A 115,343-nucleotide genomic window follows, 5' to 3' on the forward strand; every position below is an offset into this window, starting at 1 on the left:
TCACCATAGCTAATGACACGGATGTTGTTGGCGGCGACACCCTGAGCAGCGAGGTAATTGCGTGCTGCTTGGGCACGGCGCTCACCTAGTGCCATATTGTATTCACGGCTACCACGTTCATCAGTATGACCTGCGATAACCACACCAGCTGCTGGATTTGAGTTTAATAGGCTCACGTGTTGGTTAAGGACACTCGCCGCTTGCGCAGTGATTTCGCTGCTATCAAAAGCAAAGTAGACAACCGCTTGTAAGTTTTCAGCACCAGTAATGACAGCGGTTGAGTTATCAACGATGACGGCACCATTGTAGCCAACTTGACCACCTGGAATACCTAGCGGCGCGACCACAACTTCTGAGGTAGCGCGTTTAGTCGCACAACCTGTAGTGATTGCAACGGCGCTTGATAATACAGCTAAAACAGCGATCTTAGAAAAACTGATTGACATGACGAGCTCCTAAAATTTTAATTAAATTTATTTTTTAAACTGCTTACGATAAAACTCAGGCAATCTTTATCCATCATATACTAACTGTTAATTTATGTAAGTATTTTTACTGTAAATAACGATAGATAGATATGTAACGTATCACCAGCGGTGTTTGCCCCAGTTTTCAGGATTGGCCCAGTAATCAGCATTAAGCCAATTCGGTAGCTGTTTATAATCATATAAATTGAACTGCCAAAGCGTCGCTGATACAGTGGAAGACGTGATGGATTCAATATCACTAATATTTAAAGAGGGCTCACTTAAGATATCAAATGGTGTAAATCCGTAAGGTTTCAAATCAATTGAACTATCAAGCGCAACCAGCAGGTGTGCTGCGTAGAGATCACGATAACGCATGAGTGCAGGGATGTATTGATGTAACAGCTCTTGTGAGAGGGTGGGTAGCCAAAAGCAAGCAAGCTCGTAACGTTCAAGTACATGCTGTTTAGCAAGCTCTGGTAAGGTGGAGACGTGCCATGCTTGAGCTGATACGTTGTTATCATCTTTAACATTCGTATCTTTAATATTCGTATTTTTCTTTAGCTGTGTTTGCAGAGTTGATAGTTCTGTTTTGTCGTTTGCTACCCATAACAGCTCAATAGTATCATCAGTCTGTCCAGCCATCGTTTGTGTTTGTTTATCAAGCGAGCTATCAAGCGAAGGCATGAGAGCATCAACATACTCTATTAGTAAAGGTAACGTAATCTTTGAGTATTTGGCAGTGTGTGTTGTCATATAATAAGCCGTTTATGAAAGGTGAGTTATTAGTGTGCCTATTAAATCATTTTCATCGGAATTATCCAATTGATAACGCGAGCCAATTGTTGATTTAATCATTTATGTAGATGCTTACCAACACACATGAGTGTATACGAGGAAATGTATATGAAGGATAAACTCAGTTATCTCGATGCCCATACTTGAAATATAAGGATTTAGGTCAATCTACCTATAAGCATGAAACCAGATACAACATGCGCTCGTTGTAACTTTCATTGTGACTTTGAGCGCCATAAACGTTGCTATAAAGACGAAAGCTATAATGCGAGTAGCAAAACAATAACACTCATAACATATCATCAATAATAATAGGAAATCACATGTCTACTGCTGAAACCGATGCTCAGATCATCAATCCTGAAATGCCAGATGTACCACCCCATGCACCGAGTAAAATCAATCTAAAGGATTACCAAAAACCAAGTTTTGATGTTGAAACGGTCCATTTGGATATTAAACTATTTGAAGATTATGCTCAGGTAAATAGTACGCTTGAGATGGTACGCCAAACAGCAGGGGATATTGTCTTATTTGGCGAGTCGTTAGAGCTGCTAGCCATTACCATGAATGATAAAGCGTTAACATCTGAGCACTACCAACAAGAAGATGGCAAGCTAACGATTTATGAAGCACCTGATGAGGTTACCTTAGACATTCAAGTACGTATTTGTCCGCAGACCAATACCGCGCTAGAAGGTCTATATATGGCAGGTAGTGGTGACGACACCATGTTTGTGACGCAGTGCGAACCAGAAGGTTTCCGTAAGATTACTTTTTATCCTGATCGTCCTGATGTACTCGCGATATTTACCACTCGACTGGAAGCCGATAAGCGCTATCCGACGTTATTGGCTAACGGTAATTTAGTCGAAGCAGGCGAGGTCGCTGATGCACCAGAGCGTCATTATGCGATTTGGCAGGATCCAACTAATAAACCCAGTTATTTATTTGCCTGCGTTATTGCTGATTTGGATGTGTTGACTGATTCTTATACGACCAGCGAAGGTCGAGAAGTATTACTTGAGGTTTACGCGAAATCTGCCGATATCGATAAATGTGATGTTGGTATGCAAGCCTTAAAAGACGCCATGAAATGGGATGAGGTCAATTACGGCCGCGCCTATGATTTAGATCGCTATATGATTGTGGCGGTCAGTCAGTTCAATATGGGCGCAATGGAGAATAAGGGGCTTAATATCTTTAACACCGCTTGTGTGTTATCTAGCCCTGAGACCACTACTGATGCGCGCAGTTTTAGCGTAAAAGCCATTATTGCTCACGAGTATTTCCATAACTGGACGGGTAACCGTATTACCTGTCGTGACTGGTTTCAGCTGTGTTTAAAAGAAGGCTTTACGGTTTACCGTGACCAGTCGTTTTCAGCGGATCAGCAATCAAGTGCGGTACAGCGTATCGATGACGTAGCGACACTACGCGCGCATCAGTTTGCAGAGGATGCGGGCCCATTAGCACATCCAGTACGTCCAGAGAGCTTTGTTGAGATTAATAACTTTTATACGACAACTGTCTATGAGAAAGGCGCTGAAATTGTACGAATGATTGCTAACACGTTAGGGTCAGATGGTTTCCGCAAAGGAACAGACGAGTATTTCCGTCGTTATGACGGACAAGCCGTAACGGTTGAAGATTTTTTATCAGCACTCAGTATCACTGATGACAAAATCGAGGACTTTATCGACTGGTATCGTCAGCCAGGTACGCCAGTGGTATCGGGCTCTCAAACTTATGATAGTGCAGCGCAGACATTAACGATTACCTTGAATCAGCAAACACGTCATGTGAAAGGCTTTGATGCACCAAAACCGTTGCCGATACCTGTAGCAACTGCGCTGTTTGATAAAGACTCAGGCGCTATCGTCGCTGAGCGTATGTTATTGCTTGACGAGGCGACGCAAACGTTTGTGTTTGAAAATGTCGCAAGTGAGCCTGTTGTGTCTTTACTGCGTGATTTTAGTGCGCCAGTACAGCTCAACTATGATTACCAAGATGCAGACTTAGCATTTTTGCTCAAGCATGAAACCAATGGGTTTAACCGCTGGCAAGTCACCCAAATGCTGGTAAACCGTATTTTACTGCAAAGCCAAGGTGCGAAGAGCAGTCCTGATGTGTATTTAGAGGCATTGGCACAGACTTTACCCGTTTTAGCAGCTGATGATGCAATGCTGGCCGCAAGATTACTTGATATTCCTTCAGCGCAAGAGCTGGCTTCTGCCATTCCTAAAGACTACGATCCGGTACTAGTGAAAAAGCAGCGCGATGGGCTATATCAGCAAGTAGCAGATAGATTAAAAGACCAATGGGCTACGTTATACAATGATCTGCCAATGCAGTCTTATGAAGACAGCGCTGAAGCTCGAGGCATTCGTGCGCTACGTAATGTGGTGCTTGATATGGCACTGACTGCTAACGTTGAAGGCGCAGCCGATTGGGCACAACAGCAATATAATAATGCTAGCTGCATGACAGAGCGTTTTGGTGCGTTGAAGGCGATGGTTAACCATCAGTTAGTAGATGCAGATAAGTACTTATCGGACTTCTACGAGCGCTTCCAAGCAAACGATCTGGTGATTGATTTGTGGTTCAGTGTGCAAGCCGCCGCTGATGATGTGACGCCTGACGTTATCAAGTCGTTAATTGCGCATACCGATTTTGATTGGAATACCCCTAATCGTGTCCGTTCAGTTATCAGCGCCTTTAGCTCGCAACCAACAGTACTATGGACAGCAGAGGGTCTGAAGATGTATACAGACGTCATCAAAAAGCTAGACGATGCCAACCCCGTATTGGCATCGCGATTACTGCAAGTGCTGGCACGCTGGAATACGTTGGCTGAACCACGTCGTCAGATGGCGCATGAGCAGCTAACAGACTTGCGCAAGAACGTTGCATCCAAGCATGTGCTTGAAAGTTTAGAGAGTGTATTAGGTGCTGCAAATAGCTAATTGATAATAGCTAGGAAATAATTTTAGCTGTAGTATTAACTTTAAAATAAAGCCAACCTCAAATTGGAGTTGGCTTTATTTAATTGAATGTGCAGCATTAATTGTCATTAAAAATTAAGCTGCTCAAGAAAATGTTTTTCTTAAAATTTTCCCAATAAAAAGCCCCTTTCGTATCAGTACGAAAAGGGCTTTTTAGTTTTTGCTTGACGATATACTATCGTTAATGGCTATTAACGATTCGGCAATACATCTTTTACCATATTACGTAAGCCGCGCAATGCGGTGACAGTGCTATCCCAGTCTAGACAGCCATCAGTGATAGATTTACCGTACTCAAGCTGACTTAAATCAGCGGTTAGTTTTTGATTACCGCCTTTGAGGTGACTTTCAATCATCATGCCAATGATTGACTTATTACCATTTTGAATTTGCTCAGCGACGTTTTGGATGACCATTGGCTGTAGATAAGGATCTTTACCTGAGTTGGCATGGCTTGAGTCAATCATGATTTTGCCATTGGTTTTGCCTTTTGCCAGCTCGTTCTCAACTTGAGCAACTGCCGTTTCATCATAATTAGGCTTGCCATTACCACCGCGAAGTACCACGTGTGCGTAAGGATTACCTTTCGATTTGATGATCGAGACCTTACCATCTGATGATAGACCTAAGAAGCTATGACCTTCTTTAACGGCTTGCATCGCATTGACAGCAACCGTCATACCGCCGTCAGTACCGTTTTTGAAGCCAACTGGGCAAGACAAGCCTGAGCTCATTTCACGGTGTGTTTGGCTTTCGGTAGTACGCGCGCCAATCGCTGACCAGCTGATCAAATCCTGCATGTACTGTGGTGTATTCGGATCAAGGGCTTCAGTCGCACAAGGCAAGCCTTTTTCATTCAAATCAAGCAATAACTTGCGAGCAGTACGCAAGCCTTTTTCGATATCAAAGCTGTCATTCATGTCAGGGTCGTTGATCATGCCTTTCCAACCGACCGTGGTACGAGGTTTTTCAAAATAAACACGCATAACGACAAATACGCTGTCTTCGATCTCTTTTGCCAATACGGCCAAGCGATCGGCATATTCATGGGCCGCTTTGATATCGTGGATAGAGCAGGGTCCAATGACCACAAACAGACGCTTGTCTTTACCGTCCAAGATATTTTGGATAGTGTTTCGACCGTTTAGTACGGTTTTGTATGCATCGTCTGATAGAGGCAGCTCAGTTTTTAGCTCAGCGGGAGTAATCAAAGGAATAAATTTTTCAATATTCACGTCGTCAATGTCTGCATTATGGGTAACTGATGTTGTCATGGTTATATATCGTCTAGCTGATTTATAGGAATATTCATTATGCGGACAAAAGTGTTGGTTGACAAGGGTAGTCCGGTAGTTAATTGACTGATAACTGGAATGAGGAAACTAAAACTTAGTTATACTTACACATGATTAAGGTTATATTTGAATTCGCAAATGCACGTTTGGTATTTCGTTTTTCTGTCTATTAATAAGGATGTATTGAATACTGGGTGCTCAACGCTTAGATTTTATGCGTGAATTTAGCTATTTGTATCATCGTCACGTATGATAGCGACCGCGATGATTTTATGACCACACTAAAATGCTTGCACACTAACACATGAATGCCAAAAAATAGGCACAGATAAAATGTGTATGTCATCAATCTCTATCATTGACTGACTGTGTTATATTTTACAACAACGATTTATTTTATTTGTATATCTTTAATATTGAGAGCTTGTCATGACAGATTCTGCTACGTCTCATACACATACTGATTCCATCAGCCAAACAGAGACGGATTTTAATAAACCTAAAACGACTACCACGCCGCTAGTGATAGCCATTGTCGCGGGTGAAGTGTCAGGTGATAGTTTAGGCGCAGATTTTATGCAACAGATGAATAATCTGCGTGATGACATCGTTTGGGTAGGCGTGGGCGGCACTAAAATGCAAGCGCAAGGATTGCAAAGTATTTTCCCATTAGAGCGTTTGGCAGTGATGGGACTGGTTGAAGTCATGGCACAGCTACCAGATTTGCTCAAAGCACGCCGCGAGCTATTGAGTGCGTTTAAGAGGGCCAATATCGATTGGTTTGTCGGTATTGATGCACCTGATTTTAACCTACGGGTCGCTAAGAAACTCAAGCCACAAGGCGTGTTCTGTGTGCAATATGTCAGTCCTTCTATTTGGGCATGGCGTGAGTCGCGTATACATAATATTAAAGCGGCAACTGATTTGGTATTGTGCCTATTCCCATTTGAGCTACCGGTTTATGAACGCCATAATCATCCGGCGATCTGTGTGGGGCATCCGTTGCTACGAACCATTGATCAAGCATTGATAGACACGCCAATCAATCAGCGCCGTAGCGAGCTGGTCTGGCAAAATGATGGTCTGCAGCAGTTTTTTATTGAACGGTTTGATGATGTCAGCCAGCTTATCTGCGTGATGCCGGGCTCTCGGCGTGGCGAAATTACCGCTATCTTGCCATTGATGCTCGACGGCATTCAAAAGCTCATACTACTAGATCCAAAGCTGTGTTTTATCATTCCAACGGTTGATCAAAATCACCAATATATTGTGCAAGAAGTCATTGATCAATGTTCAGAGCAATTGCGGGCAGCTATCGTCGTCGTCTACGATGATACTCAGCCAGAGTTTAGTCAGCATGCGATGGCAGCGTCAGATATCGTGATGCTAGCCTCTGGGACAGCAACGCTGGAAGCGATGCTGCTTGAGCGTCCGATGGTGGTGGTTTATCAATTGAATCAGATCACTTATCAGATTGCCAAACGTCTGGTAAAGGTGCCTTATGTGGCACTGCCTAACATTTTGGCTAATGCGCCGATTGTGCCTGAGCTTATTCAAGAGCAGGCAAGCGGGGATAATATTTGCCGTACGGTAATGCGTTTATTACAGCCACGTGCTTATGCTGAGCAATTAAAAGACCTGTTGGCGACAAAACACACGTTGCAGCAGCAAAGTAATCATGAGCCCGCAAATAGCGTGATTGAACAATATTTTATGAGCGATAGTAAAGCCTCCAATCTTACCTAACCCAGAAAGACTTTCTAATATTATGCAAATTCAACCTAGCACAGAAAATCTAGCCCAGATAATTGACGTCACTATTAATCATATCGATGTCAAAGGGCAATATCTTCAATTGGCGGCGCCTATACGCTTATATGGACAGTTGAATACCTCCAAGCTGTTTGCTCAATATGAGCGCGATGAAGTGCAAAGCTCAAAACAGTCAATATTAAAAATCGGCGTTGATGAAGCAGGACGTGGACCATTACTAGGCAGTGTCAATGTGGCCGCTGCGATATTGCCTTCGACTTGGTCAGGATTGATTGAGGAACAACCACTCAAAGACACGCCATTGTCGATACTGACAGATTCCAAAAAGCTGAGTGAAAAAAAGCGCGATCTTCTTTATCCATTGGTACAGCAGCATGCAGTCGGTTATATCATCGCTGATATACCAGCAGCCGTTATCGACCAAGTTAATATTTTGCAGGCAACCATGCTCGGTATGCGGTTGTGTACTGAAGCCTTGCTAGAAGCAGTTTTTAAATATCTTTCTAAAACTAAAAGTCTTGGCATATCACTTGATAAATTACAGGTAGAGGCGTTGTTTGATGGTAATCGTTGTCCTGAGCTGAATACGGCTAAGATTGAAGCGATGGGTATCTTACCATCGGACATTGACTGTCAAGCATGGGTGAAGGGTGATGCACGTCATACCAGTATCGCAGCGGCTAGTATATTGGCAAAAGTGAGCCGTGATGAAACCATGTATGCCCTTGATATGCAGCATCCAGAATATGGTATTGCCAAACATAAAGGCTATCCAACTCGCGCACATATGGAAGCCATTGAGAGACATGGTGTCTTATCAGCACATAGGCGCAGCTTTGCACCAGTGCGAAAGGCATTAGAGAGCTAATTTTAAACAATAGTATCTCGTCTGAAAATCGTCTAATAATAAGAATCTAATGTTCTAGCAGAAAGAAGCCATCTATCTATGTTAACCGATGGGTAAATTTCCAGAAAAATAGCGAGCGAAAGTTTATAAAATGTAATACAATATGTTACTCTTAGTATAAAATACTGTTAAATCAATGACTAAGCTTTTATTTTGAGTTTTATTCTCACTATGAATTATATATATTACTATTTTATAGGATAAAAAATGATGGCTCATACCCCTCAAAAGAACCTTGCTGTAGTGCTTTTCTTAGCGGTATTTTTAACGGCCTGCGGCGGTGGTGACTCTGATAATGGTTCTGCACCTAACGAATCACCGAGCCAGCCACAAGAAGCAGTTGTTTCAGAACCAATGACTTCAGCACCAGTAACAGCGACGCCTGATGAGCAGGATAGTGAGCCAAGCGATAGTAATCCCATTAATGAAAGCAACGCGCCAACTGAGAATAATCCACAAGCAGCCTTAAGTGCTAATAATCAATTCAGTCTTGCAAGAACCAGTTGTGGCTTAGGTGGTTTATCTGTTGATACGGCGCTTGATGATATTGCGATTAAGCACGCAAATTATATTAAATACGTATTTGCTAATAGCTCGCCGACCAGTTTCAATGCGCATGTCGAAAATAAAATCAGTGATATTGCCAGTGTGACAGGTAGCAATAACCCATTCTTCGGTGGCTTAGATTTTTCAGATCGCTTATTAAACGCAAAATACAGCAACGCACAATATGGCGCCACAGAAAATATTGCTCAATCTGTCTATTACAGTTCAGCAAGAAGTTTTCTGAAAACAGATGTGGTGGCAACCGCAATGGCAAAGTCATTGTTAGCAGCCCCCTATCATTTGCGCTCTTTGATGTTACCACCTTCGAGTTTGATAGGTACAGGAATGGTCACCTATAAACCTGATGCCAAAAATCCAGCTCTTAATCAAGGTTATGTATTGGTTAGCCATGCCTCAGCGACTAGAGCAACTAAAGATAAGACAGCAGAAGGTGTTTTTACTTATCCATGTCAAGGTGTGACTGATACAGTAACTGCTCTTTATAATGAGTCGCCAAACCCTGTTAGAGGGACAGGTCGCGATTTGCGTACCGATCCTATCGGACAGCCTGTTTATGTGAGTATGCCATCAGCGAACAAGATCAAAGTAAGCAACATCAAGTTCCGAGATACTCAGCGAAATACTAATGTACCGATTCAGTTGATCGACTTTGATAACGATCCGTATGTGAACACCAACTACGCATTACCAGCGAATGAAGCATTTATTTTGCCATTAACAGATGCACTAAAGAGCTGCGAAGTTAATCGTGCGGCAAATCAAAGTCAGCAATGTGGCCTTTATGGCAATACAAAGTATCAAGTGAGCTTTGATATCTTGGTTGATGATAAAAGCTTAGAAAGTAAGTCATTCACTTTTACGACGGGTAAGGTAAATTATTAGTTAAGCCGTTTAATCAATCGTACAAGCGAAAGGGCTGAACCAGATAACTGGTTCAGCCCTTTTTTTTATATGAAGCAACTATAAAAATGTGACAAAGTAAGCAGACTGACTAAAATTTACTTTAAAACGATGAGTTTGGCTGTTGCAAAAAGGCTTTTTCATCCTCAGTTGATTTGCGCTCTAGTACCTCATTACGATGTGGATAACGCCCAAATTGATCAATAATCTCTTTATGACGATATTCAAAATCTAGCGTGGTTGCATCGTCTAATTGCTTAAATAATGGTAGATAACGGTCGTGAATCAGCGCTGACTCAGAGTGCATAAACGGTATGATCATAAATCGACGCCATTGCATCGGTAAGGTATCAAAGTATGGCTGCTGAATGGCTTCTTGTGCTAAGACTAATGCCATACCGTCTTGGGCAAAAGCACAGGCTTGTTCGCGACATAGGTTTCGTGAAAACTGATCTAAGACAATGATTTCTGCCAGTCGCCCTGCTAGCGCTGTTATTGAGCTATTGCCATCTAGAGAAGATTCTGCGAGGCGCCATTGAACGCATTCACCTTGCTTTGCTGCCTGCCAAATGTCACCAAACTTATCCTTTATCTGCTTATCAAAACGATCGTTTTGTTCAAACCAACACGCTTCGTTATCTTTATCAAACCAAAAATCCAATACTGCGCGCGCATCCGGATCTAGATAGGTCAAATCTATACTTTTTGGATCGAGTTGAGAGGCATGGGATCGACTGGCAGAGGTGGAATAATCGGTTGAGAGTGCCATAAGATATTCTAATTATGATGGATTTAGTCTACTATAGCGCAAATATTTATATCTGTCTGTCAAGATACCAACAGCAGAGTGTCTATTAGGTAACCTATTATGAATGCAAAAAATTTAGAAAATTCTGTGAACGCGACATTGCCACCAACGCCTTACTACGTGCTTGATGAAGCGTCCATCGTTGCCAATATGAAAATCATCGCTAGGCTATGTGAGCTGTCTGGTACAAAAGCATTATTGGCACTAAAATGCTTTGCCACATGGGGTGTATTTGATGTGATGCAGCCTTATCTGCATGGCACGACTTCATCTTCACTTAACGAAGTCAGATTGGGCTATGAGACCTTTGGCAATAATGCAAATGCCAGTAGCCAAGATAAAAAAGAAACGCACGCTTATAGCGTCGCCTATAGCGCAGATGAAATTCCTGAAGTACTGAGCTATGCTGATAAAATTATCTTTAACTCAATCTCACAGCTAACTGCTTTTAAAGATCAAGCGGCAGCGCAAGGTGTTCCAGTAGGCTTACGATTAAATCCAAAAACCAGTAACTCATCATTTTTGATTGCTGATCCTGCACGTCCATTTAGTCGTTTGGGTGAGCACGATAAAGACAAAATTGCAGCAGTGCTTGGAGGCATCACTGGCGTTATGATTCATAACAACTGTGAGAACGATAGTTTTGAGGATTTTAGCGAAAGTTTGGCTGATATCGAAGCCAGATTTGGTGATATTTTGCAGCAGCTTGATTGGGTCAGCTTGGGTGGCGGTATTCATTTTATCGCTCCTAACTATCCGCTAGAGAAGCTGGCCGACAGACTAAAAGTGTTTAGCGAAACTTATGGCGTGCAAGTCTATCTTGAACCAGGTGAGGCGAGCATTCACGGCGCAGGCACTTTGGTCACGACGGTGTTAGACACGATGCATAATCAAAAAAACTTAGCAGTCGTTGATGCTTCTATTGAAGCGCACATGCTTGATCTACTAATTTATCGTGAGTCAGCACCGATTTCTGCGATCAATAATACTTCTGCCAATATTGCACCTACTGGTAATCCAACAGAAGCTGCGCCATCTGAAACTAATGCTGAGTCAGCAGACCATACCATTATTTATGGTCGTTCTTGCTTGGCAGGGGATATCTTTGGTGAGTATGCATTACCGAGTAATCTTCAGATAGGCGATCAAATTGCCTTTGGTAATGCGGCAGGTTATACGATGGTTAAGAAAAACTGGTTTAACGGTGTCAATATGCCAGCGATAGTGATTCGCCGTTTGGATGGCAGTATCGATATCCAACGTGAGTTTGACTATGAGGAATATAAAGCCAGCCTATCTTAAGCCTTAGTAGCCTTAGCTTTTAAGACTATGCCATTGTCGGGTTTTTGTATTTTAATGTTTAAAAAACAAAGGCTTAACCTGTATTAGTAGACATTTTAATATCTCTACTTTTTATACATATTTTTTACCGATAAGGGAATAAAAATTGTTATAATCGCGTCGGGCAAATACTAGAGTGGTATCTGCCCGACGGGTGCGTGGGTTTTCCTCGGTCTTCCTTTTTAATTCACGCATATCATTCACTCGTTTCTGTTTTGCATAGCCGCAATCAATGGTATCGACAGGGACACAAAGGAGGATTGTTCATTGAACACAAACCAACAAGCCAAATCTAACAAAAAAGACGTACTCATCATCGGAGCAGGCGGTGTCGCTCAAGTGGTCGCGCATAAATGTGCGATGCATAACGATGTGCTTGGCGAGATCCATATCGCCTCACGTACCAAAGACAAATGCGATGCTATCGCGCAGAGTGTCAAAGAAAAAGACAGCTTCAAACAAGTTGCGGTCTTGCATACGCATCAGGTCGATGCGATGGACAGCCAAGCACTCGTGCAGCTGATACAAGACACAAAAATACAGATACTTATTAATGTTGGCTCGGCATTTATCAATATGACCGTACTAGAAGCCTGCATTGAGACAGGTACTGCTTATATAGATACGGCTATCCATGAAGATCCGCGCAAGATTTGTGAGACACCGCCGTGGTACAACAACTACGAGTGGCAACGCAAACAGCGCTGTGCAGATAACAACGTCACTGCTATTTTAGGCGCAGGGTTTGATCCTGGTATGGTCAACGCTTATGCGCGTCTTGGCTACGACATGATGGATGCAGGTTCAGTGACTGATATTGATATTATCGATATCAATGCGGGCAGTCATGGCAAATACTTTGCGACTAACTTTGACCCGGAGATCAACTTCCGTGAGTTCACCGGTACGGTTTATTCTTGGCAAGACAGCAAATGGCAGTCTAACAAGATGTTTGAAGTTAAACGTACGGATGACTTGCCAGTTGTAGGCGTGCAGAACAGTTATCTGAGTGGTCATGATGAAGTGCATTCATTGTCAGCCAACTTAGATGTGCCAAACATCCGCTTTTGGATGGGCTTTGGTGAGCATTACATCAATGTATTCACGGTCTTACAAAGCTTAGGATTGCTTTCTGAGCAGCCAGTGACGACTGCTGAAGGTCAAGAAGTGGTACCACTGAAAGTCGTTAAAGCGGTACTACCAGATCCAAGCTCACTTGCACCGAACTATACAGGTAAGACCTGCATTGGTGACAAAGTCAAAGGCAAGATCAATGGTGTTGATAGCGAAGTCTTTATCTATAATGTCTCAGATCATAAAGATGCTTACAACGAAGTTGGTAGCCAAGGTATCTCTTATACCGCAGGCGTACCACCTGTTGCTGCTGCAATACTAGTCGCGACTGGCGAATGGGATGCAGGCAAAATGGTCAACGTCGAAGAGTTAGATGCCAAGCCATTTATCAATCTACTAAACAAGATTGGTCTGCCAACGCGTATTAAAGATAGCGAAGGTGATAGAGCGCTTGAGTTTGATATTTAATTAGAAAACGTTATTTAGAAAAGCCTGTCTTATATAGACAGGCTTTTTTGTGTTTGATTGTATTGTAAAAAAGAGAAGCTTTATTCACTATTTTTATGGGATGATTAGATACTACTAACGAGGATTAAGATCTGAGTATTTTCAAGGTTGATCTATATAATGAATAAGATTTATGAAAGCTCGCCTGATATTTGAGAAATAGGATTAAATATGGATATGGACGAGGTTTTTGCTGCTATAGCAGGTGAAACATTAGAGATTTATCAGGACAAATATAAGTTACGCTCAAGAATATTAAGTGAAGCAAGTCAGTATATAGAAACAGATTTTTCAGATTGGCCACCTATCACCTTTAATTGGGATTTATCAAAAGAAGGTCAACGCTTCTCTTTAGATAGTGAGAATGAATCAAGTTTTAAAACTCGCTATCCAGAAGGCTTTATATTGGGAACGGTGAAATTAGATGCTCTAGATAAAAAACTATGTCATTTTAGCCGTAGAGATGAAGGTGAGTTGTGGACGGTAGGGTATAAAAGTAGACTGGCATATTTGATTGTTTATTTATCTGAAAAGAGACCTATATCACCGCCACTGGTAAAACCTCACCTTATCGGCGAGGTCATATTGAAGGGTGGCCATCACCGGTATGCTATTGCAAAAGAAATAGGGGAGAAGTATATTCCTATTTATGTAGAGCCAAAGTATAGAAAAGAAATCGATAAACTCATGGAAATAGATTGGATTAGCTAGAGTAGTGAGATAAGCACTGTACTCTACATCGTACTTCTAATGATATCGTAGCTATATTTTTCTCCATTATCACTCACTAGGATTATATTCTCTCAACGCTGCAATACGGTCATCCAATGTTGGGTGTGAACGGAATAGATTCGCAATACTAAAGCCTTGCGTTTGTCCTGATGAGATCGCAAATGCTTTCATACTCTCAGGCATTTGATCCGGTCGCTGTGCAGAGGGACGCAACGCATCAAGCGCACTGATCATTTTTTCGCGGCTGGCAAGTTTTGCCCCCATTTGATCTGCACGAAATTCACGTAAGCGTGAGAACCACATCACGATAGCAGACGCTACAAACCCAAGTAAGATATCCATCACAATACTAGTGATAAAGTAACCGATACCTGGGCGATCACTGGTGTTTTTGAACACAGTACGGTCCACGAAGCTACCGATAATGCGCGCAAAGAACATCACAAAAGCATTGACCACCCCTTGAATAAGGGCAAGAGTTACCATATCACCGTTAGCCACATGACCAATCTCATGCGCCAATACCGCTTCGACTTCATCTTGATTCATATTCTGTAGTAGACCAGATGAAACCGCCACCAGCGCTTTATTCTTATTCCAGCCAGTCGCAAAGGCATTTGGCTGCGAATTGTTAAAAATACCAACCTCAGGCATACCGATGTTTACCGCTTGCGCTTGTTTTGCCACTGTATCGACCAGCCATTGCTCAGTTGGGTTACGTGCGGATTCTATCACCACTGTACCCGTGGATTTTTTGGCCATCCATTTTGACAGAAATAGCGAAATCATTGAGCCGACCATACCGTAGATACCGCACATAACTGCAAGACTGACATAATTTAGTCCACCTGCCGTGTATACACCGCCAATCCCAAAAAATCTGGATAGTATCCCAAACACAATGCTAAAGACCACGATCACGGCCAAGTTGGTCAATAAAAACAATCCAATACGCATCATGACGCTAATTTCCTATTTAAAGTGTTGGTATGGCCTAGATAGGCGGTTATCTAAGAGGTTTGTTTGCTATGATAGATTTTACTGGGGTTTTGTGTGTCATACTATTTTAATAATGTCAAAGTACTAAAATAATTATATTGTCCCAACAATAGCGAGATTTTTTGAGATAATTAGCGAACTAGGTATATTAGCTCGTTGCCAAGACTAGTTAGCTACATTACAACATCACCGAAACTATTGCCTATTGATCTAAGTATTAAGTTTTGGTCAAATATTTCTTATTTTGATTTCTCCGAAGATAAGAATGACCAAGATTAATCCTTAAAAAATTATAACAATGAGAACATCCCATGCAACTAGAAATAAATATTATAGACGCCTTCACTGACACGTTGTTCAAAGGTAATTCCGCTGCGGTTATTGTGACAGATGAATGGTTAGATGATGCTTTGATGCAGTCTATTGCGTCTGAAAATAACTTGTCTGAAACAGCTTTTATCGTTGTTGATGACAAAGGTGTTTATCATATTCGTTGGTTTTCACCATTGACCGAAATTGACTTCTGTGGTCATGCGACTTTAGCCGCTGCCTATGTATTGTTTAATAAAAATTCAAACGTACAGTCGATTAACTTTTCAGCCAAAGCGGTTGGTATTTTGATAGTCGCAAAAACAGATTCTGGCAAAATGCAAATGGATTTTCCCAATAGAATGCCTGAAAAAGTCGATGACATTCCTGATAGTTTATTAGCAGGTCTATCCATTGCACCTGCTGAAGTCTATCGCAATACTCAAGCATATTTTGTCATCTATGACTCTGAAACTAATGTATTGAATGTCGCGCGTGATAATGAGAAGTTGAAGCAGCTAGCGCCTTATGATTTGGTGGTAACTTGTCAGGCAACCTCAGAAAAGTATCATGATTATGATTTTGTCTCTAGATACTTTTGGCCAGCAAATGGTGGTGACGAAGACCCAGTAACTGGTTCGGCTCATACTGGGCTTGCACCTTTGTGGGCAGAGCGCCTGGGTAAAAGCGAATTGATTGCCTATCAAGCATCCAGTCGCGGCGGCGTGCTTGACTGTACCGTAACAGGGGATAGAGTGCTTATTTCTGGCAATGCTGTACCCTATCTGACTGGATTTATCACCGTTGAGGAGTAGATACGTTTGACAGAACTGAAGACCGTTGGACTGTTTGCTCTGACCGCATTGGCTGAGATTGCAGGGTGTTATCTGCCTTATCTGTGGCTGCGGGAAGGCAAGTCAATCTGGCTGCTAATACCTGGCGCGCTGAGTTTGGTCGCCTTTGTTTGGCTGCTGTCATTACATCCAACTGCTGCAGGTAGGGTTTATGCAGCCTATGGCGGTGTATATATTTTTATGGCAATAATATGGTTATGGGCTGTCGATGGTATTCGTCCGACTTCATGGGACATAATAGGTGCTGTGGTCGCGCTACTTGGCATGGCGATCATTATGTTTGCGCCACGCAGTGCCTAACGAAAAACGAGAGGCCAACTAAAAAAACGCCAATTAAACCATTAGGTCAGATCGGCATATTGATATGAGAAATATTAATGTTTACCTAAAATACTACCATTGTCGTCTTTCTTCGCTTGTTTCGCCGCTTTCTTTTCTTTTGCTGTCAGAAGCGGCTTCTTTTTGACGTTCTTTTTACTGTCTTGACCTTTACTCATGGTAATTCCTTTGTAGATAATGCATACAACCCGCTAAGCTAATTGAGCTGACTTAAGGTAAGTATGGTGACGACTAACATAGTCGCTTACTAAATCGAGTATAGGCTTAAGCATTAGTAATAGATAGCACTCGCACAATTCGCCTACGTTACGATGATAATGCAACTCCTTTATCCTTTTTGCTAAGTAGTTTTTGCGCGGAATGACAGTTAACTCCGATATGGTTAACCCTAAGCTACCAATTGATTCGTTCAATCAATCATGGTATTCATAAGTGCTTACTTACGGATACATGACGATTTGCTATACTAAGGCATAAACCGATTAATCAATGCGGCAAACTCTTATTTATTAACATTTAGCACCATCGTGCTCACTGTTTTGGTCACCTTATTATGCGTATACGTAAACTATTCAAATTTGAAAACGCTCATATCGTTCGCAACTGTAGCTCTGAGCGCTGCAAGCACTCCATTCATGGTCACAGCTATCAGATTGAGCTGATTTTAGAAGCCACCCGTTTAGACCATGGGCAAATGGTTTATGATTTTGGGCTGCTAAAATCTTCTATCAAAGACATTATCGACAGTTTTGATCATGCCATTTGTTTCTGGAACAAAGACGATCCTGAATATGTCGCAGCGTGTAAGAAGTTTAGCGCGCGTTGGATTAGCCTGCCAGTATCCCCATCGGCAGAGCAATTCTCTCGGGTGATTTTCTTTTGGGCGCAAGAAATATTGCGCCAGACGCAAATGCAAAATGGTGAAGCGGATGTCAGTGTGTATTCAGTAATTGCCCATGAGACCGCAACGGGCTACGCGCAGTGTTTCGCCGATGATGTGGCCAATGATCAAATGGGTAAGCTGGTTTTAGAGGATTTCGAATTTAGTGAACAAGTTCGTGCTGAATGGACGGACTCTGAGCTATACGCCAAGCTGATTCGCGGTGAAAGCTTTACTAATCCAACGGTGACTATGCAGGTACAGACAGAGCAAGCACAGGCAGGTTCAGACTGATGCGTAACGATCAATCAATAGAAAATAGTGACACTGTGCAAACGCTGATACTGAACTCTGAGCAAGATACACAGTTATTGGCTAAGCAGCTCGCAGCGTTGCCGCTGAAGGGCAGTGTGTGGCTGGCAGGGGATTTGGGCGCTGGTAAAACTACTTTAACGCGTTACTGGTTGTATGCTCTCGGTCATACTGGTGCGGTAAAAAGTCCCACCTACACGTTGGTTGAGCCTTATAGTATCGAGCAAAATAATGGTACAACCAAGCCCGTCTATCATGCAGACCTATACCGTCTCCAAGACCCAGAAGAGCTTTCTTTTATTGGGTTTGATGAGTATCTAGATGAGCCTGAAGTACTAGTCATTATTGAATGGGCGAGCCGTGCTGATGGGTACCTACCAATGCCAACTTTGTTTATCGATATGACACAAGTTGAAAGCGACGATAAAGGTAATGAAGTACGCCAAGTGCAATTAAAAGTATCAAAAGCGGGCCAAGCGCAAGGTCTGGATTTATCAAAACTTAATATCTAAATGACACCACTTGCCATTTTTTTAAAATATGACATCTATCAATGCCAGATAATCACCCTAACACACGCATCAAAAAACTATCACCGCTGCTTATCAACCAACTAGCAGCAGGTGAGGTCGTGACACGTCCAGCAGCGGTCGTCAAAGAGCTGCTCGAAAATGCCATTGATGCAGGTGCCACCAATATTGAGATACGTATTACTCAAGGTGGTATGGGTATGATTGAAGTGGTGGATAACGGTGTGGGTATTCATCCTGATGATATAGTGATGGCGATTACTCGTCATGCGACTAGCAAAGTCGCCGATGTTGCGAACTTGCATGGTATTACAACATTAGGTTTTCGCGGTGAAGCATTAGCAGCGATGGCTGCTGTGTCTCGTTTGAGCTTAACCAGCAGTCATGATGATAGTGGTATTGGCCGTCAATTGCAGGTGGCTGGTGTATTAGATGATATGCCGAAGCTCACACCAGTCGTTCATAATCGCGGCACAACAATCATAGTCAAAGACTTATATTTTAATGTGCCTGCCCGCCGCGGTAATTTAAAATCTATTGCCACTGAATTTGGTCATATCGAAACGATCGTCCGTGAAGTCGCACTGGCGCGAGCCGATGTTGCACTGACGCTTTTCCATGACAACAAAAAGCGCTTGTCATTAACTGCAAGTGCATCGAGCATCGCTAATAATGATGCCAGCCACCTCCCATTGGCACGCTTAGAACAAGCGACGGGTATGGCATTGATGGATAATGTGCTAAAAATATCTATAGACCTGTCGAATATTATACAACAGCCGATAAATCATGATAATGACAGTCTACTGAATCAAGCATCGATTAGCGGCTGGTTATGGCCGATGACTGATGAGCAGATAGCATTACCAAAGCTAATTTATGTGAATGGTCGATTGGTAAAAGAATTATTGATTAGCAATCAGATACGTCAACTGGCTCAGAGTGCACAGTTAGCAGGTGTGGGGTATGCGCTTTATTTTGACTTGCCAACCCAGTGGTTAAATGTCAATGTACATCCATCGAAGCAGCGTATCAAAATCAGTCCGCTAAATAACATCATGGCTCACTTAAGCCATGCGATTCGTTCACAGCTGAAAATAGTTAATGTTACTCCAAGGGTTGCTAGCCCCGATACTTCAGAAGTATCAAAAAAAGACGTCTCTGTAGATAATTTGCCTGACACACATGTACCCAATGATATGCCTACAGAGCACACAAGACAGAGCAGGCAAGTACAAGCTCCTAGGCAGTCATATCAATCTGCCTCAAGCAAATCATTTTTAAATAAGTCGCCAGCTCAAGAATCAACACTATCTTATGTCGATGAGCCGTTACAGCAAAGTCGCAATACTTCGTATCGTTCATCCGATGCGCCTACAACTGCATCCTTACCAATCTGCTTGGATATTATTAATGATGCAGAGGCTATTGGTATCGACTCAACCGCAGCTGATAAAAACCTACCTTGGCTCTTATTTTATCATCAAGGGCAATGTCTATTAATAAGTACTAAAGACTGGCAATCAAAGGTAAGCCGATTGTTTGAGTCATCTATATTTAGCAATAAGGCGTTTAAAAAAGATAAAATGCCAAACAGTGCTATGGAGATCAATCATCAGCTTATTCGGGTCAATTCACAAATGTCGGCACAGGACTCGATGGTCTTTGTCGCAGACCTCGCTGATATACTGACAAGAAATGCCATCAAAATCTTGGGCAGTCATCGTTTAGTCACACTAATGTTATCTTCTATATCCGAATAAATATCAAGCTGACTGCTATTTTAGTCAATTACATATTAAGAAAGGCAATTCTATGCAACATTCGTCTGATAGCGTATCTAAAAATCTGTCGGATAATAGTGTCGTGTGTCTGATGGCGCCAACTGCTAGTGGAAAAACAGCATTGGCATATGAGCTATACGATACAGGTCGTTTTGAGCTAATTTCTGTGGATTCAGCACTGATATATCGCGATATGAATATTGGTACCGCAAAACCAACAGCAGATGAGTTAACGCGTTATCCGCATCATCTGGTTGATATTATTGACCCTATGCAAAGCTATAGCGTCGCTGAATTTGTTAATGATGTAGCGCGTCTTATTGATGAGTGTCATGAGCGCAAAAAGATACCGCTGTTAGTAGGCGGTACTATGATGTACTACATGGCGCTACTTGATGGCCTGTCTCCAGTGCCTGATAGCGATGACAGCGTACGTGCGCGCGTAGAACAATGGCGCCAAGAAGAAGGTATCGAGGCGCTGTACCATTATCTTGGCAGCATTGACCCAGCCAGCCATCAGCGTTTGAATGCCACCGATACTCAGCGTATCACTCGCGCGATTGAAGTCTATTTGCAGACAAATAAGCCGATAAGTGAGTGGCAACGTCAGCCAAAACAAGCGCTATCACATAATCCAGAGCAGCAGTGGCACGCGCTATCAGTGATGCCTGATCGTCCATGGTTGCACCAGCGTATTGAGCAGCGCCTAGCTATTATGTGGAATGAAGGACTAGTAGAAGAGGTCATTAGCTTACTTGAAAAGTATCCTTTAACGCCTAACATGCCCTCGATGCGCTGTGTGGGCTACCGTCAAGTACTAGAGTATCTGGTCCATATTGACCATGAAATATTTGATAAGCAGCATTTAGATAAAACCCAATTTTACGAAGCTTTTGTAGTACCTGACAGTCTCACGGGAGAAAATGAAACACAAAATAGTGATGCTCAATTAACTGCTCAGTCAATCTTGCTAAACCCTGAGACCGAGGCGCTTGCTTGTCAGGAAATGCAAAATAAGGCATTATATGCTACAAGGCAGCTGGCAAAGCGTCAGTACACATGGTTGCGAAAAGTAATGCAGCTCCCTAATGCCTCTTCAACATTGGCAATGGGGTCTGATAGTACTGCTACTAATAACACCATAGCACTAAAAACATTTGCGACGATGGAGCAGGCAAGAAATTATCTGTATTGAAAAGATGTTTCTTACTTTTTACTTTATAAGAATCAAACTTAATGTGGATTATTTTCGTAGAAAGCTCTATTCAGAGATGAAAGCATAATCACAATTAGTTTCAAAAATTAGCATAGATAGCTGTTATAATTTAAACTCTCTGAAAATGCAGTATCAAACAGATATAACTGCTTCGTTAATAAGCATTGGTTGACATTTGTAGATAAAAATAATTAATGAAACAAGTAGTTACTTAATTGTTTACAATAATAACGTATTCACGATAAAGTGGAATAACTTAAGAACAATGAATATTTATTTAGATACGTTTTATAAAGAAAACATATTATTGTATCTACCTTTTAGCCATTATAATTAAATTGACACTTAGAATAATTGGCACTCAAAACATAACTATATAATATTTAGGAGAGATTTCATGTCAAAAGGACAAACTTTACAAGATCCATTCTTGAATTCGCTGCGCAAAGATCGCATTCCTGTTTCTATTTTCTTGGTTAACGGTATCAAGTTGCAAGGCCAAATTGAATCGTTCGATCAATATGTTGTACTCCTCAAAAATACAGTTAGTCAAATGGTATATAAACATGCCATCTCAACCGTAGTGCCAGCTCGTAACCCGCGTAGTAGTACAACTACGACAGGTACTGGCGCTCAACCTCAAGGCTCAGCGCAAACTGGCTACCAAGGTGGTGGCTTTGAGCGTGGCAGCAATCCTGCTGCGGGCGGTTTTGAAGAGCGTGGTTTTGCCTCTAGCCGTAGTGGGTTTAATCGCGGTGGGTTTAGTCAAGGTCAAGAACGTGGCTTTGAGCGTGGTAGCTTTGGACAAGGTCAGGAACGCGGTTTTGAGCGCGGCGGTTTTGGACAGGATCGTGGCTTTGATGCATCGACGGACAATACAGGCTTTGAAGAAAAGCCGGATAACGGATCGAATGATACCAATAGTTAATTAGCTACACAAATTGAGTGTATTATCCAAATATACATTACGAGACATGATTTATACGATTAAGACCTGCTGCTATAGTGGGTTTTTTTTATATAAATAAGCAGATAGTTACTGTAAAAAATAATGGCTGCCTCCATTATATAAATAGTAGGCCATTATTAATATGAAACAGAGTATAGTAAAATACTAGGTTGATTCATTATAAAAATAGAGCAGATTCATGAACGATACTAAAACTGATTTGACCCATGAGCAATTTATCACAACAGCTATTGACGCGATTAATACTGAGATATCTGCATTAGCATTGTTGACAGAGCAGATAGATGACAGGTTTGCACAAGCATGTGACGTTATTTTGGCTTGTCAGGGTCGAGTGGTAGTAACGGGCATGGGTAAATCAGGATTGATTGGACGTAAAATAGCAGCGACTTTTGCCTCGACGGGTACGCCTGCTTTTTTTATGCATCCTGGTGAGGCAGGTCATGGCGATTTGGGCATGCTTGTTAAAGGTGATGTACTGCTTGCTATCTCGAACTCTGGTGAATCAGATGAGATTAAGATGCTACTGCCGGTAGTCAAACATTTGAACATTCCTCTAATCAGCATCAGCCGTGATAAACGCGGTATGCTGCCACGAGCTGCTGATATTGCTTTGACCCTTGGCCATTCACAAGAGGCTTGTCCGCTCAATCTTGCCCCTACATCGAGTACAACGGCTACCTTAGCGTTAGGGGATGCTCTAGCGGTCGCCTTGGTACATGCACGTAACTTCACTTCTGAGGACTTTGCATTATCACATCCGGCAGGCGCATTAGGTCGTCAACTATTGACGCGTGTCGAAGATTTAATGCATACCAAGTCAGAAGATTTACCCTTGATTCACCAACAAGCACCGCTACAGCAAGCACTATTTACGATGTCTGCTGGACGCTTAGGGATGACAGTGGTGACTGATGATAATGAGAAAGTCGTTGGGGTATTTACAGATGGTGACTTACGCCGTGGTCTTGAAAAAGGTATCGATCTACAAACGCCGATGAATGAGGTAATGGTCAGTAACCCACGCCATATCAATAAAACAATGCGCGCCTCGGATGCCTTAAGTGTCATGAATGAGAATGGTATCAGTCAGTTACTAATTATTGATGATGAAGATCGTTTGGAAGCAGTCATTACTGTTCATGATTTATTACAAGCTGGTGTAAAGTAATTTATCGATAGTTGATAGAACGATTGGTTTTTCATATAAAATAGTTAGAAAAATATTCGTCAAAAAGAGACAAATAATGCAAGATTTAATAAAAAAAGCAGGACAAGTAAAACTATTGGTCATGGATGTCGATGGGATTTTATCTAATGGTCAAATTATCTATGACGCTAATGGTATCGAAACCAAAGCGTTTTCAGTACAGGATGGCGTTGGTGTTAAGTCTCTAGCGCGTTATGGTATTTTAACTGCTATTATTACTGGGCGTAGCAGTGCTATGGTTGATAAACGTGCAACAGAAATGGGTGTCAATCACGTGGTACAAGGACGGGATGATAAGCTCATTGCACTAAAAGAGTTATTATCGTCTCTTGACCCTTCGCTCAATATTACTGCTGCCGACTGCGCTTATATGGGTGATGACTTACCAGATATTAAAGCGATGCAAACGGTAGGGTTTGCAGCAACCGTGCCCAATGCACACGCGGAAGTCATAAAACGCAGTGACATGGTCACCACTCGAGCAGGTGGTACCGGCGCAGTACGTGAGGTATGTGATCTTATTTTGAAAGGTCATGGGCATTATCAAGATTTTATCGCACATTATACGCTTGATGAAACTCAAGCTCAGGATGAACTGTCGTGAATACACGTGTTCTCATTATATTAGCGTTGATTATTGCCGGTATTGCGGGCTGGTTTTTCCAGCAGCAAGGGGATGTATCGCCACCAGTCAATATCGAGACGACAGATGTCGATTATGAAGCTACTGACATCAAAGCAGTTCAGACAAATGAGCAAGGTGAGACTGAGTACGAACTTACTGCGGAGTCTTTGACGCATAATCCTGAAACCAATCAGGATGAGATGTCAGGCATCACGATGAATTGGGAGCCGTCAACAGAGCAGCGCTACCGTATTCAAGCAGGTAGCGCAGCCATCAGTCAGCAAACAGGGGAGTTGAGCTTATCAGGTGGTTTTACACTGGTTAGCGAAGGTGATAAAGAGGCGTCTGATATTGAGCCAATCAAAGTGACTGGTAGTACCCTAAAAGGCAATACAAAGTCTGGTCAAGTGTATAGCGATGAACCTGTCAAAATTGAACAAGGGATGAATCGTTTTGAAGCATCCAGCATGACCGCCAATCTGGAAACGGGTGAATATGAGTTTGGGCAAGTTGCTGTCGCTTTTACGCCCGCTGATCGTCAAGACAAAGCATTATTTTAAACTAGCGCTTTTTACGACATTAAAACAGCAGCTAGCATGAAGTTTGCAAATCCTATCACCAATTACGAAACGAGTTATTATATGAAATCTAAATTTTTGCCTACTTTATGCGCATCAATCTGCTCACATAAACTACGTGTTGTTCCAACGTTTGTGTTGTTAGCCCTACCATTGTATAGCCATGCACTGCCATCAGATGCCAATCAGCAAATCAAGCTACTAGCGGATAAGGCCACTTATAGTGAGCGTACTGGCGTTACTAGTTACTCAGGTAATGTCATTATTACTCAAGGCACTTTTAAAATGACTGCGGACAATATCACAGTCAATCTCTCGCAGCAGCGCAGCATTAATTCAGCAGTGGCGACGGGTCGTCCAGCTACTATGCAGCAGGTTGTGACGCAAGAAAAAGGCTTAGCAAAAGGTCAGGCAAATAAGATTGATTATAACGCGGTATCTGGCATTATCACCTTAACAGGAAATGCCAAGCTGGTTCAGAATGGGGCAAGTTTTGCCGGTAATGTCATTCGTTATAGTCTAAAAGCAGGTGATGTAGAAGCGACCGCTGGTGGTAATCAGCGAGTAGAGTTGGTATTTCCACCAAACAATAATACCAACCAAAGTGGCGTTCGCTAATTTGGCCAACCAAAGCATAAATAGGTTTTTGGTAGTATACGAATATCGTGAAAGCAAGAGTAAGTTATGAGTGACAATAAAAATATAGATTCTTCAGTATCAAATAGCAATACGGCGCCTGTCGCTCGCTTGACTATGCAAAACTTGGGTAAACGTTACGGCAAGCGCTGGGTAGTCAAAGATGTCTCGTTTTCTGTTGAGCAAGGCCAAGTTGTTGGACTGCTAGGCCCGAATGGTGCTGGTAAAACGACCAGTTTTTACATGGTGGTGGGACTGGTCAATATGGATAAGGGCCGTGTCACTCTAGGAAAAATGGATCTGTCTAAATACGCTATGCATGAGCGTGCTCGTGCTGGTATTGGTTATTTGCCGCAAGAAGCGTCGATTTTCCGTAAATTATCTATCGAAGACAATATATTAGCCATTTTGCAGACTCGTACAGAATTAAGTAAAGCTGAGCAGCAGCAAGAGCTTGAAAAACTGATTGGCGAATTCCATTTAGAACATGTACGTACCTCACTGGGAATGAGTGTGTCAGGCGGCGAGCGTCGTCGCTGTGAAATTGCTCGTGCGCTAGCAGCGGATCCTAAATTTATCTTATTGGATGAGCCGTTTGCTGGTGTAGACCCCATTTCTGTTGGTGATATCAAGGATGTCATTTTGACATTGAAAAATCGTGGTATTGGTGTCTTAATCACTGACCACAATGTTCGTGATACGTTAGCCATCTGTGAAAAAGCTTATATCGTTTCAGAAGGGGCTATCATTGCTGAAGGTACTTCATCTGAAGTCTTAGAAAATGATCTGGTGAAATCTGTTTACTTAGGTAAAGATTTTCAAGTATAGCCTGCAGCGCTAAATCATTTTTTACTCATATTTTTATCTACACGAACTGCTGGTTTTAGCATTGCGACTAACTTATCAAGCCAGCAGTCAACATCTTCATTATATTTAGAATAACCTACGCTTAGCGTTCTCCCTTCTATCAAATACAGCTTTCGATATTCCCAACTGGCTGATCGCGACAAACACTCTTACATTCGCACTCATCAAAGAGCGTACGATAGTTTATTCATTATTCTCGACTAATTATCTGAATAAGGCTCATCATTTATGGCAAAAAATAAAAGCAGTTATGTCTGTCAGCATTGCGGTGCACATTTTGGCAAATGGGCAGGGCAGTGTACAGATTGTGGCGAATGGAATAGCTTGGTAGAAGCGCCAAATGTCAGTATGCCGCATCACAATAAAAGTACCGCCAAGCCTAATGCCAGCCGATCCACTTCTCGTAATACTGCTACACCAGCTGGTAACTACTCTGGCACTCACAGCGCAGTTATGCCACTTAACGCAGTCAGTGTGACGTTAGATACACGCTTGCCAACAGGCATCAGTGAGTTTGACCGTGTGCTAGGTGGCGGGTTGGTAGCAGGCTCTGTCGTACTAATCGGTGGTGATCCTGGTATTGGTAAGTCAACCATATTATTGCAGACTGCGACCAATATGGCACGTGCCGATTCTTTGGCAGGTAGCGCGCTTTATGTGACTGGCGAAGAGTCACTTGCACAGGTGGCCATGCGTGCCAAACGCTTAGATTTACCTGCTGATAGGCTTCGCGTACTGGCAGAAACCAATGTAGAAACCATTTGTGCGGCCTTGACCCAAGAGCAGCCAGCCATTGCTATTATTGACTCTATCCAGACTATTTATACTGACGCCATCAATTCTGCACCAGGCGGTGTCAGTCAAATCAGAGAGTCTGCCGCGATTTTAACGCGCTATGCAAAGCAAACAGGCACAGCGCTATTTTTAGTGGGCCATGTGACGAAAGAAGGTACTTTGGCAGGCCCACGTGTACTTGAGCATATGGTCGATACGGTATTGTATTTTGAAGGTCAGTCTGACTCACGTTTTCGAATGATTCGTGCGGTCAAAAACCGTTTTGGTGCGGTTAACGAGCTGGGTATTTTTGGCATGACTGACATGGGGCTAAAAGAAGTCGCTAATCCGTCAGCGATATTTTTGAGCCGTTATGATAAGCCCGTTGCTGGATCTGTCGTTATGGTTAGCCGTGAAGGGACTAGGCCGTTACTGGTTGAGGTGCAAGCGTTGGTGGATGACTCCCAAGGACAGCCTAGACGCATGGCATTGGGTTTGGACTTCCAGCGTTTGTCTATGCTACTAGCAGTGATGCACCGTCATGGTGGCATTCATACCAGTGGACAAGACGTGTATGTCAACGTTGTTGGTGGCGTCAAAGTCATAGAGACTGGGTCTGATTTGGCAGTGTTATTGGCATGCGCCTCGAGTATCAAAGAGAAACCATTACCATCGTCATTAGCAGTGTTTGGTGAGGTCGGTTTATCTGGTGAAATCCGTCCAGTACCCAACGGTCAAGAGCGTTTAAAAGAAGCGATGAAGCATGGGTTCAAACACGCGATTATTCCAAAGGCCAATGCACCCGCTAAAGACGCGCCTCAATTTAAAGGAATCAATGTGATTGCTGTTGAACGTCTTGACGATGCTATCGAAAGTGCGTTTGAGCTATAGGTAGTCTCGGAGAAATATAAAGGATGTTATCAAAAAAGCGCCTAACTCATGATAAGTTAGGCGCTTTTAGTATTTACTTTATATGGATTATCTAAAATTAAGGCCCTGAAACACGCTCAATAGAAACGTTACCAACACCTTTGTTTGTGATACCTAAACGCTTAGCAGCGCCATAAGATAAGTCCATAACACGGTTGCCATGGAATGGGCCACGATCGTTAACTTTTACCACAACGCTCTTGCCGTTAGTTTTATTGGTAACTTTAACATAGCAGTTTAATGGTAGTGAGCGATGTGCTGCAGTCAAACCATTCATGTCAAAGGTTTCACCACTGGCTGTTTTACGACCATGAAACTTACGACCGTACCAAGAGGCAAGACCAGTTTGCTTAAATTTACTAACAGAGTTAGAAGCTACTGCGGTTAGGCGCTCTAGTACATCTTCATCATTAGTTACTTGAGTGGTATCACTCGCTAATAGTGAGCTACTAAGTGCTAATGAAGTAGGCTGACGTGCTGATTTGACCAAACTTGATGCACCATCATGCTGGCGGCTAAGCTCACCAAGTACACGATCGATATGGGAGGCGTTATCTTGCGAAATCATTGCAAGGGAGGTTTTTGCTTCTACAGCATTTACATTTGTAGCAACTGCAGAGCCAGCGAATAAAACTGCCGACATAGTAAGTAAACCAGATAAACGCTTATTCATAAATACCTCTATAACTTATACACCAAAACCTAACTCTAAATTTTTAGATTGAGTATGACAGCGTTAGACCAATCTAACAGTGAATCAAACTCTAGAATCTTCATATTAATCTATTGTTTTTATAGCGATTAATATTTAGGGCGAGACTCTTATAGGTTTCAATATATGGTAATTTTTCATTTTATGATCATAAGTAGCGGTAGTAATGACCGTAGTTACTTAGGACATGCTTAAATGATAGTCAGCGATATTCATTGAGTACTTATATTTAACTTAGAGAGTAAGTACCAATGTCACTATATGTCGTATCTATAAAACTTCCGATATACAAACTTTCTGATATTGCTAAAGTAATGAAGGGTTTAAACGTTGTTGCGTGATGCTTTGTTATTAAACCGTTAATTAAGTAGTGTATTTGAAAGTCTGAAATCTACAAGATGCTAACTATACGACCAATCTACAACCAAAGTATAATTAAATGCAAAGTTTGTTAGTGGCTATGTACGGGTTATGTATCAAAGTACAGTAAAACGAGGTTAACGCAATTTTTTGTAAAAAACAAGGAATAAAATATTTCAGCCCTGATTTACAATTCATTTTTGTTAAAAAAATCTTTGTTAATGATAGTATGATACAAGTAATTAATTAACAATGATTTATGTCTTATGACAGCCTTTTGATAGGCTGATCATGACTGGAGATTATGTAGTATGTATTAAAAGTAACAAAATATTAATAGTAGAAAAATCGCTGACATTTTGACTTAATCTAAACTTTGTTATTAATAATCATGCGCGAGTGCCTTATTTTATGCTCAGTGTTTTTGAGATATATAAATGATGCATGTTTGTCATATTTTAATGATAATTTACTAATATTTTATATATAAGGTGCTGATTTTAAGTGTTTTTAACCAGACTTGTGAGTGTGAATCGACATTAATAAGCCAAAACCTGCCATCAAAGTCACGATAGCGGTACCACCATAGCTGATAAAAGGGAGGGGTACGCCAACAACAGGTAAAATACCGCCAACCATACCAACATTGACGAATATATAAACGAAGAAAGACATGGCAATAGCGCCAGCTAATAGCCTGCTATAAACGTCAGGATGGGTGAAAGCGATATATAGGGCACGCGACAAAAGGCAAAAGTAAATAAACATCAGTAGCATGACACCTAGTAAACCAAATTCTTCAGAGAAAGCTGCAATAATAAAGTCAGTATGACCTTCCGGTAAAAAATGCAGATGCGACTGTGTGCCTTCTAAATACCCTTTGCCAGTGAGGCCGCCTGAACCAATAGCGGTCTTTGATTGGATAATATTCCACCCAGCACCTTGCACATCGGCTTCAGGATTAAGTAGGGTTAGGACACGCGTACGCTGATAATCATGTAACAAAAAGTTCCAAGCAAACGCAATGAAAGGTATCGCTAAAATCACAGCAGCAGAAATTAAGCGCCAAGATAATCCAGCTAAGAACAGCACAAAAATGCCACTGGCAGCGACTAAAAGCGAAGTACCAAGATCAGGCTCTTTTGCAATCAATAATACGGGTACGATAATCAATGCCAGAGTAATGGCAATACTGGACGGCGATGGCGGAAGGTCACGTTTGGACAAAAACCAAGCACACATCATCGGCATACCAAGCTTCATAAACTCTGATGGCTGCACACTACCAAACCCAGGCAAGTTGATCCAACGCTGAGCACCCATACGCACTTCACCGATGATATCAACCAATACCAACAATATAAGCCCTAACACATAAAATATAGGCGTAAAGGTACGGTAAAGACTTGGCGGTATTTGTGCCATCGCAAACATCACGGTGAATGCTACACCGTAACTCACCATCTGACGTATGACCATGCTAACGTCTTGACTGGCAGCACTATATAAAATCGTCAGGCCAATGCAGCAAACCGTTAACAAAAGCAAGGTCAACCATGGATCGATGTGAATACGTTGCCAGATCGTTGGTGCATGACTTTGGCCTAAGTGATGGCTCTGACGTGAAAAACGGTATTGCGGGTTAGAAGACATAGGCAAAGTTTGGCTAGCAGTTGGAGTAAAAGGGAGAGGTTATCTAAGCTGTTTCATATAAGATATGTGATGAGTATTTGACGGTCTCTAGTTTAATAGAAGCTCATGGACAAAAAAACAAGCAGATACTTAACATCTAGGCAATAAAGTCACTGAAGTATAAAAGTGATAAGGATAAGTGTTAATTATGAATATCCTGCCTCAGATTAGAGGCGATAGTTTAGCCTGCCTGCTGAAAATTTGATAGTATCGATAAAACGTTTTTAGCGGTAGATTCCTGCAATGATAAAATCAAAAAACCATAACTATGGACAAATCCAGAAGCCTATTCTTGCACTGGTTGTTTGTATGAGTAGCATCAGTGTTCATGCCGCCATCATCAGTGATAATAGTGAACGCCGTATCGAAGTGCGTCAAGGCAGTGGCGATACTAGCAATGCTTATATATCGCCTTCTAACAATGTCTCTGGTCAGCGCCCTGGTGTCACTATGTTAAGTGGCGCAAATACATCAAATGGCGATAGTATGCAAAGCTTGATTGCACAAAAGCAGCGTGATTTTGAAATTGATGCCAGTCTATCTATCGAAGAAAACAAACGTGTCAATGTGAATCAACGAAGACCGACTTATAATACAACTTACCGTAATAACAGCTACAGCACAGCGAATAATACCTATAATAGTGCCAATAACGATCTTACGAGCATGGACTTTAATGCATGGCTCAACAGCAATAGTTACCGTGCTAGGCAAGTAGCCGAATATCAGCGCTATTTGAGCGCGCGTGTGGGTGCACAAAATGTACCACCACTGTCTCAGCTACTTACCACCGCGCGCAGCTGGGACAAATGCGGTTATGAGCCTTATCAGCTGCCACCGCAAGAGCTATGGGCCAATATTGTACCGACCCTACGTCTGTATAGCGAACTAAAAAACCAAGGAGTTTTACCTTTGAGCACCGAGATACGCTCGGTATACCGTAGCCCTGGGCTCAACGACTGTGCTGGCGGTGCTGGCAGTAGCAAGCATATGAATGCAAGTGCCATGGATATTTGGGTGCCAGAGTACGAAGACAACCTATGGCGGCTTAGTACGATGCAGGATGGCCTATGCCAGTTTTGGCAATATCAAGGACAGTCTTACAACTTTGGCTTGGGTTTATACGCCACGGGTGCAATTCATCTCGATACCGATGGTTATCGTAAATGGGGTTTCAACCATGCCAGTAGTAGCTCTTCTTGTCGCTATTAGATAGTTAAGGGTTAACGCGTCATAAGCAAGCGCACCCTTAAATTAGTGACAATAAAAAAACTAGAAACAGTATAATATCGCTTATAAATTTTAAAGCTAAATGATTAATAGGATGAGCTGGCTAGACGCGTAAGTTCACCAAAAAATTGTTTGGAATTAGGATTTCATGTTCTAATAATGGCATGTTTATCAATTATCTTTACCTCCTTATCGCTCTTCAAGGAAGAAGATCACGGTTATTATAAGCGGGATTTATGACAAAGCAGCATTCAGCAGTCGCAAGATGCAGTAAATCGAATGAAAGGAAACAACGTTTTTTTCGCTCAAAATATATTTACACTACGTTAATAGGCATGGCATCATTGTCCATATTACTGGTGAGTGCCTGTAGTCCAGAACCCTATTCTGAAAACAGCTCGTTGGTGACAGATAAAGCTGCGCCAACACGTGATAGCATCGCACAAAATTCTGAAAATATTGAAGACGGTATTAGAAACTCTTATGCTCGTTTGGCCTCAGAGCGCGCTGATGTATGCCCAAAATTGATAGAAGAAGAACAGGGTAGTCAGGTTATTGAGCGCGTTGCAGAAGTGATGGTAAACGATTATTGTGACTATTTCCTATATCCTCGAGAGGGTCAGCATATTTCAGTCGCCACCAACAATCGCCAAATCGAAGCTTTACTTATAGTCCCCGCGCTACATAACTTTGCTAATGGCGGCTACGAGGTCATGTCTTACGACAAGCATATCATTCGACTGAGCTATAATGGTGCCACCTATAAGCCTCAAAACCTCAATTACGACATCGTAATGACCATTTCTGATCACTCTGATAAAGAGTATTCGTAGTCTTTTTTGATATCACAAGTCAGTCACAAGACAATAAGCACATGAGTGATGAGTCGGGCATACTGAACTGCTCATCACTCACGCTATTCATTATCTAGTTAAGTGAATTTTCCCCAACTGATTTTCCTCTTTTTATTTGGTCGTTTTTATCGTCGCTTCGGTTCCCTTCCAAGGATTGTCTTGACCAACTGTTACGATTAAAAAGTCATCCGGAGTTAAGGTATCGCGTAGCGTTTTATTGACCCCTGACAGCGTGACTTGATCAATACGATTGACATAATCGGCCAAGTAAGTGTTTGGTAATTGATAGAAATTCATCATTCCTAACAACCCATTGATCCCTGCGTTACTTGCAAAACCCATCGGGAAGCTATTTTTGAGATTGTCTTTGGTCAGGCGTATCTCGTCCTGAGTGACTCCTTTTTCTAACGTGTCATCGATAACCTCTAAGCTTGCATCGATTGCCGCACGTGCTTTGTCATTGCGCGTTGAAAAACCAATCTGATAAGGCCCGCGGGCTAGCATCGGATTCATTGAGCCTGAAATACCGTAGGTGTACCCGAGATTTTGTCTAATCTCAGTCATCAAACGGGCATTAAAGTCACCACCTGCCATTACCTCATTACCAACCGCAAAATTGGTTTGCTGCTGCTGGGCTGTTGGATTGGTTGCACGTTTACTACCCAATTGCCCCATTAATACGGTGGTTTGGGTACTTGGGAAGGGAATATGAATGTGCTGTGCTTTAGTGAGAGGTTTAGGCTCAGGTAACTCAGCGGCTGCTTGACCCGCAGGCAGTTTAGTCGTGATATCCTCAGCCAGTTTTTTCGCCTGTACCAAGGTCAGATTTCCTGTCATAGCGATAGAGGCATTTGCCGCTACTAAATATCGATTTTTAAAGTCTATCAGCTGTTGCTTCTCGATAGTTGGCACGCTCTCTAGTGTACCGACTGAGGGATGAGCGTAAGGATGACTGCCATATAGAGCCTTATCAAAGGCAATGCTGGCAAGACTGCCAGGGTCTTGTTTTTGCTGCTGTAAGCCAACGAGTAATCGTGACTTATTACGTGCCAATACCTCGTCATTAAACGTAGGCTCACTCACCATTTGCGTCATCAAATCAACAGCTGGTAAAAGATGTTTATCGTCCGATAAGCTGCGTAGTGAAACAATGAACATATCCTTATAGGCACTACTGCCCAGATTGATACCTAGCGTTTCAACAGCGCGCGTGAATGCATCTTCATCTAAGCTTTTGGAGCCCTGCTCAAGCATCGTTGCGGTCATGTTGGCGATGCCAAAACCGTCCTTGTTGATACTGCCATCACGGGCACTACCAGCGTTAAAACGTAAGTCTACATCGATGATCGGTAAGGCTGTGGTCTGAACGAACATAACAGGGACGCCAGCTTTGGTCTTAAACTCTTGAATCGTTGGCACCGTGACTTTTAAAGGTTTGGCGTCATCAATACTGGTAAGCTTAGATAAAGCTGCAATTGGCGCACTTGCATCAACAGCAGTAGGGGCTCGGTAATCTTCAGCGCCTGTAGTGTCTGCTTGAGCAGTATTAGCCAATATACTCAACGCAAAAACTACGTTGGTACTAAGGCATGATAGCTTTTTTAATGAGAGACTAGATGATATAGAGGGCAAAGCATTACTCAAAGATTTTTGTCTTGCTTGAGAGTCATATTTATTCTGAATCATGATGTTCTTCTTATTAAGAATACGGTTGTATCGTCCCTTTTATGAGACGTTCTGATAACAGGCAGCATTTATTGTGCTTTGGTAGTGTTCTCTTTTGGCGGCACTATATGCATCACCGTCAAATTATCTTTAACCAAATACTTCTTACTGGCAGCCTGAATGTCAGCGACACTGATACCATCCAGCTTGGTTGGTAACTTAGCAAGCAATCTGTCATCTAGCCCGATAGACTGTATTGAGCCGATCATACGTGCTTGTCCTTCCATGCTGTCTTGAGCATATACTAGGCCAGTGACGGCATTGGTCTTGGCGCGACTGATTTCATCGGCGGCAATGGGATCCGTTTTGAGTTTTTCTATCTCTGATATTATGGCTTGTTGCGCTTGTTCTAAACTGACACCTTCACGTGGTGTCGCTTGAATCATAAACAGCCCATCGCCGCGATCTAAAAAATCGTAAGAAGTACCAACCGTGGTCAGCAGACCTTGCTCACGTATCAGTCGACTCTCCAAACGTGCAGATAGACCGCCATCGAGTACGTCTTGAGCAAGCGACAGTGCATAAGCCTGTTTTTCATTGTTTGCGCCTGCTGTCACTAGGCTAGGTACGTTGTAACCCATTAGCAAAACGGGCACTTGCACCGCTTGCTCAGAGTCTACTTTTTGATAACCACGGAAGCCTTTTTGAGTGACAGCGTTACGTTTGGGTACGTTGCTTGGCGCGAGCTTACCGAAATAGCGTTTGACTTGAGCGAGTACTTCTTGTGGTTGCACGTCGCCGACGATGACCAGAGTAGCATTATTGGGTGCATACCATGTCTTATACCAGTCTTTTAGATCCGAAAGCTTGATGGATTCTAGCTCATTCATAGGCCCAATGACAGATTCACCTTTTGGACTGTTAGGCAATGCTAGCAAACGAAAGGATTCGTAAGCTTTGGCAAGGGGGTTGTCATCAGTACGCTGACGTCGCTCTTCCATGACCACTTGATGCTCTTTGGCAAACTCTTTGTCATTGAAGGTGAGGTTTTTCATTCGATCTGCTTCAAGCTCTAAAGCCAATGGCATACGGTTGGCAGGAAATAGCTCGTAGTAGCCCGTATAGTCATAGCTGGTAAAGGCGTTGTTAACCCCGCCAAACTTGGCAATCAATCGCTCATAATCATCACTCGATATATCGGCAGTACCTTTAAACATCATATGCTCAAGTAAGTGAGAGATGCCGCCTTTATCTAGAGGCTCATCTGCCGAGCCCACCCGATACCAAATCTGTGTCATGGCGACGGGTGCACGGTGGTCTTCTTTTATGACCACTTTTAGGCCATTTTCTAGTTGATATTCATGCCGACCCGACATGTCCATTGCTAATGCAGAGGATGGCGATTTTTTGCTTGTTGTCTTTTTATTCAACGTGTTTTTATTTACAGTACTGTGAGACAAGTCTTTTGTAGCAATTGAGCTTGTAGAGGTCGCTACAGAATTAGAGGTCATCGTACTGGTTTGGCAAGCAGCAAGTGATGTCGCCATCGCTAAAGCACATGCAATGCGTAATGGCGTAATAGGTAGTGGTAAAGACAATGGCATGGTATGGTCTACTTATATAGAATAATGACTGGAGTGATGGACGTAATCATAGCAATACAATGCATCACAGTGATGTCTGTGCGCCAACCATGACACTAGCGGTCGGTCTGAACTCTTGCGTGGTATTGCAACCTGCCACAGATAATACAGTTGTCGTTAGCAAAATCGCTACACTGATATTGGCAATGCTTTTATAGTGTTTAGAGAGTGATGACATGGCCGTTTCCTAATAAGGATTTTTGAATGAGTCTTGGTAGAGTAGGCGAAGTCTGACAAGGAACAAGTCAGAATTTTGTGTCCAAACCTTAAGCAAAACTTTCTCAAATCATTATGTGATTTTTTAAGCAGATAATTTTTGACGACAGTCTACTATGGTAAGGGCTGAGCGCGACTTGAATTATGCTAAAATAGGCTAAAATCCATGGTCATATAGCTGGCAAGCTTATGACAATCTAAAAATCCATTTACAATAAACAAATAATTAATTAATAGTAATAACTTTTAGGGCAAACTTATGAATAACCCAAACAATAGCAACCGTGTGGTCATCAACCTTGATGATGGTCTTGATGACTTAGATGACGATGATATTACCTTACCCAGTTTACCGGCGCAATCTGTACCCATTATTGATGAAACAGAGAGTGCTGCGCCACAAAGGGATAATACGGCAAATAGAGACGTCTCAAACAATGAGGCAGCAGAAAATATTGCTTTGGCCACACCAATTGTTATGACAGAAGAGCATAACGTCCCTAAAGGTATCTCTGAGAGCTTTTCAAGTGCTAAAGAGACAGGCACTACGAGCAAACCTAACACTGCGACAACCATTCCTGCTATGCCACTACAAGAGCAATTAGGCGATACACCAAGTGTGAGTCCAGTCGCTAGCAGTAATGTACAAGCGACTAAGCCGCAAGAAATTGCTGAAGAGTCACCAGAAAATAAGAAAAAAGGCAGCTGGTTTAACCGTATGAAGACGGGGCTGAGTAAGTCACGTAAAAACTTGGCCGAAGGCATGGTCAGTATTCTTATCGGTGGTAAAGAGATTGATGACGAGCTGTTAGAAGAGGTTGAAGATCAACTATTGGTAGCCGATATCGGTGTCAACGCGACCAACCGTATTATCAAGAGTCTCACTGAGCAGACTGCCCGTGGTGACTTGATTTATGCCCATTCATTATATAAAGCCTTGCAAAGCGAGCTGGTCGATATCTTAACGCCAAAAGTTGAGCCGCTGGTGATTGATACCAGCAAAAAACCATTTGTTATCTTAGTTGTGGGCGTCAATGGTGTGGGCAAAACCACAACCATCGGTAAGCTTGCCAAGCGCTTACAAGGTGAGGGCAAATCAGTCATGCTAGCGGCAGGGGATACTTTCCGCGCGGCTGCCACCGAGCAGCTACAGATTTGGGGCGAGCGCAATAATATCCCAGTGGTAGCACAAGGTCATGGCTCTGATAGTGCTTCGGTGATTTTTGATGCGATGCAATCAGCCAAAGCAAAAAACATTGACGTGCTCATAGCAGATACTGCTGGCCGTCTGCAAAACAAGACGCATTTGATGGCAGAGTTAGAGAAGGTTGTACGCGTGATGCGTAAAGCCGATCCAAGCGCTCCGCATGAAGGTATGATCGTACTCGATGCTGGCACGGGTCAAAATGCCATCAACCAAGTTGAGCTATTTAACAAGATTGTACCATTGACAGGTATCACCATTACGAAGCTAGACGGTACTGCTAAGGGTGGCGTGGTGTTTAACATTGCCGAAACGACAGATGTGCCTATCCGCTATATTGGTGTGGGTGAGTCAATTGATGATTTGCGTGCCTTTAGTCCGAAGCAGTTTGTCGCCGCTTTGTTCGAAACAGATGACAAAGAATAAAATAGCCAGTTTTATTTGGTAAATCATTTTTAAGATAATATGGAAGTAGACGCTATGATAGTTACCACAGCAGCTTTTGGGTCACATCAATTAACGCTGATTGCCCGTGCTAATGCGCATGTTAGCAAGCATAGTCGGCCTATGCTCGTTGAAGCCAACTGGCTGCTGCCCGGTAATACTTGGTATAGCTCAAAATCTGTTCCCAAGCTTAAAAAATATTATGGCCTGACAGATGAAGATTTTACTTTTATAGACAGCAATAGCCTAAGCATGAAAGAACCTACTCAAGCTTTATTGATAGAAACGATTTTCCAACTCAAAGATTATGCTGCTGGTAAACGTAAAACATTGGATTTGCCCTTGGATTTCTCTATGGGTACTGAGTTTCAACAAAGCGTATGGCGGGCACTACAAGAGATTGGCTATGGCGAAACCATCAGCTATGCCACCCTCGCGCAGCGTGTTAATAGTCCGAAGGGGTTTCGCGCGGTTGCACAGGCTAATGGCAAAAACCCTTTTAGTATCATTGTTCCTTGTCACCGAGTGATTGCGAGCGACGGTAAGCTTGGTGGTTATACGGGCGGGCTAGACAAAAAAGAGTATCTACTAGCGCTTGAAGGGGTCAAATGTAGATCGTAGTAGCGAATATAGCGCTGTATCTATTAAGTTCTTAAATATATAGCAAAGCACCAAGCCTATAATCGGGTTTGGTGCTTTTTATTTGGTTATTTTCCTATGTGGGGCTTCCTTTGTGTAGTGCTCTGGCTATTTGGCGCATTTATTACAGCCAGAGCAGCCTTGAGATTTCTTAAAGATAATCTTTGTCCATACATAATAGACAGAGATGGCAACGATGATAAAGACAATCAAGTATTCTAACCATGTATTCATATCAGCTCCTTAAAATCCAAAAATTTGTCCCGTGATGCGGTAGACTATCCAAGCCATCGTATAAGCCAGCACAAACAGATAGCCAGTAATGGCTAAAGTCTGCTTCAATGACTTAGTCTCACGGCGAATAACCGCGAGGGTTGCCAAACACATTGGGGCGTATACATAAAAGGCCAAAAAGGCAAAGGCAGTGGCCAGACCCCATTGAGCATGAATGATAGGAATAAGCGTTTGGTTGATGGCCTCATCACCCACGCCGCCTACTGCATATACCGTACCCAGCGCTGCCACCACGACCTCGCGCGCGGCCAGTCCTGGGATTAAAGAAATACACATCTGCCAGGTAAAGCCAATGGGCGCAAAAATTGGCTCGATCAAATGTCCAAGCATACCAGCAAAGCTATAATCAATAGCAGGGCCAACGGCATTTGCAGGTGCAGATGGAAAAGTGACTAACACCCATAACACCACAGATAGCGTGAAAATCACTGTACCGGCTTTTCTTAAAAACGCACTCACTTTGTCCCAAAGTTCACCAGCGATATGCTTCACATTGGGCATGCGATAAGTTGGTAGTTCCATTAATAAAGGAAAAGCAGACGATTCTGATTTTGCACTATGAAAGCGTTTGAATAACCATGAAACTAGCGCTGCTGATAATGTGCCCGCAACATATAGTATAAATAAAGTAATGCCTTGCAAATTGAATATGCCAAGCACCGTTCGGCTGGGTATTACCGCTGCAATGATGAGGGCATAAATCGGTAGACGCGCCGAGCAAGTCAACATGGGCAGCACGGCAATGGCCATCAAGCGTTCTTTATGGCTCGGTATCGTACGAGTAGACATGACAGCGGGCACAGCGCAAGCGAAACCGGACAATAATGGAATAAATGAGCGTCCAGATAGTCCTACTTTGGATAATAAATTATCTAACAAAAACGCGGCACGCGGTAAATATCCTGAGTCTTCTAGTATCAATAAGAATAAAAAAAGCAAGGTGATTTGAGGTACGAACACCACGACGCTACCCACACCAGCCACAATGCCATCGACGATAAGACTCTGTAAGATACCATCTGGTAGCCATTGCGTCAGCAGTGTACCCACACTACCAACCAGCCATTCGATACTATCCATCAGCGGCGCAGCCCATGCATAGACAGCCTGAAAGATGACAAATAGGATCATCAGCAAAATAACCACCCCTATGACGGGATGCAATGTCAACTGGTCTAACCGCTCATGCCATTTTGGTAAACGTTGTGCACTTGTTACGGCTCGGCTTAGAATATCATCAGCCTGTTGATACATGGTATGCGTGTCGCTACCACCATCAAAGAAATGGATAGGCTTGTCGCTGCCAGAGATATACTCGATCAGCTCACCAGCTAATCTCATTAACGGCTCACAACCTTTGCGCTTGATCGCAACGGTCTTGACCAAAGGTACGCCCAGCTCATCAGATAATATCGCTTCATCTACGACCAGACCACGACTATGTGCCACGTCACTCAGATTGAGTGCGACAATGATCGGTAAGCCTAAGTTTTTTAGTTCAAGTAGCATCCGTAGTGACATACGTAAGTTGGTGGCATCCGCCACAAAAATAATCCCATCAGGGACAGATTCGCCAGGCATTTGACCGAAGAGCACTTTACGAGTAACTTCTTCATCTAGGCTGGCTGTTTTTAAGCTATAAGTGCCGGGCAGGTCTAAAATGTTGACATTGCTATGACCAAGCAGAGTAGCACTGCGCTTATCAACGGTAACGCCAGAATAGTTGGCTACCTTGGCTTTAGAGCCTGTTAGCACGTTGAAGGTGGCAGTTTTGCCGCAGTTGGGTGCGCCTACCAAAGCTAATGTGATAGGTGCAGTGTTAGCTTTTATTTGTTTGATTGGTACTGAGATGGATACTGAAGAGGACATAAGCTTATGCATCGCTTCTGGAGGAATGTATATGAGGAAGCTGTTTGGATAAAGCAGAGGATGACTGGTTTATCTGTGCAGATTGATCATGTGTTTTTACGCTGATGTGATGGCGCGGCATTTGATTTTCATCAGCTCGTCAGCACGTAAGCTAAACTGAGCGCCCGTACTTAGCTGCACGGCATAAGGCGGCTTACCAAACAGACCTTTGGCAACAATATGAACCAATGTATTGGGCAAAAATCCTAAGTCTTTGAGCCGTTGGCTAATGGCACCATCGATTTCACCGAAGCGATGATTGGCAACAATCTCGTCAATAATGGCAGGCTGGCGTTTGTTTAGCTCTAATAATGAACATACAGGCGATGCGTTTGTCAGAGTAGGAGCGTCAGTAGCGGTAGAATAAGAAGGTGAAAGCGTCACACTCATATAAAAGTCCTTAGTTATTTGCATCTTTGCAAATGATAACTATTACTATTTTTGTGTGATTATATGCCTCGTCTATGAGAAAAACAACCGTTATAAGAGAGTGCTGTGATAACGAAAAAACCAGACAGTATGACACCATCTGGTTTTATAACACTAAAGTTCAGTACTACTAAGAAAATCTGAAGCTGTCTTAGCTATCCCTCAAGCTGCGCCATGACGTCAGCAGAGAAGTTTACGTTAGTATAAACTTCTTGCACATCATCCGCATCTTCTAACATATCGATCATCTTTAGGATCTTTTCAGCATCTTCTACATTGTCGATTTCAGCCGTGGTAGATGGTGACATGGTGACTTCAGCATTGTCAGAGACAAGACCAGCAGCGTTAAGCGCGTCTTGAACTTGACCGAAAGTTTCCCACTCAGTAATGACAAGTAAGCTTTCACCATCGTTTTCGATATCAACGGCGCCCGCATCTAGTGCAGCTAGCATGACTTCATCTTCTAGGCTCACATCATTAAAGGTGATTTCGCCGCGTTTAGTAAACAGATACGCCACAGATCCTGATGTACCGAGGTTGCCATCGCATTTGGTAAAGGCGTGACGGACTTCACTGACAGTACGATTGAGGTTGTCAGTCATGGTTTCGACCAGTACCGCTACACCGCCAACACCGTAGCCTTCGTAACTGACTTCTTCCATGTTTTCATTATCACCGCCGCCTGTACCACGGTCGACAGCACGGTTAATCGTGTCGCGAGTCATATTGACTGATAGCGCTTTTTCGATAACAGCACGTAAGCGCGGGTTTTTGTCAGGATCGGGGTCGCCTTGTTTGGCAGCTGAGACGATTTCACGGATAATTTTGGTAAATATTTTACCTTTTACTGCATCCTGACGGGCTTTACGGTGTTTAATATTTGCCCATTTTGAATGGCCTGCCATATAACATCCTTAAGGTTTACGTATTATTTTTTATGTGCAAAAAGGCGATGAATCACAGCCTTCGATGTCTGATCACCTTGTTTTATACTATCATTACTTTGTCTATATAAGGTAGTAGCGCTACTTGCACGTTAACGATTTGTATGTTGTTGAGAGTGCTTTTTTGCTACACTGTGGCAAATTATAGATTGTATTCACTGTGATAAGTGAGCAATATTATAAACCAGTTTTAACTATTTTGACCAACTTGCCCTTATCCATCACATTTTAAGTCATGGAATGCTATCAAGCCATTGATTTTATAAAGTTACTGATTCTATGAAGCAACCAACCGCTGAAGCCCTAACACACTTGCGTAACCGCACGCATATCATTATCGAAGGTACAGATACCCGTTTGGGTAAGCTCTTTGATATTGTATTATTGATTGCGATTTTGGCCAGTGTTGCTGTCGTCATGCTTGATAGTGTTTTGTACATGCGCTTGCAATATGGCACGTTGTTTTTTTATGCAGAGTGGTTTTTTACCATTCTGTTTACCATTGAGTATGCGCTAAGGTTGTTTTCAGCACCCAATCGTTTGCGCTATGCGTTTAGCTTCTTTGGGATAGTGGATTTGCTGTCTGTTTTGCCAAGCTATCTCAGCTTACTGTTTGTAGGGGTGCAGTATCTACTCGTGATACGAGTGCTACGTATCTTACGTGTATTCCGTGTCCTAAAACTCAAAGCCTATATGCAACAGGCAGGTTTTTTGGCTTCTGCACTTAAGACCAGTCAGCAGAAAATTACGGTCTTTTTCTTATCCCTTGTGCTATTGGTAACCATCTTTGGTTCAATTATTTATGTAGTAGAGGGGCCTGAGAACGGGTTTACTAGTATTCCATTGTCTATCTATTGGGCGGTCGTTACGATGACAACGGTTGGCTATGGTGATATGTCGCCCAAGACGCCGTTAGGCCAAGCGATTGCAACCATGGTTATGATCACAGGTTATTCGATTATTGCTGTACCGACCGGTATTTTTACCTCTGAGCTGGCTCGTAATATGCGCCCACAGCTCAATCCTGTCACTTGTCCAAACTGTGGTAAATTCGGTCATGCAGTGGGCGCAGACTTTTGCGATCGCTGCGGGCACGCGCTCCATATCTAATGATAGGTAGTGACAGGTTTTATATCGCTACTGATGGCTCTCTTATTTATACTTCAATGTACTCATCAACCAGCGGCGAGAGGTCAGTCTCGACGCCTAGATTTACCAAGTTCCAGTACTGTCCTGATATAGTGCGATCTAGCATCATCGTTGTGGCAGAGGGCTGAAACTGACCAAAGTATTTCAATGAGGTACGCATTTGCGCAATGGCATCATGATGTATCTGACTGCTGCCAAAATCAAACGCACCTTCCTGATACGGGCTGATAGATAATGGCTTGAGGCCAATGGATAGCCATTTTTCATAAAACTCGCCAGGGATGTTTTTATTATCGTCACGGCGAATATCTAAGGCGACGAGGTCTTGCTCAAGTGCGGTCACATCGCCTTTGATAGCATGTTTGGCGAAACGACGGAACAATTGAACTTCGCTATCACTGTAACTACGGATACCACCAAAATCATAAGCCACGACGCTGCCGTCATGACGAAATGCAAAGTTGCCTGGATGTGGGTCACAGTGCATACGGTAGAGGCCAAATAGCTGTCCTGCGGTAAAATGAAACAGGCGCTCTGCTATTTTTTGTTTAATATCATTGTCCCATGTCGCAGCGACAGTCAATGTCTCTCCCATCTCCTCGGTTAAGGTCAGAATCCGTCTGGAAGAATGGCTGCTGATGACTTTAGGAATGATAAGTCCTTCATCCTCTGCATGAAAAGCGCCAAACACACGTAAGTTATAAGCTTCTTTGGTATAGTCAAGCTCATCATGCAAGCTTTGGCGAATCTCGTTAAAGAGTTGCTCTTGCAACTGTTTACTCATATTGAGTACGCCTGCAATCTTTAGTGCCATGCGGACTTGCTTGAGATCACTATCACAGTTTTCATCCACATCAGGGTACTGGACTTTGACCACGACTTTTTGTCCAGACAATAAAGTAGCTTTGTGCACTTGTCCGATAGATGCGGCAGCAAACGGCATTTCTTCAAACTCACTGAACAACTCTGCTATAGGGGCTTTTAGCTCACGCTCAACTTGTGCACGTATTTGCGCATAGGGCATTGGCGGGGCATCTTTTTGGAGTTTTTCTAAAGCAGTGGCAACTTCAGGTGGAAAAACGTCTTTATATTGTGACGCAATCTGTCCGACCTTCATCACCGCGCCCTTCATCTCACCCAATGTTTCGGCAATCTGAATACCCACGTCTTGCATCAAATCTGAGCGTGCTTGTAGCCGCTTTTCTTCGTCACTTGAGAGATGCTTAAATGAGTTCTTAGCTGCTTTGCCGGCAATACTTGCTGTCATGCCAGCGAGTTTCATAAAGCGCTTTCCGGACGATTTTGCCATTCATGTCACCATATAGTGGGTTGTGTGCTCAGTGATAATTCTATTATTTTCATCAGCCAATTACTGTTTGACTAATGTGTGAAAAGGCAAACAAAATTTTTTGGTAGAACTTTATTTGGTAGAGAAAGAGGTTAATTCACAAGCGTGAACTATTACACTAATCGCTCATATGGATTGAATACATAGTATTCAGATAATAATGTAATGCCATCTCATAGCCCATGTGACCCAGTCCACAAATAACACCAACGGCGATATCGCTCAGATAAGAATGATGCCGAAAAGTCTCACGCGCATGTACATTGGATAAATGCACTTCTATAAATGGTTTTTGTGTCGCTAGCAACGCATCCCGTAACGCAACTGATGTGTGAGTGAATGCAGCAGGATTGATGATTATGGCATCGACTTGGTCAGTTTTATCTGCTAATAAGCCATGATGTTGGATCTTATCTACTAGATCGCCTTCATGATTTGACTGTATACAAGTTAATTCAATGCCGTGCTGAGCGGCTCGTTCGACCAAGCGTTTTTCGATATCTACCAGCGTCATATGGCCATAAATTTCAGGCTCACGCTTACCCAATAAGTTCAGGTTGACGCCATTCACCAATAGCAGTTTGTGATTGAGTGTCTGATCGATGTGTTGGTCAGCAGGATTTTCTACTACTGTAGATGGAGAAGAGGACGTCATAGTAATCTCTGTCGCTATTTAAATATGTGGATGATTTATTATAATGAATAAGGTATGCATGACAAATAGGTTGCACAAGCTGAGCCAGCGTATCCCTTTATAATAGCAGCTTGTAGGCTAGGTTATAAAAAAATTACAGGAAAAACTCACCCATGCATCAAAAAGCGTGTTAAAAGTCTTTATGTTGCTAAAAACCCGTGCTATGATATTTTTTATGCAATAAATATTGCAAGTTTGTTACTGTCATTGATATGAAAGATAGTTTGCAAAATTGGCTTTCTTTTATATAAGCGTTTTAAAGATGACTGTGGCTAGGTTAGTATTCTTAAGTTTTTGATTTCATCATCTTAGATCCCGTTTATATGCAATGTTGCAAAGGAATTTGGGACTAAGCGAACTTTTTTAGGAAGTAATATTATGTCAGCTCGTGAGCAAGGTATCGTTAAGTGGTTTAATGACTCAAAAGGCTTTGGTTTCATTCAACGTGACAGCGGAGAAGATATTTTTGTCCATTTCCGCGCGATTCAGGGTGATGGCTATCGTTCTTTGAAAGATGGCGAAAAAGTTGAGTTCAGTGTCGTAGAAGGTGAGAAAGGCCTTCAAGCTGAAGAAGTCAGAAAGATAGAAGAGTAATCTATCCAGACATTAAAGCGGTTTAGTTATAATGTCTGTACGAACTACTGATATACTACTGAGTCAAGCCCGTATTGTCTTACCCATGTTGAGTTAACAGCAGCATATTTGGTAGGTCAGGTATTGGGCTTGGCTTTTTTTGTACCCGTATGTCTAGCGGCCATCTATAGATATCATGTTGCGACTGCTATTGGTCACGCTTATGTCAGTATAAAGCTTTATTGTGAGCTGATTTGTGATTGATAAAATACAAGCAACTAATTTAAAAGGATATTTTTTTGAGTAATTTTACAACGTTTACTGATTTGCCACTTTCAGTCGCGACATTACGCGCCGTGAGTGATTTGGGTTTCACTGAATTAACGCCTATTCAGGCAAAAATACTACCGCATACATTAGCAAATCAAGATGCCATCGGACAGGCGCAAACGGGAACCGGTAAGACAGCAACGTTTTTGCTGACTATTATGGAGGCGTTACTCAAACGTCCTTTTACGCATGATGAAGAGCGCTATCTCGGTGAGCCACGTGCAGTCGTTATGGCACCAACGCGTGAGCTCGCTCAGCAGATATTTGACGACTGCATAGCATTGACCAAATATACGTCGCTGCATAGTGTCTGTATCATGGGCGGTACAAATTACGAAACCCAGCAGCATGAGCTTGAGCGCCAATACGTTGATATTTTGGTAGCGACGCCTGGCCGTCTGATTGACCTTGCCAATAAAGGTATGGTGTATTTGGATCGAGTAGAGGTGTTGGTCTTGGATGAAGCTGACCGCATGCTGGATATGGGCTTTATCCCTGATATCAAGCGCTTAGTAGGTCGTATGCCCGCCAATACAGACCGTCAAAGCTTACTGTTTTCTGCTACTTTTAACCAAGATGTGATGAATTTGGCGTATCGCTGGTTGCATGAGCCGCAGTTTGTGGAAATCGAGCCAGAACACAAAACCAGCGAATTGGTTGATCAGCACTTTTACTTACTGACAGAAGATCAAAAACTCGAAGCCCTGCAGCGTATTATTAGTGATGAGGCCGTTGAAAAGGTCATTGTATTTGCCAATCGCAAAGATCAAGTCAAGCGTCTCTATCATAAACTGCGCCAAGCACATAAGATTGTCATGCTCTCAGGTGATGTGATTCAGCAAAAACGTGAGAAGTATTTGCAGCGTTTTAAAGATGGTCACGCGTCTATCTTAGTGGCGACAGATGTTGCAGGGCGCGGTATCCATGTCGATGATATCAGTCATGTGGTTAACTATACATTGCCGGATCAACCAGATGATTATGTCCATCGCATTGGCCGTACGGGCCGCGCTGGGCAAACAGGCATTAGCATTAGCTTTGTCAGTGAAGATGACGCATTTAATATACCTGCATTAGAGAAGCATTTAGAGACCAAGTTTACGCTTGAGCAGTGGCAGGAATAATTACTATAAATGGATATCATTTAACCAATAAAAACCCTTAATATCATTTTGGATATTAAGGGTTTTTTGTACGCTTGGTAAAGTCCACGCAGTACTCAAATTATGTGTTAGAAATTATTGAGCATGATTCATGGAGGTGGCGTCATCGCCCATATCATGCATGCTATGATCCATATGATTATCCATGTCTTGCATATCATGATCCATAGCTGGCATCATATTGTGATTCGTCTGATCCATGTCATGAGCATCTGTCTCAGACATCATAGCAGAGTGGCTACTATGATCCATCTGTGCGTGTCCACCACCATGCCCGCTATGCATATTTGTCATGACCATAGGAACGACAACAACTGCCAAACCTGAGAGTACCATCACCGCACCATTTAACTGCCTTAAGCGAAAACGACCAATCTTGTCACGTAACCAGCCAACTGTCTCGTGCGTTGCAACTAGCATCGGTATGGTCCCTAAGCCGAATACAAACATCAATACAGCACCGCTTAATGGGTTGTGAGCGACGACAGCAATCAGTAGAGCGCCGTATACCAAACCACAAGGCAAAAAGCCCCAAAGCAAACCTGCTGTTAGTGCGCGCGGAAAAGTATTGAGTGGAAATACCTTTTGACGCAGCGGGCTAAGGTATTGCCAAAAGCGCATGCCAAAACGTTCAAGCTTGGTCAAAAACGGCGCGCCAAGCATGGTAACACCGACGAATACTAGTACCAGTCCTAACAAGATGCGCGGCATGCTATTGCCCTGCATCAATGGCGCTAATACCGTGACACCAATAAGGCCTGCGACCAAACCCAATAATGCATAACTGGTTAGACGGCCAAGATGGTAGGTGGCCACCAAAGCGCGGCGTTTAGTAGGACTGACATCTTTCATAGACAGACCAAATGCCGTCACAAGACCGCCACACATACCCAAACAATGCGGCGAGCCAAAAAAACCCATCAGTAATGCCGCAACAAGTAAAGCCATGGTCATGGATGCATCTCCTAAAAGTCATAAAGGCCGTATCTATAGACACGATTATTATCTAACAAAAGCTCATCATTACACGATGAACAGAGAAGAGGATAAAGGTTAGATTTTTGGGTTTTTCTCTACATCAGTGTGAACGACTGTATCTTTATTAACATTATCCTCTGACGGCTCGGTATTCGCAGAAGGCTGAGACTGCACCGCGCGCTCATGAGCTTGCATGGTTTGCCTGCGCTCTTGACGATCATCCAATATGATACGCTGTGATGCATTGTCCAAATCTTCGAACTGGTTTGATTTTACCGCATAACGCACCGCCCAGATGGCAACCACAAATAGCATGAGACTTAATGGGATTAATAAAAATATACTGAGCATGGTAACTCTCTTCGATAGCAGTGTCTTTTATTATTATACACCCATCGCAAATGCAGTGGATGATTTGTAGCGATTAGAATGAGGCATAGCATCATAAGACGATATTAGCTGCGCGTTTAGCATAAAAACCTATTCATCAGATGCTTTTTTTGCACTGCCTCGCGGTGTTAGGAGTTGCTGTGAAGTCACATCATCAGCATGACGACAATTCATTTGCGGACGTATCACATCCCGTAGATAGGCGGCGATTTCATAAACAGCCCGCCGTGAATGACTTAGGTTTTGCGCAGGTTTCATCCAGTCGCGTCTAACTGGCAATGGTGCGCTAAGCGGTGTGCTATTAATACCATTCAAGGCAAACTGTCTACGCGCACGTGCCATATGATAGCTATCAGTAATAAGGTAAACGTGATGGAGCGGAATACGCTTGGCTGTAAAACGGGCATTTTCGCACGTATTCATACTGGCATTTTCGCTTATCAGCCCATCGATACCATGCTCAATGAGCCACTGACCGAGCCAAGGGGCTTCAGCGCCACTTAGTACAATAGGTAAGGGAAGATCGTGATAAGCGCCTGCAGCAGTACGCGCACGATTCAGGCTATAGCGATTGAGGATGATTTGATTGTTATTATCATTAGTTAGACCACCGCCTAATACCACGTAAGCAGTCGGCGGAGAGCTCATAGCAGCAGAAGGCATTTTTGGTAAAGGAAGAAGCGCAAATATATAGACAACGGCTTGTGAGAATAGCGGTGTGAACAAACTGATTAGGACTAAAATAACAGACGTCGAGCCTAATACAAAGGTAATATTGATGATACGAAATAGCTTCACCATCCGTTCGGCTGAACGCAAATAGTTTCGCCATAAGCGTTTAGACCATGATTGTTTAGACCACATGCTCAGCATATCCAATTGAGCCATCAGCATTCACCCAAACTGGCTCACGTGATAGCTGAATTGCAAATTTCTCATAGACAATATTGGCGATATAGCGCTGTGCTGTTGCCACATCTTCTTGAGTTGCTTGATAAGGCGTGTGATTGGTCAGTACCAGCGCCTGATGTTTGTGAGTCACGATGGGTACGATGCCGCTCCCTTTTAATCCTGCTTGCTCAATGAGCCAACCTGCCGCAACTTTTACCATTGCGTCAGGCATCGGATAACCAACGATAGCTGGATAGATTGCTTGTAGCGCCGTAAACTGCTCCTGAGCGATAATAGGGTTTTGAAAGAAACTACCACAGTTAGGTAGCTGTTTTGGGTCTGGCAGCTTTTGTTGTCTGATATCTATAATGGCTTGCATAACGTCATGAGGCGTCGCTTGCTCGCGCCCTTGTTGCTCAGCATAGCGCTGCGCCACAGTCTGTACATCACCATAGTTGGCTAGAATACTGGTAGGATCAGTATGCAATCTGAAACCGACGCGACTAATAAGCCATGTGTTTGGCGTGCGCTTAAAGATACTGTCACGATAGCCAAATTGACAGTCGGCCGCTGATAAATGGTGCCAAGTTTGTGTCGGTAAATGATAAGCGCGTACATATTGTAAGCAGTCTTCTAATTGCACACCGTAAGCACCAATATTTTGTATTGGCGCTGCACCAGTTAGGCCAGGTATGAGCGCAAGATTCTCTAACCCATACCAGCCTTGATTGACTGTATGTACGACCAAATCGTGCCAGTTTTCGCCCGCCATTACCTCGATATCGACATAGCCATCAGTCTGAGCAGTCAAATGAATACCGCGCATTTTGGGTTGCAATACCACCGCATTTAACGCTGCTGGCATTAAAACATTGCTACCGCCAGATAAAACAAATAATGACAGCTGATGCTCTACGTCCTCTGCATAGGTTGCCATAAAGTCATCAAGCTGAGCCTCATTAGTCAACGTCACTACAGAATCAGCGACACAGGCCAGTGCCATCGTATTGCTATGTGACAAATCGACTGAACTACTGACTAACAGAGTCGCTGATGAGTCATTTATAGTCGTGGTCTGAGCGTCTAGATCAAGGCGTGCAGCTTGGGTCATAACATAGCCTATGGGGCAAAATAATAATAAATAATAAGGTAGCTATAGTTGATTCAATTTAAAAGAGATACAGGGCAACTGAGTGCAGACGTAACTGTGATACTTCAAGCCAGGTTAACGCTGTAGCTCTTTTATAGAGGATTAACTATATTATAGAGGATACCGGATGCAAGAGTAGCAGAAATATAGAATTTATGGCTAACAAGCTTTCCAGCTTTCGATCCAAGCTTGTGCGCTTGATTCGATGCGTTCGATCACCTCTTCAAAATCATCGCTATCACCTTTATAGGGATCCGGTACATCGTTACCGCCGTAGGTAGGGTCTTCTTCACTAAAGAGGGCCAGCTTTGCCAAGTCATCTTCTGTATCTGTAATGCCGTCTTTAATAGCTTGCAGGTCGGCCAAATTCTGTGAATCCATGGCCAAGATTAAATCGAAATCGCGAAAGTCATTAGCGGTTACCTGGCGTGCAACCAATTTATTAATTTTGTAGCCATGTGATTTGGCATGACGCTGCGAGCGTGGGTCAGGTTTGTCGCCGACATGTGAATCACTGGTACCTGCTGAGTCTATCTTTATTGAGAGTCCAGCAATTGCCGCTTGCTGACGAAAAACTTCCTCAGCAGTTGGTGAACGGCAGATATTTCCTAAACAAACCAATAATACAGACGAGGGAGTACAGGCTTTCATCAGCATAATATGACCTTCTATAACAAAAAAAACATGCTATAAGAGACCAGCATTGTTAATGCGGCTTTTATTAGCATGCAATCGATTGAACCAACGACTAGCGTAACGCTTAATCGCTTGAATGGCAAGGATAGAGACTGGACAATAGCGTCACTTAATAATAGGTTTATGACAATGCTATATATAACTGGGTGATGCGGGGGTAATGCTATATCAATCTTGATTGCTTTTGAAGCGCTGTAAGTCACGGCGCTCTTTTTTATTCGGCTTGTTATCAGGGCGTGCAAGGTTGGCAAGTTTGCGCTGTTCGGCATAATAAGCACGCCGCGTTTCGCTCTCTTTGGTCTCTGAATATAATACCTCAGCAGCGGTCGCGTTGCCACGCTGTGCAGATAGCGCCTCAACAACGACAGTCTTTTCGGTCATGGTAGTAGCTGAGCCTTGACGAATGGTTAGCTCGTCGCCGACTGAGATTTCTTTACTGGTCTTGACGCGGCTACCACCATAATGGACACGTCCGCTTTCAATTGCTTGCTTGGCAAGCGTACGTGTGCGATAAAACCTGGCTGCCCACAACCATTTATCAAGTCGAATTTTGGCCAGACTTTGAGGGTTATTATTTGTACTTTTATTCATAAGCATCCTTTTGCATTCGTTTTTATATTAAATCATAGTTTTATATAAATAATATTAGGGCAAATTTACTATTTGCAAATGGATTTTTGTGATTGTGAGTCAGTTGCACAATTGTTGTTCACAAGGTATACCGTCGTGGTTACCATCCATTTTGGTATTAGGACAGTAGTTTGTGAAGTAAGTTGCCTCCGCACAGGATGTCATTTGTGAGCAATGTGTTCTGCCGTCACATGAAAATTTTGATGTTGCTGATTGTGTAGATAAAACTGGAGTTACGGTTGACTCTGATGTTGAGATAGGCCCCAAGTCAACGTATGTTGGCGGTATGTCATCAATATTATCAACGTCATTAGAAGTAAGAGTAGATTGCGTTACGATATCTGCTGCTGCATTGGTTGCAGGTTGATGTACCGTGTTTTTAGGTTGAAGGACTCTATAACCTATAAGCACGAAAAGCAGACATGTCAATATCACTAATACTTTGTTTATCACTGTGCCATACCTGCCAGCTCATAATTATTATTAATATGAAAATGGCAGTTTTTAATCGACTTAAAAACCGCCATTGGATTTGAATTTTTATAGCTATTTTTACTATCTTAAAAACAACTGATAGCCAATATTGTCATTGACCGTCGTACAGTCGTAACCGATATCTAAAAGGGCGTCTTGTAGTTGGCGCGAGTTACTGTCAGAGGCTTGTAAGCCAACCAACACCCGACCTTCAGCGGCACCATGGTTACGGTAATGGAATAAAGTGATATTAAAGTCATCGCCCAATTTTTCTAAGAAAGTCAGCAGTGCGCCCGGACGCTCTGGGAATATCACTTGTAGTAGCTGCTCGTTTTCAACCTTGGCGTGACCACCAATCAAATGACGGATATGTGACTTGGCGATATCATCGTCAGTCAGATCGTGAGCGGTATAGCCATCGTCTGCCAGTTGGCTGCTGATGGTTTGACGTTCTTTTTCGCCTTCTTTTAACGCGATGCCGACAAAGATTGAGGCAGGCTCCATAGAATCTGGCGATTTTTTGCTGTCAGCACGGTAGTTAAACTCAGTGATATTACGACCATGCAGACTGCGACAGAAATTCAAGAAAGCGCCTGTTTGTTCAGGGATAGTGACCCCAAAGATGGCTTCTTTTTTCTCACCAATTTCAGTACGCTCAGCGATATAGCGCAGACGGTCAAAGTTCATATTAGCGCCGCAAATGATGGCCGCGCAGTTTTTACCTTGAATATTGTTCGCTGTGATATATTTTTTCATACCAGCAACTGCCAACGCACCTGCAGGCTCTACGATACTGCGGCTCTCCTCAAACACATCTTTGACCGCGGCGCAGACTTCATCGTTGCTACAGGTGACGACTTTAGGCTCCACGACAGGGCCGGAGTTATCGCTTTTTTGCGTACGCACAACGTCAAAAGGCAATTCACCAATCTGCGCGACTGCTACGCCATCGACAAACAATCCCACTTGCTCAAGTTTGACACGTTCACCCGTTTCAAGTGCGGCTTTTAGACAAGCTGATTGTTCCGCTTCTACCGCGATCACTTTGACATGCGGTGCCACTTCTCCCAAAAATGCGGCGACACCTGAGATGAGACCGCCACCCCCAACCGCGACAAAGACGTAATCCATGTTGCGCCATTGTTGTGTCAGCTCAAGCGCGATGGTTCCTTGTCCTGCAATCACCAATTCATCATCATAAGGCGGTATAAAGGTCAGGCCCTCGCGTTCAGCACGATCTATTGCATAGCGGTTTGCTTGATCAAAACTATCACCGTGCAGATCCACATTACCGCCAAGTGCTCTGACGGCATCTACTTTGATGTCGGGAGTCGTGGTTGGCATGACGATGATGTTATTCAGTGACAGTTTGCGCGCAGAGTAAGCCACGCCTTGTGCATGGTTGCCTGCTGAGGCGCAGATAACGCCGCGCGCTTTTTGCTCATCGCTTAGCTGACTGATACGGTTGTAGGCACCGCGCAATTTAAAAGATTTGACTGGCTGTAAGTCTTCACGCTTGAATCGAATGTCATTGGCAAAACGTTGGGTCAGCTTGGGCGCCGTTTCAAGTGGTGTTTGAATAGCAACGTCATAGACGGTGGCTTGTAAGATGGCTCGTACCCAATGTGACAGCATAGTAATCCCTAAACAGAATGAATATAAAAAAGAAATAGATTAGCCTATGCTGATTTTGAGTATCTTGCAAGACTCAATTGCAGTTTTCTTGGGATTTCATGCCTGAATGAATATAAAGTGAAAGCGTGCGGTTAAGAACGTTGTGAGATAAGTATTATATGACTACCGAATTAGAATTGTGATTGCGCTAACATCGATGAATATCATCGGTTATAATAGCCGCGCATTTTATTTGTTTTAGTCTTTTACTTTTTTTAAGACCATACGTTTATTTTTCCAAGGATTTATGATGAGTGATCAGCAAGCACAAAAGCAAGCCGCCGCCCGCGCCGCCCTAAGCTATATCGAAGACGATATGATACTTGGGGTAGGGACGGGTAGTACGGTCAACTGTTTGATTGAGTTGTTGCCACAAGTGAAGCTTGCTGGTGCTGTCGCTAGCTCACAGGTGACTGAAGACAAACTTCGCGCGCTTGGTATCGAAATCGTTGATTTGAACTTTGCTGGCACGTTAGATGTTTATATTGATGGTGCTGATGAAGTCAATGAGCACTTGCAACTTATCAAAGGCGGCGGCGGTGCATTGACTCGCGAAAAGATTGTCGCGGCAGCGTCTAGCAAGTTCGTTTGTATGGTCGATGAAAGCAAAAGCGTTGAGATCTTAGGTCGTGCGTTTCCAGTACCAATTGAAGTACTGCCACAAGCTCGCTCGTATGTGGCTCGTCAATTGGCCAAATTGGGCGGTGAACCAGTATATCGTGAAGACTTTGTCACTGATTATGGTAACGTTATCTTAGATACTTATGACTTGGATGTGAGCAATCCAATTGCGCTAGAAAAAGAGCTGAATAATATCGTCGGTGTGGTTTGTAATGGTATTTTTGCGGCGAACCAAGCTGATGTTCTATTAAAAGCAGGTGCAAATGGCGTGACGACGCTCACGCATTAATTCATATCCATACGCTTGCTAAAAATTGAATAATAAAAAAGGCAGACTAATATATAGTCTGCCTTTTTTGTGTCTTATTTTACAAGTAACTTACTTTGCTTAGCTATGAGGGTGTGTAAGTGATTAAGACAACTTGATTTTGTCTTTTAGCAAAAACTCCATCAATGCTTTTTGGGCATGTAAGCGGTTTTCAGCTTCATCCCAGACGACAGAGCGCGGATCGTTGAGCATATCGTGGGAGATTTCTTCGCCGCGATGGGCTGGCAAGCAGTGCATAAACACCACTTCAGGATCGGCTTTGTCTAATAGAGACGGCGTCACTTGATACGGGGCAAAACGACGTGCGCGCGTATTTTGCTCGGATTCTTGACCCATACTTGCCCATACATCGGTGACAATTAAGTTAGAGTCTTTGGCCGCGTCTTGTACGTTTTCTACCAAGCTCACACAGTGTGAGAAACGCTCCATAAGCTTTGGATCAGGCTCGAATCCATAAGGCGCTGCCACGCGCAGCTCAAAACCAAACTGGTTAGCCGCTTGCATGAATGATGAGCACATGTTGTTGCCATCACCAACCCACGTGACGATTTTGTTTTCGATACTGCCGCGATGTTCGTAATACGTCTGCATATCAGCGAGCAATTGACAAGGATGGTAGTCATCGGTCAATGCATTGATAATAGGTACGCTTGAATATTCAGCAAAGGTTTCTACTTTTTCGTGACCAAAGGTACGAATCATAATGATATCAACCATGCTAGAAATCACGCGAGCGGAGTCTTCTAGTGGCTCGCCGCGACCGAGCTGAGTATCGTTAGGTGATAAAAAGATAGCATTACCACCAAATTGACCCATACCTGTCTCAAATGAGATACGGGTACGCGTTGAAGATTTTTCAAATATCATGCCAAGCGTTCGACCAACAAAAGGCTGGTATATCTCGCCTGCGTGTTGCATCTTACGCAATTCGCTTGCGCGTTTGATTAAGTTTTCTAGTTCTTGTTTGGTTAAATCAGATAAGGTTAAAAAATGGCGCAAACTCATAGTAATCCTAGCAGTCGATCGCAGTCGGTGAAACGTCATCAGTCTTCAATAGCATCGCGTCAGTGCGTATACTGGGTTGACAACAAACTTTTAGTATAGCGTATTTACTTTCAATGTAAACGTTCAATTTTACCGAGATTAAATGGCTTGCTAAATAGACCAAAGTCGCATTAGCAAGCCACAATACTCGTATGCTAATGACTATCCCTGTGTACGGTTTGGACGTATGCTGAGGCGACATAACAGCTCATAGCTAATCGTTCCAGCATGACCTGCAACTTCATCGACGCGCGGCGCATCGCCCCAAAGCATGACTTTACTATCCAAAGCAAGGTTTTCAGGCGTTTTGCTGACATCAATGACGATCATATCCATTGCCACACGCCCAATCACAGGACAACGGTAGCTTTGATTGTCGTTAGCATCGATGACGGTGACATAAGCGTCGTCACTTATTACACGCGGATAGCCGTCTCCGTAACCCACACTCACGAGAGCGGTTCTGGTGTCTTGCTGCGCACGCCAGCGGCTACCATAGCCGATAGCATCATTGGCACTGACCGTTTGTAATGCCATGATTTGAGCACTAAACTCCATCGCGGGCTGCAAGTCTAATTCTTGTGCGCTTTTGTCAACGACAGGCGAGCTACCATATAAAATAATGCCTGGACGTACCCAATCATAATGGTACTCTGGAAAGTTGACGACACCAGCAGAGTTGCATAGTGAGCCTTGGATATCTGGGCTAATGGTATCTTTCAAAGTCGCTAGTACGCTTGAGAAACGCTCAATCTGCATCGCATTTAATGGATGGTCATGATCATCAGCATTCGCAAAATGTGTGGCCAGTATCAGCTGATAGCCTGCCTCATGTAGACGCTTTGCTGCTGATAAAACACCCTCAGCATTGAAGCCTAAGCGATTCATACCCGTGTTGTATTTGAGCCAAACCACATTAGTTGCACTATTGGCGGGTGGAATATTTTGTAGTGCCCAATCTAGCTGTGGTCCGTGGTGAATCACGCAGCTAATCTCATGCTCGATCGCTTGCTGCCACTCATCAGCGCTAAATGCCCCTTCTACTAGACCGATGGTTTTATCCCAGCCTAACTGTCTGGCTTCTAGCGCTTCAGTCAACGTTGCGACACCGATACCATCTGCTTGCTGCAGGGCTGGCAAGACAGCCGCTACGCCATGTCCGTAAGCATTGGATTTGACCATAGCCAATACTTTCGATTGGGGTGCTCGTTGTTTTACTTGATTTAGGTTATGGGTAAGGGCTTTTGGTTTTATGGTAATAGTGCGCATAATCGCCTTCTATATGAGTAGAATTATGAAGTGATAAAGCCAGCACTACATCGGTTGGGCGGATGCGGTACTGGCTATGGTATTAAAAACTGATTATATAAAATTACTTATTAACCTACGACTAAACCTAATTTTATGCAAGGCTCAGTCTTGATCAAGGTTAAATTTATAAGGTTGGTTACTCATCATTCTCAAAACTGACGCCCTGATAGTATTCTGGCGTTAGATTAATAAAGCGGGTAAATTGACCTTCAAAACCCAGACGTACGGTACCAATAGGGCCGTTACGTTGTTTACCAATGATGATTTCCGCCACGCCTTTGTGGTCTGAGTTTTCATTATAAACCTCATCACGATAGATGAACATAATCAAATCGGCATCCTGCTCAATTGCACCAGATTCACGCAAATCCGACATGATAGGGCGTTTATTTGGACGGTTTTCTAGACTGCGGTTAAGCTGTGATAAGGCAATCACGGGACATTCAAGCTCACGTGCGAGCGCCTTTAGACTGCGAGAAATCTCAGAAATCTCGCCAACACGGTTACCATCTAGACTTGGCACTTTCATTAGCTGAAGATAATCGACTACGATGGCACCCAGGCGCCCATCATGGTTTTTAGCGATACGGCGACAGCGAGAGCGCATCTCAGAGGGCGGTAGGGCAGTACTGTCATCAATATACAAATGCTTTGATTGCAGATGTTGAATGGCGTTCATCATTTTAGCCCATTCATCTTCGTTCATTTGACCAGAGCGCAGGTGTGTCTGGTTAATCGCACCCCATGATGACAGTAAACGCATCACGATAGATTCCGCAGGCATCTCCATCGAAAACACCACAACAGGCAAATCTTCATTAAACAAAATCCCTTCTGCCAAGTTCATCGCAAAAGTGGTTTTACCCATCGAAGGACGCGCGGCGACGATAATCAGATCACCCGCTTGCAGACCTTGCGTTTTATTATTCAGCTCGACAAATGGCGTTTGTAAACCAATCATGCCGTCAGGGTTGGACTTTAACTCTTGAATCTTATCGATAACATTGGTTAAGACCGAAGTAATACCGACAGGGCCACGCTGTTCAGCGCGTTTGTTATGCTGCTCATTGATACTAAATATCTTGCCTTCGACATTGTCTAGAATATCACTAACGCTTTGGTCTTTTGGATTATAGGCGAGCGTCAGCATGTCATTACCAGTGGTAATTAGTTGACGCAGCGTTGAAAGCTCACGCACACGCTGGGCATAAGCGGTCAGGTTAAACAAGGTCGCCGGACTTTGGCTCAAAATATCGGCCAAATAACTGTCACCACCTGCGCCTTTGAGTAGCTTTTGCGCCTCTAACCAATCGTGTACCATGACCGTATCATACGGCTCATTTACTGCTGCAAGGTGAGCAATGGCATCAAAAATATATTGATGCCGCCCCGCATAAAAGTCATCTTTGGTGACGATATCGGCAATCTTGTCGTACGCCTCTTCGATACTCATCAAAGACGCGAGCAATGCCTTTTCAATATCGATATTGTGCGGCGGTGTCTGATTGAGTAAGTCGTCGGTTTTGTCGTTTTCTGCCATGAGTGCCTAATGAGTCAAAATGGGTATAAAAAAGGATGTCGATGAGCGTGCAAAACAGGCACAGTATTTCTCTACGTTAGAAATACCAAAACATGATTTTAGATTTGCCTGCAAATGCTACAATCAGAAGCGAAAGTTTAACACATAATGTGATTTTTTAGGCTGGGTAAGCAACTAAATCTACAGTGGTTGTTATGCATAAAATAAGAGACCGCATCCAGTGTCTAAAAGTAAAAACTGAAAATATTGACGATAAATACAATAAAATCAAAAATTTAGATAAAATAAGGCTATTGCTATGACAGCAGAAAAACGACCATTATTAATCACGACAGGTGAGCCTGCGGGCATTGGAATGGATGTCGTACTGAGTTTGGCGGCAGAGGGCAAGCTGCAAGATTTTGACCGCCCCATTTGGGTAACCGCTGATGCGAGCGCGATGCAAGTGCGTGCAGATGAGTTGGTTACAGCTGACGTTTTTGAGAGCACACCTAGTTGGCATACTATCAATACAAATATAAACGCTGATACCCTCGATGCTAATTTGGTAGCGAAGATATCACAGCAAGATATAGATGCTGATAGTGCTTTTATTTTGCTTAATGTTCCTTGCGCAAGATTAGTTAGTGGTGGGCAAATCAATATTGCTAACTCAGCGATGGTGGCTCAGCAATTAGACATTGCTCATAAGCTGGCAATAAATAATACAGTCGCCGCTATCGTCACAGGTCCCTTGCAAAAATCAGCGCTGATAGATGCCGGTATTAAGCTGTTAGATGGCACCATGTTTAGTGGTCATACCGAGTTTTTTATGCAGCAAAGTGGTTGTGAGAAAGTGGTCATGATGCTTGCCAATCAAGCCATGAAGGTCGCGCTTGTCACTACCCATTTGCCATTAAAAGACATCCCTGCTGCGATTACCGCGGATAATGTGCGTCAAACGGTACAAATCGTCATTGATGATATGAGAGAAAAGTTTGGTCTCATGCAGCCTCGTATCTTGGTGTGCGGCCTCAATCCACATGCAGGTGAGGGCGGACATTTGGGTATGGAGGAGATTGAAATTATCAACCCAGTTCTAAGAGAGTTTATCGATGCAGGTGTACACATATCAGAGGCGATGCCAGCCGATACTTTATTTACTACCAGACATTTGGCTAATTGCGATGCGGTCATTGCCATGTATCATGATCAAGGGTTGCCCGTACTCAAATCACACGGTTTTGGTGACACGGTTAATTTAACCTTGGGTTTGCCTTATATTCGTACCTCTGTTGATCATGGTACGGCGCTTGATTTGGCAGGGCGCGGCGGAGCAAGTGCGACCAGTCTATATCAAGCACTAAGTATGGCAAACGAGATGGCTGACAAGTCACTCACTAATTGATATATCTGTTATGACTCATCGCCGTATAGGTATTTCTCACGTAGTACTGGATGATTTTAGTGTGAGCAATACCTATTTATGAAGAATTAAACGTAATGTAAGTGGTTTCATGATAGTTGTCTGTTGATAGGCTTGAAGGGTGAGATAGCTGGTTACCTCGGGGGTATATCCTAATTAAAACTTCTTATCAATTTTACTAAGTAATTTGATTATTACATTTTGATATTGCCATTATTGCCCATGATAAATAAAAAAAGCTACGATAGATTGAGCATCGTAGCTTCTTAGTTGAATCGATTTGATTTTTGAGTATCGAAAGCTCAGCCTAACCTACGTGCTAATTTATATTTAAAAAATATAGTATTTAGCCTTATTTATTGCAAACTAACTTAATCAGGGTCTATGACCCAATTTTTTTTGAAATTCAAGCCAAGGTTCAAGCTGTCCTTCAACGATACCTTCATAAGTTTCCCAATCATTTTTTAGAAAATCATAAAGTATAGGATGCATCCTATCATTTAGACCTGCTGATAAATCAACCGCTGTTAAGCTTACGTAACTGTCTGCTAAAATCTCTATGTTATAGACATCACTTTCCCTATACGTTATTAAGCCTTGGTAAGTACTACAGCTTGCTAAATAATAAGTTTCAACTTTATTCTCACTATAATTTTTACCTTCATAAACACTATATATGTATATGAAGTCACTATTATTCTTACTCAGTGCTCTAATCATAATTTTAAATTCTACCCATTCGTTAAATTGAGCTATGCTTTCAATTTTTTAGTCATTAAGTTTATAGTTAGAACTAGCAGCTCGATGCCTGTATAGCGCACCGAACATATACTGATCACTTATTGAATGAATATACCACTTTGAAAATGGGTTTAGATACTGAATAGGGATCAATTCTAAAAAGGCAGCAGCCTGAGACGCTTTCCTACCGTGTCCTTGATCCGTTGGACGCAGACATTGATCTAAAGAGTAAAGAGAGCGAAACCAATTGAGAAAGACCACTGCCACCTCCTTTATATTATGGCGGCGGTCATTGTCTTAAACACAGGCACGCAATCCTAGGATTAGGACACTAAGCTTGTCTAGTCACGGATACCGATTGATTGACCAATTCCATGGATCCAAACGAGGTTAAGAACGCGACGCTGGATGCATCGGACCCAACACCAATGCGAGCCATCGTGTCTGCACCTGCCATGCCAGTCGGATCAATGAGGTGCCAGCTCCCTCCGAGATAGACCTCGGCCACGGCATGAAAGTCTTGTGGCGTCACATCGGGCGCATAAACACTAGCGAACCTAGCTGGTATCGACGACGCGCGCGCTAGTGTCACAAGAACATGCGCGAAGTCGCGGCATACGCCCTGACGTTGAACAAAACTATCGAGCGCGGTAGTTTGGGCGTGGCTCGATCCGGGCACATAGCTAAACGCCGACTCGATCCAATCGCGCATCGCAGCAATCCGTGCGCCGCCAGCAAGATCGCCAAACTCAGCTTCTACGAAAGCTTGAAACTGGTCTGACGGGCAATAATGAGACGGCATCAAATGCCTGATCGTCTCTCCGGGCAAAAGATGCAGGGGTGTTTGGGACAATGTCGATATGTCCAAGGCAGGACGGTCAACGGCGATTTCTGCGAGGTAAGTGCAGCTAAAATCCCCTTCGGCGTGAATCCAAATCCGTTCTCCTATGCCATCATCAGCGGCGACCCGTGAAAAATGCGCAACGTCTGATGTCCAAATCTCGGTCGATCGCACCCGCTGATCCGCAAGATCGGCGGCTTCAATCTGAAGCAAAAGATCCATCGGCTCTGAGAGTCGATAATGGAGGGTGACGTTAAGTTTCAGGATCATATTTGAGCTCCCTAAGGGCATGGGTCTGGTGGGCTGACGATCGCGTGGGGCTGAACCGCTTCGACTATATCAGAGACTGGTTTACTGGAGTCAGGTAACAATGCCTGACAGGATTAAATTATCATAATACCGCTTTTCAAACTCAAAAGGTGAGACATAATCATTTACATTATGCAGTCGGGCTTTATCGGATCTGAGAAACGTTCAAAATCAATTCATAATGGATTTAGCTTTACGCCGCAACCATTATGATGACTCACATCTTTGGACTTGCTTCTGTCTGCTAGCGCTCGTTTTAGTGCTGCCATTGTTGTCATAGCAGCGTTTATATTAAATGAATTCATAGGGAAAAAATTACCGGGTCGGTTACCCAAAAGCATGACTCGTCTGTCGATAATAATTGTTCAAAAACACAGCCTAATTAGGAGCTGTGGTATAATTTATCATTATAAAGCTAAAACATTGCTGCTATTACATTATCATCGCCCATTTCTCTTTTATACATTAAGACTCTTTTATGTCCAAAACTTCATTTGATGCCCAAACCATTTCTAACAGTTTACGTACTGCCAAGCACCAGCCGCGTAAGCGCTTTGGTCAAAATTTCTTACATGATACCAGCGTCATTCGCGAAATCGTTGAAAGTATTCGCCTAGAGCGCGATGACAATTTGATTGAGATTGGGCCTGGTATGGGCGCATTGACCGAGCCGTTATTAGCAGAAGTGGATGCGATGACAGTCGTAGAGTTGGATCGCGATTTGGCTGATAGCTTACGTATTCGTATTGGTGCCAATAGCCATCCAAACTTTGAGATTATTAAAGACAACGCCATGCATGTTGATTATCGTGATCTGTATAGCGAAGCACGCGGTAAACTGCGCGTGGTGGGTAACTTACCATATAATATTTCAACGCCTATCTTATTTCATCTGCTTAGTTATGCGGATGTGATCCAAGACATGCACTTTATGCTACAAAAAGAAGTGGTTGAGCGTATCACGGCTGATGTTGGTAGCAAAACTTATGGTCGTCTGTCTGTCATTATGCAGTATTACTGTGATACAGATTATTTGCTGACTGTGCCTCGCGGGGCTTTTAATCCTCCGCCAAAAGTCACCAGTGCTGTTTTTCGACTGACACCGCATATCGATAAACCGATAGTAGCAGAAGATGAAGAGTATTTTGCCATTGTCGTACGTGAGACCTTTAACCATCGTCGCAAGACGCTACGTGCTATCTTCAAAAAATCAACCTTGCTGCCGACGCTGAGTGAGGATGATTTCGCTGCTTGCGGTATCGATCCGCAAGCACGTCCTGAAACCTTAAGCGTTACAGATTTTGTCAATCTGAGTAATCAGGCTCGTCATATAGACGTTTAATGTAAATAATTACTAATTATTATATAAAAATCATAGAGGTATTATGAGTTTTCGCCATCAGTATGTCATTGGTGACCTACAAGGTTGCCACGCGGCTTATCTACAATTACTAGAGACATTAGATTTTGATCCTGCTCAAGACAAGTTATGGTTCGCCGGTGATTTGGTAGCGCGTGGTGAGGACTCATTAAATACCTTGCGCGATGTCAAAGCATTGTGTGAACAGGGCGCTGCAGCAACCGTATTAGGCAATCATGACATCAATTTAATTGCAGTCTGGCGCGGCGCTGCAAAACTCAAGAGCAAAGATAAAACAGCGCCAATTTTTGCAGCGGATGACTGTGATGAATTGCTTGAGTGGTTACGCAGGCAGCCGATATTGGCATATCCAGATGAGCATACTGTGCTGGTACATGCAGGGATTCCACCACATTGGAGTATTGAGGCAGCAGCAGCATATGCCAAAGAGCTAGAATCGCAGCTGCAAGGTAGCTTAGAGCAGCTTGATGAACTACTGCCAAATCTCTATAGCAAAAAAGCCGATAAATGGCATGCAGGTATCGAAGGCTTTACTAAGATGCGAGCGATTGCCAATTACTTTACTCGTATGCGCCTGTGTCAGCAGGATGGCTTGCTTGAGTTTGACTTTACAGCAGGGCTAGATGAGCCTATGCCAACCGATTTTTTACCATGGTTTGAGTGGCAAGTACCGCGCACGCGTAAGATACTCTTTGGTCATTGGGCCGCGCTGCAAGGCGAGATTGATTTACCATATGCGCGTGCACTCGATGGTGGGTGTGTATGGGGCAACTGTCTGTTGGCGTATCGTCTCAGTGACAGCAAGGTAATAGCTTCAAGTGCACAGTGCCCGGGTTCATAACGTGGGCTATAAATACCTTTTATTAGTAAGGTATCTAACTGAGTCATTAAGGAATAACGTCGTACCTGAATAATAAGACAGCTGCGGTTGACGCGACCAGTAGCCCAAGAAATATAAATAATAAGATATTATCTTGAGTTAACTTTTCTTCAAGCTCAGAGTAACCTAAGTCATCAAAGGTGATATAGTTCGTGTCATGACTGATGTTAGAGTAGTCGAACTTCCTCACGCATTCGATAAAGTATTCAACAAACCAGTATGGCCAGTGTTCCGGTTTGAATGGTGAGATCTCTCCTAACTGAGCATGATCAGACAATCTATGCCAGTTACTGGCGCTTAAGTTAAGACTGTGCATACGCCAATCTTCAAAGCGGCACTGACTGACCTGCTCAACAGCAACGACATCTACTTTTCTGTGATTTCTATCTTTAAATATTCTTTGCATAAGAGAAAATACAACATCTTTTGCGCCTTCTAAGCATTGAAGAAAGCTTTTTTCATCATTGCATAGAAAACCTGCAATTTTATTATTTTTATTATAGACATGCGAGTGTCTTTGGATATGCTCAAATACAGATCTATCGGTGGTATTAACTCTACTAACATAGATGAGTCTTACAAGGGAGGTTGATGCAACATCCTTCATAGATTCTTCCAGTTTGCTATGACTGGCTATATTCATTCTTGTCCTCTTTTAGTGATCTATCCCAATTTCTTATTGAGCCCGCTCCTCATTATTTTAGATAATTTTTGAATCCTAAGTTTGTTGAGCTGTGCGAGAGTTTTGCTTCTACGTCCATATTTTTAAGATTAAGGTGTAAAAGCTTTAACTAAGTTGTGTGAGTGCTTTAGGTCTGACATCAAATGATTTTAATCTCAATAATTCACCAAGCATCAAGCCGCCCAAGCGAGCCTTTTAATCAGGCAGCTTTGGCGGTTTTTTAGGTTTTGGCAAAGGTGTTTTGGCATCGCCAGTGGCCTTATCATCAGCATCCGCATGATTTGACTCGTGACCAACAGTATCATCATTGATGGTATTGAGCGTCTTGGTGACTTTGTCATATTGGATATCGTCGGTATAAGGCGTGCTATTTAGTTCTTCATCTGCCAGACCATCATCAAGATTGACAACCTTCTTAGGAGAGTTGTGAGGTTGGGTGTGATCGCCCTGTGGTTGACTGTCATAGTATATGTCTGTACTCGCTTCCGCGTTTTGCGCTACTGCTTGCTTAGACTCGGGTAATATTCTGACATCAGACAATCGGCGTACCACATAATTGCTTGGTATGGCTTTTCCATTTTTTTGTGCTGAAGTGTCATCAAATATCATATGACCTTGACTATCGATGCGTGCATATTTCATTGGCTTGTCGCGTGGCCAGAAAAAGTCAGAAGGGTGGCTAATGATGTGTCCAAACACTAGCTTTGTGAGGCGACTCCATTCAAAGAAACGCACTTCTTTTGAGCGTAAAGCAACAAATAATGCCAGCGAAAAACTGACTATCAAGTTGACCATACCAATAAGTGCGACACCCAATATAGAAATCAGAATGAGGCTCCAGCTGATGTCATCAGCAGATATATTGAACAATCCGTGTGCCAAGTTCGCTGAAGCAAAAGCAATATGACGAATATCAATCGGTAAGCCGAATATGTAGCCGATGGTTGCTGTACTACCTAAGAAAACCCCAAATAAAAAGTTACCCATGATAGCGCCCAAGTTCGCTTCTATGAAGCCGCCTAAACGCTTAAGCCATGATGCAGGCAGTATATGTTGTAGTAGTTTATGGCGTTGAATACGCGCACCTACTTTGTTATAGACCGCTAAGTTGTCGTAATAACCCGCGATCAAACCCGCTAAGAACAAATACACGCCAGCAATAGCAGCATGAGGAAGCGCTAATGAGTGAAACGGATCCAAGTCATGGAGTAGATGACCTGCTTTTTCGGTACCAATCATCGGTGCGCCTGTGTACTGTAACCAAGCAAAAGAGATGATAAGTGCAACGGGTATCGCTAACATAACGTTACCCATGATAGCGATGAACTGAGTACGTAAAATATCAACGACCAACTCTGATAGCTTGTTTAACTGATGAGACTTCTTGCCAGAGCCTTCAGATATAGTAGAAGCAATAGCAGCAGCGGTCATCGCTGGCTGCTTGGTAGCGACAGTTCCGCGAATAACATGGATGAACACAAAGCCCAAGCCATAAATCATACTGTTAATAAATGCACGTCCCATCGGTGCGAGCGCCAATTGGTAAGCCAGTATCTTTATGGTGGCCATAAAGGCAATGACAAAACCGCCAATGGAGGCTTTTTTGAGCATCTTTTGATAGCCAGACTTATCGGTGCTTATATAGTGCTCACCCACGCGACTGGCATTTTCAGTGACTTTACGTGACAGCAATTTTGTGTTGTTATCAATCAAGTGGCCAATGCTATAGCGACGATTGGCAGTCGTAATCAGTGTTTGTATCAGCTCAATGACGGCGCGATCTCTTTTTTGATGGTCATCTGTGACCAGCTCTGTCAAGATACGCACTCGCTGTAAACTCTGATCTAAGCGCAGCATCATATTGGTCAAGCGAATAGAAATACCTGTTTTGTAGATACGTTTGCGGATAGTAGCAACGATATCTTCACACTGCTCAATCATGACCAGCAATGGTGCGGGATCAACGGCTTGTTCAGGGGTAATGTCGGTTAAGGTATCAAGCTCATGCGCTTGTCTGTATTGATTTACAAAGAGCACCGCTTCTTGGTTTTGAGCAACAAAAGAAGCAGAGTAGTTGAGCATCTGCGGATAAGCGTCCATCAAATCAGGATGCAAGCCAAGACCGCTGATGCGATAAGATAAAATAATAATCGCGTTCAAGATGCTGTTTTTTGCCGTGGCAACCAAGTTTAGGTGTTTTTCTTCCACCCTTAGAAGCTGCACGAGTTCGTCCCATTTTTTTGTCTCAATATTGGCAAGCCAGCGCTCATCAGTGCGCTTATCAAACAAGTAACCAACCAGCTCAACCACTGAGTCATCTTGAGGGAGTATCGGCAAAAAACGATGCCCGACCAATCGTCTTAAGCTATTAAAGAATCCTTGATCCGACATAATACCTGTATCGGTATATAGCGCGATTTGACGATATTGGATAATTAATTTTAGGACGAAGCTAGAGAGCCCATCGCCGTATTCTGGGTGTTGATGCAGGGTATCAATAAGGGATTGGATGTTTTCGTTAGCTAAAGCGGGTTCCTTGTCACTGACGCGTAACTCATCGATCAAGCGTTTGAGCATCGCCGGATCGGGCACATCACTTAGGGCTGTAATTTGTTGTAAAATGCGTTTTAATTCTGACACGTCGCACCCTTTATTGTGGTTGTTTCAATCGTTTTTATTATTTGCTACTGTGCATTGCATAGTAAGTCGTAATGATTTTTTAAAAACTTGGTAAATTTATCATTTCATTTGAGCGACACTTTGTCTTGCATCATTTTAATCGTAACCACGCATGGATAGTGAATTATTTTGTTAGCAGTTATTTTGACAAAAAAAAGGACAGCAACCAGACTGTCCTTTTTATTAGCATTTTATAAGATGATTACAATGAGCATTTAGCTAGCAGGCACATCAAAATAGTCAAGATCAAAGTTCATCATCGGGTCACTACCAGCTTTGACCATCTGTGCATGAGCATCGATACGTGGCAAGATACGGCCAACGAAGTAATCTGCAAGCTTGGCTTTATTGGTATAAAAATCGCCTTCTTTACCATCAGCGGCTTCTACCATCAGCGCAAACATGTAGGAGTAGGCGAGGTAGCCAAAGGCATGCATATAATCAACTGCACAGCCATTCACTTCGTTCTTGCGTTCGCCAATATTGTTCAGCACCGTTGTGGTGAGCTCTTCAATCGTATCGGCTGCATCTAAAGTAGCTTGTTTGATACCATGATCCGCTTGCATGTTGTTGACGAAATCACGAATCTCACCCAAGAAATGCGTAACATATTTGCCGTTATTTTTTGCCACTTTACGGCCTAACAGATCAAGTGCCTGAATACCGTTGGTACCTTCATAAATCTGAGCAATACGCGTATCACGAACGATTTGCTCCATACCCCATTCGCGGATATAGCCATGACCACCGAAGACTTGCTGGCAATCAACCGTTGCTTCTAGCGCTTTGTCAGTCAAGAATGCTTTAGCCACTGGCGTCAGTAGGGCAACACGAGCAGCGGCGGCTTTTGCTGATTCAGGATCGGTACTAAATTTTTCTTCGTCCAAGTTTTTGGCGACATACATCGCAAAGCAACGTGAGGCTTCGGTATTGGCTTTGGCGTTCAATAACATGCGACGTACATCTGCATGGTGGATGATGGCATCCGCAGGTTTTTCTGGACTTTGTAGTTGCGTATCGCTACGGCCTTGACCACGGTCGTTGGCGTATAGCGCCGCGTTTTGATAAGCAAGCTCAGAACCACCAAGGCCTTGTAAGCCCATGGTGACACGCTCATAGTTCATCATGATGAACATTGACGATAGACCAGTGTTTTCTTCGCCAACCATCCAGCCTTTAGCATTGTCAAAGTTCATGACACAAGTGGCAGACGCTTTGATACCCATTTTGTGCTCGATAGAGCCAACGGCTAATGTATTGCGCTCGCCCAAGCTACCATCTGCATTGACCAAGAATTTTGGTACAACAAACAGTGAGATGCCTTTTGAGCCTTCCGGGGCATTGGGTGTTTTTGCCAATACTAAATGAATGATATTGTCTGTGAGATCGTGCTCACCACCAGTAATAAAGATTTTGGTACCAGAGATATCATAGCTGCCATCATCGTTAGGCACGGCTTTGGTTTTGATGATACCCAAATCAGTACCCGCATGTGGCTCTGTCAAGCACATAGTACCAGACCATTCACCGCTGTACATTTTTTCCAAATAAGTCTGCTTTTGTTCTTCAGAGGCAGCGGCATTCAGACACAGCGTTGCACCGACGGTTAGGTTAGGGTATAGGGCAAACGATTGGTTGGCCGTAAAAACCATCTCTTCGGTGAGCATGGTAACCATTTTTGGGAAGCCTTGACCGCCGTATTCAGCGTTACCGCTTAAGCCAACCCAGCCTGATTCAGCATACTGTTTGTACGCGTCTTTAAAGCCTGTTGGTGTGGTGACAACACCGTCACCCTGAAAGGTTGCGCCTTCTTCGTCGCCGCTGCGGTTGATAGGTAGTAAGATATTTTTTGAAAGTTTTGCCATTTCTTCCAAAATCATATCAACCGTTTCCATGTCGACATGAGCTAAGTTTTCGTTATTTTGCCAAAATTGTGGCGCTTTAAATACATCATTTAACATAAAACGCATGTCATTAAGAGGGGCGTTATAAACAGCCATAAACATTCCTTTGGTTTAAATAGATAAAATTGGAGTTGTTAAGATTATCAACTGTTCTCTTGATGTAACCTTAGCGATTCATATTCAAAGTTTAACAAATAAGCTTGTGCGCGGGTGTATTTCTTCGTGAATTGTGCGTGCACCAAAAGTTAGCAGCTGCTATTGCAGTGATTAAAGGAATTTTAAAACTTGTAGCTATCTATAAAGAGATACTAATATATAAATGGATATAAATATACCCATAAAGCAAATCGGCAACACACCGAAGTATGTTGCCGATAAAATACAATATGAGTAGCGCTTAATGTTTAATTAAAAAGCAAACTGATCAACATCCATGCTCATGTATGGCTCTACACCAGTGCTGATACGCTGTACGTGCGTAGTAGTACGTGGCAATAGCTTAGCAAAGTAGAACTGAGCTGTTTTTACCTTGGCGTCATAGAATGCTTTTTCGCCAGTACCATTTGCAATAGCAGTCTGAGCAACCAGTGCCATACGTGCCCATAAGTAAGCTAGGGTTACATAACCACTAAAGTACATATAATCAACTGCCGCACCGCCTACTGCATCTGGATTTTCAGTAGCTTGCATACCAATCCGTGCAGTCAAATCGCCCCATTCTTTAAGATGCTTGGCAAGTGGGCGAATGAACTGACCCATCTCGTCATTTTCTTTATTGTCTTCACAGAATTCTTGGATGACCTTTACAAAGTTAGCAAGTAGCTTACCTTCTGAGCCTAAAACTTTACGACCCAACAAGTCAAGTGCTTGAATCTCTGTGGTGCCTTCGTATAAGCATGAAATGCGCGTATCACGTACGTTTTGCTCCATACCCCATTCGCTAACAAAACCATGACCACCGTAAACCTGAACACCGTGATTAGCGGCTTCTAGACCTGTTTCAGTCAAGAACGCTTTAGCAATTGGTGTCAATAATGACAGCATTTGGTCAGCAAACTTTAACTCTTCGCCTTCGCCTTTTGCGACGGTATCTGCAAAGTGTGAGAGGTAATAAACCAATGCGCGACCGCCTTCAGCAAAGGCTTTTTCGGTTAATAGCATGTTGCGAACGGCTGGATGAACAATGATAGGATCAGCAGCTTTCTCTGGCGCTTTAGTACCTGATAGCGCGCGCATCGCTAAGCGATCTTTTGCGTAAGTCAATGAACCTTGGAACGCGTACTCTGCTGCAGTCAAACCTTGAACAGCAGTACCGATACGTGCCACATTCATAAAGGTGAACATGCACTGTAGGCCGCGATTTTCAGGTCCGATCAAATAACCAGTTGCGCCATCGAAGTTCATCACACAAGTTGCAGAGGCTTTGATACCCATTTTATGCTCGATAGAGCCGCAAGCGACATTGTTGCTTTCGCCTAGGCTGCCATCTTCATTAACTGTTACCTTAGGTACGATAAACAGTGAGATACCTTTTGTGCCAGCAGGTGCGCCTGGTAGACGAGCCAATACAATATGAATAATATTGCTGGTTAAGTCATGCTCACCGGCAGAGATGAAAATCTTTTGACCAGTAATGCTATAGCTGCCATCTTCTTTAGGCTCAGCTTTGGTACGGATAATACCCAAGTCAGAACCAGCATGGGCTTCAGTAAGACACATAGTGCCCGACCATTCGCCAGTAACCATTTTTTCTAGGTAAGTTTGTTTTTGCTCGTCAGTACCATGATGCTCGATGGTCTGAATAGCACCATGTGATAGACCAGGGTACATAGAGAATGACCAGTTGGCGGTACCAACCATTTCATTAATGACAGTAGACAATGAAAACGGCATGTTTTGACCACCAAACGCTTCTTCAGCAGATAAAGCAGGGAAGCCAAGCTCACAATACGCGTCATAAGCTTCTTTAAAGCCTTTTGGCGTAGTGACCTTACCATTGTCAAACTTACAGCCTTCAGCATCACCGCTTTGGTTCAGTGGTGACAGTTCGTTTTCAGCAAAGCTTGCAGCCATTTCAAATAGGCTGTCCATTAGCTCGCGGTCTGCTTCTTGGAACGCTGGTAATGTTTTGTAATGGCTTTCACTATCGAGTAGTTCATGCATAACGAATTGGATATCACGTAAGGGCGCTTTGTATTGCATAACTTCCTGTCCTTTTTGGAATGTAACCGATCATAGCCAATAATGAGCATATGGTCGCACTATCCTCTAGTGCGTTATTCTTACCTAGCCAGTCTGGAAATCTAAATAAATGATAAACAGTGAAGCAGGTCAACCATGCTATCGATTACATAAAATAGTGTTAAAAAGAATGGTGATTGTCAGAGTCGAAGAAAGATTAAATGTGCTCTAACAAATTCACTATAAAAGATAGGCTTTCATAGGCGATTATACAAGTTTGGTGACAGGACTGATAAGTCATGAACCTATCTTGCATCGGTTATGCAATCGACGTTAGGCGCAGTTTTGATCGTTAATAACTCTATGAAAAAGCTAGCGATACAAGGCAGAATCTATCCCTCGAATTACTGCATATAAAATAAAAGGCAATATCGACCAAACAAAGAAAAACCGCTTTTAGAGCAAATGCACCAACAAGCGGTCTTGTGATATTTAGCAAACGTTAGTATTTGATAGCCACCCAATGCATGAGTGTGTCAAGCCCAGCCATGATGGAAGGGCAAATATCAAGACATCTATGATTGGACAGTATACTGTTTGACCAGCATTTCAGTGGCAACATCAGCGGGCACAGGTTTACCAAACCAATAGCCTTGTCCATTTTTGCAACCCATGTCCAGCAACACATCGCGCTGCTGTTCAGTTTCTATACCTTCTGCCACTACATGCATGTCTAGAGCGTCTGCCAAGTCTAGAATGGCTTTTACAATGGCATGCTGAGTACGGTCTGTATCAATTTTTGAGATAAAGCTCTTATCAATTTTAATAAAATCAAAGGGGTATTCTTGTAGGTAACTCAAGGATGCATAGCCCGTACCAAAATCATCTAAGGCAAGACAGACACCCAATTCTTTGAGGGCGTTGAGTTGTTTTCTGACATCATCATGGCGCTGAATCAAAGAGGATTCGGTCACTTCGATATGCAACTGACACGCTGCAATCTTGTGCTGTACCAATAGGCCGCTCACCATATCAAAAAATTCAGGATGACTAAATTCAGCAGCATCAGCATTGATACAGATGTGCTGACAAAAACCTTGCTGTCGCCATTCAGATAACTGGTTAGCAATCTTGTTAGCCATCTGTGAAAACAGCTCAAACGAGAGCTTATGGGTCAAAATAGCATCGATAAAATGTTTTGGTTTTAGTAGACCGCGAGTAGGATGTTGCCAGCGAACTAGCGCTTCAAATCCCGCAATTATTCCAGTATCCAATAAGAATTTTGGTTGATAATACGGTATGAACTGTCCTTCAGCCGACGCTGCTCGAAGATCAGCTTCTAACTGTAGGCTACCTGAAGTGGCTTCCTCAATCGTTTTGTCATACCAACGGATATCATCGCCGCCGTGTTTTTTGACATACTGTAAGGCTTTTTCTGCTTTGGTCAGTAAGCCTGTTACCTGAGCATCGTTTTTAGGAAAGTAACTGACGCCAACAGAGACATGGCAATAGATATGAGCATCCGTTGCCGCGTTCTCATTCATAGTGAAGGGTATCTCGCACATTTGCATGAGCGTATCTAGCTGATGACGCACCATATTGCCATCTTTGCATTCAAACAGTAATGCAAAATCATCACCACCAAAGTGAGAAAAGCAGCGTAAATTTTCTAGCTCGAGGGTTTTGACTCGCTCTACAAAGCTCTGTATCAATGAGTTAACGCCATCAGAACCCAACAAGCTTGCAAGATTACGATAGCGGTCAATATTTAAACGTACAAGGACAACTTCTTGATAGGTATCTAATAAAATATCACTGGCCTGACTCAAAAATACTTTGCGATTAGGCAATCCAGTGAGCTGATCGTAGTTGAGTAAATGTGCGACCTGCTTTTGATCTTTAACAACCGACGACATGTCACGTACCATGCCAACATGATAAACAGCTTGCTCGACACAAATCTTACGATAAGTCATATGGCAATCGATAGTCTCTCCATAGCGATTGACCATTGAAATATCAAATTCGTAAAAACCATGCTCGATCAAGTTTTTCTTAATGGCCTTTAAGATAAGCTGCTCTTCTTCTGACAAAAATTCAGCCGCGTAAATACCGAGTGGACGACCGACCAAAAATGACTCTTTATAGCCAATCATAAGCTCATAGCTGGCATTGACAGATAGATAGCGTAAATTACTGTCTAATACAAAAATAGCATCTTCGATCTGCTCACACAGTTGGGCCATGAGTTGCTGTTTAATCGATACTGGAATGGGGTCAAAGTTGCTCATAATAATGTCTCACAAAAAATAAAGGCTTATAAAAAATAAGTACTGTGATTCAATTTACTAAATTAGAACTAAGATCACTTTTGATTCTACACAATATAAAACAAAAGTTCTATTTTAAAGTGTCTATAAATGATAGTAAATCTCATTACTAATACTAATTTTAACCATACAAAGCGAGTAAAGTAGTCAATGCAACCACCGGTGCTGTCTCTGTACGTAATACCCTACTGCCAATTTGCCAAGGCATAAAACCTACAGATTCTGCTTTTTGACATTCATCGTCACTGAGACCACCTTCAGGACCAATCAATAGTTCAATATAAGGAGAGTCTTGCTTGAGAACTGAGGCCAGTTTCTCGGGTTTAGCAGGTTGTCCTGCTGCAGGCACACTCATCTGCATACGTAGATCCGCGGTTTTTTGTAGCACCTTATAATAAGTGTCTTGACTGAGTGTGGAGACGATAGGACTGACCATCGTTGCTGTATTCAAAGAATCAGAATGGTTTAGCCATTCATTGATAGATAGTGGGGCAAGGATCAAAGGAGGACGATTGAGACCGCATTGCTCACAGGCGGCGATAGCGACTTGTTGCCAGTGAGCCAGTTTTTTGTCAACTTGGGCAGGTTTTAGATTGACCTCACCATGATGACTGCTGAGTAACTGTATGGCAGTTACACCAAGCTCTGTTGCTTTTTGAATCGCGTAATCCATACGTTCGCCGCGACTCATTACTAAGCCAATTTTGCTAATAACAGGCGCCGTGCGATCATCGTTTAGATGAGTGAGTAAGGTAGCGGTGGCTTTTTTCTTACTGATCGTTTGCAGCGCTACTTGATACTCACCACCAAGTCCATCGAACAAGATACCTTGATCGCCGATATTGGCACGCAGCACTCGGCACCAATGATGGACGATGCTGTCTGGCAACTCAACGTCGCTCCCTAGAGGTAGATCACCCAGCTTAGATAAAGGCATAGCATCAGCATTGTCGTTATTAATGGCATAAAAAAAACGTCGCACGAGGTCTTATTCCTATTGTTTGATTGGGAGCGTTTATTATCGGGTCCATAGAATATCACTTGAGCTATCTAAAGGCATGGCTTTTATGATAATTATTGTTCAGCGGAGTCACTTTATCTATAGATAATACTATCGCACAGTGAAGCAAAAATAAAAAAGTAATTAAGATGAAATGTATCTTATAAAATATGAAAGGTAATAGCCCAAAATTTTTCCAATAAAAAACTGGCACTCCTAAGAGAGCCAGTTGAAAATCAATCAATTAGATTTGTACTTAAATATCAATAACTAGGCAGTTAAGCCCAGTGCTTCAACCAAGCGTCTGTTTGGCTCGACTTTGTTCATGCTATAAAAATGCATGGCTGGCACACCCTCGATAATCAAGCGCTCACATAAGCGATAAACCACATCAAACCCAAACTCACGAATAGATTTGCTGTCATCGCCAAAGTCGGCTAGTCGCTTACGTACATAACGTGGAATATCAGCGCCACAGCTGTCAGCAAAGCGTATCAGGTTACTAGAGTTAGTGATCGGCATGATGCCAGCTACCAATGGCTGGGCAATAGTATCGATACCGCGTTTTTCTAACGTGTCACGCAAATACAGATAACTGTCTGCATTATAGAAAAACTGCGTAATCGATGCATTGGCACCAGCGCGGTACTTATTCACCAAGTTGTCGACATCAAACTCAAAGCTACGCGCTTGTGGATGCATCTCAGGGTAGGCCGCCACTTCGATATGGAAGTGATCGCCTGAGTGCTCACGAATGAACTTGACCAAATCTACTGCAAATGGCAGCTCACCCATGCCAACCTGACCTGACGGTAAGTCGCCACGCAATGCGACAAGACGTTGGATGCCTAAGCTCTTATAAAACTCAAGCAACTCAGCGATTTCTGCTTTGTCATCACCGATACAAGACATATGCGGCGCAATTTCAGTATCACCGCGTACGCTTAGTGCTTGCACGATGTCTAAGGTACGGCTACGAGTTGAGCCACCCGCACCGTAGGTCACCGAAAAATACGCCGGTGACAACTTATTTAGCTCATCATAAGTGCTGAGAAGCTTTTCGTGACCTTGCTCGGTTTTTGCAGGAAAGAACTCAAAGGAGAAAGCCGGCTTACTCACAGTCAGGCTCCTTTTAGTATTTATAAGCGTCAGGTTTGAATGGACCTTCGACAGGCACACCCAGATACTCAGCTTGCTTTTCAGTTAGTTTGGTTAGTGTGCCGTTGAAGCCTGCAACCATCGCAGCGGCCACTTCTTCGTCCAACTTCTTAGGCAATACTTTTACGTACAAGTTATCAAAGCGCTCGTCAGTCGGTAGATCAGCAAACTTCTCTTCGAACAGATACATCTGTGCCAGTACTTGGTTGGCAAATGAGCCGTCCATGACGCGTGATGGGTGACCAGTAGCATTACCTAGGTTTACTAGACGACCTTCAGCAAGCAAGATCAAATAATCGTTTTCATCGTCTGAGCGGAAAATTTGATGAACTTGTGGCTTGATCTCAACCCAGCGCCAGTTATCACGCATAAACTGTGTGTCAATTTCAGTATCAAAGTGACCGATGTTACAAACGACTGCACCAGGCTTAAGGGCTGCTAGCATATGACGGTCACAAACGTGATAGTTACCAGTCGTGGTGACGATCATGTCAGTGTCTTCAAGCAAGCGCTTGTTAATGTTGTCTGCACCGCCAGTGTTATCGCCATCGATGTATGGTGATAATACCTCAAAACCGTCCATACATGCCTGCATAGCACAGATTGGATCAACTTCTGAGACACGTACGATCATGCCTTCTTGACGTAGGCTTTGTGTAGAGCCTTTACCTACATCGCCATAACCAATAACTAAGGCGCGGCGACCAGCAAGGAACATGTCTGTTGCGCGTTTGATGGCATCATTTAAGCTATGACGGCAGCCGTATTTGTTGTCATTTTTCGATTTGGTAACCGCATCGTTGACGTTAATAGCAGGCACCTTTAGCGTGCCCTTGTTCAACATCTCAACCAAACGGTGTACACCAGTGGTGGTCTCTTCTGAGATACCATGGATATTGTCAAGAAGCTCTGCATATTCATCATGAATCAAAGCGGTCAAATCACCACCATCATCCAAGATTAAGTTGGCATCCCACAGCTGGCCTGACGCTTCGCCGCCAACATGTACTTGCTGGCGTAGACACCATTCGTACTCTTCTTCTGTTTCGCCTTTCCAAGCATATACAGAGATACCAGCAGCAGCAATTGCCGCCGCAGCATGATCCTGAGTTGAGAAGATGTTACATGAGGTCCAACGTACTTCAGCACCTAGTGCGACTAGTGTCTCGATAAGTACGGCAGTTTGGATGGTCATGTGGATACAGCCAGCTATTTTCGCGCCTTTGAGTGGCTGGTCTGCTTCGTAGCGACGACGCAAGCCCATCAGGGCAGGCATTTCGGCTTCGGCAAGGGTGATTTCACGGCGGCCGTAATCAGCAAGGCTGATATCAGCGACTTTATAGTCAGTGAAAGAGGGGTCGATCGTATGGGCAGATGGTGTAGTAGACACTGCGTCCATAATATGCTCCTATCAGTGGTTAACGAATGATAAAAAGAATAAAAACGCAGGTGCCGTTGTTTGCGCTGTGAGCGGCCAAAACGATGGATGCTCAACAGTTAACCGAGCCTAACATAAGCAATGAATAGCAAGCGTTTGAATACAAACACGGCTACCAATATTTATGGCGCAACACCTCTCGGAGGTCGTTATTGTAATAGATGAGTGGTTAATTGTCACCTATTGGATAACATAAATAGCTGACGGCTTAGACAGATAAAACTTTAAACAGGAATCTATAGCCATAAAAAAGGTCATCGATTGATGACCTTTTTTGTTTTAATGTTTTTTGATATTACTCAGCCAAAATTAGTACCAGTTATAGGTTAGAGAGGTGAAATAACTTGTACCTTCTGTGGCGTACTCATTACCGAATTGGCTGGCAAGGGTATAATCTTCATCAGTAATATTATCTACACGCAAGTTAGCACGTAGATTAGGTGTGATATAGGCGCTTCCGCTTACGTTAAGTAGCGTATAGCTATCAAGTTCATTGTTTTCAGTTGTAAGTCTATCATCGCTATATTTTGCCTCGAGGCGCATATCGAACGTAGGTTGCTGATATCCGATATAAACTAAACCACTATTTTTAGGACGGTAAGGAAGTTGTTGATCAAAGTTGGCATTAGTTCTGGTTTTGTTCTTCGCGTCTAAGTAGTCATATCCTAGACCAAATATAAAATCATTCATATTCCAATCTGAGGTCAAACTCAAGCCTTTTATTTTTGCTTCACTAATGTTCGTACCGCTTGCAATAAGGTCTTCTGCGTCCGTGTGATAGCCTGTTAATCGTGAAGTTTGCATATCATTAGCGTATTCAACGAATACTTCAGTATTTTCAGTTTTTTCAGGCTTTAGGTTTGGATTGTTATCACCTGGGTAGTATAGGTCGTTAAAGGTTGGTGCGCGAAAGCCCGTGGCATAATTTGCACCGATGCGCATACCAGCTAGCGGACGTATGGCTGCCCCTAAGTTGTATGTATTTTCATTACCATATTGTGAGTTGTCATCTACACGATAGTTGGCTTGCAAATCATAATAAGTGTCCGCTAATTGATAACCTACAAAAGCGCTCTTAACATCTCTGTCGTCAGGGTCATAAGCCGTTTGAACAGCAGGATCAGGATAGTTTGAAAAGTCTAAAACATCTGAAGCATCTAGTTTTTGTGATAACCATTCTGCACCGACAATAACTGTACCAGGTTGCGAGTTAATACTAGTCTCTAAGCGTGCCTGCTCTTGAGTGGTATCAAACTGGCTACCATTGTCATAACTGATAGAGTTGTTATCGTGAGAGGTTGATTTATCAATACTTTGACCGTAGCTCAGTTTAGTAAGAGTTAATGGGGTTTTATATTGCAAATAGGCGTTAGCGCTACCGTTTTTTTGATCAGAGTAGGCGTAAGGAATGACTTTTCCGGCTGAGTCAAACTCAGTCGTAGAGTCTGAATATAAGCCGCTAATCCCTGCACTAAATGCATTTGTGAACTTGTGCTGCAGTGCCAAACTGACATTGGTAGATTCAAAACCATCATCATCAGAGTTATAATCAAAAGAATTACGATTAGCAATAGCGTTAAAACCATCAGTTTCGTTGCGACTGACACCTAAGCTCAATGATGAAGTGTCATTTTTAAGTTGACCTGTCACGCCGACTTGATAGTGATTATTACTACCGTAACCAACGGTAGTGGAAACATTAGATTGTTCTACGCTATTGCCCTTAGTGAAAATTTGAATGACACCGCCCATCGCATCTGAGCCATAAAGACTAGATCCTGAAGCGCCGTATAAAATTTCAATGCGATCAATTTGATCTGCTGACAATAAATTCAGCGATGGGCTACCTAAAGATACCGAGCTGTAGCGAATGCCATCGATAAGCACCAATACCTGCTTACTGTCGTAACCACGCATATAAAAATTACTGGTGGTTCCCATGCCACCACTTTGCGTAATGTTGATACCAGGTTGATTTTTCAATACATCAGTGACTGTTTGACCTTGATAACGCTGTAATTCTTCCTTATCAATTATACGAGTTTGCGCAATCACATTATTGGTCTTGGTAGGCGTACGTGTCGCTGTTACAACAATTTTATCAAGCTCAACTTGTGGCATCTCGCTATCGTTAGTATTGGTTACATCAGGGGTCGCCGCCATCGCTGTGCTGACTGCGAATAAACCAAGTGCGCTTAAAATACTTAAGCGAAGATAGGTGCGTGAAGATGAGCATGATAAAGACATGGTTGATTCCAAAGTAATCAGATTAAAAAATGCAAACATAAGAAATAACTATTAAGACGTAAAAGGTGTCAAAAGTTACAAAAAACAGTATATAAGCAAAACTGCGCTCATTATCTACAAAAGTTCCGCCTTTATAAACCACTTTAACCTAATGTTTCTTCACGGTAGGATGAATATAATTCATGATAAGGTACTAATTATTCATTAGAGAGCTACTTTTTCTATTAACGTCTACCATTTTCAGTAAGCGGGAGAGGTTGTACAGAGCGATAAAATAGCTAACTCACACAGTTAATGACAAAAACGTATAATCAAAAGCACTGCTGTTATAAATAATTGTTATCATAGTGCGGATATTATGTGTTCTTCATTGTGCCACTCATAAAGTTAAGAGGTTTGTTTTGTCTACTCAGCATAATCTGACTCCCAGTACCGCATCCCCTTCATCGAACTCTACTCTTAAGATACCATTTGCGGTCGTAATGCTTTTGCTGGCGATGATATTAAGTATTGTGTTGCCAAAAACCGCTTTTGCTGTTGACGCTGGTGCGCTTGGCGTTGGTGGTGATAGTAGTGAGGAGACGGTAGCTACACCTCTACCTGATTCATTTGGGCGAGATACGCCGCGTCATACCGTACAGGGTTTTATCAGTGCGCTGGGCGAAAACGACTACTTGCTGGCAAGTAACTATCTAAATTTATCCAAGTCTGATAACCCAACGACAGTCGTACGTCAGTTTAAGCAAGCGCTCGATGCGGGTGGGCGATTCCAACCTGATTTGCAAATCAGTAATACCCCTGAGGGCAATCTCACCGATCAACTACCACCGAATCAAGAAAATGTCGGTGTGATTAACATCGGTGAAAAAAGTGTGTCGTTGTTACTAGAAAGAGTGGTTTCTAAAGAGAACGAGCAGTATTGGCAATTCTCGAGTGAGACGCTGAGTTCCATACCGGAAGTGATAGAAAACTCAGAGCCGACCTTGGTATCTCGCTATACGGTGGATTCATTAGATGGTAAAAAACTCTTTGGTTATCAGCTGGCTGATTTGGTCGCTGCGCTATCTATGATCGTGAGCAGCTTTGTCCTCACTTATATCGCAGTATGGTTGTTATACCATCTATTGAGGATTATTTATCCTCGTGTGCGCGGCGTGCCTTTGCCATTACCTGACAAAGTGATACTGCCGCTTTCTGTAGTCATTATGGCGCTGATCTTATCTGAAGTGATGGTCTATGCAGGCGTGTCCGTCACGCTACGCGAACCAGTCAATCGCTTTACTGATATTGCTTCTTGGCTTGCACTAACTTGGCTGCTATTACGAGTTATTGATGCGATATTTACTCGAGCGGTTAATCTAAGCTATAAGAAAAACTATACTGAGCGTGTCTCAATCTTGGGACTGATGCGAAAAGTCGTTAAAGCGCTACTCTTAATATTTGCGGTCATTGTCATTTTTGGTAATTTGGGTTTTGACTTAACCACAGGTATTGCCGCACTGGGTGTGGGTGGTTTGGCATTGGCACTTGGTGCGCAAAAAACCATTGAAAACCTTGTTGGTAGTGTCGTCGTCGTCGCGGATTCACCAGTACGTATCGGTGATTATTGCAAATTTGGCACTTATGAAGGCACGGTTATTGACATCGGTATTCGCTCATCACGTGTGCGCACATTGACACGGACTGTTGTCACGGTGCCAAACGGTGATTTTTCATCGATGCAAATTGAAAACTTTACCTCGCGTGATATGTTCCGCTTCTTTCATCAGTTATATCTGAAGCGCACCGCGAATATCGATGTGGTCTTCAAGATGGTCAAAGACTTAGATGAGTTTTTAAATGAGCATTACTTGACCAACCAAGAATGGAATCAAGTTAATATTTTAGAGCTACGCCAAGACTGCTATGTCATTCAGCTACAGGCATATATCAATGCCAATGATGTGATGGAGTTTTATGATAAGCAAAACGTGGTATTCGTTGATGTATTAAACCAAGTCGCAAAATATGATGTCGAACATGCATTGCCAACCCAGCAGCTGATCGTCAATCAAGCTGAGCTTGAACATCATATGGAAAACAATACTGTTGAAACAGAAGATGATGTTTCAGAAGACCATAGCAATACGAATACCAATGAAACAAATGTCAGTCTAGAAAGTAATGATGATAATTCTGGCGGTGTGATTATCAACAAAGACACCGACAATGCTAACGATGATATGGCAAATAATCAAAAGTCATCTATGGCAACTGTCAGTAGAAAGGGTGCGCTCAAAGCGCTCAAACACAAAAGTCGTATGCTAAGAAAAAGCAAATTTAAGCATACTAGAAACAAATTTAGCTTGTCTATATGGAATCAGCCTTAGAAACGGTTTTTCCATATAGGCAATCACTCTACACGGTCAGCTATAAAGGTACTGCGGTTTTATTGCGTAATAAGCCGTAGTATGACCAAAGCAGTAAGCTGGCAGTGCTGCGATAAGGTGACCAGTGCTGAGTGAGGTTTTTGAGCTGCTTGGGTGTTGGTCGTTCTGCTAAGCCTAGCAACTCCATCGCTGCAACCTTAATGGCTAAGTCATCGACAGCAAGCACGTCTGCGCGTTTTAAAGAAAAGAGCAAGTACATTTCAGCGGTCCAGCGTCCGATGCCCGTAACCGCGGTAAGTGTGTTTACTACCTCTTCATCAGGCATGTTTTCTAAAGCCATAAAATCTATATCATGATTGACTAAAGAGCGGATATAGCGAGTTTTTTGCTTAGACAATCCATGAGCTTTTAAAGCCTCGTCAGTTGCTTCATCGATTTTATGCGGCGTTGTCAACGCTGCATCAACCAACCGCTTCCAGATACTTGCCGCAGCGGCGACAGACAGCTGCTGACCAACCATCGCTCTCATTAATTGCTCAAACCCACCTGCATTGTGCCTAAGATCAGGTAGACCAACATGCTCGTAGATAGCAGCAAATTTCGGTTCGATAGCAACTAATGCGGTGATGTTTTCCTGTAGTGCTTGTTTATTTTCAATGGTTTTGATACTCATAAGGACTTCGCTTGACTAATTAAACAGTGCACGAGTGAATCCAATAGTAAAGGGTAGGAGGCACATATTAAAGGGAAAATCGTTAAAGATTGATATACGAGTTATAGATAAAAAAAGGACTGCAAATAAGCAGTCCTTTTTTATTTAATAGAGTTATCATAAGCGATGACTTCTATTCGCCATCTGCTTTAGGTTTTTTGAGCAGTACCAATACCGCACCATTGCCACCATCCTTTGGCGGCGCAGAGCAAAACGCCAATACTTCTGGCAATTGGCGTAACCAGCCATTGATACAGGTTTTTAGAATCGCTTCGCTACCTTTACCATGGACGATTTTTACCATGGTTTCATTTTTTTGCTTCGCTTGGCTTAGCAGTTGCGTCATGGCGTCACGTGCTTCTTCTATCGTACAGCCATGAATGTCTACCGCATCGTACCAACGCAACTTACCTTTTTTGAGCTGATCAAAGATTTTATTTTGCAAGGTTGGCTGCTTATATGACAAATAGGCTTCAGCAGCGACAGGGTTTAGTAGGGCTTGCATATCTGACAAGCCAGCGCCTAAATCACTAGCTTCACTGCCTTGAGCGGCCGCACGTTTTGATAGTGTTGCTGCATCAGGTTTACCCGCTCTTGCCGTGCTAGTAGGTGAGCGTACGTTTTTGTCTTCTAGCTGACTGACACCATGCATAGCTTGCATGAACAGTACTTTGTCATCATCGACATGTTCACTATCTAGCTGCTTGACGGTCTTTTTCACTTGTTTTTGAGTCAGTAAAGAAACAGGCTCAGTGGGCTTTTGGTTTTCACCTTCAGGTGAATTAGTATCACGGCCTTTACTTAATTGGCCTTTTAGTTCTTTGAGCTGGTCTTGCATTTCTTTTGAAAACAGAGAGTTTGACATAAAAGTTAACGTATCGTTGATTGATGAATGAAAGGTTGAGTAATTTATAGGGTAAATATTTTATTCAAGCTATCTGATTCTATTGAAGCCTGAATTATTGAGTTACTTTACTCGTCTACTGCGACGCCCGCAAGTAAGGATTGTAACGCTTGTCCCGGATGATCGGTTTTCATAAATTGCTCACCGATTAAAAAGTGCTGAATATCATGACTTAGCATAAGACGAATATCATCACTGCTATGAATGCCGCTCTCGGTCACAATCAATGGTTTTTGATCGGCATCATCAGTATCAGTAGAGAGTGCTTCGATTAAGATGTTTTTTAAATCGAGTGTAGTTTGTAGGTCAACGTCAAACGTGTTTAAATCACGATTATTAATACCATAAATATTGTGTGCTGAGCGTGGTAGCTGTAGTGCCCGTTCAAGCTCAGACTGTGTATGCACCTCTATCAACACATCCATGCCAAGCTCAATACTTAGTGCGTGCAACTCTTTTACTTGCGCATCGTCTAAGCAGGCCATAATGAGTAAGATACAGTCAGCACCCATTAAGTAAGATTGATATATTTGATAGACATCAATCATAAAATCTTTGCGAAGTATCGGTAAGCTTGAGACATTTGCCGCTTGAATAAGATACGTATCATCGCCTTGAAAATAATCGCGATCAGTCAGCACTGATAGACAGCTGGCGCCTGCTTGCTCGTACTGCTGCGCAAATAGAGCAGGGGTAAAATCGTGATTGATAATACCTTTAGATGGTGAGGCTTTTTTGATTTCAGCAATGATGCCAATACCATTATTTTCAGTGCTAGCAGCACGTAAGGCAGCAGAAAAACCTCGGCGCGGTTTGTTATCAGCTGCGACTTTTGCTTGCAAATCTTCAAGCGATAGCGCCGCGCGAGCTGCTTTTACTTCTTCTACTTTGGTTGCGACAATGCGCTGTAGTACCGAAGGTATGTCTGAATGAGTTGTGGTCATGCTGTTATCCGAATGTTGTTAAAGGTAAATAGGCAGTGATATATAGTTTTGCACTGTATTGGTGCGTATAAATCAACCTTCAGTCACTAGCTGCTGCGTGTATTTGGCCAAAGACTCAAGCTTGAGTAAAGCATCACCATTTTGGATAATTTTTTGAGCTCGGCTAACGCCATTAGGATAGTTGCTGGCAAGTCCGGCGGTGTATATTGCCGCACCTGCGTTCAAAGCAATCATGTCACGGGCTTTAAGTACAGCACGGTCATGGGTATCAGCACCAGACAGAGCAGCACGAATCAGTGCAAGACTTTGCTCAGGAGAGTCGACATCGAGACCAATCAGGGTTTGAGATTCGATACCTGCATCTTCTGGCATCATCTCATAAACGGATATTTCACCATCTTTTAGTTCAGCAACTGTGGTCGAGGTTGCTAGACTGATTTCATCCAGCCCATCTTTTGCGCCCACGACCATGACATGCCGTGCGCCTAGGTTTTTCATGACTTTGGCAATTGGCTCACAGAGCTGCGCAGTGAATACCCCGATGACTAAATTGGGCGTACCAGCAGGGTTGGTTAGTGGGCCTAAAATATTAAAAATGGTACGCGCTTTTAGCTCACGGCGTACAGGATTGGCATAACGCATGGCACTGTGATGGTTGGGCGCAAACAAAAACCCAACCCCTTCGTTCTCGATACAATCTTTTGCTTGTTCTGGAGTCAGCGCAAGACTGATGCCTGCTTGCTCAAGCAAATCTGAGCTACCAGATCTGGTTGAGACACCGCGATTACCATGTTTGGCAACTTGTGCGCCAGCCGCCGCGACAACGAATGCCGATGCAGTCGATACGTTAAATAAATTGGCACCATCACCGCCAGTACCAACGATGTCGACCAAATAGTCACAGTTTTTTGGCTCAATATTGGCAGCTAGCGCACGCATCGCACTGGCTGATGCGGTGATCTCATCGATAGATTCACCTTTCATACGTAGACCTGTCAAGATAGCGCCCATCATCGCGTCGCTACATCTGCCTTGCATGATGATCAGCATCACTTGATACATCTCGTCAAAGGTCAAATCGATGTGCTGAAAGATTCTACTCAAAGCTGTCGTCAATAATTGGTGTATTTGAGCGTCAGACAGTTTTGCAATACCCTCTGGCGTGTGATCTTCTTCTATTTTTGTCGTACTCATGATGATCTCGCTTATGATTATTTTTTGTGTGAATCTGTTTTTTATGTAAATCTGTCTATGATTTGAGATAGAGTCATGAAAGCAGGCTCTTAAGCCAAAACTAGCCTACCTGTGGTAGCGCATCTGATGCTAGTTTTGCCAAGCCATAAGTGTGTAAAAAGTTATTAAGTAATTGATAACCTGCTTCGCTCAAAATGGACTCAGGATGAAACTGGACGCCCTCTACGGCAAGTGTCTTGTGGCGTATACCCATGATCTCTTCGATACTACCATCAACATTCTGCGTCCATGCGGTCAGCTCAAGGCAATCTGGCAGGGTACGCTTATCGATGACAAGTGAATGATAGCGTGTGACTTGCGATGGGTTTGGTAATCCGGCAAATACGCCTTGGTCATTATGATAGACGGCTGATAACCGTCCGTGCATAACTTCACCTGCTTTGACGATTTGTCCACCAAATGCCTGCCCAATCGCTTGATGACCCAAACAAATACCAAGTATCGGAATAATGCCTTTGAATGTCTCGATAACTTCGAGCGAAACACCGGCACGATCAGGGTCGCATGGACCTGGGCCAATAACAATCACGTCCGGTGCTAAAGTTCGAATCTGCTCGATAGTGACCTGATCATTACGCCAAACAGTGATGTCCTGCTGCAATTCACCGAAATACTGTACGATATTGTACGTAAAGCTGTCGTAATTATCGATCATCAAAATCATGAAGGTGTCAACTTATCAGTTTTATTCTGTTTGTAATATGGGATATACGTCTACTGTTGATCAGGGCTTTGGTTGCCAAACAAAAGCAGCTATGACTGTGACAGAGGGCGTTATGGCGCGCGGTTATCTTACCACTATTTTGTTCTCTATCAAATGCAGAGCATAGGCTAGCTAAATAAGCACTACATAAAAATATTTTTCTCTGATCATAATGATTTCACAACCAGAGCCAAATCAGCAAATCGATATTCTATTATTGCACCGTAATAGAGCGATATAATAATTACAAGGTTTTTTAAGCACTAATACAGTGCAAAAATATCATAATTAGTGCATCTAATAACTGCTTAATACGAAGGTTATTAGAAAAAATATATTTTCATATGAAAATAATTTGGTATAAGGCGCTGTAATTATTGGAAATGTGTTATTTTAAGTGGGGTAGATAGTAGTTTTCTTAGATATTGGCATAGTCTTTGCATTGATGCTGGTATGATTATTAGTGACCACAAAAACGGGTCTAAAAATAATTATTCATAAGTGCCAGAAGAGTTCAGCATGACGAGTTATATATTGCTAGAATGATATGAGAATTGACTTAGGATGTTTGTAGACCATTGAGATGACTATTGGTCTAATTAAGAAAGCGTCTTAGATGAGTGTCTTGACTAATACGACAAATAGTGCTGATAATAAGCATAATATCGAATGCGCTGTTTGGTATTGGAAGGACATCTGGAATTCTTGCACAAGAAATGGCACCAACAATTTTAAATTGCAATAACGTGACCAACACAACGGAGATTATGTATGTCGAACAAATTATTAGATCTTATTCAATCCTCTAATGCTAAATGGGTTGACTTTCGCTTCACTGATACGCGCGGTAAAGAGCAACACATTAGCTTCCCAGCATCTACTGTCGATGAAGATGTCATGGAAGATGGCAAAATGTTTGATGGCTCATCTATCGCTGGTTGGAAGGGTATCGAAGCGTCTGATATGATCTTGCGTCCTGACCCAGAAACAGCGTTCGTTGATCCGTTCTTTGATGCGGTTACTGTCGTCGTGACTTGTGACATTATTGAGCCATCAACGCTACAAGGCTATGATCGCGATCCACGCTCTATCGCACGTCGCGCTGAAGAGTACTTAAAGTCAACTGGTATCGGTGATACTGCTTACTTCGGTCCTGAGCCTGAATTCTTTGTATTTGACGATGTAAAATGGTCAGTTGATATGTCTGGCGTCAGTCATAAAATCACTGCTGAAGAAGCGGCATGGTCAACTAACGAGACTTATGAGTGGGGCAACATGGCGCATCGTCCACGCGTCAAAGGCGGCTACTTCCCAGTACCACCAATCGACAGCTCACACGATATGCGTGCTGTCATGTGTGAACGTATCGAAGAAATCGTTGGTGAAGGCCGCGTTGAAGTTCATCACCACGAAGTGGCGTCTTGCCAGTCTGAAATCGGTGTAGCGTTCAACACAATGGTACGTAAAGCGGATGAAGTTCAGCAATTGAAATATGTTGTTCATAACGTTGCGCACCAGTTTGGTAAAACAGCGACCTTTATGCCGAAGCCAATCGTTGGTGACAATGGTTCAGGTATGCACGTGCATATGTCAATCTCAAAAGATGGTGTAAACACATTCTCTGGTGATGAGTATGCGGGTCTGTCTGAGACTGCATTGTACTTCATTGGTGGTATCATCAAGCACGCTCGTGCATTGAACGCGATTACCAACCCATCAACCAACAGCTACAAGCGTCTTGTACCACATTATGAAGCACCTATTAAGCTTGCGTATTCAGCGTCTAACCGCTCAGCATCTATTCGTGTGCCACATGTGAGCAGCCCGAAAGCCGTACGTATTGAAGCTCGTTTCCCTGATCCAACGGCGAACCCATACTTGGCATTTGCTGCGCTATTGATGGCAGGCCTTGACGGTATCCAGAACAAAATGCATCCAGGCGAAGCAGCTGACAAAAACTTGTATGACTTGCCACCAGAAGAAGAAGCGCAAATCCCAACGGTTGCAGAGAGTCTAGACGTCGCACTACAAGCGCTGCGTGATGACCATGAGTTCTTATTAAAAGGCGATGTGTTCACCAAAGACATGCTAGAAGCATTCATCGCACTTAAAGAAGATGAAGTACAACGTCTAAACGTGACTGTACACCCTGTCGAGTTTGATATGTACTACAGCTGCTAATAATGAATTAGTCGGTTAAGTTAATTCAATAAAAAAGAACCAGTCAAGTGAATCTTGGCTGGTTTTTTTGTGCCTGTTCAAAAATATAGTGGTATTAACAAATGATATTTTTTTGAATATCATTGATTTCACATCAAATCCTACTGATTTTGCACCAAAAGTATCGCATAATAGTTCTTATAGAAGTATATTTATAGTAGACACTAATTAGGTTGACTGACTATGAGTTTGTTATCAAAGCGGAATTTGTTACGAGGCAATATACAGTTAGGAGCATTGGCTATCATGGCTAGCCTTTGTGCGCCTCTCAGCAACGCAACACCCATCTATAAAGTGATTGATGAGCAGACAGGTCAAGTGACTTTTACCGATCGTCCGCAGTCTTATGAGGATCAAGCAGGAAAACAAGTCAGCCAGACCAGCGTCAATACCGGCGAAAGTAGCGCCCCAAAAGGCATGCCAAGTGAGGTCAGAGGCAATACTGACCTTCCAGCTGCCGCTGCCACCAAACCTGCGGTGAATATCAACTATCAGTTGAGTATGATTGAGCCGAGTACTGAGCGTGCCTATCAGCGTCCTGCACAGAGTATCGTCATCGCGCTTGATGTAAAGCCTGCGCTACAGAATGGCGATCAAGTGAGTATCTATTTGGATGATAAAGAAATCGCCCAAGGATTAAGTGCTTCCGTCGCGACAGTCGATCTGCAGCCAGGCCCTCATAGCATCCGCGCTGTAGTCAAGAAGGTATCAGGACAAACAGGGCAGCAAGTCAATCGTACGGTACATGTCATTCAAAACACCCTAATTCTACAGAATAAAAAGAAGCTTGCCGAGCAGCTTTTGGCTTATGAGCGCTTACCATGGCACCAAAAGGTCTTGTTAAAAATGCGCGGTAATGACGCTGTATCTCAGTAACAAAGTCATTAGTAATGTATAAACAAAAAGGGCAGACGTGATCATCGCATCTGCCTTTTTTATTATTTATTTATTCTGTCTAACGTTATATGAGCTTATCACTATTTATTTGGTCAGCTCGATTGTACCATTGGCAGTGACTGAGATAGTGCTGTTACCAGACTCAAAACTTTGGCTTGGTACTGACTCGTCTGCCATTCCTGATTTCATGCTCATAGCGCTATACATTGGACGTGGATAGTTGCTACCGGTATTCAAATTAACATTCACGACGCGATAGCCGCGCGCATCCCAAGCACGAGTTAGACTCTTCGCTTGCTGCTGAAAAGCGCGAGATGCTTCGGTCATTAGCTTTTGCTCTAGCGCATCTTTTTTGGTATCTGAGACGCCAAAGTTAAGGTTATCCATGACTAAGGTTTCTTGTAAATCAGCAATCAGCTGACTGGTTGCTGCAAAGTCTGTACTTTTCAAGTCTATGTTTGCTTGACCTGTCCAGCCAATGATTTTGTCGTTTTTGTCATAGCGTGGATAGGTGCGCTGCTGCCCGGTGCTCACAGTCACGCTTGGGTAGCGTTTAGCAATTTTCATAGCATTATTGATTGACGTGTTGAGCATTGTCGCTAATGTTTTAGCGTCAGTTGCTTGTGCTTTTTTGTATAAGCTGGCACGTACTTCATCGTTTTGTATTTCTTCTTTTATTTCTGTCTGAAACGTCAGTTGGTCGTAGCCTGTTGGCTCTGCGTGGGCGCTGCCCATCATTGCAGTCATTAAACAAACCGTACCAGAAGCGAGTGCCGCTTTATTCAGTAGAGCATTTTTCATTATTATCTCCTAAATTATTTTTAATAGTCTTCATATGAATGTTTTTAAAATCCATTTTCATATGGGAAGGGGAAGTTGTGCGTCTCAATTTCTAAATGCGGACATGTGTGCAACTTCATTCGAGCCACTTTTTGACTACAAGGTGCTTACCTTAAATGCGGACATGTGTGCAACTTCATTCACTAAAATAGCAAAATCTGTATAAGTTGCTGTGAGAATTTTGTGAGCTAGGTTACTGGGTTATTTTTCGATTAAAACAAACAGTTTTGAGATAGGGGTTGTAAAATTAAAAAATCCTTGTATAATCTCATCCGGTGGCTCCATTGGTAGCCTCGCAACATTGTTCTATGAATCCCGCCAGGACCGGAAGGTAGCAACGGTAATAGATTTGATGTGTGCCGAGGATGTGCTGATGGAGTCGCTTTTTTTTGCCTAAAATTTGATAGATATTCTAATAAAGTACCTAATACATTGGTATTCTGTACTAAGCCCTTCATTGCAAAGGGCTTTTTTTTGTCCAAAATTTCATTCGATTTCTTATTTAAATTAAAAGCTTCATTGATTAATATGAGTTAAAATACAATGCATTAACGTTTATTAACATTCTGGACACTTTGAGGTTTGGTTATGAAGATGTTTGTTTGGCTGTTCATTGTATTTGTGGTGCTAATTATTGTATTTGGGGTGTCCATATTTAATAAATTGGTACGTGCACGTAACCAAGCAAAGAACGGCTTTGCGCAGATAGATGTGCAGCTCAAACGTCGTCATGATTTGATTCCAAATCTCGTCGAAACAGCCAAGCGTTATCTGACTCATGAGGAAGAGACACTGACACGAGTTATTAGCGCACGCAATCATGCTCAAAATCTACAAGACTCGCATAAGCATCAGCCAGATTCACAAGAGCACATGGCACTATTTGCCAAAGCAGAAGGCATGTTGTCCAAAGCGTTGAGTCAGTTTTCGGCAGTGGTAGAAGCCTATCCTGAACTTAAAGCCGATAGTATGCTCAGAGAGTTGATGGATGAGCTGACCAACACAGAAAATCGCATTGGTTTTGCCCGTCAGCATTATAATGATAGCGTGATGTTCTACAACAATGATCGTGAAGTGTTTCCTAACAATCTTGTCAGTACGACTTTTGGCTTTCGTCCGCTTAGTCCCTTGGTATTCGCAGACAGAGATGCCATTGCTAAAGCACCGAATGTTAATCTGGGCTAGGATTTAGATAAATTTGGCCAATGTTAGGCAGCCCAGGTGATGGATTTTTTTGGTGAACAGCGGATACGTACACGGCGCAGTCTATTGCTCTATGGACTGTTTTTTCTGATTGTGCTTGCTCATATGGCGGTAGCACTGGCTATCATGGGACTGCTGTTAACGATATTCACGGGTGGTATATATCATTGGGCATTGATACTCGTCATTCTCTTTATATTAGGCAGTTTCGTTGGTGGGAGTTTTTTAGAATACCGGCGCTTAAGAGCGGGTGGTCGCGCTATTGCTCAGCGAGTAGGGGCGGTCAGACTGTTTATTGATAACAGTCAGGCACCATGGGAGCACAGTCATGGGGTGGCGCATCAACATCAAACCAAAGAGAAAGTTCACTATAGCCCACGTCATATAGCCGTACGCGATGAGCGCGACTTTCCACCCGTCTATCGTCGTTATTATGAAATTGCCCATCAGTTAGCGATTGCGGCAGGTTTGAGTACACCGATTTTATATGTATTGCCTAATGAGCAAGGTATTAATGGCTTCGTCGCGGGTCGTCATAGCCAAGATATGGTACTTGTCATCACCCAAGGTGCGCTAGATAAGTTGTCTGATGAGGCGCTATACGGGCTAATTGGTCATGAGTATGGTCATATATTACATGGTGATGCCACGTTCAATCTACAGCTGATGGTGGTATTAGCTGGGCTACAGATATTATATGATTGGAGTGATCCAATTCCTAACAGTCGCTATCTTGATAATACAATTGCCACCGATATTCCTTTTTCACAGAGACAAGTTGATAGTCGTGCACGCAGTATAGAGGCGCAGACCGCCCGTTTTACCACGCAAAGTGAGTGGGTTGCGTACTGGCAGACACAATCACAGCAACAGCAGGCATCAGCCAAACGTGAGTCTCGGTGGGTGCAAAGTAGACCTGCGATCGATCGTCAAGCACCCCGTAGTGTCTGGACATTACTGCTCCATGGTCTAAGTTTCTCGAGTATGGCAAGTGCTCAGTTGATTAAGCACAGCTTTAATCGTGAGCGTGAGCTGCTTGCTGATGCAACCAGCGTGCAGTTAACGCGCTCGCCTGCGATCATAGAAACTTTAAAAGCCATTCACCAAGATTCACTTGGCTCACGATTATCGAGCGTTGCTGATATCAACGGACTCAGTCATTTTTTCTTTGCCAGTAGTGGCGCGGACTTGGGTGATGTGTCTTGGTTTGCCACTCATCCAAGCTTGATAGAGCGTATGAGTGCCATTAATGCTGATGCCTATCGTAAGTTTGCCGTACAAGTCGCTAAAGAGAAGCGGATCAATCAGCAGAAAATAAAAGAAATATATCGGCAGCGTCGCTCAGGAAACTGGGGAGATATTACAGAAAATAGCCTAAGCAAAAATTCACAGAAAAAGTCTCAATTGCCGCATCAATCATTATTCAGTATTGATGTAGAAAAAAACCATAAGCAGAACGCTATTTTTGATAACGCTGCAAGTAACAGTAAGAACCAGACAAATGAAGGTCTGGAGTTCACTAAAGAGGTAGATACAATTATCGATGGTCGCTTGCAGGTAGAAATAGCACCTATAGATACCGATAATTTGCTGAAGCCTTGGCAGGCCAAACCTGACGCTGACCTACCAGAAGATACACTGATTGAAGCGAGCGATATTCAAAAGGTGTCACTCCCGCAATATATACTCGATCATATTTATCATCCACTTGGTGCGCAAGCGCTCATAGAAGTGGTCATGCTTTGTCATCAGCTTCAACCATTATTAACGACTGCCACTTATAGTTTGAATGATATTTGGGGTGAGGGCTTTTCTATTGAAAGTGACACTACTAGTCATAAGCAAGTATTACCGCATAGGATAGATGCTAAGCTACTGACCATAGTGGCCAATTTGGATAGACGTTTGGACAGTGCTTTGATTGTATTTGCATTAGCCCAGTTACGTCGACATGACTTATCTGAAATACATATCAAAAAATTAAAGCTTAGAAGTGACAGCGAACACAGTCACGAAAGCGATCAGTACTATAAAAAACAAGCAAAATGCCGTACGATGTTGTTGCGTTATCAACAAGGCATAGTTGAGTTATTTAACCAACAGCTGACATCTGACTTAACTAAAAGCTTAGCTTGTGATTCTGCAGATAAAAAAATATCGAGTGAAGACTGTCACTCAGCAGCGAATTCATTAAATCATTCATTAGCTGTAGAGAGGCAAAAATCACCCATACTGTCACTATGGCAAGCGCTACAATTACAGCAGTTACTACCGATGTTATCTGAGGTTTTACACGATACGGATGCGCAAACTCTATCATCACAGACACTCAAAACTGGTATAGAAGGCGTAAAGGTACAACTAGATCCTTCAGGGCAGGTATTTGGGGCACTGAGAGATGCTCAGATGTCGATGGTGGTTTTACTGGCTTATCGCCTGTCAAAAGACGCTAAAGGTCAGATGATCTCAATGTATGAGCGCTCATTATTGAGTGAAGGTGATGAGAGTGTGGCGCATTACATTGTAGATTTGAGACGTCATGCGCGTTTGGTTGATATTGATTTGACGACAGTGAGCGATGTCAACTTGCAATGGTTGTTATTAACAGCACAACACTTAAATAGTATTCAATTATTAGCGATTATTGCTGCGGTTCCTATATCTACTAATCATTCTATCAATCGGCCCAGAAGTACTTTGGGTAGTACTAATTATCCAGAGAGACAACAGGAGGGTAGGCAAATAGATTATAATGACGATAGCACGATCAGACCTGCTCATCATGAATATCGACAATGGCTAAGTACATTGCATACCGTGATGTTACACGATACGATAATCAGCCAAGATGAATATGATTGCCTGCTCGCAATGTCAGAGCGCTGGCTAGGCGTTCGGCAGCTTTTTTGATAAGAACTACCAAAACCATCTAAAAAACAATAAACAATAGAGACAACATAATTAGGATAGTAGAGTCGTATGAGTGATATCCAAGACCCGCTAAGTGTATTGCAGCGCCGTGTGCAGCAACGCCAAATCCTAGCGATGATGGGTATCAATCAATGGGTGCGGCCTGAGTTAAGTACCGTAAATATAGCAGGTATCACGATAGATTCGGTTGAGCACTCAAATATTGACTCTATTGATACTGAATTCGCGAATAATAAACCCGCGAGCGCTGGAGTCATCGCTGAAACCATAGAGACAGTCGTTCAGCCGACCAGTGGTTATGATATAAATGACTCTTATAGCAGTGACCATGATAATGTGAATAACGATGCTCATGGTCTAGGTATTGATGAACAAGCAGCCACTGAACAAAGCCCAGTCACCTATAGTTTTGATAGTGTGAGCAATGAGGCATCTGCTACTTCAAATGCACCTAATCTTCACAATAGTCCAGATATCGAATCAAACCAAACCGCCGCATTTTTTATAGATGAAGCAGTGCAGTCAACAACTGCGCCTATTGCGCCGCATCAATTGTCTCAAAGCAGTCATAATAGTGATAGTGTAAATGACGACAGCTTGAAAAAGGTAGCACCATTTAACTTACAAGGTGGACGCTATGGTGACTGGGTGATATTGGTTGATATTCAAGCACTTAATAGTGATAGCCAAAAGCTATGGAATAATATCACTCAAGCACTCTCAATGACTCATGAGACGATCTCATTCCCAATTTGTGCCGGTATGGACACAGTAGAGCTTGCCAATGCCAGCCTTGCTGGATATGTCTTTAGAATTGGTCTGCGCGAAGAGATAAAAGTTGCTGCTTTAACAGTACTACCTGAAGGTCTTCAGCACCCCAACCTTATGACTATGCCTACATTAGACGACATGATTGCGGATAGTGATGCTAAACGTCAGCTGTGGGAGCGCATATCTCATTGAGCTATATTAAAACTGATATTGATGTAAATTTTTTTATCAACAAACTGAAATAAAGGTCGCTTCTTTATTTCATCATATCTAGGACTGTGATCATGTCTACAACCCAAACGTCTACACCCACTGCTAATGATAGTAACCCGCATCGTCTGCCAAACTTCTGTGCTGGCCCTGCCACGATGCCAACATCCGTATTGGAGCGTGCTCAGAGCGAATTGCTCGACTGGCAAGGTCGCGGCCTATCGGTCATGGAAGTCAGTCACCGTAGCAAAGAGTACATGGCGATCACTGACAAAGCAGAAGCTAAGCTACGCACGCTCATGGAGATACCAGATAACTATAAAGTACTATTTTTACAAGGCGGCGCTAGCTTACAGTTTTCTGCCATTCCATTGAACTTGCTCAATGGTGGACGCGGCGATTATTTGACGACTGGTGCATGGTCAGGTAAGGCGATTAAAGAAGCCCAGCGCTATGAAGCACTTGGTCTGGGTAAGATAAACTTGGTCGCGACTGGTAAAGAGGACAACTTTACGACTGTACCCGCCCAAAGTGATTGGAATGTGAGTGACGATGCCGACTATTTTCACTACTGTGCCAATGAGACTATCCATGGTCTACAGATATTCGAGCCACCACAAGTAGATGCACCAATCATCGCTGATATGTCATCTTCTATCTTGTCACAGCCGATAGATGTATCTAAATTTGGTATGATCTACGCGGGCGCTCAAAAAAACATTGGTCCTGCAGGTTTGGTCATCGTTATTATTCGTGATGATCTATTGGGGCAGGCAAGTGAGTGGTGCCCCATGCTACTGAATTATGAGCATCAAGCAGACAAAGAATCCATGTCTAACACGCCAGCGACGTACTCTTGGTACTTAGCAGGACTGGTGTTTGATTGGTTGGAAGAGCAGGGCGGTGTGGCTGCTATCGGTGAAATCAACCAGCAAAAAGCAGATCTGCTCTACAATACAATTGATGACAGCCGTTTTTATAACAACCCAGTCGATCCTCAGTATCGCTCTATCATGAACGTGCCATTTACTTTAGCAGACAGTAACCTTGATAAAGTGTTCTTAGAAGAGTCAGAAAAAGCTGGTTTGCTCAATCTAAAAGGCCATCGCGATGTGGGCGGTATGCGAGCCAGTATTTACAACGCCGTACCACTTGAGTGGGTACAGCAATTAGTCGACTTTATGATAGCGTTCGAAAAAAAGCATGCATAAGTCATAATAGCCTTTAAAATAAAAGACGCCGCTTTTACAAGTTGCGTCTTTTTTTATGAGTATATTTATCGATGCGTAGTTTTAGGAAGAAGCGTCCAATATCTGCTGCCATTACATCTAATACTGATGGATGTCGCACTGATGCCGCGTAACATAGCAAACCATTAGGATGAACTACCTACTACCTTAGAGTTAGAGGTTTCTTAGGTAACGCTCATACTTGATACGATATTCTGTATCAGCGGTTAAGCGAATTGACTAAGCTAACCCTGTCGCACCGACAGTTTTTGAGTGTTTAGCCAGTAGCAACCCTTGATTTAAGATGTTGATACTGGCGTTGAGGTCTCGGTCATTTTCTTGCAGACAACTTGGACAATTCCAAGATCTTGACGACAGCGGTAGTTCAGCTTTCGTTAGCAAGTGACCGCATCCTGAGCACGTTTTAGAGGATGGATACCACCGGTCTATTTTAACCAGCGTTTTACCGTACCATGCTGCTTTATAGGTCAGCATGGTGGTAAAGGCTGACCATGAGCTGTCCGATATGGCTTTAGCCAGTTTCCTGTTCTTAACCATACCCTTTACATTCAAGTCCTCTATGGCAATCACATCGTGGTTTTTGATGATATTGAATGAAAGCTTATGTAGAAAGTCTTTGCGGCTATTGATTATTTTCTCGTAGACTTTAGCGACTTTAACTTTTTGCTTTTGGTAGTTGCGACTCTCTGTCAGCTTGCGCTGCTGTGCTTTGGCAACGTTTCTACGCTTGGCTAACATCTTTTGTTCACGTACAAGCTTGTCTTGCAGCTTCGATAGAAACTTAGGATTGGCAACTCTGCATCCGTTTGATAAGACGATGAAGTGGGTCAATCCTAAATCAATGCCGATATTTGATTTGGTTTTTGGTAATTCATTAACGATAGTTTCAACCAATAAGCTGACATAATACTTGCCTGATGGGGTTTTGCTGATGGTGGCGCTTTTTATAAGTCCGTTTATTTTATTGGGGAACTTGGCGTTGATGTGACCGATTTTTGGCAGTTTAACGGTATGGTTAGTGAGTGAAACTGTGCCTTTTTGGTTGTTGGTGGTGTAGCTGTCTTTGATGCCTTTTTTCTTGAACTTGGGGAAGCCTGTGCCTTGTTTGAAAAACTTGTTATAGGCAGCTCTTAGCTGTTGCTGCACATTGGCCAATGCCAAGCTATCCACTTCTTTGAGCCACTCAAACTCAGCCTTGTACTGTGCTGGGGTGTTTTTTAGTGGTCTTGTAGTGCGCCATTTTATCACCAAGCATCTTGTTCCAAATAAAGCGCGTACAGCCGAATGATTTAGCAAAGAATATCTGTTGCTCATCATTAGGATATAGCCTAACTTTATGGGCTTTTAGAATTTGAGTGGGCATACAGACGGTGCTTATATTTCTACATATGGTATTATTAATAATACCATATGTAGAAATAGTTACTACCAACAACGCATTCATCCCACTACTTTAGAAGTAAGGGGCTTCTGCGCTAAGGTGTTAAAAAACCTAAGTTTGTTATGATAAAATTTTGCTATAGCGCGATTTTGCCGTCAGCCTTTATTATTCACCCCTGAATTGGTTAGCATAGAGGTTTGTTATAACGTTATGATAAGAAAAAATGCCCTGCTAAAAGCTGTTTTGCTAGCCATCACCGTCAGCTGGATACCGAGCAGTATTGCGGCACCTATTACAACGACAGCGCTTGGGCACAATAGCCCGACTGATTATATTAATGCACCTTATATGCCCTATGCCAATCCAAAAGCGCCGTCAGGCGGTACGCTGTCGCTAGATACCCGCGGTACGTTCAACAGTGCTAATAAATGGATGACGACGGGTGTGGCGATGATCGGTACGGATTATCTGTATGATACTTTGATGACGGGCTCATTAAATGAAGCGTTTACCATGTATCCGCAGCTGGCAAGCAAGGTAACCTATAATCCAGAAGATACGAGCTGGATTGTCTATCACATCAACCCTGCCGCCCGTTTTTGGGATGGGACACCTGTGACCAGTCATGATGTCAAAGCGACTTTTGATGCAATATTAAACAAAGGTCCCATGTCTATTCGCAGCTATTTGGGTGATATCAAGGACATTCAAATTATTGACGAGCAGCAAGTCAAATTTGTCTTTGCCTCTGCTGAGAACAAAGAAATCCTACTGACGGTTGGTCAGTTTCCTGTTTTTGCAAAATCCTCAATCGATACAGATTTTGAAAAAATCAGCCTGACGCCCTTGATGGGTAGTGGGCCCTATAAGCTGGGGCGCGTCGATGCAGGGCGTTCGGTGAGCTACATACGTGATCCCAATTACTGGGGTCGTGATTTGATGGTCAATCGTGGTCGCTACAATTTTGACATGATTAAGTTCGTTTATTATCAAAGCGATGAGATTGCCTTTGAAGGATTTAAATCTGGTCAATACCGTTTTCGCCCTGAAAACAAAGCATCAAATTGGGTGAGTGGTTATAATTTCCCTGCAGTGAAAGCAGGTCTTATCAAAAAAGAGACCATAACCAGTCAAAATCCAGTGCCAATGCAGGCGTTGGTGATGAATTTGCGCCGCCCAATCTTTCAGGACATAAGGGTGCGCCAAGCACTGACGGCTGCTTATGATTTTGAGTGGATGAATAAAACTTTGTTTCATGGTCAATATGAGCGATTGCAGAGTTTCTTTCACGGGTCGGAGCTTGCGGCAACTGGTACACCGTCTATTGAAGAGATGCAGGTGTTAACGCCTTTATTGTCTGAGCTTGAACCGATCCAGCGTAAAGCTGTATTAGCAGAATGGCAGCTACCCACCAGTGATGGCAATGGCTTTAATCGACAAGGGTTACTAAAAGCGCGGCAATTATTGCTAGATGCTGGATTTTATTATGATGATATGAAGCTATATCAGCCGAATGGTCAGCCCGCTCAAATTGAGATTTTGATGACAGGCGAGACCATGGGTCGTGTGCTTTTGCCTTATATTCGCAATTTAAAACGTTTAGGATTTGAGGCAACCTTGCGTCAAGTGGATGGGCCGCAATATTACGAGCGAACGCGCCGTTTTGATTATGATATGGTCGTCGATGTGTTTGCCCAAAGTCTGTCTCCTGGTGCTGAGCAGGCTGCATTTTGGGGTAGTGCGGCGGCTGATGAGCCTGGCAATCATAATAGTGCTGGTATCAAAAACGCAGCCATCGATGAGGTGGCCGCGGCTCTTGGTAATGCCAAAAATCGTGACGAAATTGTGTTATATACGCAGGTGCTTGATCGGTTGTTGCGAGCGGGTCATTATGTCGTACCATTGTATGGTAAGTCTGGCACCAACGTTGCTTATTGGGATCAATACCGTCATACAGACACATTACCGACCAACGCCGTCGGCATCGATTACTGGTGGGTGGATAAAGAGGCAGAAGGACGCATCAACAAATATTTGAAGCAGTAAGCAGTACCTTTTGACAGGATTTGGTCTAATAATAGCTGACTGCCAAACGCATAGGCTGTCACCACGCAGTAAAAGCGAGAAGTAAAATCAAAGCGAAATAATTCAAAATAACGAGCAAAAAAATAACTACTGGTAAGGATTTGACATGAGTATCCGTATTCACCCCATTAAAGCGTTTAATGATAATTATATTTGGACCTTAATTAATGAAAATAATAAGCAGGCGATCGTCATTGATCCAGGTCAAGCCAAGCCAGTTATCGATTATCTAGAGACGCATGAGCTAGAGCTAACCTCGATTTGGACCACGCATCATCATCATGATCATATTGGTGGTGTGGCAGAATTGCAGGAGTCGTATCCGATGACCCATCTGGTTGCACATAGTGAGCATGGGGTTGATGAGGATCAAACCATCAAAGATGGCAGCACGGTAAGCGCATGGGGCTGCTCTGCACAAGTCTGGGATGTATCAGGACACACCGCCAGCCACATGGCTTATATCTTAGATATCGATGGGCAAAAACATTGCTTCTGCGGTGACACTCTATTTAGTGCAGGTTGTGGACGTGTTTTTACTGGTACGATCGAGCAGTTACATGATAGTTTTAAGCGTCTAAATGAATTGTCTGATGAGACATTGCTATATCCTGCGCACGAGTATACGGCCAGTAACCTACGCTTTGGATTGTCTATCGAGCCTGACAACGAGGCAATGCAGCAAGCGCTAGCGCAAGCTGAGGCACAAACTGCACAAGGTGCGCCGACACTGCCAGTGACGCTAGAGCATGAGCGTGCGATAAACGTGTTTTTGCGTACCCAAGAGCCAAGTGTGATTGCAGGGGTTAAATCAAAAGTAACTATCGACGATGAGAAATCTTTGACGGTATTTGCAGCGTTACGCGAGCTGAAAAATAATTTTTAATGCAAGTTTTTAATACATAGATGTGTTTATGTAGACCTTTAGTACTAAAGAATATACTGCTGTAGTCATCGCCCTCTCTCTTTATTTAGGAAGTCGCCATTATGGGTCGTTATATCTTAAAAAGACTACTACTGATATTACCGACACTGTTTTTGATATTGCTTGCCAACTTTGTAATCGTACAAGCGGCGCCAGGCGGACCTGTTGAGCAGCAGCTTGCCCTTATTGAGCAGGGCGCAAAAGATAACGCACTTGGCGGTAATATTGGCGCGGGCAGTGCAGGTGGCAACGACAGCACTTATCAAGGAACGCGCGGTCTCTCTGAGGAAATGGTCGCTGCTATCAATGCCCAGTACGGCTTTGATAAATCGGCACCAGAACGATTTTGGCTCATGCTAAAAAATTACGCTCAGCTAGACTTTGGTGAGTCTTTTTTTAAAGGGCAGTCGGTGATCGATCTCATTATAGAAAAGCTGCCCGTTTCGATATCACTTGGTCTTTGGAGTACGCTGCTCATTTATTTGATCGCCATTCCGTTAGGGGTGTATAAAGCGATGCATCATGGCTCAGGCATTGATAAATTCACTGCTATGCTGCTGGCTATCGGACATGCGATACCTGTGTTTGTCTTTGCAGTGATTTTATTGGTATTTTTCGCGGGTGGCACCTATTGGAATATTTTCCCGCTACAGGGACTAACGTCCGAAAATTTTGACCAGCTCAGCGCGCTTGGTAAAGTGAAAGATTATTTTTGGCACTTGGCACTACCGTTGCTTGCCAGTACCGTAGGTGGTTTTGCAGGCTTGACGTACTTGACTAAATTCAGCTTTTTAGAGGAGCTGGGTAAGCAGTATGTATTGACCGCTCGCGCAAAAGGATTGGGTGAGCGTCAGGTATTATATGGTCATGTATTTCGCAATGCCATGTTAATTATCATCGCAGGTATCCCAGCCGCCATCGTTGGTATCTTCTTTGCCGGTAACTTTTTGATTGAGATTATCTTTAAACTAGATGGCTTGGGGTTGTTAGGTTTTGAGGCCATTCAGCAACGCGACTATCCAGTGATATTTGGTACGTTATTTATCTTCACCTTAGCGGGATTGCTACTGCAATTAATCAGTGACTTAAGCTATCACTTAATTGATCCTCGTATTGATTTTGAGGGGCGCTAATGTCAAATAATCAATCTTCATCAAAGAGCAGTCCTATTAATAGCGAACCAGATAAAGCGCCAATGCTTGAGCAGCTATCTACCACAAAAAAGCAACGATTGAACCCTATATGGCAAGCGCGTTTAAATCGCTTTCGCCAAAATCGACTTGGAGTGATATCGCTGTTTGTTTTTGCAGTGATATTTATCATCTGTATGGCGGCTAATTTCATCGCCAATGACAAACCCTTATTAGTGCAATATCAAGGCGATTATTACTTTCCAGTATTAAAGGCCTATCCTGAAACGACGTTTGGCGGCGTGTTCGAAACCGAAACCAATTATAAAGACCCTGCAGTGCAGTCGCTGATTGATGAGCAAGGCTATTATGTGATGCCGCCTATTCCGTTTGCTGATCAGACACCAAACGTCGAGCTTGGTCTACCTTATCCAGCGGCTCCAAACGCTCAGAACTGGCTTGGTACTGATGATATGGGTCGCGATGTGCTCGCAAGGATACTTTATGGTATGCGCGTCTCATTGTTGTTTGGTCTGGCGCTGACGCTCGCTGGTGCTCTCATTGGTATCATTGTCGGTGCAATACAAGGTTATTATGGCGGCTGGGTAGATCTGGCAGGGCAGCGCTTTATGGAAGTATGGGGCGGTATGCCTCAGCTATTTATGATCATTATTTTGGTCAGTCTGTTTAGTCCCAGTATTACTATGCTATTTGCCATGATGCTGTTATTCGGTTGGATGGGTCTGGTCGGCTTGGTAAGAGCAGAGTTCTTACGTGCCCGTAATTTCGACTATGTGCGGGCCGCGCGTAATCTCGGTGTTTCGGACAGCCAGATTATGCTCAGACACATTTTACCCAATGCATTGGCCTCAAGCTTGTCGCAACTACCGTTTATCTTAACAGCCAATATCATTGCGTTGACCGCGCTGGATTTTTTGGGATATGGATTGCCGCCTGGCTCGCCGTCTTTAGGTGAGCTGATGGTACAGGGGAAAAATAACCTTGATGCCCCTTGGCTGGCCTTGTCAGGATTCTTTAGTTTGACCTTTATTTTGTCATTGCTCATCTTCGTTGGTGAAGCACTGCGTGATGCGTTTGATCCGAGGCGCTCTTGATATGACCGAAAATATTATCGCTACCGAGCAGCACAACGCGCCAAATGAAAGTCTTAATCGCGCGCAAAACAAGCTCATGCTGACAGTAGATAGTCTTAGTATCACAACTGCAACAGGCATCCAGCTGGTCGATGCCTTGTCTTATGAGTTAAGACAAGGGCAAACTTTGGCTATCGTTGGTGAGTCAGGATCTGGCAAATCGATTGCCAGTCTTGCGTTACTAGGCCTGCTACCAGAGAATTTGACGATTAGGGGTGAGGTTCAACTGGCAAGCACAGCAGGCATGTCTAAACTACCGATAGCGAATGACAAAACACGCAATGCCGCATTACGTGCTATTCGTGGACAGCGTATTGGTATGGTATTTCAAGAACCGATGACAGCGCTGAATCCGTTACATACGGTCGCTAAACAAATTGCTGAATCGTTGCGTTTAAGTGGTATACCCAAAAAACAATGGCGAGATACTAGCATTGCTCTGCTAAATGATGTCAATATCACCGATCCTGCTGACAAGTTGAGTCGCTATCCACATGAGTTATCCGGTGGTCAGCGTCAGCGAGTAATGATTGCGATGGCATTGGCTCAGCAGCCTGATATTTTGATCGCTGATGAGCCGACAACTGCGCTTGATGTGACATTACAGCATGAAATTTTGGCGCTACTGAATGATCTCAAACACCAGCATAATATGGCAATGATATTAATCAGCCACGATCTCAATCTGGTTAGGCGTTATAGTGATGAGGTCATCGTGATGCGCCAAGGCCAGACGATTGAGCAGGGTCAAACGTCCGCGGTATTTGATCAGCCTAAAGCTGATTATACGCGTACCCTTATCAAGCAAGACTTTGGTCAAGCGTTAGTTATAGCAGACAATAACGTCGATAAGCAGTCAAGCGTATTAGAAGTGAGTAATCTCAAAGTACAATTCCCAATTGAAAAAAGTCTATTTGGGGGCACCAAGCGCTGGTTTGATGCGGTCAAAGATGTCGATATGACACTACAAAAAGGACAGGCACTGGGTATCGTCGGTGAGTCCGGCTCTGGAAAGACCACCATTGCATTGGCCCTTAGTCAATTGCTAAGCAATCAAGCACGTGTGAGTGGACAGATAGTGGTCAACGGGCAAGACATCTCGGCATTGTCCAAAAAAGCGCTACGTAACTTCCGCTCGCAGATCCAAATGGTGTTTCAAGACCCTTTTGCCAGTATTAACCCTCGTATGACGGTCATGCAAATCGTGGAAGAAGGACTGTTGGTACAAGGCGTGGATAAAGACGCGCGTCAGCAGGCGGTGATGGAGAGTTTGGCTACCGTCCATTTACCTTTAGCATTCGCGCAGCGTTATCCGCATGAGCTGTCCGGCGGTCAACGTCAACGTGTGGCATTGGCGCGCGCACTCATTATGAAGCCGAGCTTACTCATATTGGATGAGCCTACCTCTGCGCTCGATAGTACCACGCAGGTAACGGTAGTGAGTTTATTACGTGAAATTCAACACAAGCTGCAAATAAGTTATGTCTTTATCAGTCATGATCTCAAAGTAGTACGCGCACTATGTCAACATATTATGGTACTAAAACAAGGGGCATGCGTGGAGGCTGGGCTCACAGAAGATGTCTTTAGCCAGCCACAGCATCCGTATGCCAAGCAGTTATTAAAGGCGAGCAGTACACAATAATAGCGACATACCAAAAAAGGCAGTGGTACAATCATGCTAGACAGTGGTTTGCTTTATTCAAACATCTTTGCTGTACATATACTTATCTACTCTGCTATTGGCAAACGTCGTTTAGCCTTTATCAACTAGCTAAAACTATTGTTATCGCGGTTAAAATCATCATTGAAAAGGATTTTTGCACCCATGAAAAAACAAAACAGTATTACTAAATTAGTAAAGAACAACAGCTTGCAGCATGCTGGTTATTTGGCAGTGGCTAAGACACGCGCTAAAGTACTAAAAGCAGTCTCTTACGTGATACCTATCAGAAGACCGATGTTGTTTGTCGGTGAGACTGCCTGTGATGAGCTATGCGACATGCTCATTAACGAAGGCAATACCAATGTCTTTATTGTCACTGATGCGGTACTAAACAAACTTGGTATCCCTGCAAAAGTCACTGATTATCTAGATGCAAAAAATATCAGCTATCATGTCTATGATGGCATTACACCAGACCCTACTTTTAATGTAGTCGAAGAAGGGTTGCGTCAGTCTATAGCAGCAAATTGCGACGCTATTATCGCCATCGGTGGCGGCTCAGTGATCGATGCTGCCAAAATGATAGCTATGTCTCAAGGCAATAAATGCAAGCCTCAGCAACTGATCGGTATCCTTAAAGCAAGAAAGCCGTCGGCGCCATTATATTGCGTGCCTACAACAGCGGGTACTGGCTCAGAGGCAACCCTTGGTGCAGTGATATCTGATGATAAAACACACCAAAAAGCATTGTCTATTGATCCAAGAATGGTGCCGCTCGCCGCAGCGATTGACCCCATTATCATGAAGGGTATGCCAGCGCATATCACCGCTGATACCGGTATTGACGTATTGACCCATGCATTAGAAGCATGGATGAGTGCCAATGCCAGCGTGGAGACGGATTACTATGCGGCCTCTGCCGTCAAATCTGTCATGCATTATCTACCACTAGCTTACAAAGATGGTGGCAATCTAAAAGCAAGAGAAGAGATGGGAATTGCCGCCCATTATGGTGGTATCGCCTTTAACAAAGCGGGCTTGGGTTATGTGCATGCCATTGCTCACCAATTAGGGGCCTACTATAGCATTCCTCATGGTCGTGCCAATGCTATCGTGTTGCCTTATGTGCTTGATGTTAATCGTAAAGCAAGCAAGCAGAGACTGGCAGCACTGGCAAAAAGAACGGGTATGGTAGCAGACGGCCAAGCTGGTCATGATGATAAAGAAATAGCAAATCAGCTCATTGAACAAGTCAGAGAGCTGATTGCAAACCTAAATATTGATCCGACCGTTAGCGGTATGCAGACCAGTGACTTTGATGATATTGCAAAAGCAGCAGCAAAAGAAGTCAGCGATACTTATGCCGTACCAACCTATCTCTCAGCAGCTGAAATTAAGGAAATCTTAACGAAGATTAAGCAGGTAAGTGACGAGAATGCTGATAAAGACACTCAGAAAGCGTCATAAATTTTTGCTTGTACTGACAGACTTACGATAGATAAAAAGCCTATGACTCTTTTGAGGATAGGCTTTTTTAACGCGTTTAAAATAAGCTAAGACCTTGAAATAAAATAGTTTATCTCAATATATTAATTATGCTAAAACCTGTGTCATAATCAAATCATCGTTTAGTTTACCTTGTGATATGACTTAATTGATAAAAAATAACTTAATAAATTGTAAATATATAACAATACAGGAATGTTTTAGTGATACATAAGCGTTACGATGATTAAATGATATTACGTTTGGGAGATTTTTATGAATCGCACATTACCGTCTAAAATGATTGGATTGGTTATCATGGCGAGCAGTGCTTTTTACGCAGGCTGCGCGTCTACCGAAAACAGCACTACTATAAAAAACGCAGATGCTACTAATCCTTATGCACCGACAACCCCAGGACTGGCAGTTGCTACAGTAGCTGGCGGGTGTTTTTGGTGTGTTGAAGCAGGTTACGAGAAAATCCCAGGCGTCGTAGAAGTGGTGTCTGGTTATACGGGTGGCAATACCGAAAACCCAACCTACAAGGAAGTGTCGGCAGGTGGTACGGGTCATACGGAAGCGGCGCAAGTGTATTATGATCCTACGAAGATTACTTACAATGGTATCGTACAAGCATTATGGAGAATCGCTGACCCCACTGACGATCAAGGGCAATATGTTGATCGTGGCACACAGTATCGCCCAGCGATTTTTTATAACAATGCGCAAGAAAAGCAAATAGCAGAAGCTGCTAAACAATCATTACAAGACTCTGGGGTATACGACAAACCAGTCGTAATTGAAATTGTTCCTGCTAGTACTTTTTATCCTGCCGAAGAGTATCATCAGGATTATTACAAAAAGAATCCGATACGTTATAAGGCTTATACGTTCAATTCTGGTCGCTATCAGTTTATCGAAAGTGTGTATGGCAAAGACTATGAGCTTGATTTTAGTCAGTTCAAGCCCACGGCAGCTAGTGCACAGCCAGTAATATCCAGTCAAATGCCAAACAGCAAAGCAAGTACAGGGTTCAATCCAGATACATTTGTTAAGCCGTCGCAAGATACTCTAAAAAAATCGCTCACTGACATCCAATATAAAGTCACCCAAAAGGACGGTACCGAGCGCGCCTTTAATAATGAGTATTGGGATAATAAAGCGCCTGGATTGTATGTAGACGTCGTATCTGGTGAACCACTATTTTCTTCTCGTGATCAATACAAGTCTGGCACGGGCTGGCCCAGCTTCACTCGTCCATTGAACACTGATATGGTAGTAGAAAAAGCAGATCGCGGTATCTTTGGGACGCGTACCGAGATTCGTAGCCGCTACGCTGACTCGCACGTGGGCCATGTGTTTGATGATGGTCCAGCACCAACAGGTAAGCGTTACTGTATGAATTCGGCAGCACTGCGCTTTATTCCACTTGCGCAGATGGAAGCCGCTGGCTACGGCAATTGGATAGATGAGGTCAAACCAGTGAGCTAGTATGGATTTGCTAAAACTTGAAATCTTACTTTGTATAGCTAAAATAAAAAGGACGCATCATATGCGTCCTTTTTGTTTGGTTATTATTCACAACAGCCTAAACCATTAACAAATTAGAACGCTGGTTGACGTTTAGGGACGGCACCCAAAAATTCATTACGAGCTTGATTGTTGTGTGTATACTCACCAAGCATCGCGGTACTGCGCGTGGTTGAATGCTGTTTGCTGACACCGCGCATCATCATACACATGTGCGAGGCATCCATGACTACAGCTACACCGCGGCAGCCAGTAACATCCATGATGGTTTGTGCAATCTGTTCACTCAAGTTTTCTTGTATTTGCAGACGACGGGCAAACATATCGACAATACGGGCAAACTTCGACAAACCCAGTACTTGGCCATTAGGTAAATAGCCAATATGAGCGACACCGTGGAAAGGTAGCATATGATGCTCGCACAGTGAATAAAACTCAATGTTCTGTACCAGTACTAACTCACGATTGGCTGATGGAAAGACAGCATCATTGACCACTTCTTCAATGCTTTGATGATAGCCTTTGGTTAAGTGAGCAAAAGCCTTTGCCGCACGTACAGGCGTATCTAATAAACCAGGACGATCTAAGTCTTCGCCAGTCGAACCAATCAGTTGGCGATAGGATTCGGTACTTTCTTTATAATCTGGGGTTATTATTGGGGTGTTACTCATAAGTTTGGCAGCCATCCAAAATGTGGGTGTAGCTTAACGTTGAATCCTATCATGTCAGGATTCTTATAAAATTGTGCAAGCTGGGAAGGGCTGTGATTATACTTGAAATCTGCTGAACTTCATACTGCTGTGGTGAGTAGTTCAGAGTTTAGTAACTATAGGACTGTTAGAGATACAATTAGAACGGTGACAATGATGATATTTCATTAGTATTATTGCGATAATAATGATGGTAACCAAGTACAGTTTACGACTGTTTACTTAAATTAATTCGTGTATAATAAGTCATCTTTTGATTTGCATCATTTCATGACGCGTCACTTTCTAATTATTCTAAATAAACCTACATTCTAAATCATCTCGATTGATTCAAAAGGAAATCTTATGCTACTGCAAGGACAACGATTTGTCGTAACTGGCATCGCAAGTAAACTCTCTATCGCTTGGGCTATCGCAGAAGCGCTACACCGCGAAGGCGCCTCATTGATCCTGACTTATCCGAACGATAAAATAAAAAAGCGCGTCGATATGGCTGCCGAAAAATTCGAAGCGGATTTGGTATTAGAGTGTGATGTCGCCTCTGATGAGTCGATTGCTGCCTGTTTTGAGCAAGTAACCACCCATTGGGGTGATGGTATTGATGGTGTGGTACACGCCATTGGTTTTGCACCGATGGATCAGCTAGATGGTGACTTTGTGAATGCCACTACGCGTGAAGGCAGCCACATCGCGCATGATATCTCTAGCTACAGCTTTGTTGCATTGGCAAAAGCAGCTCGTGAGTTGCTTGCAATGCGTCATGGTTCTATGCTGACGTTGACTTATGAAGGCAGTATCTCAGTATTGCCAAACTACAATGTCATGGGTATGGCAAAAGCCAGTCTTGAAGCCAGCGTGCGCTACTTAGCGACTTCTATGGGCGGCGAAGGTATCCGTGTCAATGCGATTTCAGCAGGTCCAATTCGCACGCTAGCTGCTAGTGGTATTAAATCATTCCGTAAAATGCTCGATATCAGCGAAAAAATCGCGCCACTACAACGTAATGTCAATCAGATGGAAGTAGGCAACGCAGCACTATTCCTATTATCGCCTTGGGCATCTGGTATCACTGGTGAGATCATGTTTGTTGATGCAGGTTTTAATACCGTCGCTATCAGTGAGCAGTTGATGATGCTTGATGAGCCAGCGCAATAATCATTTAAGTATTTTTTGCGTTGATGGTCATTATGAATGATTCACTCAACTATTGAAAAGGCAGCCAATTGGCTGCCTTTTCTCGTGATACTATGAGTCTTTTTGGCAGTGTGCCTTTAGGTGACGAATATGATAACCAAGTTACCGAAGTGGATATTGTGGGGTGGGGCAGTATTGGCATTTAGCGCCGGCTGCGTTAACACAACCGCATTGATGGGCTTTGCTAACTTATCGGTCTCGCATGTCACCGGTAATGTTAGCTTATTTGCAGCAGCTATTGCTTACTCAGATTCTCGCAGTATTTTGTATATCGGTGCACTACTATTGTCTTTTTTGTCAGGGGCAATATTGAGCGGTTTTGTCATTGGACAGACATCCTTAACACTAGGCCGTAGTTACGGGCGTGCGCTATATCTTGAAGCAGCATTACTAATAGCTGCCTACTGGTTATATCAGCAGCATGATTATCTCGGACAATTGGCAGCAGCGATGGCTTGCGGATTACAAAACGCGATGGTAGCCACTTATAGCGGAGCAGTTATTCGCACGACTCATTTGACAGGACTGACATCCGATATGGGTGCAGCAATCGGTAACTGGCTTGCGGGTCGCTCTATTAGTAAGCCTACATTAGGTTTTCAGGCCGTTATTTGGTATTGCTTCTGCGGTGGTAGTACAGTTGGGGCTTTTTTGTTTGCCAAAGTTGGCTACGATGCGTTGTTTGTACCCATCACAATCGTTCTAACAGCAGCATTTATATATAACTATGTCTCCAATCACTTGCCAGAACAAAGAGAACCAAAACTAAAAAAGCGCTCATCATCATGACAAGCGCTTCTTATTTTTACTGTTAATGCTAGATAACAGGCTTTATCTACCGTTCTGCCATCTTTTATTTTGTGCCTTCTTCTTGATGATCTTCATGCTCATGCATACCTTGCATCATATCTAGCGCTGAGTCGTCAGTACGCTGTTGATCTTCTTTAGCCAGACCATCTTGATTAATGTCTTTTGGCGCCATTTTTGTGGTTGCATCGGTTTTATTTGCATCTGTCATAGTATCATTCCTCTTGTTTTTATTGATGATTATCTATCTAACCTTACAAATTATGTGGTATCGGTTTTTACTTGTATAGCCCCAAATGATGAATGTTTGGATGCTTTATGTAATTTTTACCAACTAAGACGTCCATACAAAGTGGTGAGAGAGTCATTGTTGAAAAATCTCACAAAGTCGAGAGGTGGTTATTATTAACAAATCAAACAGCTATCTTAAAAAAACAAAATTACTCAAAATGTATTCATATATAAGTTATTCTGATATGATATTTTCGCGCGTAATGTTCGCTATATGAATATCATGATGTCTTACAATAAGTGTGTGTTGCAATAATTTTGACTTCATACTCACTCTGGATGCGATAAGGATAATTTATGTCAGAGAAAAAGCTGGATAGCCATATTCCTGATGATGGTAACGAGTATTTATTTACGGATACATTCCCAAAAGGAACGGGAAAAGGATTGATCGTGGTCGCCATCGCGGCAATCATTAGTTTTATTATTTACAGTGTATTGCCATTTGAGGTCAGTGCTAACAAAGGGCTAGCAATGCTGTTTTTTATCGGCGTGCTATGGCTCACTGAGGCGATACATGTCACTATCACTGCGATCTTGGTGGTTGTGGTTGGGACCTTAATTGGCATTCCTGATTTTAATGCTGAAGTAGGTCTGCAAAGCTTTGCTAGTCCCATTATTTATCTCTTCTTTGGTGGTTTTGCTTTGGCGGCCGCGTTACATGTACAAAAGCTTGATAGAAAGATTGCGCTAAAAATTCTCTCGTTATCAGGTGGTAAGCTAAGTACGGCTGTACTGTTGATTTTTGGCGTGACTGCGTTTTTGTCAATGTGGATCTCAAATACGGCGACAACGGCAATGATGTTACCGCTTGCACTCGGTATTTTGACGCAAGTCGATAGTAAAGAAGATCGCGGTACATTTGTGTTTGTACTACTCGGTATTGCGTATTCAGCAAGTTTGGGTGGTTTGGGTACGATTGTCGGCTCGCCACCAAATGCGATTGCCGCAAAAGCCTTGGACATTGCGTTTGTTGATTGGATGAAGTTTGGTATTCCAATGATGCTGATACTATTACCAGTACTGTTGGGTGCGATGTATTTGTATCTAAAGCCGAACCTAAACCGCACGATGACATTGCAACAGGACGAGAACATTCCTTGGACCAAGACCCGCGTATTGACAATTGCTGTTTTTATTATAACGGCAGTCAGCTGGATATTGTCTAAGCAAATTGGTGCGGCAGTTGGTATCGAAGATACCGATGCCGTTGTTGCATTGCTGGCAGCAGTGGCGGTCGTGAGTTTGGGTCTTGTGTCTTGGAAACAAGTATCAGACAACACGGATTGGGGTGTATTGATGTTATTTGGTGGCGGTATTGCGCTATCGAATATTCTAAAAGTATCAGGTGCATCATTAGTATTAGGTGAGACGGTTGCTAATGGCTTACAAACAGCACCACTGTTGGTTGTGATGCTGGCAATCTCAGCCTTTATTATTTTCTTGACAGAGTTTGCATCAAACACCGCATCAGCTGCGCTCTTAGTGCCTGTGTTCGTGGCAATTGCCGAGCATATGGGCATACCGAGCGAGGTATTAGTACTTATTATTGGTATCGGTGCGTCTTGTGCCTTCATGCTACCCGTTGCTACACCGCCAAACGCTATCGTGTTTGGTACCGGTTTGATCAAACAAACAGAGATGGTACGTACAGGTGTCATCCTCAATATCATTTCTACTGTTATCGTTGGGTGTTGGGCGTATTTCTTCCTACTATAAGTCTAACGAACCATTAGCATTACCATGATAAATAGAACCTGATGCCCCAATATTAATGAGGCATCAGGTTTTTATTTTGTGTACTCTATTCATTTATTACATCGCAATTTATGGGGATAATAGACCGCATGATACCCTCTAGCTGTAAGACTCTCATTACAATCGCTGCTATTTCAGACATTCATAGTAATGTCTTCGCGCTTGACGCTGTGCTTGCCGATATCAAAAAGCGCGGTGTCGATCAAATCGTTAATTTGGGTGATATTCTATATGGGCCGATAGCGCCTAGGGCGACCTATGAATTACTAATGGCCCATCGAGATGATATTATTACCATTCGGGGCAATCAGGATAGGCAGATTTATGAGGCGCTGCATTTATCAACCATGGCAGAAATCGCTGATAATCCAACGATGGATTTTATTGTCAGTGATCTTTCCAAAGACGCGATTGAATGGATGCGAGCTTTACCGTTTGATTGTCATTTAAGTGAGGATGTTTATCTTTGTCATGGGACGCCAACCGATGACATGATATATTTGCTTGAAGATATCGCAACAGGCGCACCGACAGTACGTAGCGACTCGAACATCTTGTCATTATTAAATGGTATAGTCAGCCCTATCATTATCTGTGGACATACGCATATTCCGCGTACAGTCACACTGTCATCAGGGCAAATGGTTATTAATAGTGGCAGTGTGGGTTATCCCGCCTACGAAGATGATTTGCCCATTATTCATAAGATGCAAACGTATTCGCCTCATGCTAACTATGCGCTTATAACCTGTATAGAAACGGCGCAAGGTAAATGCTGGCAGACTGAGCATATCAAGGTCGCTTATGATCATGAAGCAGCAGCAGAACTGGCGCTCAAAAATGGCCGTGAAGACTGGGCATTTGCCTTGAATACCGGACGGGTATTGTAATAAGACGCGCTCGATATTATGCTCAATCAAAACTAGCTACAATGAAAAATTTATCAGGACTACGTTATATGCTTACTCTATATATGGTTCAACTTGGCGCTCGTCCCAAAGGTCGCCTGATTGAACAGCATGACATCTTTTTTGGTGTGGCCAATCACGTCAGTGAGCTGGTAGAGGATATCAATCAGCATTGGCCAGAAGTAAAAAACAAATGGCATATTGATTCGTATCGAGCAGTTACTAAGGTCGATGGCTATGCGATCAAACTGGTTGAATCAGGTAAACAGGTAAGCAAAGATACTGACTTAAAGCTGTTTTTTATAAATTTAGGTGGCTATCAGCAAGGTAGTTTTGAAGAGTTTCATTATAAGCTTCTGATCGTCGCCGCCAGTCAGGCACAAGCCATTAAGCAAGCCAAACAAAGCGAGTTTTATAAACAGTTCACTTTTAAAGATGACGCATCGCCGTTCGACGCCGCTTCACATATTGATGATAAGTTTGAGGTCGATATAGATGATATCTATAACGTGAATGATCTGCTCTCAAATGTTCAGTTATTGATTGAGTCTATCGCTGAGATAGGGGAGAACGATATTGAGATTGGAGAAGATAAGGAGTATGTGGGATACTTAAGTATCAAGAACCTAAAGAAGTTATCATAATATGGCTTTAAATATGTATTACAAAAGCGGTCTAATTCGCAAAATGCGCTGCCAAATCTCTGATGATATGTTGCCCACACTTTATC

Annotated in this window: 100 protein-coding genes and 1 other RNA gene (2 of these 101 cut by a window edge); 52 read left to right on the top strand and 49 right to left on the bottom strand. The window is 43.1% G+C overall.

Features of this window, described 5'->3' with window-relative positions; translation table 11 throughout:
• Positions 1-446, bottom strand: the 5' portion of a protein-coding gene (pal, locus tag JMX83_RS02010) for a peptidoglycan-associated lipoprotein Pal (RefSeq protein ID WP_201598618.1). The gene continues 73 nt to the left of window position 1, outside the view; the window shows 446 of its 519 coding nt (coding positions 1-446); it begins with the start codon at positions 444-446; its stop codon lies off the left edge, out of view.
• 141 nt (positions 447-587) lie between these two features.
• On the bottom strand, positions 588-1,223 hold the full coding sequence (locus JMX83_RS02015) for a DUF6231 family protein (RefSeq protein ID WP_201598619.1): 636 nt from the start codon (positions 1,221-1,223) through the stop codon (positions 588-590).
• A 407-nt stretch (positions 1,224-1,630) separates the two neighbouring features.
• On the opposite strand from JMX83_RS02015, the gene pepN reads away from it, so the two are divergent.
• The gene (gene pepN, locus JMX83_RS02020; RefSeq protein WP_265089473.1) at positions 1,631-4,231 is read left to right on the top strand and encodes an aminopeptidase N; all 2,601 of its coding nucleotides are present in this window, start codon (positions 1,631-1,633) and stop codon (positions 4,229-4,231) included.
• A gap of 230 nt (positions 4,232-4,461) precedes the next feature.
• Here pepN and JMX83_RS02025 read toward each other — a convergent pair whose 3' ends face one another.
• Positions 4,462-5,544, bottom strand: coding sequence for a 3-deoxy-7-phosphoheptulonate synthase (locus JMX83_RS02025; protein ID WP_201598622.1), 1,083 nt, complete (start codon positions 5,542-5,544; stop codon positions 4,462-4,464).
• Positions 5,545-5,994: 450 nt separating this feature from the next.
• On the opposite strand from JMX83_RS02025, the gene lpxB reads away from it, so the two are divergent.
• The 3 genes from lpxB to JMX83_RS02040 all read left to right on the top strand — a co-directional run bounded on the left by lpxB (position 5,995) and on the right by JMX83_RS02040 (position 9,694).
• Entirely contained in the window at positions 5,995-7,311 is a 1,317-nt protein-coding gene (gene lpxB, locus JMX83_RS02030; protein WP_227675670.1) for a lipid-A-disaccharide synthase, read from the top strand.
• Between the two features lie 22 nt (positions 7,312-7,333).
• Positions 7,334-8,206, top strand: coding sequence for a ribonuclease HII (locus JMX83_RS02035; RefSeq protein ID WP_201598624.1), 873 nt, complete (start codon positions 7,334-7,336; stop codon positions 8,204-8,206).
• A 246-nt stretch (positions 8,207-8,452) separates the two neighbouring features.
• Positions 8,453-9,694: a CAP domain-containing protein gene (locus JMX83_RS02040; protein ID WP_201598626.1), complete on the top strand. Its 1,242-nt coding sequence runs from the start codon at positions 8,453-8,455 to the stop codon at positions 9,692-9,694.
• Positions 9,695-9,815: 121 nt separating this feature from the next.
• Here the strand turns inward: JMX83_RS02040 and JMX83_RS02045 are convergent, their stop codons facing one another.
• On the bottom strand, positions 9,816-10,481 hold the full coding sequence (locus JMX83_RS02045) for a DUF924 family protein (protein WP_201598628.1): 666 nt from the start codon (positions 10,479-10,481) through the stop codon (positions 9,816-9,818).
• A 99-nt stretch (positions 10,482-10,580) separates the two neighbouring features.
• Between JMX83_RS02045 and JMX83_RS02050 the strand changes: the two genes are divergently transcribed.
• The 3 genes from JMX83_RS02050 to JMX83_RS02060 all read left to right on the top strand — a co-directional run bounded on the left by JMX83_RS02050 (position 10,581) and on the right by JMX83_RS02060 (position 14,153).
• Complete coding sequence (locus JMX83_RS02050; RefSeq protein WP_201598630.1) at positions 10,581-11,822, top strand: carboxynorspermidine decarboxylase; 1,242 nt, start codon at positions 10,581-10,583, stop codon at positions 11,820-11,822.
• A gap of 306 nt (positions 11,823-12,128) precedes the next feature.
• Positions 12,129-13,403 (top strand): saccharopine dehydrogenase family protein, encoded by a 1,275-nt coding sequence (locus JMX83_RS02055; RefSeq protein ID WP_201598632.1) that lies wholly within the window; start codon positions 12,129-12,131, stop codon positions 13,401-13,403.
• Between the two features lie 210 nt (positions 13,404-13,613).
• Positions 13,614-14,153 carry a transcriptional regulator gene (locus tag JMX83_RS02060; RefSeq protein ID WP_201598634.1) on the top strand — a complete coding sequence of 180 codons (540 nt, stop codon included), beginning with the start codon at positions 13,614-13,616 and terminating at the stop codon, positions 14,151-14,153.
• A 69-nt stretch (positions 14,154-14,222) separates the two neighbouring features.
• On the opposite strand, the gene htpX is transcribed toward JMX83_RS02060, so the two are convergent.
• Complete coding sequence (gene htpX / locus JMX83_RS02065; protein ID WP_201598636.1) at positions 14,223-15,134, bottom strand: protease HtpX; 912 nt, start codon at positions 15,132-15,134, stop codon at positions 14,223-14,225.
• A 350-nt stretch (positions 15,135-15,484) separates the two neighbouring features.
• On the opposite strand from htpX, the gene JMX83_RS02070 reads away from it, so the two are divergent.
• Together JMX83_RS02070 and JMX83_RS02075 are read left to right on the top strand one after the other, a co-directional pair.
• Complete coding sequence (locus JMX83_RS02070) at positions 15,485-16,297, top strand: PhzF family phenazine biosynthesis protein (protein ID WP_201598638.1); 813 nt, start codon at positions 15,485-15,487, stop codon at positions 16,295-16,297.
• 6 nt (positions 16,298-16,303) lie between these two features.
• Positions 16,304-16,636, top strand: coding sequence for a YnfA family protein (locus tag JMX83_RS02075; protein WP_201598639.1), 333 nt, complete (start codon positions 16,304-16,306; stop codon positions 16,634-16,636).
• A gap of 74 nt (positions 16,637-16,710) precedes the next feature.
• On the opposite strand, the gene JMX83_RS15310 is transcribed toward JMX83_RS02075, so the two are convergent.
• Positions 16,711-16,833: a hypothetical protein gene (locus tag JMX83_RS15310; RefSeq protein WP_021815223.1), complete on the bottom strand. Its 123-nt coding sequence runs from the start codon at positions 16,831-16,833 to the stop codon at positions 16,711-16,713.
• Between the two features lie 395 nt (positions 16,834-17,228).
• On the opposite strand from JMX83_RS15310, the gene JMX83_RS02080 reads away from it, so the two are divergent.
• The 11 genes from JMX83_RS02080 (at position 17,229) to radA (ending at position 27,948) form a co-directional block, all read left to right on the top strand.
• Positions 17,229-17,849 (top strand): 6-pyruvoyl trahydropterin synthase family protein, encoded by a 621-nt coding sequence (locus JMX83_RS02080; RefSeq protein ID WP_201598640.1) that lies wholly within the window; start codon positions 17,229-17,231, stop codon positions 17,847-17,849.
• Positions 17,849-18,379: a tRNA (adenosine(37)-N6)-threonylcarbamoyltransferase complex ATPase subunit type 1 TsaE gene (gene tsaE, locus JMX83_RS02085; RefSeq protein ID WP_201598642.1), complete on the top strand. Its 531-nt coding sequence runs from the start codon at positions 17,849-17,851 to the stop codon at positions 18,377-18,379. The genes JMX83_RS02080 and tsaE overlap by 1 nt, the downstream gene beginning before the upstream one ends.
• A 41-nt stretch (positions 18,380-18,420) precedes the next feature.
• Positions 18,421-20,160, top strand: coding sequence for a DNA mismatch repair endonuclease MutL (gene mutL / locus JMX83_RS02090; protein ID WP_201598645.1), 1,740 nt, complete (start codon positions 18,421-18,423; stop codon positions 20,158-20,160).
• Between the two features lie 52 nt (positions 20,161-20,212).
• Positions 20,213-21,376: a tRNA (adenosine(37)-N6)-dimethylallyltransferase MiaA gene (miaA, locus tag JMX83_RS02095; protein ID WP_201598646.1), complete on the top strand. Its 1,164-nt coding sequence runs from the start codon at positions 20,213-20,215 to the stop codon at positions 21,374-21,376.
• Between the two features lie 418 nt (positions 21,377-21,794).
• Positions 21,795-22,325 carry an RNA chaperone Hfq gene (gene hfq, locus JMX83_RS02100; protein WP_201598652.1) on the top strand — a complete coding sequence of 177 codons (531 nt, stop codon included), beginning with the start codon at positions 21,795-21,797 and terminating at the stop codon, positions 22,323-22,325.
• 220 nt (positions 22,326-22,545) lie between these two features.
• Complete coding sequence (locus JMX83_RS02105; RefSeq protein ID WP_201598654.1) at positions 22,546-23,538, top strand: KpsF/GutQ family sugar-phosphate isomerase; 993 nt, start codon at positions 22,546-22,548, stop codon at positions 23,536-23,538.
• A 76-nt stretch (positions 23,539-23,614) separates the two neighbouring features.
• Positions 23,615-24,181 (top strand): KdsC family phosphatase, encoded by a 567-nt coding sequence (locus JMX83_RS02110; protein WP_201598656.1) that lies wholly within the window; start codon positions 23,615-23,617, stop codon positions 24,179-24,181.
• A complete protein-coding gene (gene lptC / locus JMX83_RS02115) occupies positions 24,178-24,762 on the top strand; it encodes an LPS export ABC transporter periplasmic protein LptC (RefSeq protein ID WP_201598658.1) in 585 nt (194 codons plus the stop codon). Before JMX83_RS02110 ends, lptC begins: the two co-directional genes overlap by 4 nt.
• Positions 24,763-24,843: 81 nt before the next feature.
• Entirely contained in the window at positions 24,844-25,398 is a 555-nt protein-coding gene (lptA, locus tag JMX83_RS02120; RefSeq protein ID WP_201598661.1) for a lipopolysaccharide transport periplasmic protein LptA, read from the top strand.
• Between the two features lie 135 nt (positions 25,399-25,533).
• Entirely contained in the window at positions 25,534-26,244 is a 711-nt protein-coding gene (gene lptB, locus JMX83_RS02125; RefSeq protein WP_371532639.1) for an LPS export ABC transporter ATP-binding protein, read from the top strand.
• 267 nt (positions 26,245-26,511) lie between these two features.
• On the top strand, positions 26,512-27,948 hold the full coding sequence (gene radA / locus JMX83_RS02130; protein ID WP_201598663.1) for a DNA repair protein RadA: 1,437 nt from the start codon (positions 26,512-26,514) through the stop codon (positions 27,946-27,948).
• Between the two features lie 97 nt (positions 27,949-28,045).
• On the opposite strand, the gene JMX83_RS02135 is transcribed toward radA, so the two are convergent.
• Both JMX83_RS02135 and rodA read right to left on the bottom strand, forming a co-directional pair.
• A complete protein-coding gene (locus JMX83_RS02135) occupies positions 28,046-28,660 on the bottom strand; it encodes a septal ring lytic transglycosylase RlpA family protein (RefSeq protein ID WP_058024065.1) in 615 nt (204 codons plus the stop codon).
• A gap of 909 nt (positions 28,661-29,569) precedes the next feature.
• Positions 29,570-30,712 carry a rod shape-determining protein RodA gene (gene rodA / locus JMX83_RS02140; protein WP_201598664.1) on the bottom strand — a complete coding sequence of 381 codons (1,143 nt, stop codon included), beginning with the start codon at positions 30,710-30,712 and terminating at the stop codon, positions 29,570-29,572.
• A gap of 348 nt (positions 30,713-31,060) precedes the next feature.
• On the opposite strand from rodA, the gene JMX83_RS02145 reads away from it, so the two are divergent.
• Positions 31,061-31,963 (top strand): D-Ala-D-Ala carboxypeptidase family metallohydrolase, encoded by a 903-nt coding sequence (locus tag JMX83_RS02145; protein WP_227675671.1) that lies wholly within the window; start codon positions 31,061-31,063, stop codon positions 31,961-31,963.
• A 353-nt stretch (positions 31,964-32,316) separates the two neighbouring features.
• Positions 32,317-32,814, top strand: coding sequence for a hypothetical protein (locus tag JMX83_RS02150; protein WP_201598666.1), 498 nt, complete (start codon positions 32,317-32,319; stop codon positions 32,812-32,814).
• Positions 32,815-32,946: 132 nt separating this feature from the next.
• Here JMX83_RS02150 and JMX83_RS02155 read toward each other — a convergent pair whose 3' ends face one another.
• From JMX83_RS02155 to JMX83_RS02165, 3 genes are all read right to left on the bottom strand, one after another.
• The gene (locus JMX83_RS02155; RefSeq protein ID WP_201598667.1) at positions 32,947-34,521 is read right to left on the bottom strand and encodes a M16 family metallopeptidase; all 1,575 of its coding nucleotides are present in this window, start codon (positions 34,519-34,521) and stop codon (positions 32,947-32,949) included.
• Between the two features lie 68 nt (positions 34,522-34,589).
• Positions 34,590-36,104 (bottom strand): M16 family metallopeptidase, encoded by a 1,515-nt coding sequence (locus tag JMX83_RS02160; RefSeq protein WP_406947611.1) that lies wholly within the window; start codon positions 36,102-36,104, stop codon positions 34,590-34,592.
• A 64-nt stretch (positions 36,105-36,168) separates the two neighbouring features.
• Entirely contained in the window at positions 36,169-36,321 is a 153-nt protein-coding gene (locus JMX83_RS02165) for a hypothetical protein (protein ID WP_201598668.1), read from the bottom strand.
• A gap of 297 nt (positions 36,322-36,618) precedes the next feature.
• Between JMX83_RS02165 and ftsY the strand changes: the two genes are divergently transcribed.
• Positions 36,619-37,989, top strand: coding sequence for a signal recognition particle-docking protein FtsY (gene ftsY, locus JMX83_RS02170; protein WP_320157657.1), 1,371 nt, complete (start codon positions 36,619-36,621; stop codon positions 37,987-37,989).
• Positions 37,990-38,043: 54 nt separating this feature from the next.
• The gene (locus JMX83_RS02175; RefSeq protein WP_201598670.1) at positions 38,044-38,628 is read left to right on the top strand and encodes a methylated-DNA--[protein]-cysteine S-methyltransferase; all 585 of its coding nucleotides are present in this window, start codon (positions 38,044-38,046) and stop codon (positions 38,626-38,628) included.
• 126 nt (positions 38,629-38,754) lie between these two features.
• On the opposite strand, the gene JMX83_RS02180 is transcribed toward JMX83_RS02175, so the two are convergent.
• The 4 genes from JMX83_RS02180 to JMX83_RS02195 all read right to left on the bottom strand — a co-directional run bounded on the left by JMX83_RS02180 (position 38,755) and on the right by JMX83_RS02195 (position 42,182).
• Positions 38,755-38,880, bottom strand: coding sequence for a FeoB-associated Cys-rich membrane protein (locus JMX83_RS02180; RefSeq protein ID WP_201598671.1), 126 nt, complete (start codon positions 38,878-38,880; stop codon positions 38,755-38,757).
• Positions 38,881-38,889: 9 nt separating this feature from the next.
• On the bottom strand, positions 38,890-40,809 hold the full coding sequence (gene feoB, locus JMX83_RS02185; RefSeq protein WP_201598672.1) for a ferrous iron transport protein B: 1,920 nt from the start codon (positions 40,807-40,809) through the stop codon (positions 38,890-38,892).
• 96 nt (positions 40,810-40,905) lie between these two features.
• A complete protein-coding gene (locus JMX83_RS02190; RefSeq protein WP_201598674.1) occupies positions 40,906-41,238 on the bottom strand; it encodes a FeoA family protein in 333 nt (110 codons plus the stop codon).
• Between the two features lie 194 nt (positions 41,239-41,432).
• Positions 41,433-42,182, bottom strand: coding sequence for a YebC/PmpR family DNA-binding transcriptional regulator (locus tag JMX83_RS02195; RefSeq protein WP_201598675.1), 750 nt, complete (start codon positions 42,180-42,182; stop codon positions 41,433-41,435).
• Positions 42,183-42,500: 318 nt separating this feature from the next.
• Between JMX83_RS02195 and JMX83_RS02200 the strand changes: the two genes are divergently transcribed.
• The gene (locus JMX83_RS02200) at positions 42,501-43,331 is read left to right on the top strand and encodes an ion transporter (protein WP_075107416.1); all 831 of its coding nucleotides are present in this window, start codon (positions 42,501-42,503) and stop codon (positions 43,329-43,331) included.
• Positions 43,332-43,377: 46 nt separating this feature from the next.
• Here the strand turns inward: JMX83_RS02200 and JMX83_RS02205 are convergent, their stop codons facing one another.
• Together JMX83_RS02205 and aroQ are read right to left on the bottom strand one after the other, a co-directional pair.
• Positions 43,378-44,679: an ABC1 kinase family protein gene (locus JMX83_RS02205; protein ID WP_201598676.1), complete on the bottom strand. Its 1,302-nt coding sequence runs from the start codon at positions 44,677-44,679 to the stop codon at positions 43,378-43,380.
• A 157-nt stretch (positions 44,680-44,836) separates the two neighbouring features.
• The gene (aroQ, locus tag JMX83_RS02210; protein WP_201598679.1) at positions 44,837-45,373 is read right to left on the bottom strand and encodes a type II 3-dehydroquinate dehydratase; all 537 of its coding nucleotides are present in this window, start codon (positions 45,371-45,373) and stop codon (positions 44,837-44,839) included.
• 417 nt (positions 45,374-45,790) lie between these two features.
• On the opposite strand from aroQ, the gene JMX83_RS02215 reads away from it, so the two are divergent.
• Together JMX83_RS02215 and JMX83_RS02220 are read left to right on the top strand one after the other, a co-directional pair.
• Positions 45,791-46,006: a cold-shock protein gene (locus JMX83_RS02215; RefSeq protein ID WP_192992921.1), complete on the top strand. Its 216-nt coding sequence runs from the start codon at positions 45,791-45,793 to the stop codon at positions 46,004-46,006.
• A 278-nt stretch (positions 46,007-46,284) separates the two neighbouring features.
• Complete coding sequence (locus JMX83_RS02220; RefSeq protein ID WP_201598682.1) at positions 46,285-47,439, top strand: DEAD/DEAH box helicase; 1,155 nt, start codon at positions 46,285-46,287, stop codon at positions 47,437-47,439.
• Positions 47,440-47,553: 114 nt separating this feature from the next.
• Here JMX83_RS02220 and JMX83_RS02225 read toward each other — a convergent pair whose 3' ends face one another.
• The 8 genes from JMX83_RS02225 to ilvA all read right to left on the bottom strand — a co-directional run bounded on the left by JMX83_RS02225 (position 47,554) and on the right by ilvA (position 54,322).
• The gene (locus JMX83_RS02225) at positions 47,554-48,432 is read right to left on the bottom strand and encodes a sulfite exporter TauE/SafE family protein (protein WP_201598684.1); all 879 of its coding nucleotides are present in this window, start codon (positions 48,430-48,432) and stop codon (positions 47,554-47,556) included.
• Positions 48,433-48,531: 99 nt separating this feature from the next.
• A complete protein-coding gene (gene ccoS, locus JMX83_RS15155) occupies positions 48,532-48,807 on the bottom strand; it encodes a cbb3-type cytochrome oxidase assembly protein CcoS (protein ID WP_227675672.1) in 276 nt (91 codons plus the stop codon).
• 129 nt (positions 48,808-48,936) lie between these two features.
• Positions 48,937-49,710, bottom strand: coding sequence for a YdcF family protein (locus JMX83_RS02235; RefSeq protein ID WP_075107411.1), 774 nt, complete (start codon positions 49,708-49,710; stop codon positions 48,937-48,939).
• The gene (murB, locus tag JMX83_RS02240; RefSeq protein ID WP_265089474.1) at positions 49,700-50,740 is read right to left on the bottom strand and encodes a UDP-N-acetylmuramate dehydrogenase; all 1,041 of its coding nucleotides are present in this window, start codon (positions 50,738-50,740) and stop codon (positions 49,700-49,702) included. Before murB ends, JMX83_RS02235 begins: the two co-directional genes overlap by 11 nt.
• Before the next feature lie 306 nt (positions 50,741-51,046).
• Positions 51,047-51,544 (bottom strand): low molecular weight protein-tyrosine-phosphatase, encoded by a 498-nt coding sequence (locus JMX83_RS02245; RefSeq protein WP_201598688.1) that lies wholly within the window; start codon positions 51,542-51,544, stop codon positions 51,047-51,049.
• A gap of 207 nt (positions 51,545-51,751) precedes the next feature.
• Entirely contained in the window at positions 51,752-52,174 is a 423-nt protein-coding gene (locus tag JMX83_RS02250; protein WP_406947612.1) for an RNA-binding S4 domain-containing protein, read from the bottom strand.
• Between the two features lie 99 nt (positions 52,175-52,273).
• Entirely contained in the window at positions 52,274-52,666 is a 393-nt protein-coding gene (locus JMX83_RS15315) for an excalibur calcium-binding domain-containing protein (protein ID WP_320157658.1), read from the bottom strand.
• Between the two features lie 102 nt (positions 52,667-52,768).
• Positions 52,769-54,322, bottom strand: coding sequence for a threonine ammonia-lyase, biosynthetic (gene ilvA / locus JMX83_RS02260; RefSeq protein WP_201598691.1), 1,554 nt, complete (start codon positions 54,320-54,322; stop codon positions 52,769-52,771).
• A 289-nt stretch (positions 54,323-54,611) separates the two neighbouring features.
• Between ilvA and rpiA the strand changes: the two genes are divergently transcribed.
• Complete coding sequence (gene rpiA, locus JMX83_RS02265; protein WP_201598692.1) at positions 54,612-55,271, top strand: ribose-5-phosphate isomerase RpiA; 660 nt, start codon at positions 54,612-54,614, stop codon at positions 55,269-55,271.
• 123 nt (positions 55,272-55,394) lie between these two features.
• Here the strand turns inward: rpiA and argF are convergent, their stop codons facing one another.
• The 3 genes from argF to dnaB all read right to left on the bottom strand — a co-directional run bounded on the left by argF (position 55,395) and on the right by dnaB (position 59,205).
• On the bottom strand, positions 55,395-56,315 hold the full coding sequence (gene argF, locus JMX83_RS02270) for an ornithine carbamoyltransferase (RefSeq protein WP_165597694.1): 921 nt from the start codon (positions 56,313-56,315) through the stop codon (positions 55,395-55,397).
• Positions 56,316-56,516: 201 nt separating this feature from the next.
• Positions 56,517-57,623 carry an alanine racemase gene (alr, locus tag JMX83_RS02275; protein ID WP_201598693.1) on the bottom strand — a complete coding sequence of 369 codons (1,107 nt, stop codon included), beginning with the start codon at positions 57,621-57,623 and terminating at the stop codon, positions 56,517-56,519.
• A gap of 178 nt (positions 57,624-57,801) precedes the next feature.
• Positions 57,802-59,205: a replicative DNA helicase gene (gene dnaB / locus JMX83_RS02280; RefSeq protein WP_201598694.1), complete on the bottom strand. Its 1,404-nt coding sequence runs from the start codon at positions 59,203-59,205 to the stop codon at positions 57,802-57,804.
• Positions 59,206-59,503: 298 nt separating this feature from the next.
• Between dnaB and pdxA the strand changes: the two genes are divergently transcribed.
• Positions 59,504-60,592 (top strand): 4-hydroxythreonine-4-phosphate dehydrogenase PdxA, encoded by a 1,089-nt coding sequence (gene pdxA / locus JMX83_RS02285; protein WP_201598701.1) that lies wholly within the window; start codon positions 59,504-59,506, stop codon positions 60,590-60,592.
• Between the two features lie 393 nt (positions 60,593-60,985).
• Here pdxA and JMX83_RS02290 read toward each other — a convergent pair whose 3' ends face one another.
• Both JMX83_RS02290 and JMX83_RS02295 read right to left on the bottom strand, forming a co-directional pair.
• Complete coding sequence (locus tag JMX83_RS02290; protein WP_201598703.1) at positions 60,986-61,330, bottom strand: hypothetical protein; 345 nt, start codon at positions 61,328-61,330, stop codon at positions 60,986-60,988.
• 352 nt (positions 61,331-61,682) lie between these two features.
• The gene (locus JMX83_RS02295) at positions 61,683-62,462 is read right to left on the bottom strand and encodes a transglutaminase-like domain-containing protein (RefSeq protein ID WP_201598705.1); all 780 of its coding nucleotides are present in this window, start codon (positions 62,460-62,462) and stop codon (positions 61,683-61,685) included.
• Between the two features lie 517 nt (positions 62,463-62,979).
• Here JMX83_RS02295 and rsmA point away from each other — a divergent pair.
• Both rsmA and JMX83_RS02305 read left to right on the top strand, forming a co-directional pair.
• On the top strand, positions 62,980-63,843 hold the full coding sequence (rsmA, locus tag JMX83_RS02300) for a 16S rRNA (adenine(1518)-N(6)/adenine(1519)-N(6))-dimethyltransferase RsmA (protein ID WP_201598706.1): 864 nt from the start codon (positions 62,980-62,982) through the stop codon (positions 63,841-63,843).
• A gap of 43 nt (positions 63,844-63,886) precedes the next feature.
• A complete protein-coding gene (locus JMX83_RS02305; protein WP_201598707.1) occupies positions 63,887-64,723 on the top strand; it encodes a symmetrical bis(5'-nucleosyl)-tetraphosphatase in 837 nt (278 codons plus the stop codon).
• A 46-nt stretch (positions 64,724-64,769) separates the two neighbouring features.
• On the opposite strand, the gene JMX83_RS02310 is transcribed toward JMX83_RS02305, so the two are convergent.
• The 9 genes from JMX83_RS02310 to JMX83_RS02350 all read right to left on the bottom strand — a co-directional run bounded on the left by JMX83_RS02310 (position 64,770) and on the right by JMX83_RS02350 (position 80,381).
• Positions 64,770-65,405, bottom strand: coding sequence for a BLUF domain-containing protein (locus JMX83_RS02310; protein ID WP_201598708.1), 636 nt, complete (start codon positions 65,403-65,405; stop codon positions 64,770-64,772).
• A 234-nt stretch (positions 65,406-65,639) separates the two neighbouring features.
• A complete protein-coding gene (locus tag JMX83_RS02315; protein ID WP_201598709.1) occupies positions 65,640-68,084 on the bottom strand; it encodes a site-specific recombinase in 2,445 nt (814 codons plus the stop codon).
• Between the two features lie 254 nt (positions 68,085-68,338).
• Positions 68,339-70,123 carry an acyl-CoA dehydrogenase C-terminal domain-containing protein gene (locus tag JMX83_RS02320; protein WP_201598710.1) on the bottom strand — a complete coding sequence of 595 codons (1,785 nt, stop codon included), beginning with the start codon at positions 70,121-70,123 and terminating at the stop codon, positions 68,339-68,341.
• 312 nt (positions 70,124-70,435) lie between these two features.
• Positions 70,436-72,229: an acyl-CoA dehydrogenase C-terminal domain-containing protein gene (locus JMX83_RS02325; protein ID WP_201598711.1), complete on the bottom strand. Its 1,794-nt coding sequence runs from the start codon at positions 72,227-72,229 to the stop codon at positions 70,436-70,438.
• A 554-nt stretch (positions 72,230-72,783) separates the two neighbouring features.
• Positions 72,784-74,499 (bottom strand): sensor domain-containing protein, encoded by a 1,716-nt coding sequence (locus tag JMX83_RS02330; protein ID WP_201598713.1) that lies wholly within the window; start codon positions 74,497-74,499, stop codon positions 72,784-72,786.
• 160 nt (positions 74,500-74,659) lie between these two features.
• Positions 74,660-75,520, bottom strand: a complete 861-nt coding sequence (locus JMX83_RS02335; protein WP_201598714.1) for a 16S rRNA (uracil(1498)-N(3))-methyltransferase — start codon at positions 75,518-75,520, stop codon at positions 74,660-74,662.
• Between the two features lie 288 nt (positions 75,521-75,808).
• Positions 75,809-76,657, bottom strand: a complete 849-nt coding sequence (locus tag JMX83_RS02340; protein ID WP_201598715.1) for a methylenetetrahydrofolate reductase — start codon at positions 76,655-76,657, stop codon at positions 75,809-75,811.
• A gap of 13 nt (positions 76,658-76,670) precedes the next feature.
• A complete protein-coding gene (gene ahcY / locus JMX83_RS02345) occupies positions 76,671-78,095 on the bottom strand; it encodes an adenosylhomocysteinase (RefSeq protein WP_201598716.1) in 1,425 nt (474 codons plus the stop codon).
• Between the two features lie 348 nt (positions 78,096-78,443).
• On the bottom strand, positions 78,444-80,381 hold the full coding sequence (locus JMX83_RS02350) for a TonB-dependent receptor domain-containing protein (protein ID WP_201598717.1): 1,938 nt from the start codon (positions 80,379-80,381) through the stop codon (positions 78,444-78,446).
• A gap of 401 nt (positions 80,382-80,782) precedes the next feature.
• On the opposite strand from JMX83_RS02350, the gene JMX83_RS02355 reads away from it, so the two are divergent.
• Positions 80,783-82,750, top strand: a complete 1,968-nt coding sequence (locus JMX83_RS02355) for a mechanosensitive ion channel family protein (RefSeq protein WP_201598718.1) — start codon at positions 80,783-80,785, stop codon at positions 82,748-82,750.
• Positions 82,751-82,790: 40 nt separating this feature from the next.
• Here JMX83_RS02355 and JMX83_RS02360 read toward each other — a convergent pair whose 3' ends face one another.
• From JMX83_RS02360 to JMX83_RS02380, 5 genes are all read right to left on the bottom strand, one after another.
• Positions 82,791-83,423, bottom strand: a complete 633-nt coding sequence (locus tag JMX83_RS02360; RefSeq protein WP_201598719.1) for a DNA-3-methyladenine glycosylase family protein — start codon at positions 83,421-83,423, stop codon at positions 82,791-82,793.
• Positions 83,424-83,595: 172 nt separating this feature from the next.
• A complete protein-coding gene (locus JMX83_RS02365; RefSeq protein ID WP_201598726.1) occupies positions 83,596-84,327 on the bottom strand; it encodes a Smr/MutS family protein in 732 nt (243 codons plus the stop codon).
• Positions 84,328-84,434: 107 nt separating this feature from the next.
• A complete protein-coding gene (trpC, locus tag JMX83_RS02370; RefSeq protein WP_201598727.1) occupies positions 84,435-85,310 on the bottom strand; it encodes an indole-3-glycerol phosphate synthase TrpC in 876 nt (291 codons plus the stop codon).
• A 72-nt stretch (positions 85,311-85,382) separates the two neighbouring features.
• Positions 85,383-86,504 (bottom strand): anthranilate phosphoribosyltransferase, encoded by a 1,122-nt coding sequence (gene trpD / locus JMX83_RS02375; protein WP_201598728.1) that lies wholly within the window; start codon positions 86,502-86,504, stop codon positions 85,383-85,385.
• Between the two features lie 100 nt (positions 86,505-86,604).
• Positions 86,605-87,228 (bottom strand): anthranilate synthase component II, encoded by a 624-nt coding sequence (locus tag JMX83_RS02380; protein ID WP_201598729.1) that lies wholly within the window; start codon positions 87,226-87,228, stop codon positions 86,605-86,607.
• Positions 87,229-88,038: 810 nt separating this feature from the next.
• Between JMX83_RS02380 and glnA the strand changes: the two genes are divergently transcribed.
• The gene (gene glnA, locus JMX83_RS02385; RefSeq protein ID WP_201598736.1) at positions 88,039-89,448 is read left to right on the top strand and encodes a type I glutamate--ammonia ligase; all 1,410 of its coding nucleotides are present in this window, start codon (positions 88,039-88,041) and stop codon (positions 89,446-89,448) included.
• Between the two features lie 222 nt (positions 89,449-89,670).
• On the top strand, positions 89,671-90,363 hold the full coding sequence (locus tag JMX83_RS02390; protein ID WP_201598738.1) for a DUF4124 domain-containing protein: 693 nt from the start codon (positions 89,671-89,673) through the stop codon (positions 90,361-90,363).
• A gap of 105 nt (positions 90,364-90,468) precedes the next feature.
• Here the strand turns inward: JMX83_RS02390 and JMX83_RS02395 are convergent, their stop codons facing one another.
• Positions 90,469-91,185, bottom strand: coding sequence for an SIMPL domain-containing protein (locus tag JMX83_RS02395; protein ID WP_201598746.1), 717 nt, complete (start codon positions 91,183-91,185; stop codon positions 90,469-90,471).
• Between the two features lie 321 nt (positions 91,186-91,506).
• On the opposite strand from JMX83_RS02395, the gene ffs reads away from it, so the two are divergent.
• From ffs to serC, 5 genes are all read left to right on the top strand, one after another.
• An RNA gene (ffs, locus tag JMX83_RS02400) (signal recognition particle sRNA small type) lies at positions 91,507-91,603 on the top strand.
• A gap of 209 nt (positions 91,604-91,812) precedes the next feature.
• The gene (locus JMX83_RS02405) at positions 91,813-92,409 is read left to right on the top strand and encodes a LemA family protein (RefSeq protein WP_201598748.1); all 597 of its coding nucleotides are present in this window, start codon (positions 91,813-91,815) and stop codon (positions 92,407-92,409) included.
• Between the two features lie 39 nt (positions 92,410-92,448).
• On the top strand, positions 92,449-95,337 hold the full coding sequence (locus JMX83_RS02410) for a M48 family metalloprotease (protein ID WP_201598811.1): 2,889 nt from the start codon (positions 92,449-92,451) through the stop codon (positions 95,335-95,337).
• A 69-nt stretch (positions 95,338-95,406) separates the two neighbouring features.
• Positions 95,407-96,321 (top strand): DNA polymerase III subunit psi, encoded by a 915-nt coding sequence (locus JMX83_RS02415; protein WP_201598750.1) that lies wholly within the window; start codon positions 95,407-95,409, stop codon positions 96,319-96,321.
• Positions 96,322-96,413: 92 nt separating this feature from the next.
• A complete protein-coding gene (gene serC, locus JMX83_RS02420) occupies positions 96,414-97,550 on the top strand; it encodes a 3-phosphoserine/phosphohydroxythreonine transaminase (RefSeq protein WP_201598752.1) in 1,137 nt (378 codons plus the stop codon).
• A gap of 258 nt (positions 97,551-97,808) precedes the next feature.
• Here serC and JMX83_RS02425 read toward each other — a convergent pair whose 3' ends face one another.
• Both JMX83_RS02425 and JMX83_RS15320 read right to left on the bottom strand, forming a co-directional pair.
• Positions 97,809-98,837 carry a transposase gene (locus tag JMX83_RS02425; protein ID WP_265089471.1) on the bottom strand — a complete coding sequence of 343 codons (1,029 nt, stop codon included), beginning with the start codon at positions 98,835-98,837 and terminating at the stop codon, positions 97,809-97,811.
• Positions 98,779-98,952: a helix-turn-helix domain-containing protein gene (locus JMX83_RS15320; protein ID WP_265089472.1), complete on the bottom strand. Its 174-nt coding sequence runs from the start codon at positions 98,950-98,952 to the stop codon at positions 98,779-98,781. The genes JMX83_RS02425 and JMX83_RS15320 overlap by 59 nt, the downstream gene beginning before the upstream one ends.
• 231 nt (positions 98,953-99,183) lie before the next feature.
• Here JMX83_RS15320 and JMX83_RS02430 point away from each other — a divergent pair, with 231 nt between their 5' ends.
• The 7 genes from JMX83_RS02430 to msrB all read left to right on the top strand — a co-directional run bounded on the left by JMX83_RS02430 (position 99,184) and on the right by msrB (position 108,906).
• Positions 99,184-101,016 carry an extracellular solute-binding protein gene (locus tag JMX83_RS02430; RefSeq protein ID WP_201598813.1) on the top strand — a complete coding sequence of 611 codons (1,833 nt, stop codon included), beginning with the start codon at positions 99,184-99,186 and terminating at the stop codon, positions 101,014-101,016.
• 145 nt (positions 101,017-101,161) lie between these two features.
• Positions 101,162-101,941: a hydroxyacylglutathione hydrolase gene (gloB, locus tag JMX83_RS02435; protein ID WP_201598757.1), complete on the top strand. Its 780-nt coding sequence runs from the start codon at positions 101,162-101,164 to the stop codon at positions 101,939-101,941.
• Between the two features lie 101 nt (positions 101,942-102,042).
• Complete coding sequence (gene yejB / locus JMX83_RS02440; protein WP_201598758.1) at positions 102,043-103,113, top strand: microcin C ABC transporter permease YejB; 1,071 nt, start codon at positions 102,043-102,045, stop codon at positions 103,111-103,113.
• Between the two features lie 62 nt (positions 103,114-103,175).
• The gene (locus tag JMX83_RS02445) at positions 103,176-104,225 is read left to right on the top strand and encodes an ABC transporter permease (protein ID WP_227675676.1); all 1,050 of its coding nucleotides are present in this window, start codon (positions 103,176-103,178) and stop codon (positions 104,223-104,225) included.
• A gap of 76 nt (positions 104,226-104,301) precedes the next feature.
• A complete protein-coding gene (locus JMX83_RS02450) occupies positions 104,302-105,909 on the top strand; it encodes an ABC transporter ATP-binding protein (RefSeq protein ID WP_227675677.1) in 1,608 nt (535 codons plus the stop codon).
• 183 nt (positions 105,910-106,092) lie between these two features.
• Positions 106,093-107,397, top strand: coding sequence for an iron-containing alcohol dehydrogenase (locus JMX83_RS02455; protein WP_201598760.1), 1,305 nt, complete (start codon positions 106,093-106,095; stop codon positions 107,395-107,397).
• A 294-nt stretch (positions 107,398-107,691) separates the two neighbouring features.
• Positions 107,692-108,906, top strand: coding sequence for a peptide-methionine (R)-S-oxide reductase MsrB (gene msrB / locus JMX83_RS02460; protein ID WP_201598763.1), 1,215 nt, complete (start codon positions 107,692-107,694; stop codon positions 108,904-108,906).
• 113 nt (positions 108,907-109,019) lie between these two features.
• Here the strand turns inward: msrB and folE are convergent, their stop codons facing one another.
• Positions 109,020-109,616, bottom strand: coding sequence for a GTP cyclohydrolase I FolE (gene folE, locus JMX83_RS02465; protein ID WP_201598765.1), 597 nt, complete (start codon positions 109,614-109,616; stop codon positions 109,020-109,022).
• Positions 109,617-110,000: 384 nt separating this feature from the next.
• Here folE and JMX83_RS02470 point away from each other — a divergent pair, with 384 nt between their 5' ends.
• Positions 110,001-110,810 (top strand): enoyl-ACP reductase FabI, encoded by an 810-nt coding sequence (locus JMX83_RS02470; RefSeq protein ID WP_201598767.1) that lies wholly within the window; start codon positions 110,001-110,003, stop codon positions 110,808-110,810.
• A 129-nt stretch (positions 110,811-110,939) separates the two neighbouring features.
• Complete coding sequence (locus JMX83_RS02475) at positions 110,940-111,638, top strand: YoaK family protein (RefSeq protein ID WP_201598768.1); 699 nt, start codon at positions 110,940-110,942, stop codon at positions 111,636-111,638.
• 64 nt (positions 111,639-111,702) lie between these two features.
• Here JMX83_RS02475 and JMX83_RS02480 read toward each other — a convergent pair whose 3' ends face one another.
• Entirely contained in the window at positions 111,703-111,867 is a 165-nt protein-coding gene (locus tag JMX83_RS02480) for a hypothetical protein (protein WP_201598769.1), read from the bottom strand.
• Positions 111,868-112,244: 377 nt separating this feature from the next.
• Between JMX83_RS02480 and JMX83_RS02485 the strand changes: the two genes are divergently transcribed.
• The 4 genes from JMX83_RS02485 to JMX83_RS02500 form a co-directional block, all read left to right on the top strand.
• Complete coding sequence (locus JMX83_RS02485) at positions 112,245-113,666, top strand: SLC13 family permease (RefSeq protein ID WP_201598772.1); 1,422 nt, start codon at positions 112,245-112,247, stop codon at positions 113,664-113,666.
• A gap of 128 nt (positions 113,667-113,794) precedes the next feature.
• The gene (locus tag JMX83_RS02490; protein ID WP_201598774.1) at positions 113,795-114,595 is read left to right on the top strand and encodes a metallophosphoesterase family protein; all 801 of its coding nucleotides are present in this window, start codon (positions 113,795-113,797) and stop codon (positions 114,593-114,595) included.
• A gap of 68 nt (positions 114,596-114,663) precedes the next feature.
• Positions 114,664-115,257 (top strand): DUF1543 domain-containing protein, encoded by a 594-nt coding sequence (locus tag JMX83_RS02495; protein ID WP_201598776.1) that lies wholly within the window; start codon positions 114,664-114,666, stop codon positions 115,255-115,257.
• Between the two features lie 13 nt (positions 115,258-115,270).
• A protein-coding gene (locus JMX83_RS02500) for a hypothetical protein (protein WP_201598778.1) crosses the window boundary here: on the top strand, positions 115,271-115,343 show its beginning. Its footprint extends 233 nt past the window's final position; only the first 73 of its 306 coding nucleotides appear in the window; it begins with the start codon at positions 115,271-115,273; the stop codon falls past the right edge of the window.

This window comes from Psychrobacter piscatorii, from assembly GCF_904846415.1.
In the GTDB taxonomy this organism is placed as follows: Bacteria; Pseudomonadota; Gammaproteobacteria; order Pseudomonadales; family Moraxellaceae; genus Psychrobacter; species Psychrobacter piscatorii.

What these genes read in the sequence shown, in the direction of transcription:
- JMX83_RS02015 (WP_201598619.1), bottom strand. Translation starts at nt 1,223, where the DNA reads ATGACAACACACACTGCCAAATACTCAAAGATTACGTTACCTTTACTA.
- pepN (WP_265089473.1), top strand. Translation starts at nt 1,631, where the DNA reads ATGCCAGATGTACCACCCCATGCACCGAGTAAAATCAATCTAAAGGAT.
- JMX83_RS02025 (WP_201598622.1), bottom strand. Translation starts at nt 5,544, where the DNA reads ATGACAACATCAGTTACCCATAATGCAGACATTGACGACGTGAATATT.
- lpxB (WP_227675670.1), top strand. Translation starts at nt 5,995, where the DNA reads ATGACAGATTCTGCTACGTCTCATACACATACTGATTCCATCAGCCAA.
- JMX83_RS02035 (WP_201598624.1), top strand. Translation starts at nt 7,334, where the DNA reads ATGCAAATTCAACCTAGCACAGAAAATCTAGCCCAGATAATTGACGTC.
- JMX83_RS02040 (WP_201598626.1), top strand. Translation starts at nt 8,453, where the DNA reads ATGATGGCTCATACCCCTCAAAAGAACCTTGCTGTAGTGCTTTTCTTA.
- JMX83_RS02045 (WP_201598628.1), bottom strand. Translation starts at nt 10,481, where the DNA reads ATGGCACTCTCAACCGATTATTCCACCTCTGCCAGTCGATCCCATGCC.
- JMX83_RS02050 (WP_201598630.1), top strand. Translation starts at nt 10,581, where the DNA reads ATGAATGCAAAAAATTTAGAAAATTCTGTGAACGCGACATTGCCACCA.
- JMX83_RS02060 (WP_201598634.1), top strand. Translation starts at nt 13,614, where the DNA reads ATGGATATGGACGAGGTTTTTGCTGCTATAGCAGGTGAAACATTAGAG.
- htpX (WP_201598636.1), bottom strand. Translation starts at nt 15,134, where the DNA reads ATGATGCGTATTGGATTGTTTTTATTGACCAACTTGGCCGTGATCGTG.
- JMX83_RS02070 (WP_201598638.1), top strand. Translation starts at nt 15,485, where the DNA reads ATGCAACTAGAAATAAATATTATAGACGCCTTCACTGACACGTTGTTC.
- JMX83_RS15310 (WP_021815223.1), bottom strand. Translation starts at nt 16,833, where the DNA reads ATGAGTAAAGGTCAAGACAGTAAAAAGAACGTCAAAAAGAAGCCGCTT.
- JMX83_RS02080 (WP_201598640.1), top strand. Translation starts at nt 17,229, where the DNA reads ATGCGTATACGTAAACTATTCAAATTTGAAAACGCTCATATCGTTCGC.
- tsaE (WP_201598642.1), top strand. Translation starts at nt 17,849, where the DNA reads ATGCGTAACGATCAATCAATAGAAAATAGTGACACTGTGCAAACGCTG.
- mutL (WP_201598645.1), top strand. Translation starts at nt 18,421, where the DNA reads ATGCCAGATAATCACCCTAACACACGCATCAAAAAACTATCACCGCTG.
- miaA (WP_201598646.1), top strand. Translation starts at nt 20,213, where the DNA reads ATGCAACATTCGTCTGATAGCGTATCTAAAAATCTGTCGGATAATAGT.
- hfq (WP_201598652.1), top strand. Translation starts at nt 21,795, where the DNA reads ATGTCAAAAGGACAAACTTTACAAGATCCATTCTTGAATTCGCTGCGC.
- JMX83_RS02105 (WP_201598654.1), top strand. Translation starts at nt 22,546, where the DNA reads ATGAACGATACTAAAACTGATTTGACCCATGAGCAATTTATCACAACA.
- JMX83_RS02110 (WP_201598656.1), top strand. Translation starts at nt 23,615, where the DNA reads ATGCAAGATTTAATAAAAAAAGCAGGACAAGTAAAACTATTGGTCATG.
- lptA (WP_201598661.1), top strand. Translation starts at nt 24,844, where the DNA reads ATGAAATCTAAATTTTTGCCTACTTTATGCGCATCAATCTGCTCACAT.
- lptB (WP_371532639.1), top strand. Translation starts at nt 25,534, where the DNA reads ATGCAAAACTTGGGTAAACGTTACGGCAAGCGCTGGGTAGTCAAAGAT.
- radA (WP_201598663.1), top strand. Translation starts at nt 26,512, where the DNA reads ATGGCAAAAAATAAAAGCAGTTATGTCTGTCAGCATTGCGGTGCACAT.
- JMX83_RS02135 (WP_058024065.1), bottom strand. Translation starts at nt 28,660, where the DNA reads ATGAATAAGCGTTTATCTGGTTTACTTACTATGTCGGCAGTTTTATTC.
- rodA (WP_201598664.1), bottom strand. Translation starts at nt 30,712, where the DNA reads ATGTCTTCTAACCCGCAATACCGTTTTTCACGTCAGAGCCATCACTTA.
- JMX83_RS02145 (WP_227675671.1), top strand. Translation starts at nt 31,061, where the DNA reads ATGAGTAGCATCAGTGTTCATGCCGCCATCATCAGTGATAATAGTGAA.
- JMX83_RS02150 (WP_201598666.1), top strand. Translation starts at nt 32,317, where the DNA reads ATGGCATCATTGTCCATATTACTGGTGAGTGCCTGTAGTCCAGAACCC.
- JMX83_RS02155 (WP_201598667.1), bottom strand. Translation starts at nt 34,521, where the DNA reads ATGATTCAGAATAAATATGACTCTCAAGCAAGACAAAAATCTTTGAGT.
- JMX83_RS02160 (WP_406947611.1), bottom strand. Translation starts at nt 36,104, where the DNA reads ATGCCATTGTCTTTACCACTACCTATTACGCCATTACGCATTGCATGT.
- JMX83_RS02165 (WP_201598668.1), bottom strand. Translation starts at nt 36,321, where the DNA reads ATGTCATCACTCTCTAAACACTATAAAAGCATTGCCAATATCAGTGTA.
- ftsY (WP_320157657.1), top strand. Translation starts at nt 36,619, where the DNA reads ATGAATAACCCAAACAATAGCAACCGTGTGGTCATCAACCTTGATGAT.
- JMX83_RS02175 (WP_201598670.1), top strand. Translation starts at nt 38,044, where the DNA reads ATGATAGTTACCACAGCAGCTTTTGGGTCACATCAATTAACGCTGATT.
- JMX83_RS02180 (WP_201598671.1), bottom strand. Translation starts at nt 38,880, where the DNA reads ATGAATACATGGTTAGAATACTTGATTGTCTTTATCATCGTTGCCATC.
- feoB (WP_201598672.1), bottom strand. Translation starts at nt 40,809, where the DNA reads ATGTCCTCTTCAGTATCCATCTCAGTACCAATCAAACAAATAAAAGCT.
- JMX83_RS02190 (WP_201598674.1), bottom strand. Translation starts at nt 41,238, where the DNA reads ATGAGTGTGACGCTTTCACCTTCTTATTCTACCGCTACTGACGCTCCT.
- JMX83_RS02195 (WP_201598675.1), bottom strand. Translation starts at nt 42,182, where the DNA reads ATGGCAGGCCATTCAAAATGGGCAAATATTAAACACCGTAAAGCCCGT.
- JMX83_RS02200 (WP_075107416.1), top strand. Translation starts at nt 42,501, where the DNA reads ATGAAGCAACCAACCGCTGAAGCCCTAACACACTTGCGTAACCGCACG.
- JMX83_RS02205 (WP_201598676.1), bottom strand. Translation starts at nt 44,679, where the DNA reads ATGGCAAAATCGTCCGGAAAGCGCTTTATGAAACTCGCTGGCATGACA.
- aroQ (WP_201598679.1), bottom strand. Translation starts at nt 45,373, where the DNA reads ATGACGTCCTCTTCTCCATCTACAGTAGTAGAAAATCCTGCTGACCAA.
- JMX83_RS02215 (WP_192992921.1), top strand. Translation starts at nt 45,791, where the DNA reads ATGTCAGCTCGTGAGCAAGGTATCGTTAAGTGGTTTAATGACTCAAAA.
- JMX83_RS02225 (WP_201598684.1), bottom strand. Translation starts at nt 48,432, where the DNA reads ATGACCATGGCTTTACTTGTTGCGGCATTACTGATGGGTTTTTTTGGC.
- ccoS (WP_227675672.1), bottom strand. Translation starts at nt 48,807, where the DNA reads ATGCTCAGTATATTTTTATTAATCCCATTAAGTCTCATGCTATTTGTG.
- JMX83_RS02235 (WP_075107411.1), bottom strand. Translation starts at nt 49,710, where the DNA reads ATGTGGTCTAAACAATCATGGTCTAAACGCTTATGGCGAAACTATTTG.
- murB (WP_265089474.1), bottom strand. Translation starts at nt 50,740, where the DNA reads ATGGCACTGGCCTGTGTCGCTGATTCTGTAGTGACGTTGACTAATGAG.
- JMX83_RS02245 (WP_201598688.1), bottom strand. Translation starts at nt 51,544, where the DNA reads ATGCTGATGAAAGCCTGTACTCCCTCGTCTGTATTATTGGTTTGTTTA.
- JMX83_RS02250 (WP_406947612.1), bottom strand. Translation starts at nt 52,174, where the DNA reads ATGAATAAAAGTACAAATAATAACCCTCAAAGTCTGGCCAAAATTCGA.
- ilvA (WP_201598691.1), bottom strand. Translation starts at nt 54,322, where the DNA reads ATGCTGTCACATTGGGTACGAGCCATCTTACAAGCCACCGTCTATGAC.
- rpiA (WP_201598692.1), top strand. Translation starts at nt 54,612, where the DNA reads ATGAGTGATCAGCAAGCACAAAAGCAAGCCGCCGCCCGCGCCGCCCTA.
- argF (WP_165597694.1), bottom strand. Translation starts at nt 56,315, where the DNA reads ATGAGTTTGCGCCATTTTTTAACCTTATCTGATTTAACCAAACAAGAA.
- alr (WP_201598693.1), bottom strand. Translation starts at nt 57,623, where the DNA reads ATGCGCACTATTACCATAAAACCAAAAGCCCTTACCCATAACCTAAAT.
- dnaB (WP_201598694.1), bottom strand. Translation starts at nt 59,205, where the DNA reads ATGGCAGAAAACGACAAAACCGACGACTTACTCAATCAGACACCGCCG.
- pdxA (WP_201598701.1), top strand. Translation starts at nt 59,504, where the DNA reads ATGACAGCAGAAAAACGACCATTATTAATCACGACAGGTGAGCCTGCG.
- JMX83_RS02290 (WP_201598703.1), bottom strand. Translation starts at nt 61,330, where the DNA reads ATGATTAGAGCACTGAGTAAGAATAATAGTGACTTCATATACATATAT.
- JMX83_RS02295 (WP_201598705.1), bottom strand. Translation starts at nt 62,462, where the DNA reads ATGATCCTGAAACTTAACGTCACCCTCCATTATCGACTCTCAGAGCCG.
- rsmA (WP_201598706.1), top strand. Translation starts at nt 62,980, where the DNA reads ATGTCCAAAACTTCATTTGATGCCCAAACCATTTCTAACAGTTTACGT.
- JMX83_RS02305 (WP_201598707.1), top strand. Translation starts at nt 63,887, where the DNA reads ATGAGTTTTCGCCATCAGTATGTCATTGGTGACCTACAAGGTTGCCAC.
- JMX83_RS02310 (WP_201598708.1), bottom strand. Translation starts at nt 65,405, where the DNA reads ATGAATATAGCCAGTCATAGCAAACTGGAAGAATCTATGAAGGATGTT.
- JMX83_RS02320 (WP_201598710.1), bottom strand. Translation starts at nt 70,123, where the DNA reads ATGGCTGTTTATAACGCCCCTCTTAATGACATGCGTTTTATGTTAAAT.
- JMX83_RS02325 (WP_201598711.1), bottom strand. Translation starts at nt 72,229, where the DNA reads ATGCAATACAAAGCGCCCTTACGTGATATCCAATTCGTTATGCATGAA.
- JMX83_RS02330 (WP_201598713.1), bottom strand. Translation starts at nt 74,499, where the DNA reads ATGAGCAACTTTGACCCCATTCCAGTATCGATTAAACAGCAACTCATG.
- ahcY (WP_201598716.1), bottom strand. Translation starts at nt 78,095, where the DNA reads ATGGACGCAGTGTCTACTACACCATCTGCCCATACGATCGACCCCTCT.
- JMX83_RS02350 (WP_201598717.1), bottom strand. Translation starts at nt 80,381, where the DNA reads ATGTCTTTATCATGCTCATCTTCACGCACCTATCTTCGCTTAAGTATT.
- JMX83_RS02360 (WP_201598719.1), bottom strand. Translation starts at nt 83,423, where the DNA reads ATGAGTATCAAAACCATTGAAAATAAACAAGCACTACAGGAAAACATC.
- JMX83_RS02365 (WP_201598726.1), bottom strand. Translation starts at nt 84,327, where the DNA reads ATGTCAAACTCTCTGTTTTCAAAAGAAATGCAAGACCAGCTCAAAGAA.
- trpC (WP_201598727.1), bottom strand. Translation starts at nt 85,310, where the DNA reads ATGACCACAACTCATTCAGACATACCTTCGGTACTACAGCGCATTGTC.
- trpD (WP_201598728.1), bottom strand. Translation starts at nt 86,504, where the DNA reads ATGAGTACGACAAAAATAGAAGAAGATCACACGCCAGAGGGTATTGCA.
- JMX83_RS02380 (WP_201598729.1), bottom strand. Translation starts at nt 87,228, where the DNA reads ATGATTTTGATGATCGATAATTACGACAGCTTTACGTACAATATCGTA.
- glnA (WP_201598736.1), top strand. Translation starts at nt 88,039, where the DNA reads ATGTCGAACAAATTATTAGATCTTATTCAATCCTCTAATGCTAAATGG.
- JMX83_RS02390 (WP_201598738.1), top strand. Translation starts at nt 89,671, where the DNA reads ATGAGTTTGTTATCAAAGCGGAATTTGTTACGAGGCAATATACAGTTA.
- JMX83_RS02395 (WP_201598746.1), bottom strand. Translation starts at nt 91,185, where the DNA reads ATGAAAAATGCTCTACTGAATAAAGCGGCACTCGCTTCTGGTACGGTT.
- JMX83_RS02405 (WP_201598748.1), top strand. Translation starts at nt 91,813, where the DNA reads ATGAAGATGTTTGTTTGGCTGTTCATTGTATTTGTGGTGCTAATTATT.
- JMX83_RS02410 (WP_201598811.1), top strand. Translation starts at nt 92,449, where the DNA reads ATGGATTTTTTTGGTGAACAGCGGATACGTACACGGCGCAGTCTATTG.
- JMX83_RS02415 (WP_201598750.1), top strand. Translation starts at nt 95,407, where the DNA reads ATGAGTGATATCCAAGACCCGCTAAGTGTATTGCAGCGCCGTGTGCAG.
- serC (WP_201598752.1), top strand. Translation starts at nt 96,414, where the DNA reads ATGTCTACAACCCAAACGTCTACACCCACTGCTAATGATAGTAACCCG.
- JMX83_RS15320 (WP_265089472.1), bottom strand. Translation starts at nt 98,952, where the DNA reads ATGCCCACTCAAATTCTAAAAGCCCATAAAGTTAGGCTATATCCTAAT.
- gloB (WP_201598757.1), top strand. Translation starts at nt 101,162, where the DNA reads ATGAGTATCCGTATTCACCCCATTAAAGCGTTTAATGATAATTATATT.
- yejB (WP_201598758.1), top strand. Translation starts at nt 102,043, where the DNA reads ATGGGTCGTTATATCTTAAAAAGACTACTACTGATATTACCGACACTG.
- JMX83_RS02445 (WP_227675676.1), top strand. Translation starts at nt 103,176, where the DNA reads ATGCTTGAGCAGCTATCTACCACAAAAAAGCAACGATTGAACCCTATA.
- JMX83_RS02450 (WP_227675677.1), top strand. Translation starts at nt 104,302, where the DNA reads ATGCTGACAGTAGATAGTCTTAGTATCACAACTGCAACAGGCATCCAG.
- JMX83_RS02455 (WP_201598760.1), top strand. Translation starts at nt 106,093, where the DNA reads ATGAAAAAACAAAACAGTATTACTAAATTAGTAAAGAACAACAGCTTG.
- msrB (WP_201598763.1), top strand. Translation starts at nt 107,692, where the DNA reads ATGAATCGCACATTACCGTCTAAAATGATTGGATTGGTTATCATGGCG.
- folE (WP_201598765.1), bottom strand. Translation starts at nt 109,616, where the DNA reads ATGAGTAACACCCCAATAATAACCCCAGATTATAAAGAAAGTACCGAA.
- JMX83_RS02470 (WP_201598767.1), top strand. Translation starts at nt 110,001, where the DNA reads ATGCTACTGCAAGGACAACGATTTGTCGTAACTGGCATCGCAAGTAAA.
- JMX83_RS02475 (WP_201598768.1), top strand. Translation starts at nt 110,940, where the DNA reads ATGATAACCAAGTTACCGAAGTGGATATTGTGGGGTGGGGCAGTATTG.
- JMX83_RS02480 (WP_201598769.1), bottom strand. Translation starts at nt 111,867, where the DNA reads ATGACAGATGCAAATAAAACCGATGCAACCACAAAAATGGCGCCAAAA.
- JMX83_RS02485 (WP_201598772.1), top strand. Translation starts at nt 112,245, where the DNA reads ATGTCAGAGAAAAAGCTGGATAGCCATATTCCTGATGATGGTAACGAG.
- JMX83_RS02490 (WP_201598774.1), top strand. Translation starts at nt 113,795, where the DNA reads ATGATACCCTCTAGCTGTAAGACTCTCATTACAATCGCTGCTATTTCA.
- JMX83_RS02495 (WP_201598776.1), top strand. Translation starts at nt 114,664, where the DNA reads ATGCTTACTCTATATATGGTTCAACTTGGCGCTCGTCCCAAAGGTCGC.